The organism is Pectobacterium sp. A5351 (assembly GCF_028335745.1).
GTDB lineage: Bacteria > Pseudomonadota > Gammaproteobacteria > Enterobacterales > Enterobacteriaceae > Pectobacterium.
The window spans coordinates 3,399,429-3,514,771 of the sequence record NZ_CP116477.1 but is presented as its reverse complement, the minus strand read 5'-3'; the positions used below and the strand labels follow the sequence as shown (position 1 = coordinate 3,514,771).

General features: G+C 50.3%; 98 protein-coding genes, 1 other RNA gene, 7 pseudogenes and 1 riboswitch (1 of these 107 only partly in view). Of the genes and pseudogenes, 47 read left to right on the top strand and 59 right to left on the bottom strand.

What is annotated here, in order from left to right:
- On the bottom strand, positions 1 to 151 hold the 5' end (the start) of the coding sequence (locus tag O1Q74_RS16240; RefSeq protein ID WP_271874638.1) for a LysR substrate-binding domain-containing protein. Its footprint begins 782 nt before the window's first position; only the first 151 of its 933 coding nucleotides appear in the window; the start codon lies at positions 149 to 151; its stop codon lies beyond the left edge, outside the window.
- 105 nt (positions 152 to 256) lie between these two features.
- Here O1Q74_RS16240 and O1Q74_RS16235 point away from each other — a divergent pair, with 105 nt between their 5' ends.
- Positions 257 to 739, top strand: a complete 483-nt coding sequence (locus O1Q74_RS16235; RefSeq protein WP_271874637.1) for a GNAT family N-acetyltransferase — start codon at positions 257 to 259, stop codon at positions 737 to 739.
- Positions 740 to 782: 43 nt separating this feature from the next.
- On the opposite strand, the gene O1Q74_RS16230 is transcribed toward O1Q74_RS16235, so the two are convergent.
- From O1Q74_RS16230 to O1Q74_RS16215, 4 genes and pseudogenes are all read right to left on the bottom strand, one after another.
- A complete protein-coding gene (locus O1Q74_RS16230) occupies positions 783 to 1,409 on the bottom strand; it encodes a LysE family translocator (RefSeq protein WP_012773404.1) in 627 nt (208 codons plus the stop codon).
- 251 nt (positions 1,410 to 1,660) lie between these two features.
- The gene (locus tag O1Q74_RS16225) at positions 1,661 to 2,443 is read right to left on the bottom strand and encodes a transporter substrate-binding domain-containing protein (RefSeq protein ID WP_271874636.1); all 783 of its coding nucleotides are present in this window, start codon (positions 2,441 to 2,443) and stop codon (positions 1,661 to 1,663) included.
- Between the two features lie 702 nt (positions 2,444 to 3,145).
- On the bottom strand, positions 3,146 to 4,252 hold the full coding sequence (locus O1Q74_RS16220) for an NADH:flavin oxidoreductase (protein ID WP_271874635.1): 1,107 nt from the start codon (positions 4,250 to 4,252) through the stop codon (positions 3,146 to 3,148).
- Positions 4,253 to 4,314: 62 nt separating this feature from the next.
- A pseudogene (locus tag O1Q74_RS16215) lies at positions 4,315 to 4,410 on the bottom strand (SDR family NAD(P)-dependent oxidoreductase); the annotation flags it as partial.
- 114 nt (positions 4,411 to 4,524) lie between these two features.
- On the opposite strand from O1Q74_RS16215, the pseudogene O1Q74_RS20395 reads away from it, so the two are divergent.
- Both O1Q74_RS20395 and O1Q74_RS16210 read left to right on the top strand, forming a co-directional pair.
- A pseudogene (locus O1Q74_RS20395) lies at positions 4,525 to 4,722 on the top strand (aldo/keto reductase); the annotation flags it as partial.
- A 187-nt stretch (positions 4,723 to 4,909) separates the two neighbouring features.
- Positions 4,910 to 5,482, top strand: coding sequence for a TetR/AcrR family transcriptional regulator (locus O1Q74_RS16210; RefSeq protein ID WP_271874634.1), 573 nt, complete (start codon positions 4,910 to 4,912; stop codon positions 5,480 to 5,482).
- Positions 5,483 to 5,557: 75 nt separating this feature from the next.
- Here O1Q74_RS16210 and O1Q74_RS16205 read toward each other — a convergent pair whose 3' ends face one another.
- From O1Q74_RS16205 to O1Q74_RS16195, 4 genes and pseudogenes are all read right to left on the bottom strand, one after another.
- Positions 5,558 to 5,758 (bottom strand): hypothetical protein, encoded by a 201-nt coding sequence (locus O1Q74_RS16205; RefSeq protein ID WP_271874633.1) that lies wholly within the window; start codon positions 5,756 to 5,758, stop codon positions 5,558 to 5,560.
- Positions 5,748 to 5,999 (bottom strand): annotated as a pseudogene (locus tag O1Q74_RS20310) (prevent-host-death protein). The gene O1Q74_RS16205 and the pseudogene O1Q74_RS20310 overlap by 11 nt, the downstream one beginning before the upstream one ends.
- A 466-nt stretch (positions 6,000 to 6,465) precedes the next feature.
- Positions 6,466 to 6,690: pseudogene (locus O1Q74_RS16200) on the bottom strand (transposase); the annotation flags it as partial.
- A gap of 400 nt (positions 6,691 to 7,090) precedes the next feature.
- Positions 7,091 to 7,267, bottom strand: a complete 177-nt coding sequence (locus O1Q74_RS16195; protein ID WP_271874632.1) for a hypothetical protein — start codon at positions 7,265 to 7,267, stop codon at positions 7,091 to 7,093.
- 298 nt (positions 7,268 to 7,565) lie between these two features.
- Here O1Q74_RS16195 and O1Q74_RS16190 point away from each other — a divergent pair, with 298 nt between their 5' ends.
- The 3 genes from O1Q74_RS16190 to O1Q74_RS16180 all read left to right on the top strand — a co-directional run bounded on the left by O1Q74_RS16190 (position 7,566) and on the right by O1Q74_RS16180 (position 9,804).
- Positions 7,566 to 7,838, top strand: coding sequence for a type II toxin-antitoxin system TacA family antitoxin (locus tag O1Q74_RS16190; RefSeq protein WP_039481848.1), 273 nt, complete (start codon positions 7,566 to 7,568; stop codon positions 7,836 to 7,838).
- Entirely contained in the window at positions 7,829 to 8,308 is a 480-nt protein-coding gene (locus O1Q74_RS16185; protein WP_271874631.1) for a GNAT family N-acetyltransferase, read from the top strand. The genes O1Q74_RS16190 and O1Q74_RS16185 overlap by 10 nt, the downstream gene beginning before the upstream one ends.
- 321 nt (positions 8,309 to 8,629) lie before the next feature.
- A protein-coding gene (locus tag O1Q74_RS16180) for an IS3 family transposase (protein WP_442953095.1) occupies positions 8,630 to 9,804 on the top strand; the annotation gives its coding sequence in 2 pieces (ribosomal slippage) (positions 8,630 to 8,888 and positions 8,888 to 9,804; 1,176 coding nt in all).
- A gap of 9 nt (positions 9,805 to 9,813) precedes the next feature.
- On the opposite strand, the pseudogene O1Q74_RS16175 reads toward O1Q74_RS16180, so the two are convergent.
- The 3 genes and pseudogenes from O1Q74_RS16175 to smpB all read right to left on the bottom strand — a co-directional run.
- A pseudogene (locus O1Q74_RS16175) lies at positions 9,814 to 10,679 on the bottom strand (helix-turn-helix domain-containing protein); the annotation flags it as partial.
- A gap of 112 nt (positions 10,680 to 10,791) precedes the next feature.
- Positions 10,792 to 11,154: a transfer-messenger RNA gene (gene ssrA / locus O1Q74_RS16170) on the bottom strand.
- A gap of 50 nt (positions 11,155 to 11,204) precedes the next feature.
- Positions 11,205 to 11,687 carry an SsrA-binding protein SmpB gene (smpB, locus tag O1Q74_RS16165; RefSeq protein WP_012773422.1) on the bottom strand — a complete coding sequence of 161 codons (483 nt, stop codon included), beginning with the start codon at positions 11,685 to 11,687 and terminating at the stop codon, positions 11,205 to 11,207.
- A gap of 155 nt (positions 11,688 to 11,842) precedes the next feature.
- On the opposite strand from smpB, the gene O1Q74_RS16160 reads away from it, so the two are divergent.
- Complete coding sequence (locus O1Q74_RS16160; RefSeq protein WP_271874630.1) at positions 11,843 to 12,289, top strand: type II toxin-antitoxin system RatA family toxin; 447 nt, start codon at positions 11,843 to 11,845, stop codon at positions 12,287 to 12,289.
- Positions 12,279 to 12,557, top strand: a complete 279-nt coding sequence (locus tag O1Q74_RS16155) for an RnfH family protein (RefSeq protein WP_442953146.1) — start codon at positions 12,279 to 12,281, stop codon at positions 12,555 to 12,557. Before O1Q74_RS16160 ends, O1Q74_RS16155 begins: the two co-directional genes overlap by 11 nt.
- Positions 12,558 to 12,663: 106 nt before the next feature.
- On the opposite strand, the gene O1Q74_RS16150 is transcribed toward O1Q74_RS16155, so the two are convergent.
- The 5 genes from O1Q74_RS16150 to nadK form a co-directional block, all read right to left on the bottom strand.
- The gene (locus O1Q74_RS16150) at positions 12,664 to 15,126 is read right to left on the bottom strand and encodes a hypothetical protein (RefSeq protein WP_271874628.1); all 2,463 of its coding nucleotides are present in this window, start codon (positions 15,124 to 15,126) and stop codon (positions 12,664 to 12,666) included.
- A 9-nt stretch (positions 15,127 to 15,135) separates the two neighbouring features.
- Complete coding sequence (locus O1Q74_RS16145) at positions 15,136 to 17,796, bottom strand: hypothetical protein (RefSeq protein ID WP_271874627.1); 2,661 nt, start codon at positions 17,794 to 17,796, stop codon at positions 15,136 to 15,138.
- A gap of 216 nt (positions 17,797 to 18,012) precedes the next feature.
- A complete protein-coding gene (gene bamE, locus O1Q74_RS16140) occupies positions 18,013 to 18,348 on the bottom strand; it encodes an outer membrane protein assembly factor BamE (protein ID WP_010282437.1) in 336 nt (111 codons plus the stop codon).
- Between the two features lie 153 nt (positions 18,349 to 18,501).
- Positions 18,502 to 20,163 carry a DNA repair protein RecN gene (recN, locus tag O1Q74_RS16135; protein WP_271874626.1) on the bottom strand — a complete coding sequence of 554 codons (1,662 nt, stop codon included), beginning with the start codon at positions 20,161 to 20,163 and terminating at the stop codon, positions 18,502 to 18,504.
- 81 nt (positions 20,164 to 20,244) lie between these two features.
- Positions 20,245 to 21,123, bottom strand: a complete 879-nt coding sequence (gene nadK, locus O1Q74_RS16130) for an NAD(+) kinase (RefSeq protein WP_180743481.1) — start codon at positions 21,121 to 21,123, stop codon at positions 20,245 to 20,247.
- Between the two features lie 148 nt (positions 21,124 to 21,271).
- Between nadK and grpE the strand changes: the two genes are divergently transcribed.
- Together grpE and O1Q74_RS16120 are read left to right on the top strand one after the other, a co-directional pair.
- Positions 21,272 to 21,859 carry a nucleotide exchange factor GrpE gene (grpE, locus tag O1Q74_RS16125; RefSeq protein ID WP_225087004.1) on the top strand — a complete coding sequence of 196 codons (588 nt, stop codon included), beginning with the start codon at positions 21,272 to 21,274 and terminating at the stop codon, positions 21,857 to 21,859.
- A gap of 384 nt (positions 21,860 to 22,243) precedes the next feature.
- Complete coding sequence (locus O1Q74_RS16120; protein ID WP_271874625.1) at positions 22,244 to 23,482, top strand: Nramp family divalent metal transporter; 1,239 nt, start codon at positions 22,244 to 22,246, stop codon at positions 23,480 to 23,482.
- Positions 23,483 to 23,567: 85 nt separating this feature from the next.
- Here O1Q74_RS16120 and O1Q74_RS16115 read toward each other — a convergent pair whose 3' ends face one another.
- Positions 23,568 to 23,771 carry a 4-oxalocrotonate tautomerase family protein gene (locus tag O1Q74_RS16115; RefSeq protein WP_271874624.1) on the bottom strand — a complete coding sequence of 68 codons (204 nt, stop codon included), beginning with the start codon at positions 23,769 to 23,771 and terminating at the stop codon, positions 23,568 to 23,570.
- Between the two features lie 249 nt (positions 23,772 to 24,020).
- Between O1Q74_RS16115 and nudK the strand changes: the two genes are divergently transcribed.
- The 6 genes from nudK (at position 24,021) to O1Q74_RS16085 (ending at position 30,858) form a co-directional block, all read left to right on the top strand.
- Positions 24,021 to 24,602, top strand: coding sequence for a GDP-mannose pyrophosphatase NudK (gene nudK, locus O1Q74_RS16110; protein WP_271874623.1), 582 nt, complete (start codon positions 24,021 to 24,023; stop codon positions 24,600 to 24,602).
- 382 nt (positions 24,603 to 24,984) lie between these two features.
- Positions 24,985 to 26,250 carry an ABC transporter substrate-binding protein gene (locus tag O1Q74_RS16105; protein ID WP_271874622.1) on the top strand — a complete coding sequence of 422 codons (1,266 nt, stop codon included), beginning with the start codon at positions 24,985 to 24,987 and terminating at the stop codon, positions 26,248 to 26,250.
- Between the two features lie 63 nt (positions 26,251 to 26,313).
- Complete coding sequence (locus O1Q74_RS16100) at positions 26,314 to 27,195, top strand: carbohydrate ABC transporter permease (RefSeq protein WP_012773434.1); 882 nt, start codon at positions 26,314 to 26,316, stop codon at positions 27,193 to 27,195.
- Between the two features lies 1 nt (position 27,196).
- Positions 27,197 to 28,009, top strand: a complete 813-nt coding sequence (locus tag O1Q74_RS16095; protein WP_225087021.1) for a carbohydrate ABC transporter permease — start codon at positions 27,197 to 27,199, stop codon at positions 28,007 to 28,009.
- A 36-nt stretch (positions 28,010 to 28,045) separates the two neighbouring features.
- Complete coding sequence (locus O1Q74_RS16090; RefSeq protein WP_271874621.1) at positions 28,046 to 29,131, top strand: ABC transporter ATP-binding protein; 1,086 nt, start codon at positions 28,046 to 28,048, stop codon at positions 29,129 to 29,131.
- A 203-nt stretch (positions 29,132 to 29,334) separates the two neighbouring features.
- Positions 29,335 to 30,858, top strand: coding sequence for a glycosyl hydrolase 53 family protein (locus O1Q74_RS16085; protein ID WP_271874620.1), 1,524 nt, complete (start codon positions 29,335 to 29,337; stop codon positions 30,856 to 30,858).
- A gap of 78 nt (positions 30,859 to 30,936) precedes the next feature.
- Here O1Q74_RS16085 and O1Q74_RS16080 read toward each other — a convergent pair whose 3' ends face one another.
- The 11 genes from O1Q74_RS16080 to pdxA form a co-directional block, all read right to left on the bottom strand.
- Positions 30,937 to 31,968, bottom strand: coding sequence for a LacI family DNA-binding transcriptional regulator (locus tag O1Q74_RS16080; protein WP_271874619.1), 1,032 nt, complete (start codon positions 31,966 to 31,968; stop codon positions 30,937 to 30,939).
- A gap of 277 nt (positions 31,969 to 32,245) precedes the next feature.
- Positions 32,246 to 33,115 carry a BglG family transcription antiterminator LicT gene (licT, locus tag O1Q74_RS16075; protein WP_271878966.1) on the bottom strand — a complete coding sequence of 290 codons (870 nt, stop codon included), beginning with the start codon at positions 33,113 to 33,115 and terminating at the stop codon, positions 32,246 to 32,248.
- Between the two features lie 148 nt (positions 33,116 to 33,263).
- Positions 33,264 to 34,691, bottom strand: a complete 1,428-nt coding sequence (locus O1Q74_RS16070) for a glycoside hydrolase family 1 protein (RefSeq protein ID WP_271874618.1) — start codon at positions 34,689 to 34,691, stop codon at positions 33,264 to 33,266.
- 64 nt (positions 34,692 to 34,755) lie between these two features.
- Positions 34,756 to 36,657 carry a beta-glucoside-specific PTS transporter subunit IIABC gene (locus O1Q74_RS16065; protein ID WP_271878964.1) on the bottom strand — a complete coding sequence of 634 codons (1,902 nt, stop codon included), beginning with the start codon at positions 36,655 to 36,657 and terminating at the stop codon, positions 34,756 to 34,758.
- A 306-nt stretch (positions 36,658 to 36,963) separates the two neighbouring features.
- Positions 36,964 to 38,958: a transketolase gene (tkt, locus tag O1Q74_RS16060; RefSeq protein WP_271874617.1), complete on the bottom strand. Its 1,995-nt coding sequence runs from the start codon at positions 38,956 to 38,958 to the stop codon at positions 36,964 to 36,966.
- Positions 38,959 to 38,973: 15 nt separating this feature from the next.
- Complete coding sequence (gene tal, locus O1Q74_RS16055) at positions 38,974 to 39,924, bottom strand: transaldolase (RefSeq protein WP_271874616.1); 951 nt, start codon at positions 39,922 to 39,924, stop codon at positions 38,974 to 38,976.
- 180 nt (positions 39,925 to 40,104) lie between these two features.
- Positions 40,105 to 40,563: an RpiB/LacA/LacB family sugar-phosphate isomerase gene (locus tag O1Q74_RS16050; RefSeq protein WP_271874615.1), complete on the bottom strand. Its 459-nt coding sequence runs from the start codon at positions 40,561 to 40,563 to the stop codon at positions 40,105 to 40,107.
- A gap of 86 nt (positions 40,564 to 40,649) precedes the next feature.
- Positions 40,650 to 41,018, bottom strand: coding sequence for a PTS glucitol/sorbitol transporter subunit IIA (locus O1Q74_RS16045; RefSeq protein ID WP_271874614.1), 369 nt, complete (start codon positions 41,016 to 41,018; stop codon positions 40,650 to 40,652).
- 11 nt (positions 41,019 to 41,029) lie between these two features.
- Positions 41,030 to 42,055 (bottom strand): 2-keto-3-deoxygluconate permease, encoded by a 1,026-nt coding sequence (locus tag O1Q74_RS16040; RefSeq protein WP_271874613.1) that lies wholly within the window; start codon positions 42,053 to 42,055, stop codon positions 41,030 to 41,032.
- A 115-nt stretch (positions 42,056 to 42,170) separates the two neighbouring features.
- Positions 42,171 to 43,889 carry a four-carbon acid sugar kinase family protein gene (locus O1Q74_RS16035; RefSeq protein ID WP_271874612.1) on the bottom strand — a complete coding sequence of 573 codons (1,719 nt, stop codon included), beginning with the start codon at positions 43,887 to 43,889 and terminating at the stop codon, positions 42,171 to 42,173.
- Between the two features lie 33 nt (positions 43,890 to 43,922).
- The gene (gene pdxA, locus O1Q74_RS16030) at positions 43,923 to 44,927 is read right to left on the bottom strand and encodes a 4-hydroxythreonine-4-phosphate dehydrogenase PdxA (RefSeq protein WP_271874611.1); all 1,005 of its coding nucleotides are present in this window, start codon (positions 44,925 to 44,927) and stop codon (positions 43,923 to 43,925) included.
- A gap of 244 nt (positions 44,928 to 45,171) precedes the next feature.
- On the opposite strand from pdxA, the gene O1Q74_RS16025 reads away from it, so the two are divergent.
- From O1Q74_RS16025 to maeB, 3 genes are all read left to right on the top strand, one after another.
- Positions 45,172 to 45,966, top strand: a complete 795-nt coding sequence (locus O1Q74_RS16025; RefSeq protein WP_271874610.1) for a triose-phosphate isomerase — start codon at positions 45,172 to 45,174, stop codon at positions 45,964 to 45,966.
- 33 nt (positions 45,967 to 45,999) lie between these two features.
- Positions 46,000 to 46,965, top strand: a complete 966-nt coding sequence (locus O1Q74_RS16020) for a sugar-binding transcriptional regulator (protein WP_039548418.1) — start codon at positions 46,000 to 46,002, stop codon at positions 46,963 to 46,965.
- 375 nt (positions 46,966 to 47,340) lie between these two features.
- Entirely contained in the window at positions 47,341 to 49,620 is a 2,280-nt protein-coding gene (gene maeB / locus O1Q74_RS16015; protein ID WP_271874609.1) for an NADP-dependent oxaloacetate-decarboxylating malate dehydrogenase, read from the top strand.
- A gap of 65 nt (positions 49,621 to 49,685) precedes the next feature.
- Here the strand turns inward: maeB and O1Q74_RS16010 are convergent, their stop codons facing one another.
- Positions 49,686 to 50,711 (bottom strand): methyltransferase, encoded by a 1,026-nt coding sequence (locus O1Q74_RS16010; protein ID WP_271874608.1) that lies wholly within the window; start codon positions 50,709 to 50,711, stop codon positions 49,686 to 49,688.
- A gap of 599 nt (positions 50,712 to 51,310) precedes the next feature.
- Between O1Q74_RS16010 and mtr the strand changes: the two genes are divergently transcribed.
- A complete protein-coding gene (gene mtr / locus O1Q74_RS16005) occupies positions 51,311 to 52,585 on the top strand; it encodes a tryptophan permease (RefSeq protein ID WP_271874607.1) in 1,275 nt (424 codons plus the stop codon).
- A 66-nt stretch (positions 52,586 to 52,651) separates the two neighbouring features.
- Here mtr and O1Q74_RS16000 read toward each other — a convergent pair whose 3' ends face one another.
- Both O1Q74_RS16000 and hemF read right to left on the bottom strand, forming a co-directional pair.
- Entirely contained in the window at positions 52,652 to 53,104 is a 453-nt protein-coding gene (locus tag O1Q74_RS16000; RefSeq protein ID WP_263058819.1) for a YaiI/YqxD family protein, read from the bottom strand.
- A gap of 3 nt (positions 53,105 to 53,107) precedes the next feature.
- Positions 53,108 to 54,040 carry an oxygen-dependent coproporphyrinogen oxidase gene (gene hemF / locus O1Q74_RS15995; protein ID WP_271878962.1) on the bottom strand — a complete coding sequence of 311 codons (933 nt, stop codon included), beginning with the start codon at positions 54,038 to 54,040 and terminating at the stop codon, positions 53,108 to 53,110.
- 181 nt (positions 54,041 to 54,221) lie between these two features.
- Between hemF and O1Q74_RS15990 the strand changes: the two genes are divergently transcribed.
- From O1Q74_RS15990 to cysM, 15 genes are all read left to right on the top strand, one after another.
- A complete protein-coding gene (locus tag O1Q74_RS15990; RefSeq protein WP_180743370.1) occupies positions 54,222 to 54,647 on the top strand; it encodes a GNAT family acetyltransferase in 426 nt (141 codons plus the stop codon).
- A gap of 413 nt (positions 54,648 to 55,060) precedes the next feature.
- A complete protein-coding gene (locus O1Q74_RS15985) occupies positions 55,061 to 55,207 on the top strand; it encodes a hypothetical protein (RefSeq protein ID WP_271874606.1) in 147 nt (48 codons plus the stop codon).
- Positions 55,208 to 55,232: 25 nt separating this feature from the next.
- On the top strand, positions 55,233 to 56,069 hold the full coding sequence (locus tag O1Q74_RS15980; protein WP_271874605.1) for a pesticin C-terminus-like muramidase: 837 nt from the start codon (positions 55,233 to 55,235) through the stop codon (positions 56,067 to 56,069).
- A gap of 43 nt (positions 56,070 to 56,112) precedes the next feature.
- Positions 56,113 to 57,287 (top strand): IS3 family transposase gene (locus tag O1Q74_RS15975; RefSeq protein ID WP_442953095.1). Its coding sequence is split into 2 segments (ribosomal slippage): positions 56,113 to 56,371 and positions 56,371 to 57,287, totalling 1,176 coding nucleotides; the frame shifts between segments, so codons are not numbered across the junction.
- Positions 57,288 to 57,809: 522 nt separating this feature from the next.
- Positions 57,810 to 58,331: a sigma-70 family RNA polymerase sigma factor gene (locus tag O1Q74_RS15970; RefSeq protein ID WP_039485027.1), complete on the top strand. Its 522-nt coding sequence runs from the start codon at positions 57,810 to 57,812 to the stop codon at positions 58,329 to 58,331.
- Positions 58,318 to 59,268: a FecR family protein gene (locus tag O1Q74_RS15965; RefSeq protein ID WP_271874604.1), complete on the top strand. Its 951-nt coding sequence runs from the start codon at positions 58,318 to 58,320 to the stop codon at positions 59,266 to 59,268. The genes O1Q74_RS15970 and O1Q74_RS15965 overlap by 14 nt, the downstream gene beginning before the upstream one ends.
- Positions 59,269 to 59,387: 119 nt before the next feature.
- Positions 59,388 to 62,201 (top strand): TonB-dependent receptor, encoded by a 2,814-nt coding sequence (locus O1Q74_RS15960; protein WP_271874603.1) that lies wholly within the window; start codon positions 59,388 to 59,390, stop codon positions 62,199 to 62,201.
- 25 nt (positions 62,202 to 62,226) lie between these two features.
- Entirely contained in the window at positions 62,227 to 64,998 is a 2,772-nt protein-coding gene (locus O1Q74_RS15955; protein ID WP_271874602.1) for a M16 family metallopeptidase, read from the top strand.
- A complete protein-coding gene (locus tag O1Q74_RS15950) occupies positions 64,995 to 66,668 on the top strand; it encodes an ABC transporter ATP-binding protein/permease (protein WP_271874601.1) in 1,674 nt (557 codons plus the stop codon). The genes O1Q74_RS15955 and O1Q74_RS15950 overlap by 4 nt, the downstream gene beginning before the upstream one ends.
- A gap of 421 nt (positions 66,669 to 67,089) precedes the next feature.
- The gene (locus O1Q74_RS15945; RefSeq protein WP_271874600.1) at positions 67,090 to 67,689 is read left to right on the top strand and encodes an RpoE-regulated lipoprotein; all 600 of its coding nucleotides are present in this window, start codon (positions 67,090 to 67,092) and stop codon (positions 67,687 to 67,689) included.
- 159 nt (positions 67,690 to 67,848) lie between these two features.
- On the top strand, positions 67,849 to 68,748 hold the full coding sequence (locus O1Q74_RS15940) for a Dyp-type peroxidase (protein ID WP_271874599.1): 900 nt from the start codon (positions 67,849 to 67,851) through the stop codon (positions 68,746 to 68,748).
- Positions 68,749 to 69,035: 287 nt separating this feature from the next.
- Positions 69,036 to 70,064 (top strand): sulfate ABC transporter substrate-binding protein, encoded by a 1,029-nt coding sequence (locus O1Q74_RS15935; RefSeq protein ID WP_271874598.1) that lies wholly within the window; start codon positions 69,036 to 69,038, stop codon positions 70,062 to 70,064.
- Positions 70,064 to 70,918 (top strand): sulfate/thiosulfate ABC transporter permease CysT, encoded by an 855-nt coding sequence (cysT, locus tag O1Q74_RS15930; protein WP_271874597.1) that lies wholly within the window; start codon positions 70,064 to 70,066, stop codon positions 70,916 to 70,918. Before O1Q74_RS15935 ends, cysT begins: the two co-directional genes overlap by 1 nt.
- Positions 70,918 to 71,811 carry a sulfate/thiosulfate ABC transporter permease CysW gene (gene cysW / locus O1Q74_RS15925; RefSeq protein ID WP_271874596.1) on the top strand — a complete coding sequence of 298 codons (894 nt, stop codon included), beginning with the start codon at positions 70,918 to 70,920 and terminating at the stop codon, positions 71,809 to 71,811. The genes cysT and cysW overlap by 1 nt, the downstream gene beginning before the upstream one ends.
- A 163-nt stretch (positions 71,812 to 71,974) precedes the next feature.
- On the top strand, positions 71,975 to 72,856 hold the full coding sequence (gene cysM / locus O1Q74_RS15920; protein WP_271874595.1) for a cysteine synthase CysM: 882 nt from the start codon (positions 71,975 to 71,977) through the stop codon (positions 72,854 to 72,856).
- A gap of 350 nt (positions 72,857 to 73,206) precedes the next feature.
- Here the strand turns inward: cysM and O1Q74_RS15915 are convergent, their stop codons facing one another.
- Both O1Q74_RS15915 and O1Q74_RS15910 read right to left on the bottom strand, forming a co-directional pair.
- Positions 73,207 to 75,159, bottom strand: a complete 1,953-nt coding sequence (locus O1Q74_RS15915; protein ID WP_271874594.1) for a MacB family efflux pump subunit — start codon at positions 75,157 to 75,159, stop codon at positions 73,207 to 73,209.
- A gap of 3 nt (positions 75,160 to 75,162) precedes the next feature.
- A complete protein-coding gene (locus O1Q74_RS15910; RefSeq protein WP_271874593.1) occupies positions 75,163 to 76,362 on the bottom strand; it encodes an efflux RND transporter periplasmic adaptor subunit in 1,200 nt (399 codons plus the stop codon).
- A 251-nt stretch (positions 76,363 to 76,613) separates the two neighbouring features.
- Here O1Q74_RS15910 and O1Q74_RS15905 point away from each other — a divergent pair, with 251 nt between their 5' ends.
- Positions 76,614 to 77,294 carry a response regulator transcription factor gene (locus O1Q74_RS15905; protein ID WP_271874592.1) on the top strand — a complete coding sequence of 227 codons (681 nt, stop codon included), beginning with the start codon at positions 76,614 to 76,616 and terminating at the stop codon, positions 77,292 to 77,294.
- Complete coding sequence (locus O1Q74_RS15900) at positions 77,294 to 78,649, top strand: ATP-binding protein (protein ID WP_271874591.1); 1,356 nt, start codon at positions 77,294 to 77,296, stop codon at positions 78,647 to 78,649. The genes O1Q74_RS15905 and O1Q74_RS15900 overlap by 1 nt, the downstream gene beginning before the upstream one ends.
- 66 nt (positions 78,650 to 78,715) lie before the next feature.
- On the opposite strand, the gene crr is transcribed toward O1Q74_RS15900, so the two are convergent.
- The 5 genes from crr to cysZ form a co-directional block, all read right to left on the bottom strand.
- The gene (crr, locus tag O1Q74_RS15895; protein ID WP_010284368.1) at positions 78,716 to 79,225 is read right to left on the bottom strand and encodes a PTS glucose transporter subunit IIA; all 510 of its coding nucleotides are present in this window, start codon (positions 79,223 to 79,225) and stop codon (positions 78,716 to 78,718) included.
- Positions 79,226 to 79,375: 150 nt separating this feature from the next.
- On the bottom strand, positions 79,376 to 81,103 hold the full coding sequence (gene ptsI, locus O1Q74_RS15890) for a phosphoenolpyruvate-protein phosphotransferase PtsI (protein WP_271874590.1): 1,728 nt from the start codon (positions 81,101 to 81,103) through the stop codon (positions 79,376 to 79,378).
- 46 nt (positions 81,104 to 81,149) lie between these two features.
- Positions 81,150 to 81,407, bottom strand: coding sequence for a phosphocarrier protein Hpr (gene ptsH, locus O1Q74_RS15885; protein WP_005971891.1), 258 nt, complete (start codon positions 81,405 to 81,407; stop codon positions 81,150 to 81,152).
- Positions 81,408 to 81,865: 458 nt separating this feature from the next.
- Entirely contained in the window at positions 81,866 to 82,834 is a 969-nt protein-coding gene (gene cysK, locus O1Q74_RS15880) for a cysteine synthase A (RefSeq protein WP_039348726.1), read from the bottom strand.
- 162 nt (positions 82,835 to 82,996) lie between these two features.
- Complete coding sequence (gene cysZ / locus O1Q74_RS15875) at positions 82,997 to 83,788, bottom strand: sulfate transporter CysZ (RefSeq protein WP_271874589.1); 792 nt, start codon at positions 83,786 to 83,788, stop codon at positions 82,997 to 82,999.
- 224 nt (positions 83,789 to 84,012) lie between these two features.
- Between cysZ and zipA the strand changes: the two genes are divergently transcribed.
- Together zipA and yjeH are read left to right on the top strand one after the other, a co-directional pair.
- Positions 84,013 to 85,047: a cell division protein ZipA gene (zipA, locus tag O1Q74_RS15870; protein WP_271874588.1), complete on the top strand. Its 1,035-nt coding sequence runs from the start codon at positions 84,013 to 84,015 to the stop codon at positions 85,045 to 85,047.
- 147 nt (positions 85,048 to 85,194) lie between these two features.
- Positions 85,195 to 86,448, top strand: coding sequence for an L-methionine/branched-chain amino acid transporter (yjeH, locus tag O1Q74_RS15865; RefSeq protein WP_271874587.1), 1,254 nt, complete (start codon positions 85,195 to 85,197; stop codon positions 86,446 to 86,448).
- 135 nt (positions 86,449 to 86,583) lie between these two features.
- On the opposite strand, the gene ubiK is transcribed toward yjeH, so the two are convergent.
- Entirely contained in the window at positions 86,584 to 86,865 is a 282-nt protein-coding gene (ubiK, locus tag O1Q74_RS15860) for a ubiquinone biosynthesis accessory factor UbiK (protein WP_271874586.1), read from the bottom strand.
- Between the two features lie 193 nt (positions 86,866 to 87,058).
- Positions 87,059 to 87,248: riboswitch (FMN riboswitch) on the top strand.
- A 127-nt stretch (positions 87,249 to 87,375) separates the two neighbouring features.
- Here ubiK and ribB point away from each other — a divergent pair.
- Positions 87,376 to 88,029 carry a 3,4-dihydroxy-2-butanone-4-phosphate synthase gene (gene ribB, locus O1Q74_RS15855; protein WP_271874585.1) on the top strand — a complete coding sequence of 218 codons (654 nt, stop codon included), beginning with the start codon at positions 87,376 to 87,378 and terminating at the stop codon, positions 88,027 to 88,029.
- A 124-nt stretch (positions 88,030 to 88,153) separates the two neighbouring features.
- Here the strand turns inward: ribB and tehB are convergent, their stop codons facing one another.
- Entirely contained in the window at positions 88,154 to 89,014 is an 861-nt protein-coding gene (tehB, locus tag O1Q74_RS15850) for an SAM-dependent methyltransferase TehB (protein WP_271874584.1), read from the bottom strand.
- Positions 89,015 to 89,116: 102 nt separating this feature from the next.
- Positions 89,117 to 89,548: an FAD-dependent oxidoreductase gene (locus O1Q74_RS15845; protein ID WP_442953145.1), complete on the bottom strand. Its 432-nt coding sequence runs from the start codon at positions 89,546 to 89,548 to the stop codon at positions 89,117 to 89,119.
- Here O1Q74_RS15845 and O1Q74_RS15840 point away from each other — a divergent pair.
- Positions 89,546 to 90,265, top strand: a pseudogene (locus tag O1Q74_RS15840) (sigma 54-interacting transcriptional regulator); the annotation flags it as partial. The gene O1Q74_RS15845 and the pseudogene O1Q74_RS15840 sit on opposite strands and share 3 nt — an antisense overlap.
- Before the next feature lie 48 nt (positions 90,266 to 90,313).
- On the opposite strand, the gene O1Q74_RS15835 reads toward O1Q74_RS15840, so the two are convergent.
- From O1Q74_RS15835 to O1Q74_RS15820, 4 genes are all read right to left on the bottom strand, one after another.
- Positions 90,314 to 91,677 (bottom strand): IS3 family transposase gene (locus tag O1Q74_RS15835; protein WP_271873361.1). Its coding sequence is split into 2 segments (ribosomal slippage): positions 90,314 to 91,200 and positions 91,200 to 91,677, totalling 1,365 coding nucleotides; the frame shifts between segments, so codons are not numbered across the junction.
- A gap of 249 nt (positions 91,678 to 91,926) precedes the next feature.
- Positions 91,927 to 93,570, bottom strand: coding sequence for a class I fumarate hydratase FumA (gene fumA, locus O1Q74_RS15830; RefSeq protein ID WP_271874583.1), 1,644 nt, complete (start codon positions 93,568 to 93,570; stop codon positions 91,927 to 91,929).
- A gap of 445 nt (positions 93,571 to 94,015) precedes the next feature.
- Complete coding sequence (locus tag O1Q74_RS15825) at positions 94,016 to 94,252, bottom strand: helix-hairpin-helix domain-containing protein (protein ID WP_271874582.1); 237 nt, start codon at positions 94,250 to 94,252, stop codon at positions 94,016 to 94,018.
- Positions 94,253 to 94,270: 18 nt separating this feature from the next.
- Positions 94,271 to 95,164, bottom strand: coding sequence for a LysR family transcriptional regulator (locus O1Q74_RS15820; protein WP_271874581.1), 894 nt, complete (start codon positions 95,162 to 95,164; stop codon positions 94,271 to 94,273).
- Between the two features lie 140 nt (positions 95,165 to 95,304).
- Between O1Q74_RS15820 and O1Q74_RS15815 the strand changes: the two genes are divergently transcribed.
- Positions 95,305 to 95,775: a multidrug/biocide efflux PACE transporter gene (locus tag O1Q74_RS15815; RefSeq protein WP_271874580.1), complete on the top strand. Its 471-nt coding sequence runs from the start codon at positions 95,305 to 95,307 to the stop codon at positions 95,773 to 95,775.
- Positions 95,776 to 95,798: 23 nt separating this feature from the next.
- Here O1Q74_RS15815 and O1Q74_RS15810 read toward each other — a convergent pair whose 3' ends face one another.
- Positions 95,799 to 96,461 carry a DNA-3-methyladenine glycosylase family protein gene (locus O1Q74_RS15810; protein ID WP_271874579.1) on the bottom strand — a complete coding sequence of 221 codons (663 nt, stop codon included), beginning with the start codon at positions 96,459 to 96,461 and terminating at the stop codon, positions 95,799 to 95,801.
- A 211-nt stretch (positions 96,462 to 96,672) separates the two neighbouring features.
- Here O1Q74_RS15810 and ada point away from each other — a divergent pair, with 211 nt between their 5' ends.
- Both ada and alkB read left to right on the top strand, forming a co-directional pair.
- Positions 96,673 to 97,812 (top strand): bifunctional DNA-binding transcriptional regulator/O6-methylguanine-DNA methyltransferase Ada, encoded by a 1,140-nt coding sequence (ada, locus tag O1Q74_RS15805; RefSeq protein WP_271878960.1) that lies wholly within the window; start codon positions 96,673 to 96,675, stop codon positions 97,810 to 97,812.
- A gap of 2 nt (positions 97,813 to 97,814) precedes the next feature.
- Positions 97,815 to 98,471 (top strand): DNA oxidative demethylase AlkB, encoded by a 657-nt coding sequence (gene alkB, locus O1Q74_RS15800; RefSeq protein WP_271874578.1) that lies wholly within the window; start codon positions 97,815 to 97,817, stop codon positions 98,469 to 98,471.
- Positions 98,472 to 98,550: 79 nt separating this feature from the next.
- Here alkB and O1Q74_RS15795 read toward each other — a convergent pair whose 3' ends face one another.
- From O1Q74_RS15795 to O1Q74_RS15770, 6 genes are all read right to left on the bottom strand, one after another.
- A complete protein-coding gene (locus O1Q74_RS15795) occupies positions 98,551 to 100,080 on the bottom strand; it encodes an FAD-dependent oxidoreductase (protein ID WP_271874577.1) in 1,530 nt (509 codons plus the stop codon).
- Positions 100,081 to 100,149: 69 nt separating this feature from the next.
- The gene (locus O1Q74_RS15790; RefSeq protein WP_271874576.1) at positions 100,150 to 100,497 is read right to left on the bottom strand and encodes an FMN-binding protein; all 348 of its coding nucleotides are present in this window, start codon (positions 100,495 to 100,497) and stop codon (positions 100,150 to 100,152) included.
- A gap of 65 nt (positions 100,498 to 100,562) precedes the next feature.
- Positions 100,563 to 101,939, bottom strand: a complete 1,377-nt coding sequence (locus tag O1Q74_RS15785; RefSeq protein WP_271874575.1) for an MFS transporter — start codon at positions 101,937 to 101,939, stop codon at positions 100,563 to 100,565.
- The gene (gene nrfD / locus O1Q74_RS15780) at positions 101,940 to 102,902 is read right to left on the bottom strand and encodes a cytochrome c nitrite reductase subunit NrfD (RefSeq protein WP_271874574.1); all 963 of its coding nucleotides are present in this window, start codon (positions 102,900 to 102,902) and stop codon (positions 101,940 to 101,942) included. It lies immediately after the preceding gene.
- Positions 102,895 to 103,593, bottom strand: a complete 699-nt coding sequence (locus tag O1Q74_RS15775) for a 4Fe-4S dicluster domain-containing protein (RefSeq protein WP_271874573.1) — start codon at positions 103,591 to 103,593, stop codon at positions 102,895 to 102,897. Before O1Q74_RS15775 ends, nrfD begins: the two co-directional genes overlap by 8 nt.
- A 520-nt stretch (positions 103,594 to 104,113) precedes the next feature.
- Positions 104,114 to 105,079, bottom strand: coding sequence for an alpha/beta hydrolase (locus O1Q74_RS15770; RefSeq protein ID WP_271874572.1), 966 nt, complete (start codon positions 105,077 to 105,079; stop codon positions 104,114 to 104,116).
- A gap of 278 nt (positions 105,080 to 105,357) precedes the next feature.
- On the opposite strand from O1Q74_RS15770, the gene O1Q74_RS15765 reads away from it, so the two are divergent.
- Positions 105,358 to 106,257: a LysR family transcriptional regulator gene (locus tag O1Q74_RS15765; RefSeq protein ID WP_271874571.1), complete on the top strand. Its 900-nt coding sequence runs from the start codon at positions 105,358 to 105,360 to the stop codon at positions 106,255 to 106,257.
- A gap of 354 nt (positions 106,258 to 106,611) precedes the next feature.
- A pseudogene (locus O1Q74_RS15760) lies at positions 106,612 to 107,116 on the top strand (GntR family transcriptional regulator).
- A 63-nt stretch (positions 107,117 to 107,179) separates the two neighbouring features.
- Here O1Q74_RS15760 and O1Q74_RS15755 read toward each other — a convergent pair.
- The gene (locus O1Q74_RS15755) at positions 107,180 to 108,541 is read right to left on the bottom strand and encodes an esterase-like activity of phytase family protein (RefSeq protein ID WP_271874570.1); all 1,362 of its coding nucleotides are present in this window, start codon (positions 108,539 to 108,541) and stop codon (positions 107,180 to 107,182) included.
- Positions 108,542 to 108,685: 144 nt separating this feature from the next.
- Positions 108,686 to 109,879: a multidrug efflux MFS transporter gene (locus O1Q74_RS15750; protein WP_271874569.1), complete on the bottom strand. Its 1,194-nt coding sequence runs from the start codon at positions 109,877 to 109,879 to the stop codon at positions 108,686 to 108,688.
- Between the two features lie 411 nt (positions 109,880 to 110,290).
- Between O1Q74_RS15750 and azuC the strand changes: the two genes are divergently transcribed.
- Positions 110,291 to 110,347 (top strand): stress response protein AzuC, encoded by a 57-nt coding sequence (gene azuC, locus O1Q74_RS20390; protein WP_125176151.1) that lies wholly within the window; start codon positions 110,291 to 110,293, stop codon positions 110,345 to 110,347.
- Between the two features lie 112 nt (positions 110,348 to 110,459).
- Here azuC and O1Q74_RS15745 read toward each other — a convergent pair whose 3' ends face one another.
- From O1Q74_RS15745 to O1Q74_RS15730, 4 genes are all read right to left on the bottom strand, one after another.
- A complete protein-coding gene (locus O1Q74_RS15745) occupies positions 110,460 to 112,328 on the bottom strand; it encodes an Svx/AvrXca family virulence/avirulence protein (protein ID WP_271874568.1) in 1,869 nt (622 codons plus the stop codon).
- 182 nt (positions 112,329 to 112,510) lie between these two features.
- Positions 112,511 to 113,827 carry a purine-cytosine permease family protein gene (locus O1Q74_RS15740; protein WP_271874567.1) on the bottom strand — a complete coding sequence of 439 codons (1,317 nt, stop codon included), beginning with the start codon at positions 113,825 to 113,827 and terminating at the stop codon, positions 112,511 to 112,513.
- 14 nt (positions 113,828 to 113,841) lie between these two features.
- A complete protein-coding gene (locus O1Q74_RS15735) occupies positions 113,842 to 114,531 on the bottom strand; it encodes a helix-turn-helix transcriptional regulator (protein WP_271874566.1) in 690 nt (229 codons plus the stop codon).
- 29 nt (positions 114,532 to 114,560) lie between these two features.
- Positions 114,561 to 114,974, bottom strand: a complete 414-nt coding sequence (locus tag O1Q74_RS15730; RefSeq protein WP_271874565.1) for a GNAT family N-acetyltransferase — start codon at positions 114,972 to 114,974, stop codon at positions 114,561 to 114,563.
- Positions 114,975 to 115,343: the final 369 nt, after the last annotated feature.

Below are 115,343 nucleotides of genomic sequence, written 5' to 3'. Positions count from 1 at the left end.
TGCGCAGCCGCGCGAGCGCATGGCTGACTGCCGATGCGCTCATCGCCAGATCTTTTGCCGCTGTGGCGACGGATCGATGCTGGTACACGCTGTTAAATACCACCAGCAAATTTAAATCGATACGCCGTAAATCCAGATGCATGATGTTCATCAGTCGCTGTAGAAAATGCAGTTCATACAGTATTTTTAATCCGGTAGCATGGCAAGCCTCGATTATTGTTGGTACTGGAAAGTCGTTCCGGAGAAAAGAAGCTTTATGAATATTGTCATCCGTCCTGCACAGAAATCTGACGCGAATGTGATTTTGGATTTAATTATTGAGCTTGCCGTGTACGAGAAAGCGCGCCACGAAGTATTGGCCTCGCTTGAGGATATTGAGCGCTCACTATTTGGTGAAGAGGCGACGGCGGAAACGCTGATTTGCGAGATTGACGGTAAGCCTGTCGGCTATGCGATTTTCTTCATGAGCTATTCAACCTGGCTGGGGAAATACGGCATTTATCTGGAAGATCTCTACATCGCGCAGGCATATCGTAATGCGGGAGCGGGCAAGGCTCTGCTGAAACAGGTGGCTTGTCTGGCGCAGGAAAGGCAGTGCGGGCGGCTAGAATGGAGCGTGCTGGACTGGAACCAACCCGCGATCGATTTCTATAAAAGCATTGGCGCGAAGCCGCAGGATGAATGGGTTCGCTATCGGATGGACGAGAAGGGCATTGCTGATTTTGTCACGGCATCGTAACGGTGTAGCTCCTGCCAGCCTGAAAGCAGCAGGAGCCCGTCAATTAACGTGTTGACGCCGCCAGCGTGGTGCCTGCCAGAATAAAGATCCCGCCCGTCGAGCGGTTAAACAGCTTAATACGGCGTGGGTTGGAGAAAAGACCCGATAAACGGCGGCCGGTGCAGGCATAGATAAACATGATGCTGAAATCGAAGACCGCCCAGGTTACCGCCAGAATGATGAGCTGCAAGGCATGCGGGGCGTTGGTATCGATAAAATTGGGGAAGAGCGCAGCGAAAAACAGTAGATCTTTCGGATTACTGATCCCAACCAGAAAGCCTTTGCGGAATAACGGAAACCAGCCTGGAGCCGAGGCTTCCTGCACGTCCTGTTCTGCGGTACTCATATCCTTGGAACGCCATGATGCGATGCCCAGCCAGATGAGATAAACCGCACCAATAATTTTTAATACCATGAAGGCAGTGGTTGACGCCGCGAGGATGGCTCCTAGCCCCAATGCTGAACAGGACATCAAAATCATTGCCGCGCTGACGCCGCCGAGCACGGTCGCTGTTGCGCGTGAAGCGCCGTAGCGTAAACCGTGCGACATGCTGATTAAGGCGGATGGGCCCGGAATGGCAATCAGGGCGATGATGATGCCTGTATAAGCCAGCCAGAGGTGAAGGCTCATGATTTCTCCTGCGTGTAGTTCACTGTGAAAGCGGTGATGTTAAGCAGAATATATTCACATATATATCGCTAGTTTTCCAACGCGCGATGGTAACAGAAACAGGGCCGATGCTTTATCAACATTCTGTTGCTGACGCGGTTGAAGGACATGGAGCATGGCGGAGTGCGGCCTGCCTCGGCGAAATATCCCGGTCTTGTTGTTGACCGGGAGAGAGGCTGAGCATGAAAAGAATGAGTGAATTGAAGCTGATATTATTCCTTCACACTTAAATCGATATCACCAAAATAGCGTTTCTTTATTTTTGCATACAGGCCTTTTTGGACGATATCTTTCAGTCCTTGATTAATGAGTTGCTTTGTTTTCGTATCGTCTTTGCGTATACCGTATGCGGAACCGAGACTAAATAAATCCGCATCAGTGACCTCTGGGCCTTTTAACTCAAAATCTTTGCCCTGTGGCGTTTGTAAAAATCCAAACTCTATGGCAACCGAGGGGGACAACGCACCTTCAACTTTGCCTGAATGTAAACTCTCATAAATAGCTTCCTGATCACGATAGCTTTTAACCATCACTCCGGCGGGAAGCCAATATTTATTGGCATAGGCTTCCTGAATGGTGCCTTTCTGTACTGCGATCTTTTTCCCACGTAGCAGATCCACATTGGGAAGAAGGTTTGACTCTTTCCTTGCGACAAGTTTAGTGGGGACGTGAAAGACGTAGTTACTGAAATCTATCGATTCCCTTCTCGTACGCGTGACTCCAAGTGGAGCGATCACATCTATTTTTTTCGCAAGAAGGGCGGAAATCTGAGAATCGAACGTATTGACGATATAATCGCATTTTGCGTTGATTGATTTGCAGATGGCATCAGTGATTTCTATGTCAAAGCCCGATGGATTACCGTTTTTATCCATACTCTGAAAGGGGGAAAACGTCAAATCGACACCAATACGCAGTATGTCCGATTTGGCAAATGCAAAGGGAGAAATAGCAAAAATGACAACGAACTTTAGGATAGATAATTTTCTGAACATAGCAGTCACACCTCTTTTTAGTTGTATAAAATAAATCTCAACATTCCGGTATTCATGTCATCGCTAGTGATAGAACGTGAGCGGGTACTGCGTTATCTTCAGCCCCCTATTTGAAAATCGACATTAATTTACACTTGAAATTATAACAATATGTTATTATGTGCTTTCGGGATGTAAAATTGCGCTATCGGTGATGTCCAGGCGTGTAAATAGGAAATACATTCCAATCAGTCATTTCATTTTGGGCAGGATGCTTGTGTACTGCATACCGGAAACGGATCTGAGCCCATTTCCGGTATTTTAATTTATTCGCCTGGCTGAACGGGTCAGCAACGCTGTGGAATTATCATGGCTGTGGTTTCGTTGGTGATATCTGGTTCGGCGGTGGCTGATTGGAAACCCCATAAAACTATAACAATACCCTCTCTCGCGGAAGTGTTTACAACTGGTGGCATCGGGTTTCTATCGCTTTCATATTGATCCGGTGTCTGTCGGTTCGTTATAACCATGTGATATTCGATAGTCCTTCAGGCCATGGTGAATACCAGTGAACAGTAGTTTTGGTGAAGAAAAATAACCCATGGTCTTACGCTAAGTCCGGCTTTATACCCGAGATTTTTCGACTGCGAGTTTTCCTCCGCAGCGGTGGGTTCCAGGCCAAAGCCGGCATGTCTTAATGATGCAGTCTGCGACTGTAGTCGCTTACTTCAGTGCCGCTAGATCTTCTGCCCGAAAACCGTGCAGCTCGTCTGTACGGCCTGAGCGAACTTTCTGCACCCACTGTGGGTCGGAGAGCAGCACGCGACCGATCGCTATCAGGTCAAACTCCCCACGCTCCATTCGTACGTGCAGGTTATCCAGCTCGGCCGTTTCGGATCCCTGGCCGCCAAAGGCACCGAAGAAATCACCGGACAATCCTACCGACCCCACACTGATAGTCGCCGCGCCCGTGAGTTTTTTTGCCCAGCCGGCAAAGTTAAGTCCTTCACTGCCATCAATGTCTGGGAACTCCGGCTCCCAGAACCGGCGCTGTGAGCAGTGCAGAATGTCCACGCCTGCCTCAACCAGCGGTGCAAGCCACTCCGTCATCTCCTGCGGAGTTTCTGCCAGACGCGCCGCGTAGTCTTGCTGCTTCCACTGGCTGACGCGCAGAATAAGCGGGAAGTCTGGTCCCACCGATGTGCGTACCGCGCGCACGATCTCAGCCGCAAAGCGGGAGCGTTCGGCGATGGTTTTTCCGCCCCAGGCGTCAGTACGCTGGTTGGTTCCCTGCCAAAAGAATTGGTCAATGAGATAACCGTGCGCGCCGTGCAGTTCAACGACATCAAAACCCAGGTGTTTTGCATCCGCGGCAGCGCGGCCAAAGGCGGCGACCGTATCGGCAATATCTTCTTCTGTCATAGCCACGCCGCGCACATCACCCGGACCGACAAGGCCTGAAGGGCTTTCAACCGGTGCATCTGGTTCCCATTCCCCGCTGCGCGTTGAACCGGTGTGCCAGATTTGCGGGCCAATACGCCCGCCAGCCGCGTGCACGGCTTCTGCCACCTGTTTCCAGCCCGCGAGCGCTTGCTCACCATGGAAGAAGGGAATGCCCGGCATATTGCGTGATGCAGGGCGGTTGATCACGGTTCCTTCGGTCAGAATAAGACCTGCTTCACCTTCCGCGCGGCGGCGGTAATAATCGGCGTTAGGCTGACCCGGAATACCTTCCGGTGCCATACCTCGGGTCATGGGAGCCATCACGATACGGTTCGGCAGCGTCAGACTCTTCAGGGTGAAGGGAGAAAACAATACGTTATCGGACATCGTTGCATTCCTTTTCAAATAGTTCGGGAGAAAGATGTGGCTGCAGAGACGCGCGCCAGTGTCAGCACCAGATTGTGTCCTCTGCGGGCAACGCGGTCTGCGTAGACTGCTTTGCTCGTTGATGCCCCGGTTATCAGTACCGACGTGTTCTCAGCCATCTCGTTTTTCCTCAGTTGCAGAATGGAATTTACATCCTGAGTCATTTTTAAATGATGGTCGACATGTATAATAAATGTCAATGATAATTTAATCGAGTAGGGTGGGGATGAGCCATGTGTTATACCACTCTTGTCCGAAACACCGGCTTCGCGCCTCAGAACTGGCAATGGGTACAGGTAACTTTGGTGCCGGCCGGGGCTATGAGGGGAGAAAAAACGGAGGCACGAGCGGTATTCTGCGTCTACGTTAATGCGGGCGGCAACTTTATTGATACGGCAGATACCTACCTTGGGGGACAGTCTGAAGAACTACAGGTTTGAGAATGTCAGCACTATTGATTACGGTACACCACACCACCAGATCGCGGGAACCCTTCCCAGAGCGCAGGGAACTGGCGCAAAATATATCAGTACCCTGCCACTGCGGGCGTGAGAATAAGTAAATGGGTATTCACGGGTACTGAGGTGCCCGGATTGTTTCATTCAGAATGGGGGATCAATGGGGCGGGTATCTAAAGAGCAGATGGAACGCAATCGTGACAGCATTATTAAAACTTCGGCGGAGCTGTTCCGGGAGCGTGGGTTGGACGGTGTTAGTGTCAATGACATCATGGCGGCTGTTGGCCTCACGCACGGCGGATTTTACGGCCATTTCAACTCCAAAGATGAGCTTGAGGCCCTGGCCTGCCAGAGGGCGTTTGATGATGCTAGTGCTTCGTTCTCAGCAAGCGGCATCGCGACGTTTCATGAACTCGTGGATTACTACCTGTCATCCAGCCATAGGGACAGTGCGGGCAATGGATGTGCGGTCACCGCCCTGGCGTCAGATGTGCTGCGTAAGCCACCGGAAAAGCCGGTACGCGAAACTTACAAAATGGGCGTCAAAAAGATGGCGTCACGACTTGCCGCCATTCAGAGGGCTGAACTTGGTGATGCGCCTTCAGACCAACAGTTGGCACAGTTGGCTATGCTGACCGGTGCACTGATACTGGCCCGGGCAACTGAAGGTGATGAACTCTCTGAACGGTTCCTCAGCGCGGCAAAACGCTATCTGCACGAAACGGCACTGTAATCTGAAAGGCGTGCGTGATGACAGTAACGTCATTCATTCATCGCTCCGCGGATCACGGCGGCTGTTGTAAATACCCTACTGCTGAATTTGATGAGCAGCTAAGGCCGTCGCCATCATAAAGAGCGTAGTTCGCTGCCTTTGGATGGATTCAATTTCCTTAACGGAAAATAGTAGGGTAGTTGCGAATTGATGTTGTTCTTCAATCTCCAGCTTAAGCAACATTGCCTCTTCGTTTTTTGGCGAACGCTTTTCTTCACGCTTTAATTTATAACTCATCCAGATCGACCCTAACGTGCTTCCCTCCATCCGGGAACGGGCGATTTTGGCAAGTTCGATATCTTCCTGATAGTCGGCCAGCGCCTCCTATGTTTCCAGGGAAACATAATAGCCAGAAATACGGCCACTGGTTAGCACAGCTACAGGTTCTCCGTTAGCTTCTTTAAGCGCGGCATTGAGCGATTTTTCTAAAGTCGCTGATACTCACAGTTGAATTTGCAAGGATAGGTTGTACGGACATAATCAGCCCCTTTTAAGTATGATATTTGATACTGGATTTAGCACTTAACCAAAAAGGCAGCAACATCACGGTATAAACGTGATGCCACAATAAAAAGATTTTGCACAAAACAGTTCACCCTCTTCACCACGGTTTTTTATTTTTATTAATCAATAAATTAATGGGCGATGAGTAATTCGGAGGGGGATTTGAACTTTAATCATAAGTGTTTGTTTTAATTTATTTTAATCTTTTTTTTGTCAATATAACTAAACGTATAACTAAAACGAAAAGTCATCCTGAAAAATAGTCTGCGCATGACAGTAGGGCTTCGTTTTATACGCTGATTTTTAGCGCTGGCTGTGCTGTAAATTTAATTTAGCTTTACGACGCTCCAACACCATCATTTTCTTAGTGTGTTGCCATAGAATCCCATCTAGCAACATAAACTCGCGCCACTCGGCTGTACCCAAAGAAAGAGATCTGTGCGTTTGAGGCGGGCAATCTCTGCTGCCTGTGCACTCTCTCGCTCAGAGGACGTTGTCTGGCTCTGCTGCTTACTACGCCAGTTATAAAGCTGGGATTCGTACAGACTAAGTTCACGAGCAGCGGCAGCAACACCGATGCGTTCTGCAAGCTTCAGGGCTTCGTTGCGGAATTCAGGCGTATGTTGCTTACGTGGTTTTTTACTGGTTGATACGGGTTTCGTCATGAGTCACCTCTGGTAGAGAGTTTACTCACTTAGTCGCGTGTCCACTATTGGCGGATAGGATCAGTATTCCTTCTCGGCAGGTTTGGCAGCTTTAATCTCGGTATTGCTCAGTGGGGTAGTTATACGAGCCATCGTAGTTATACGCTTTTGTAGTTATATGGGACGGTATAACTAAGCGTATAACTAAAATTTCCGGCTGTAAACGGGGTATCCCGATAGATAACAGGCAATAAAAAACCCGCAAACTCAGTGAGAATGCGGGTTTTCATGGGCTGGGGGAAGTTGAATGTATATCGTAATGTTATGATTTTTATGTTTTAAGTGTGAATTCAGACTTTATTCATAGGCCTAAACGTGAGCCTACGAAAAATGACGATGAGTATGTGAGATAAAAACAAGATCAATTTTCACTCAATTCTTTACGCCTTTTAATCGCAGAGAGCAATGCTGGTGAAATTGGTGCTTCGGATAGTAGGGTAGTTGCGAATTGATGCTGTCCTTCAATCTCCAGCTTAAGCAACATCGCCTTTTCGTTCTTTGGCGAACGTTTTTCTTCACGCTTTAATTTATAACTCATCCAGATCGACCCTAACGCGTTTCCCCTTCATCCGTGATACGGAATTTAACGATTAACCCAAAAAGCAGCAATAGGGCGATATCAACAAGACGCCAAAATAAAAAGATTTTGCACAAAACTGTTCACCCTCTTCACCATAGATTTTTATTTTTACTAATCAATAAATTAATGGGTGATGAGTCGGTGAACAGGTGATGAGTAACTCGTCACCCTATAGTGATATTTAATCTTCGTGTAGCTATTTGCTACACAATTGATTATGATTTCTGTATAACGATTAGCTATACAGGAGGCCTTTATGAGAACAGAGGCAAAAGAGGCACCGATCAACATTCGGGCGAAATCATCACAACGGGAACTGATAGACGTTGCCGCGAAACTGCTTTCAAAGTCACGTACTGATTTTATCCTTGAGGCTGCATGTCGTGAGGCGGAAGAGGTGCTATTGGATCAACGCCTGTTTCTGGTTGATGAATCACAATTTGATGCCTTTATTACCGCGTTAGAAAAACCTGTCGCCACCAATGAGCGGTTACAGGCGTTATTAGACAGGAAATCACCGTGGGAATAACGGCACCTGAATTATTATTACCTCAGCATGCCGTGGTTGATTTCCGAAGTTCAGAACCGTCGCTGGATGACTGGCTGAAGCGTAAGGCTCTCAAGAATCAAACCATTGGCGCATCACGCACTTTTATCGTGTGTGAATCGGGTGCCAATCAGGTTATTGGCTTTTACGCGCTGGCAACCGGCAGCGTACAGCGTCAATCCGTATCGGGCGCGTTACGGCGTAATATGCCTGATCCGCTGCCCGTATTAGTCTTGGGTCGTCTGGCGGTAGATGAACGTTACCAGCGCCGTGGAATTGGCGCGGGACTATTAAAAGATGCGATCTTGCGTTCCCGGCAGGTTGCTGAACAGGTGGGGACGAAAGCGTTATTAGTTCATGCGCTGTCTGAGGAAGCAAAAGATTTCTATCTGCATTGGGGCTTTACGCCCTCGGAAATCCAGCCTAGCACATTGCTTCTACCGCTCTGGTAAATCTATGTTTGCATAGTGAAAAACTTGATGGAGCCTGTTCTGCTGCTGTTGGGGGTTAGCTCGCTATCTCTATCCATACTATTTATTGATGAATATAGGGAATATCACTTTTGGTTGTGTATACGTGTCATTAACGGCTGATTTTTATTCAAGTATACGTGAATGACATAATTATGTGGCTTTCATGTGGACTTATGATGGATAGGATCACTGCTATCGAGCGTTTAAATATATTAGATAAGCAAGGGTGTAGTGGCACACTGAATTTGGCCACCTGAATAGAGGTGATATCATCACCTCACAGTCAAAACAGGTGACATTATGACCGGACGTAACAGACGTAATTTTAGCCCCGAGTTTCGCCTCGAAGCTGCCCAGCTTGTACTCGATCAGCACTACACCGTTGCCGCCGCTGCAACGGCAATGAATGTCGGCAAATCCACGATGGACAAATGGGTTCGACAACTGAAAGAAGAGCGAGCGGGAAAATCACCCACTGCTTCACCCATGACACCTGAGCAGATTGAAATACGTGAGCTAAAGAAAAGACTTCAACGCGTTGAAATGGAAAGGGATATATTAAAAAAGGCTACCGCGCTCTTGATGTCAGACTCCCTGAACAATTCTCATTAGTTGAGAAACTCAGGGCGCGGTTTCCTGTTGCCGTTGTGTGCAACGTGTTTGGGGTTCATCGCAGCAGTTATAAATACTGGCGGCAGCCCAGGAAGCCTGACGCCACGAGAGTGGCATTACTGAGCCTTGTGCGTGAAGTTTATCGCGAAAGTAACGGCTCAGCAGGAGCGCGAAGCATTGCCGCGATGGTCACCACCAAAGGTATAAAACTGAGCCGCTGGCGGGCAACAAAGCTGATGAAAGCGCTCAATATTATCAGTTGTCAGCAACCTGGCCATCGTTATAAGAAGGCGTCTAAGGAACACATTGAGATCCCTAATTATCTGGCTCGCCAGTTTGCTGTTACCGAGCCTAATCAGGCCTGGTGCGGTGATGTGACTTATATCTGGACGGGAAAACGCTGGGCTTATCTGGCTGTAGTACTCGATTTGTTTTCCCGTAAACCGGTTGGCTGGGCGATGTCATTTTTCCCTGATTCAGCACTGACAGGTAAAGCCCTGTCGATGGCCTGGGAAGCACGGGGAAAACCGGCTAATTTACTGTATCACTCGGATCAAGGCAGTCACTATACCAGCAGGAATTTCAGGCAGTTACTGTGGAGATATCAGATAAAGCAAAGTCTGAGTCGCCGGGGAAATTGCTGGGATAACAGCCCAATGGAACGGTTCTTCAGAAGCCTGAAAACAGAGTGGGTACCGGATAATGGCTACACGAATTTTAGCCAAGCCAGCACGGCAATAACGAATTACATCACAGGATATTACAGCCAGCTCAGACCCCATCAATATAATGGTGGTTTGACGCCGAATGAATCAGAAAGATTGTTCTGGAAAAACTCTAAAGCCGTGGCCAGTTTTTGTTGACCACTACAACGCCCAGAAGTTTCTCTTAAGGATGTTAGGTGCTGCTTTACCTGTTTCTCCCTTCCACGAGTGATATTTCTTCACCCTACTAACAGAGCGGAGTGACAGTTCCGCCATCAGGCGTTGTACTGTCTTGTGATTCACTGCTATTCCCTCTTTTCTCAGAGAGAGTGTGATTCGGCGATAGCCGTAACGTCCTTTGTGATGGCGGTATATGTCACTGATTCTGGCCTTGAGTCCGGCGTGTTTATCCGTTCGCTTCATCGCTCTGATGTTGTGATACCACGTGCTCCGGGACATGCCTGCGGCACGCAGGAGGTCATTAAGGGCATGCTCTTGCCTTAGTTCGCTGATGATTTGGGCTTTTTGCCGTTTTTTTCGCTTTGAACCAAGGCTTTCAGCTTTTTTAAATAAGCATTCTCCGCCCGCAGATAGCGAAGCTCAGCCTGGAGTTCTTCAGAAGACAGCTGTTCCATATCGGTATCAGTAGAAAGAGGGGTGGTTTTCCTGGTCATTTCCCGAGGCCTGCCGCGTTTCATATTCCGGAGTGCTTCCGGTCCGGCATCGTTGTACACGGAGACCCTGCGACGAACAACCGTTTCATTGGAAATATTAAAGCGGGCTGCAGCTTCACGCATTGAAAGCGCGTCGTTGAGCACAGCATGGACAACCACCAGTCTGAACTCTGCAGAGTGGATATCGTTTTTCCAGGTAATGCCATCAATACCGTGAAGCTGGAAGGCTCTGACCCAGCGTCGAACTGAGGTTCTTTCGACGGCAAAAATTTCGGCAGTGCGATGGGTTCCGTCGCTGCCCGAGAGAAAGTGGTTTACGACTGCGAGTCTGAGTTCGAGGGAATACTTAGGTTTTGCCATAAAAAACTGCACCTTACTCTGTTGGGTATCCAACATTTGGGGTGCAGTTCACCTTATGGCGCGGGCTTTTCGTACTTCATCGGACTTATCTGGTAATACCCGATGTCTAAATTGGTGGAGCTGGGGGGATTTGAACCCCCGTCCGGAACCACTCTACCGTCGGTACTACATGCTTAGTCTATCTTTACATTCGCTTGCCAGCTGCGAATAGACACGCCACTAACAAACTAGCCTGATTAGATTTAGTGCTTCAACCCCAGGCAAGGCATCCACACGATCTCTTTTGGGTTTGACCTCTCTTGATCCCCGTCCTAAGAGCGGAGGCTAGGGAGAGAGGGCTCAGAGCAGGTTATTAAGCTGCTAAAGCGTAGTTTTCGTCGTTTGCGACTATTTTTTTGCGGTTTTTTACGAGGCCAACCGCCCCTCGGCATGCACCTTGGGCTTTGCAAATCCCGTCGAATCCAGAATCAGCCCCCAAGAAACTGTCGCCAGTATATCAGAACTTACCGTTGTTAAGCCAGTGGCTTAGCGATTAGCGTTCTTCATGATACGGGCTTTGTCTAACTTCCATTCACGTTCTTTGATGTCATCACGCTTGTCGTGATCTTTTTTGCCTTTTGCTACGCCAATTTTGACTTTGCTCCAGGCATTTTTCCAATACATGGACAGCGCGACGACCGTGTAACCTTCACGACTGACGCGGCCAAACAGCGACTCCAGCTCACGTTTGTTGAGCAGGAGTTTGCGCGTGCGTATGGGATCGCACACGACGTGAGATGAAGCCACATTTAGCGGCGTGATAGTGGCGCCAAACAGGTAAGCCTCACCGTTCATGAAGGTGACATAGCTGTCACTGAGGTTTGCTTTGCCTGCGCGCAGTGATTTGACTTCCCATCCTTGCAGCGCAAGGCCAGCCTCAAATTCTTCCTCAATGAAGTATTCGTGGCGGGCGCGCTTGTTTTGCGCAATGGTGGCGGAACCGGGTTTGTATGCTTTTTTCTTTGTCATAGTGCCGTCATTATACTGGATGTCATTGGGAATGAAATCCCCGCCGTGCGTCCGTGTCGTGGTTAATGATATCGTGCGATAAGCTTCGCAGAATTTTTGCCTGTCGGGCTATCAGTGCTATTATTTTGCGCGTTTTATGAATCACGGAAAATAGTATGCCAAAGATAAGTCGTTCAGCACTGGTGCCGTTCAGTGCTGAACAGATGTACAAGCTGGTGAATGATGTTGCTTCCTACCCCGCGTTTTTACCGGGCTGTACGGGGAGCCGCGTGCTCTCCTCCTCTGAAGGGGAGATGATCGCCGCAGTGGACGTTTCTAAAGCCGGTATCAGCAAGACATTTACCACACGTAATACGCTGACACACAACCAGAATATCAATATGCAACTGGTCGATGGCCCCTTCCGTCAGTTGGGTGGCGACTGGCATTTTACGCCGCTGAGCGCCGATGCCTGTAAAGTCGAACTGCATCTGGAATTTGAATTCACCAATGCCTTGATTGAACTCGCTTTTGGCAAAGTATTCAAGGAGCTGGCGGGAAATATGGTGCAGGCTTTCACGCAGCGAGCAAAAGAGGTCTACAGTGTCCGCAATGCAGGTTGATGTGGTCTATGCGTTGCCGGAACGCCAGTATCTACGCACGGTGAGGCTGGAAGAGGGCAGCACGGTTGAGCAGGCGATTGTGGCATCGGGCCTGCTGGAGCTGCGACATGACATCGATTTACAGGTGAATAAAGTCGGTATCTACAGCCGTGCGGCGAAGCTGGCCGATGTGGTACAGGAGGGTGACCGCGTGGAAATTTATCGTCCGCTGATTGCCGATCCTAAAGAGCTGCGTCGCCAGCGTGCAGAGCGTTCTAAGAGTAAGTGATGTACGGTATCGGCAAAGCGGTTAAAGACGCTATCGTCGGCTATTTATTATGAGACGATAGCGTGAGATACGCTGACACAGAGGGGAATTAAGTGATTCATCGCCTCTATTGTAGATAATCAAATCTATAGATACGGCCATTTTCATTGATGGTCGCTACATATGCTAATGCATCTTTATGACTGTAGTGATAATGATTCACTAGTGCCCAAAAAAGATGGTAAAACTCGTTTTTCATATCCGTCACAAAAATGCCTTGATCGTCTGAGCCTAATGCAATCTGCATTACGCTATCCCCTTCTATTTTACGTTCAGGAATTTGCATCCAACGGAAAACATGATGTTCATGTACTGACTCATAATGACTGATTCTGACATTACTGGTAGGTAATGTCTCTATCACGATGTGTTTTTCTTTCACCAAGCTTTGTACATATTGTTGAGCGTGTAATATCAGTGATTCAGGAGTAAAATGAGTATTACACTCCTGAAGTTGCTCATAACGTGAAATAACATTTTGATCAAACCATCGCATGGTTAATAATCGTAGCGCGTCATCACCTGTACGCTGACTAAATTGGCGAACCTCATTAAACTCTTCACCAATCCAGCCTATCTGTTGGTCTGATTTATCTTGCAAATAATCTCGAACTTGCTCAGGAGATAACCCGCGACCATCAAAAAACTGTTGCAATATAGTTAAAGGAATATGCTGATTGAAAATCTTGTAAGCCTGTGTTGTGATAGCATCTTCCAATATTGGAATAGAAAATTTTGCGTCACCGCCTTCAATTAATACCTTTCTGATAAAAAGTAAATTCTCTAACCATTCCCCACGACGAAGATAGATTTTATCAGGCATTTTCTCTATCCAAAGTGAAGGGAGAATGCCAATTGCGGTAGCATGACCTATTCGGTCACCATTGCAAAGATCAAGGAATGTTATTGCTTCATAGACATTCCTAATTCCGCTAATAAGGTGTTCAAAATCCTCCCCAGCATGATAAGTAAAGTTCTTTATGCCTTTACGTCTGGCCTTACGATAAAGTACAGAGAAAACTTCTGGTGGGCTTTCCAGCTCATTTGCTGCGGCATCGAATGCGGTCAGAATAGAGAGTAAGGCGGGATTATTATCGAAAAGAGCAAAAAGGATATCTGCTCGCTGCATAATATCTTCTCGTAAAACACTGAAATGTGTTTCTCCAGAATTATGATTCCAGGGTTTTTTAATAAAATGTGTCACAAGTCGTAATGTAGGGCGAGAAAATTTCAGACACTCTTGTGCGAGTTGATTGATATCTGTTGGCATAGCCAAGATACCATTTTTCTTCCCTCGTTGTTGGTAGTGCCAAAAACCGGATAGAATTTTTGTGAGCAAATTTACATTTTTAGCTTCCGTATCTTTCGGTGCAAAACGACCTTCAAAGGTCGTTAATATAGAGTTTTGTGTAGGTTTTTTTCCATGTAATTGATAAAAACGTGATTCATATTCTTTTTCAATAGGTTCGCGTGGCCCAAGTTCTGTGAATTTTTGAAATTGATCAAAACCATATTGATCGGTTCGCTGTACCAATAATTGTTGAAATAAATTCATACTGAGCAGGTAAAGCAAATAGCAGGCATCTTCCAACGCTGAGATTGAGGCATTAGCTTTTAATTTATTCAATACGCGGATATGAAAATGCAATTCACAAATGCCATGTTCATATTGTTTGACAGAGAATTGCTCCTGTTCATAGGGAAAATAAGTGCTATCAATATCTTCGATATCTTGGGTGCGAAGTATGTTAGCAAAGTCTAGCCTCGTGAAGCCGTTGTGTTGTGCATCAGATGGACGCTTATCAACCCACTGTAATAGCCATTCTCGGCAGTATCTGGCGATATATAGCATTCGTTTGACTTTTATCGCTGAATCTAATCTTGTGCTCACAGCATAAAAACGGCGAATGCGAGTTGAATCTTTTTTCCGGCTCTCCTCCATTTCATCAAGCAATGCACTGGGGCTTAACAGGCTGTGATGCCACATCAGCTCGAAAAATGTGGTGCCATTGAGGTGCATATGTGCTTCATGTAATCCTTCTTTTTCTATGTAGTCTTCAACTAATGGGTGCCATGGCGAAATAATTGGCCGATGGCCTAATGTTTGTTCAAGAGTATCAAATAGGTCGAAATTTGAAGGGCATTCGTTACGGCAGAGCATCTGCTCAGCCTGATAGGCAATGACGGGAAAGCCTGACTGATTAGAAATCCAGTTTTGCCACTCCATAAAGCGTTGGGGTTGCACTGTTAAACGCCTTAAATCGGGATCCAAGTGATGCCTCGCCACTTGGCCGAGCAACGCTCGGCTCCAGCTTTTTGCCTCATGCTGTCGTTCGATTAAATGACGCCAGTGGCGATCAAACATCGGATCGGTGTGCTGAAAATTTCGCTGGTGCCAACTGTTGTACGTGGCAGCTTCTATTGCTTCTTCATCCAGATGTTGACGTTCACCAGAAAGCAGTTGGGGAAGTTGTGCAAGCAACAGTTCATAGAGGCGAGGTTCTGACAACAGATATTGGTTGATAAACATACGTTCCCCTTACTCGCTTTTTCTGAAGCAGCCAGAAATAATAAGTTTTGATATGAATAGATAGTCTTTTTTTTCTTTAATCGAGGAGCTAATCAATTTAACTCTTCCATTTTCTTCATCACTTAATTCATCTTTATTATCATTACAAGATAATTGTTTAGATAGATTTTTTATTTTTTCTTTCTCAGAGTCGCTTTTTTCACTAAAAAATATAGGAATGATAAATGGGAGAAGTAATGGACAACCTAAAAATGCATGACTAATAGGTAATATTGATGAGAGTTTAATTTCTTTGTTGCTTTCTATAAAATTCCCTACTTTAATTAGGTTTGCAACAAGTTCATCATAAGTCGTTGAGACGTTTTTGGCGGAAATAAAAGTGTCAACGATGTCTTGGGGAACATTTTTGCTGTATCTTACTTCTTCGATAAGAATCGCATTAATTACTCCCCAAACAAAACGAGAGAATGCGGTTTCGAGTAGTATATCCCCCTTTTTACTTCCGTAATTTACGTTCTCTGTGGATTTTTCTGATATGGATATCAGGGAATATTGTATTCTTTCCCATATTTTACCTATCAGTAAAGGAGAGCAAGAGGTTGATTTTTCATTTGTATCCTTTATCCATTCATTTATCTCTTTGTTAAGTGTTTTTGCATTTTCGTTTTCTGTGCTTAAGTATTCATTTGTTTCATCTGATTCATTATTATACAGGCTTTCGTCATCATTTATAGACTTTTTTAAAAAATTCGGCGAACTATAGGTGTTTAGTGGGATGAATCGTCGAATATCAATATCGCCATTATATTCTAATAATTGAGCGATGACTGAGAGAAGGGAGATGATTGAGATGTAATCTCTTTTTTCAGCGCCGGCCTGAATGCTGTGGGATGATATTAATATGGTTGTTGCAGCAACGTAATCAATATATTTATATTCATAGCTTCCATCTTTTTTATTGTTCATTTTTCTTGAAAGTTGTTCTAATGATCCAATTACGTCATCACTAACCCAGTTGGTTATTTGTGTAAAGCTATCCTCATTAAAGGCTGTTTTTCTCCTGTTTATCCTTATAATGCCGCAGTGTATTTTTTTATTTCCTTTGTTCTCATTGAAAATGACTGAGTTAAGATGTGCGGCTATAGTGATGATGTTCTCATTTCTTGTTATTCCAATATAATTTTTATATTTTTCACTAAAGTTATCTTTATCACTCTCGTTGCTATTTTCCACGTAATGAATATAGGTGTTGGCACTGGCCGCACAGGAAATCATGAACTTTAATGCATTTGACAAAGTGTTTTTTTCAATTTTCTTGCTGAGAATAGCTGCCATATAGAATTTTGCAGCATTGTAAGCATCATCGCTATTGTCTGGCCGTAAATAAAACCCAGTTTCTAGTTCTCCATGCCGATGGCATAAGTCAAATACTGTACTGGCTATTTGGTTAATTTCAGGGTCATTGGTTTCTAGCAATGTATTGTCTATGTTTTGATAGATTAATTCATTTATGAAGATATACTTTAATGCTGAAATAAGATGTTCGGGTAGATAATTAATTTCATCATTTTGTTTGTCATCAGTGATTTGTTTTAGTAATTGAACAATGCTTCTTATCGGCTGGGAAAGTAAGAAGTTAATGTTTGTGTTGATATTCTGAGACTTTAGGTTTAATGTTTTTGTTAATATCAATTCAAGTAAAACTGTGATTTCTTTTCTTTCTTCTTTGCTGCTTTCTATGCTTACTCCTATTTCATTATTGATTTTTTTTATATTTTTTAACTCTATTCGTTGATAGGTTGGGAATATTTTAGTTAAATATTGTTGAGTTAAGTGGCCGACTAGTCTTTCTGTTTCGGTGTCTTTTTCTTTGCTTTTGTAAACGTTAGTTAACTCAATGATTTTTCTGTTTTTTATTATGTAATTATATAACGTTACATCACCAGAAATAATGACAACGATTCTTGGATGGGATAAGTATCTGCGAATATTTTCCAATATCTCATAAGCTTTTTCGGTATTAGTGTCAACATCATCAATAGCAATAATAAACAATTTTTTGTTTAATGTTGTCGCTATTTTATCAATAAATTGATGAAGCCGTTCTTCAAGGCATTGCCCGCTTTTTGAGTTTTTTAATGCTTGGCTAAGAAACCATGCGTCATCATGCTTGCTGTGATTGTTTTTTTGTTCGCCGAGTAATCGCAAACCTTCAGCCATCTTTTCAAGATATTTGTTGAGTTCATGGTATTGCTCCTGATCTGAACAATATTTTAATGATTCATCATAGAGTTGCTTAAATTTCACGACTATATCAACAATGATATTTTGATGCGTTTCAATTAATGTCGGGTCAATAAAGGCTAATGGACATATGCCATTTTCATTTCTTGAATAAAAATCTAACACAGCGTTGAGGAATGTCGTTTTACCCGTGCCGCGTTGGCCATTTACAAATATAGTGTTGTTATGACGTTGTAATTTATTGATCTGATTGTTTATTTCTTTACAACAGTTTTTCATTCCACTTGCTGTGTTTTTTTCTACATTTTTAATGAAATCGTTCAGCAAGGTATCTAACTTTTTCTTGGCCGTCTGTTGTAACATGGTGCTTTCTGAATATTCATTGATATCATTAATGTTATCTAGGTTAATAATTATTTCGCTCATAATCTTCCTTTGTAGCTATTAATGGATGGCTAAAATGATGGTAAGTAGCATCGATAGACTGAATATACGATAAGAGGGTGACTTATTTTGAATAATATACTAGAGAAGAAGCAATGGAGGGGAAAGGAGAATACAGATTTATTTCATAAGAGAAACAGGAGTACAGAAAATAATTTCCTATACTCCTGTGCAGGCAACCTGAAAAGTTAGTGGATATTAATCCAGCGCAGGTTTGTTGTTGATGTTGGTTAACACGCCACTGCCGCTGAAGGTCAGCGTCAGCGTCTGCTGTTTTACCGATTCATGACCAGGCTGCTGGCGGAAGATATAAAACCAGGTATCGCTGCCAAACGGATCCTGCATCATAGGAGTACCCAGCGTATAAGCGACCTGTTGTTTGGTCATGCCAGTGTGAATTTTTGCAACGTCAGCCGGTGCCAGATAGTTTCCCTGATTGATGTCCGGCCGATAGACCACCTTTTCCAGTGTGGAACAACCGGCAGTCAGCATAACAACCACCGCGGCGACGACAGTCAGCGTTTTACAGCGCATAGTGATTACATTCCTTAAGGGCATAGGTTGCCGATGATAATAGACCTTGCAGGACTTGGAAACCTGCAAGGCGATTGTATGACCTCAGGAAGGTAAAAAAGTTGAGCTTTTTTACCGGTGATGCACCTTTCTCGCCTTTGTCGGCAGTGGATTTTAGGCCGCCAACAGTTCTTTGGCATTTGCCAGCGTGTTTTTGGTCACGGCGCTGCCGCCCAGAAGACGTGCCAATTCTTGTAGCCGAGCGCGTTTATCTAGCGGTTGCATCAGGGTTTCCGTTTCTGCGCCGTCCGTTTGTTTACTCACGAAGAAGTGCTGATGACCGCAGCCTGCGACCTGCGGCAGGTGCGTCACGCACATCACCTGCGTGGATTCACCGAGCTGGCGCAGCATTCTGCCGACAATTGCGGCGGTTGGCCCGCTAATACCGACATCGACTTCATCGAAGATCATCGCCGGAGTGTCCATCTTCTGCGCGGTGATCACTTGAATAATCAGTGCGATACGCGACAGTTCGCCGCCCGATGCCACTTTCGCCAACGTCTGGTGTGGCTGGCCGGGGTTGGTGGTCACGCGGAATTCGATACTGTCGGCACCGGTGGCCGTCAGGCTGTCCGGCGTAAACTTCACATCAATGGTGAAGTGGCCGTGTGGCATCGCCAGTTCACGCATATTGGTCGTGATGAGCTGTGCCAGTTCGCTGGCGTGGTGCTGACGGCGCACGTGCAGCTGTTCTGCAAGGTGCAACGCCTGCTGATGATATTCGCCGACGGAGGCGTTGAGCGCGTCGTGGTCACTTTCCTGCTGTTCCAGCTGTTGCTGTTCTTCCAGTAGCTGCTGATGGAACGCAGGCAGCGCCTCTGGCGCAACATGGTGTTTACGTGCCAGCGCGAGCTGACGTGACAGACGCTGTTCCAGTTCATACAGGCGAATTGGGTCGAGATCCATCTGTTCGCTGTAGTGGCGCAGTTCATCGCTGGCTTCGCTGAGCTGAATGCCCGCTTCTTCGAGCATGGAAAGCACGCCAGACAGCTTGTCATCCATGCTGATGAGTTCGCCAAGCTGGTGTTTTACGCTGTGCAGCATGCTGATGATGTTCTGCTCTTCGTCTTCGCTCAGCAACTGCATGGCCTGTTGGCTCATCGTCAGTAGCTGGCCGCTATTTGCCAGACGCTTGTATTCAACGTCAATCTGTTCGTATTCACCGGGCTGTGGCGCGAACTCATTCAGCTCTTTTAATTGGTATTGCAGCAGTTCCCGGCGAGCCTCGCGCTCAATCGTCGCCTGTTGCAACTGCGCCAGCGCACGGCAGCTTTGGTGCCACTGATGCCAAACCTGCTGCATAGCCACCAATAGCTTCGGTTCATCGGCATACGCATCCAGCAGGTGTTTTTGGTGGTCGGGGCGCAGCAGTAGCTGATGGGCATGCTGGCCGTGTACCTGAATCAGATGCTGGCCGAGTTCACGCAGTTGAGACAGCGGCACGGCGGTGCCGTTAATAAAGCCACGCGAGCGACCATCGGCGCTAATGACGCGACGTAGCAGGCACTCGTTGCTGTCATCCAACTGGTTTTCTTCCAGCCATTGGCGTGCCGTTGGGGTATCCGCCAGCGCAAAGCGGGCGCAAATGTCGGCGCGGGCTGCGCCCGGCCTGACCATGCTGGCGTCAGAACGATTTCCCAGACATAAACCGAGGGCATCGATTGCAATAGATTTCCCCGCACCGGTTTCCCCGGTGATAACGCTCATTCCTGACTGAAAATCAATTTCTAATTCGCGCACGATGGCGAAGTGACTGATAGTGAGTTGCGCCAGCATGATAATCCCCTGTATGTAATCACATGTGATTACATACAGTATAAACTGGTTTTATATACAGTAAAGTAGCTGGGTAGAATTTTAGAATAATTTTTTTGACCAGCCGAGCTTTGAACTTAGTGTATTGAAATAGCTGTAATTTTTTGGATGAATCAGATTTAGGTGGTGCTCGCTGCGGCGAATCAGCACTTCTTCACCTTCCTGTACCGGCAGTGCAATCTGGCTGTCGCAACTGATTTCCAGGTCATTGGTAATGCAGGAAAATTTGAGCCGAATCGTACTGCTGCTGTTGATGACCAGCGGGCGTGCAGACAGCGTATGCGGGAACATGGGGACCAGCGCAATCGCATCCAACGACGGCGTCAGAATCGGGCCGCCAGCGGAAAGGGAATAGGCGGTTGAGCCTGTAGGCGTGGCGATAATCAGGCCGTCTGAACGTTGGGAGAAGGCGAATTTGTCGTCAATATAGACTTCAAATTCAATCATATGTGCGACTTTTCCCGGGTGAAGCACCACTTCGTTAATGGCGGTACTGATGCTGTCGGGCTGGTTTGCGCGGCAAACATGCGCTTCCAGCATGAAGCGTTGTTCGCTCAGATAGTGGCCGTCGAGAACGTCAGAAAGCTGTTGCTGCGCATGGTCAGGATCGAGATCGGTCAGAAATCCGAGGTTACCCCGGTTCACACCGATCACCTTGATGTCATAGCGCGACAGCACGCGCGCCGCGCCGAGCATATTGCCGTCACCGCCGACGACAACCGCCAGATCCGCTTGCTGACCGATGTCGGCAAGGCTACCCGTCGGCACGTCTTTCAGGTTCAGTTCACGGGCGATCTGCTGCTCGATCAGAACCGAGTAACCTTTTTCGGTGAGCCAGTGGTAAAGCATCTCATGCGTTGCCAACGCCGTTGGATGGCGTGGATGGCCGACAATGCCAATACAATTAAACGGCCTGTTCATTGTAAGCGGTGTGTTCATTGCTGTTTTGTCCTCAGCGTGGTGTATCGGCAGCGGCGGGAACCAATATATGACGGGTTCCCTTGAATCCCCGATTTTGATCCCCATAATAAGCAACTAGCGAGATTAATGCTAAACCGCGGAGAATTTCATGAGTAGTAAAGAACAGAAAACGCCTGACGAGCAAGTGCTGGATCAAAAGGAAGCAGCAAAAGGGCAGCAAGCGGATGCCGCGCCAGAGACGGCAGACGTAGCTGACCCGCGTGATGCGCGCATCGCCGAACTGGAAGCTCAGTTGAGCGAACTGCAACAGCGTGAACGTGACAATATGCTTCGCGTCCGTGCTGAAGCCGATAACGTTCGCCGCCGTGCGGAAATGGATGTTGAGAAAGCGCATAAATTTGCGGTAGAAAAATTTGCCAGCGAAATGCTGCCGGTTATCGATAACCTGGAACGCGCGCTGGATACGGCGGACAAAGCCAATGAATCACTGGCTGCGATGATTGAAGGGGTTGAACTGACGCTGAAATCATTGCTGGATGCCGTCCGCAAATTTGGTATTGAGGTTGTCGGTGAGGTAAACGTACCGTTTAATCCAGAAGTGCATCAGGCAATGACGATGCTACCTTCGGCCGATCATCAGCCAAACCATGTCATGATGGTCATGCAAAAAGGCTATACGCTGAACGGCCGTTTGCTGCGTCCGGCGATGGTTGCGGTATCAAAAGCACAAGACTGATACTCTGATTTTATGCGCTACAGTTACAATACGCGCATGGCTAAAACGTATCTTCCTTCCAAACCCTATGCCCACCGCATTAATGCTGTTCACTTAAGCGTGGATTTAGGGGGAAACACGGTGATGAGGTTCCCGTAGGGATACCTCGCACCGTGGTAGCCCCCGATATCTCGATTCTTAAACGATCGGCATTAATGCCCACCGTATGGGGTTTTTTGTTTATATTTTGTTAAGATTTGTTTGATAAAAAAGATGTTTTTTAGGTTTTGAATGACTCATCATCTTTAACTATCAAAAGAATTGGTATCACCTCTCTAAATGCACTTGATAATCATTATCGTTTCTGTGAGAGTAGTAAAACACCAGTGTTAGAAGGGTCATACTATGCCGGGTAGCCGTGTTATTGAGTCAACAAGCCGTACATCAAGGAAGATAAAACTCTCTTTGATGGGCCCGGCGTTTATCGCGGCGATTGGTTATATCGATCCGGGTAACTTCGCCACGAACATCCAGTCTGGCGCAGCCTATGGCTATACGTTGCTGTGGGTGGTGGTGTGGGCGAACCTGATGGCGATGCTGATCCAACTGCTGTCCGCCAAATTGGGGATCGCAACGGGTAAGAATCTGGCGGAACATATCCGCGATCGTTTTCCGCGCCCGGCCGTGTGGGCGTATTGGGTACAGGCCGAAATTATTGCAATGGCGACCGATCTGGCCGAATTTATCGGTGCGGCGATTGGTTTCAAACTGCTCCTGGGCGTGTCGTTGCTGGAAGGCGCGATTCTCACCGCTATTGCAACTTTCCTGATTTTAATGCTGCAACAGCGCGGTCAGAAGCCGCTGGAGATGGTCATCGGTGGCCTGCTGCTGTTTGTTGCAGCGGCGTATATTGTCGAACTGGTCTTCTCTCAGCCGGAGTTGTCCGCATTAGCCAAAGGCATGGCGATCCCTAGTCTGCCGACCTCTGATGCCGTGCTGCTGGCGGCGGGCGTTCTGGGGGCGACCATTATGCCGCATGTGATTTATCTTCACTCTTCCTTGACGCAGCACGAAGGCAGCCATACTCGTGCCGAGCGCTATTCTGCCACGAAAGTCGATGTCGCGATTGCGATGACCATCGCCGGGTTCGTCAATCTGGCGATGATGGCGACGGCAGCGGCGGCGTTCCATTTCAGCGGCAATCAGGATATTGCCGATTTGGATAAAGCCTACCTCACGCTGGAGCCACTGCTGGGTAAAGCCGCCGCGATAATTTTTGGTCTGAGTCTGGTGGCTGCTGGCCTGTCCTCTACGGTTGTCGGTACGTTGGCGGGGCAGGTGGTGATGCAGGGATTTGTGCGTTTCCACATTCCGCTTTGGGTACGCCGCACCGTAACGATGCTGCCGTCGTTTATCGTGATCCTGTCCGGTATGGATCCGACGCGCGTGCTGGTGTTGAGTCAGGTGGTGCTGAGTTTCGGGATTGCGCTGGCGCTGGTTCCGCTGCTGTCCTTCACCGGCAACCGCGAGCTTATGGGGGCGATGGTCAACGGCAAATGGGTACAGCGCATCGGGCAACTCATTGTCGTGCTCGTGGTTTCTCTGAATATGTATCTGCTCATTGATACGATGCTGGGGATATAGATCGGATGCCACCACTTATTAGGCCAGACGCGGGTGGTGGCACCGCTCAACGCACTATGACTAAACTATTATCACACTTGCCTTCTTACTGACTGGTTTTCCTCAGCTCCGTCACCGGCACGCCGCCGATTCCCCAGTTGTCCGTATCGACTTCATCAATCACGACGACGGTGGTTTTTGGATTCTTGTTTAGCACATCGACCAGCAGTTGGGTTACACCCTCAATCAATTGGCGTTTTTGCTCAGCGGTGGCGCCTTCATTGGTGATTTTGATGTTGACGTATGGCATGGATTCTCCTGAATTGTGATAGTGGTCGACGGTAGGCGAATATGTCGTTATTCTGCTCGTTTTCTCATCAAATGAAAGTGAATAGTAATGAGCAAGTTGCTGACTCAGATAGAATAGATTTTAGTAGGAAACTGGCACTCATAAAGATGCGCTGGCAGCACGTTTATGCCGGGGCGGAAAGGGGATATGATAATCCGGTTGTTATAAATGAAATGAGCCCCTTCCATCATCGATCGTCCAGGTGTTTGCATGTCATCTCCCATTGATATCGTCGAAAAGAAGCTGCTGTCCGACCACTGGTTTATCCTTCATAAATATGTTTTTGATTTAAAAAGAAAGAATGGCGGCGTAGTACGCCAGATTCGTGAGGTTTACGACCGTGGTGATGGTGCGACGATTCTGTTGTACAACCGGGCGAAAGGCACGGTGATCCTGACGCGGCAGTTCCGTATTCCTACCTACGTCAACGGTAACGAAAGCGGCATGCTGCTGGAAGCGTGCGCGGGGTTACTGGACGATCATTCGCCCGAAGAGTGCATCCGCAACGAGGCGATAGAAGAAACCGGTTATGCGGTCGGCAATGTTGAGAAGCTGTTCGATGCCTATATGTCACCCGGCGGTGTCACAGAAAGGCTGCACTTCTTTGCGGCCGAGTACGATGAATCGCTACGGGATAACTCGGGCGGCGGTGTAGAAGATGAAGATATTGAAGTGCTGGAATTGCCGTTCAGCGAAGCCGTCGCGATGATGAACGATGGTCGGATTAAAGACGGCAAAACCATCATGCTGCTACAGCACGCGATCATCCGCGACTGGTTTGTCAGAACGTAGAGAGGTTTTGCGGCACACGGGTATCCCCATGTGCCGCTTGATGTTGTGTGGTAACGCTTTCATTTTTGCGTAATTCGATGGTGACGGTGTGATTGTGGTTAATATTAGCTGAGTAGCCTTTTTATACTTTTATTTTTTGTTTTATTTTCAATGATGTGTTGTGGTTTTTGTTTTTATTTTAATCGATTTTATCGGCTGTTATGCGCGTTATGGAGGGAAAATTTTCCTAAAATTTTTGTATTTAGATCGAATATTTAGTCATTTTTCTCCCTGTTGTGTGACCCGTATCACCGGATGAAAGAATGTAAGCGGTGTAACTCGTTGCTTCATTATGCAGTAACTCATATTCTCTCTTTACAAAAAGTAAAGAAGGACTGCTCTGATGAAGATCAATAACAAAGTATCTACCCTATTTGCAGTTTCATTCCTCACACTGGGTTTATCGAGTCATAGCCTGGCTGCTGAAGTCACCGTGTGGGCCTGGGATCCTAACTTCAATGTCGCGGCAATGCATGAGGCATCGTCGATATATAAAAAAGCCGATCCCAGTTTTAGTCTGAAAGTGATCGACTCAGGTAAAGAAGATATTGAGCAGAAATTAAATACCATGTTGGCTTCAGGGGTTAAAAACTCGCTTCCCGATATTGTGCTTATTGAAGATTATAATGCTCAGAAATACCTTCAGGCTTATCCTGATTCGTTTATCCCATTGCAGGACGCTATCGATTATAGCCAGTTTGCACCGTATAAAACGAAAGTGATGACGGTAGGGAATAAGGTATACGGTGTTCCTTTTGATTCCGGCGTAGCGGGAATGTTCTATCGACTCGATTATCTGGAAGCTGCCGGATATAAAGAGAGCGATATGGTGAATATTACTTGGGATAAATATATTGAGATCGGTAAACAGGTAAAAGCAAAAACCGGCGTTGATATGCTGACCTACGATATGAACGATGTGGTTCTTCCTCATATCATGATGCAGTCTGGTGGAGAATGGTTCTTTGATAATCAAGGGCAACTCAATCTCACCAAAAATAATGCACTGAAAGAAACATTAAAAACCATTAAAGCGATTAATGACGCAAAAATTGCACGTCCTATTTCGGGCTGGTCGAGTTTCGTGGGGAGTTTTAATGCCGGAAAATCGGCGAGTGTGGTTTCGGGTGTATGGGTGATTGGTTCAATTAAAAGCGCCGCAGATCAAAAAGGAAAATGGCGTGTCGCGCCGATCCCACGGTTGAACCTCGACAACGCGGTCCATGCCTCCAATCAGGGGGGATCGAGCTGGTATGTCTTAAAAGGTGGCAAAAACACAAAACAGGCGATTGAATTTTTGCAGAAAACCTTCGCGGCGGATAGCAATATGTATCAAACCCTTTTGGTCGATCGTGGGGCGCTCGCCACCTTCCTGCCAGCCACTTCCGGCCCTGCTTACGCGGTACAGGATCCGTTCTTTGGCGGGCAACCCGTGTTCGCTGATTTTTCTAAATGGGTGACGGAAATCCCACAGGTTTCCTACGGTATGTATACTCAGGAAGTTGATAACGCCATTGCTGCTGAAATACCTGCATTACTGAAAGGCGATGCTGTCGATGACGTGTTAAAACGCGCCGAAAGGACATTAAAAAATCAGATTATGCAGTAGCGAGTGTGAGCTTGAGGGCGGGAAGCCCTCAAGCGTTTCTCTCCGGAAATCGATGGTGTGATAATGATGTATAAACCTAAAATGAATAGGCTTTATAACATCAACGGCTGGGCTTTTGTCGCCACCGCTGTTGGGTTAATTGCCTTAATGACGATATACCCTATTTTCAAATCACTTTGGCTCTCTTTTCAGTCTGGCCGTGGTGTGGTGACTCAATTTGTTGGCCTGGGAAATATCATTCGTTTATTCAATGATCCTATGTTCAAAACGGCGCTTTGGAATACGCTGACCTTTCTGGTAATCCAGGTGCCGATTATGATTTTATTATCATTGGCGATTTCTTCTTGTTTGAACTCTTCTCAGCTTAAATATCGCCAGTGGTTTAGGATAGCGATCTTTTTGCCCTGTGTGACCTCACTGGTGGCCTACTCAATTCTTTTCAAGAGTATGTTCGAACTGGATGGCGTGATTAATTCATTCTTACTGTTTATTCATGTTATTGACGATCCGATTCCGTGGCTATCCGATCCTTTCTGGGCGAAGGTGACCATCATTATTGCCATTACATGGCGTTGGACGGGATATAACATGATATTCTATCTTTCCGCGATGCAGAATATTGATAAGTCGATTTATGAGGCCGCCCGGGTTGATGGCGTCAGCCCAATTAAGCAATTTTTCTTCATTACGATCCCCTTACTGAAACCAGTTATTCTTTTTACCAGCGTGACATCAACCATTGGTACATTACAGTTGTTTGATGAAGCGATGAATATTACGAATGGCGGCCCGGCAAATGCGACGCTGACGTTATCGCTTTATATTTATAACCTGTCATTCAAGTTTGTGCCTAATTTTGGCTATGCGGCAACGGTTTCCTACGTCATTGTTGTTTTTTCAGCAATATTGGCACTGATTCAGTTTAAAGCAGCACGGAAGGGATGAGATGAGAAAAAGTAAAGTTAACAGCCTACTCATGCATATTTTTCTCGTGTTGATGAGCATTTTTTCGCTTTTTCCTTTCTATTGGATGGTGGTATCGAGCACGAATAGCACCAGCCAAATCAACATGGGGAAATTCACGTTTGGCGATCAATTACTGGTCAATTTTACCAACCTGACGAGTCAGGTGGATCTGGCGCTGGTATTCTGGAACACGTCAAAAATTGCGTTGATCAGTACGGTGTCAACGCTTGTCGTGTGCTCTATCGCAGGCTATGCGTTTGAAATTTATGCCAGCAAGAATCGTGAACGTGTCTATGTGGCGCTATTAACGACGATGATGATCCCGTTCGCGGCGTTAATGATCCCGCTCTTCACCATGTTTGGTAAGGCGGGGTTACTGGATACGCATTTTGCTGTGATCATGCCGACCGTTGCCGGGGCATTTATTATTTTCTACTTTAGGCAGTGTACTAAAACGTTTCCGAGAGAGTTGATCGATGCTGCGCGGGTGGAAAGCGTCGCTGAGTGGAAAATTTTCCTGTACGTCTACGTGCCGATTATGCGTGCCAGTTATTCCGCTGCTTTTATTATTGTTTTCATGACGTCATGGAATGCCTTTCTCTGGCCGCTTATTGTCCTTCAATCTAATGAATTAAAAACGATTAATCTGGTGCTATCGAGTTTTGCTTCTGCTTATTCTCCAGACTTCGGATTGATTATGGTTGGAACGGTTATTTCTACACTTCCCAGTTTACTTATCTTCTTTGCCATGCAGAAGCAATTTATCGCCAGCATGACGGGAGCGGTAAAGTAATACGCTCTCAATGGAAAATTAACGTTTGAGGTTCACATGGCTGATATTTTACTAAAAAATATAGTGAAACGTTACGATAAGACGGAGACGATCCATCGTATCAATCTTGAAATTAATTCTGGCGAGTTTGTGGTATTCGTTGGCCCATCGGGATGCGGTAAATCGACGTTGCTGAGAATGATCGCTGGGCTGGAAGAGATCACGGATGGCGAAATTCATATTGATAACCGTTTAGTTAACCATTTTGATCCCGCAGAGCGAGGGATTGCGATGGTTTTTCAATCCTATGCGCTGTACCCGCATATGACCGTGGCTGAAAACATGGGATTTGGGTTAAGAATGAATGGACACCCCAAAGCCGAAGTCGAAAAAATGGTGCGAAAGGCGGCGATGACGCTTCAGCTAGAAGGATTATTGGATCGTACACCGAAACAACTGTCTGGTGGCCAACGCCAGCGCGTTGCGATTGGACGGGCCATTGTACGCGACCCTAAAGTGTTCTTATTCGATGAGCCTCTATCGAACCTCGACGCCGAATTACGTGTGGAAATGCGTTTGCAGATTGCCCGGTTGCACCAGGAAATGCGTAATACCATGATATATGTGACGCACGATCAGGTGGAAGCAATGACGCTGGCGGATAAAATCGTGGTGTTAAACAAAGGATATATTGAGCAGGTTGGCACACCGATGGAACTATACCATAAGCCGGAGAATCTTTTTGTTGCCGGTTTTATCGGTTCGCCGAATATGAATTTTCTACCCGGTGAAGTGCTACAAGTTGAAGGGAATAACGTGAGTATCTTGATTAATCAGCTCAATACACTTTCCGTTAATCTCGCTAACCACGGATTGCACACCGACCAGAAAATTACCGTGGGCATTCGCCCTGAACACCTGAGCATTGACCCGAATGGCGGGGATGTCAGCTTGTCGATCAATAGTGAGGTTACTGAAAGGCTGGGTAATGCGACGTATATTTTTGGTGCTTACTCTGGTGTGAGTCATTTCAAGGTGCATTTGTCGGGGGATAACAGTATTGCGCCTTACTCAACGATTCCGCTGACATGTCGTAGTGAAAATCTGCATTTTTTTGATGAAAACGGAAAACGAATTAATTAAAAAATAAATGTCTATCATGGTGAGAATAACGCCATGCAGAATAAGTGAAAAACTCAGGAAATTAGCTAGGCAGCCATTAATATTGGCTGCTTGGCCTCTTATGTGAGATTTATTTCTATAAATCTCGCACGCTATTCTTGAATCTGTACCTGGGTATTTATGTCATAAATACCATTTAAGCGTGTTACCTCAAGGAGAAATGAATGAAAAAGAATAATTATTCAGGAATGATCTCTGTACTGTTAATGCTGTTTATCGGGTTTATGGCGACCAGTCTGGCTAAGGCGGCGCAGCCGTTTGCTTATGGCGCAGATATTGGCTGGGTAAAACAATTGGAAGATCGGGGAGTCACCTGGCGTGACGATACCGGAACGCAGCGTGATGTATTACAGATCTTGCGCGATCACGGCATAAACGCTGTGCGGTTGCGTATTTTTGTTAACCCCGATCCCAGTGCGCTATGGCATAAAGATAATACGACCTGGACGCTGCTCGGCTATACGGATAAAACCCGCGTGGTGAATGCCGCACAGCGTGCCAAAGCGATGGGCATGCGCGTCATGGTGGATTTTCACTACAGCGATGTTTTCGCGGATCCTGGTCATCAAATCAAGCCGGCAGCGTGGGTGAACTACAATCTTAGCCAGTTAACGACAGCCGTTTATAACCACACGCATGAGGTGATGAGTGCGTTGATATCCGCAGGCGTGACGCCTGAATGGGTGCAGGTCGGCAACGAAATGAACCCGGGAATTTTACTACCGGAAGGCAGTACCAGTCGGTTTGCCAACTTAACGCAGCTACTGAATGCGGGCTATGATGCGGTGAAAGCGGTCAGCCCTTCCTCTAAGGTGATCAGCCACTTGGCGCATGGAGATAATAATTCAAACGCTCGCTGGTTTTTTGACAATTTCCTCACCACGCACGGTGGGAAAACCGATGTGATTGGCTTTTCATTCTACCCCTATTGGGAGGGGAAAAATTATTGGGAGCTCACTGGTGCACTGGCTAGCAACCTCAACGATATGGCGAGCCGGTATGGTAAGGAAGTCATGGTCGTTGAAGTCGGCGGTTTGGAAACTAACCCGACAGACAGCTACTGGACGATTAGGGATACCATTAACCTTGTTAAAGCGGTGCCGGGAAATAAAGGCATTGGGGTTTTTTATTGGGAACCTGCGGGTAATGCCAGTGTGTTGCCGGATGGCTATGCATTAGGTGCGACGACGCGCGTTTCAAACAATGTATTGCAATTTACCCGGGCACTGGACGCATTTGCCGAATCGCAAATCAATTTTATCAGCGGAACACGTTATAAGATCGCTAATCGGCATAGTGGTAAATCGCTCAATGTCGTGGGCGGTTCGCATGAAGATAGCGCATTGCTTGAGCAATACAGCGATGGTAACTGGGACAGCCAGCGCTTTTATTTTAACGCGGTGGGTAATGGTTATTTTAATCTGGTGAACGTTAATAGTGGAAAATACATAGATATTGCCGCCAGTGCCAATGACGACGGGGCGAAAATTATCCAAATGTATAACACTGGCCATTTTAGCCAGCAATGGCTGATTTTAGATGCGGGTGATGGCTATTATAAAATCCTGAATAGAAATAGCGGAAAGCTTTTGGATATCAGTAGTCGCTCGACAGAGAATGGGGCATCCGGCATTCAATGGAATGATAACGGCGGATGGAATCAGCTGTGGAAAATAACCGCTAATTGATGCTGTCTGGCCGCGTAGTGCTATTACGTGGCCACCTTATCAGTAACGGCAGAAGGGGCATATGATAAAAGGACAACGTTACGTCGTGCCGAGTGTGAAGCTTTCGCGCCAGACCATCTCATAACCAACCTGTACGTGTTTTTTATAATAGCGTCCCGCTACCAGCTCTAAAAACAGATCGACGGCGGCTTCGCCCATTTCAGTCGGGTAAAGCCGCATGGTGGTCAGACTGGGATTCAGATGCTGTGCCGTGGGGATATCATTCATCCCGATCACTTTTATTTGCTTAGGGATGGCAATGCCTTTCTCTTGAATCGCACGGTACACGCCGATAGCGATAATGTCTGTTGCGGCGAACACGACATCCGGCCACGCTTTTTGTTGCAGCAACTCATTCATCGCCTGATAGCCGGACTCAATACAGAATAGCTGGCTGACCTTGCATCGCGATTCGTGGTAGATGCCGTATTTTTGGGTTATCTCTTGGAATACATGCAGCCGGCTTTCATTATTCCCGATAAATGCGGGACGCTGAGCGCCGCTCTTAACAATGTAATGTAATACTTCGCGTGCTGCTGCTTCCCGATCAAAGAGCACGGCGTCACATTTTTTATCGAGGGGGGCGGAGTCGATGAAAATCAGGTTTTTATTTAATGAATAGATTAAGGCGATATCGCTTTCGCTAAAGTGACCTACGCAAATAATCGCCTGCGCCTGGGCTAAAGTATGGCTGTTGGAAGATAAATTTGTGGTGAATAGATTGCGTAACGAAATATTAAAATGGTGGCAGCGGTTTTCAATGCCAATGCGCATTGCGGTGAAATAAGGGTCGTTGAGTTCTTCTGAGGGCGTAAGAAAATGGACGACAGCGAGATTTAATACATTGTCGTTATCCCTTTTGAAATGAGAACGTACAACCAGCGAATTCTCTAACCGTTTTTTCTGCTGCTTACGTTGTGTCGGTGATAAATAGGCCAACTCATGAGCAATGTTCTTAATGAGTTGGCGCTTTTCTTTGGTTATGGACAGGCTGGGATCGTTATTAAGTACGCGAGAAACCGTTGAGGCGGCCACTCCGGCTTTTCGAGCAATGTCTGTAATCGTTGCCACAAAAAATTTTCCATCATTTGCCTATGGGCTGATAGTAGCCAATGCCTTATTGATTGAACATGCCCGGTAACCAAAAATGCGATGAAACCTTCAGTAATCGCCGTGTCACCCGCATCATGCCACTCGTTTAAGCATCAAGAGACACGGGGCGACCACTGGGGCATTCTGTCCGGATGGGCTATCAGGGATGGGTTCTGGTGCGTGGGGTCTTGCGCGTATTGTACTTGTGAGGTCATCAGAACGAGGAACAGTAGCGGCATGAAAGCCGCTTCTCAATCTATCGCTTGTTGGGAGCGCTTTCCTGTTCCGGGGTGATGCGGACGATATGAATAATCAGGTACAACATTTCATCGTTAGAGATGTCGATGTTGAGCAAGTTGTGAATATAGTCTTTGATCAGTCGGCTACATTTGTACGCATCAGGATACTCTTTGGTGACCTGTTCAAAAATAAAGTCATCATTGGAATGAATCAGGCTATTTTCTAACAGACGCTGAATGAAGAATTGCATATGCGTCAGGAAGCGAGAGTAGTTAATGGACTCTTTATCAATCACGATATGGAAGTTGTACTGAATGATATTAAAGATATCTTTCAGCATTTTGACCGACTGGAGCGTGTTCTCCATATTCTGGACGTCAGTTTGGGCGTTGACCAAATGGAAGGCGATATTGCCTGCTTCTTCTTCGGGTAATTCCAGATTCAGTTGTCGGTTAATGTCGCTGAGCGCCCGTGAGGCAATCGCAAACTCCTGCGGATAAAACCGTTTTACTTCATAAAGCAGACGATTTTGTATGCTGATGCCTTTGCGATAACGCTCAATGGCAAAACTGATATGATCAATCAGCGTAAAAAAGACCTGTTCACTCAGGCGTCCCTGAAGTTGTCGATTCGCATCGTCAATAATCTTATTCACGATGTGAACATATTCTTCCCCGACGTGTTCAATCAAACGGGCAAATTCGCGAGGCGATGTGCCATCCTTGAGAATAAAGGTCTTCTCAATTTTGGTCGGATCGAGAATATCTCCGGTTTTGCTGTTAAAACCGATCCCTTTCCCCATGACAATGATTTCGTTGTTATCTGCATCAGAAGATAACACCAGGCTATTGTTCAGTATTTTTATTGCTTTTATCGGTTCAGCCATCATGCGTTTCTTGAGTGATATCAGTGGGAGCGTCAGTAAAATAATAACCCATTTCTTCTCTTTCATGTTGCGGGGGCGTTTTCCCGCAACATGAGTGATTCAGAGTGAGCTTATCCCTGTTTTAACAGAGTGTACTGGGGCGTCAGTATTAGGACGCTCCAGGAAATAGCCGTGCGCCATTTGATGCTATGACGCTCTGATACCAGTAAAAACTTTTCTTTTTGATACGGCGTAGATCTTTCAGATCGAACTCGTCGCGGTTCACATAAATAAATCCGTAGCGTTTACCGTAGCCCTGATGCGTGCTGACCACATCGATCGCCGACCACGGGCAATAGCCAATAAGATCAACGCCATCGCTGATGGCGAGCTGCATCTGTTCAATATGGCGGGCAATAAAATCGATGCGGTATTGATCGTCGATCGTGCCGTCGGCCTCAAGTTTATCTGGCGCACCCATGCCATTCTCCGTAATCAGGATCGGCAGATGATAGCGTTCGTAGGTTTTCCGCAGCGTTAAGCGCAAGCCAACGGGGTCGATCACCCAGCCGTAAGGCGTTTTATCCACGTGCGGATTGTCTGCTGCGCGGTAAACGCCGGGTTCGCCCAGCATGATTTGCTGATCGCCCGCACGGGCGCTGATATCCGATGCATCGCCTTTGCTGGCGGCAATGGTGGCGGTGGAGTAGTAGTTAATCGCCACGTAGTCGGGTTTTCCCGATTGCAGGATGTCGTCATCGCCGGGCAATGTTTCCGGTGCCAGACCACGATCTTCCAGATAGCGCCAGGCCAGCGCGTTGTAGCGACCGTGCACTGCAACATCCAGAAAGCTCCAGCAGCGCAGCGTTTCCCAGTTGTGCGCGGCGATGGCATCTTCCGGCTTGCTGGTGGCCTGATACATTGAGGTGGTATTGATTGCCGGACCAATCAGGCCATTGGGCGCGAGTTCGTGGCACAGCGCCATCACCTGCGCCTGCGCCAGCATCATGTGGTGATTCTGCTGATACAGCGCCTTTTTAGACGGTAAAACACCGCCTTCCGGCAGGCCAATCGCACCGGGGTGCAGAATCATGGTGTTCTGCTCGTTAATCGTCAGCCAGTATTTCACCTTGTCGCCGAAATGGGTAAACAGCGTGCGGGCGTAGTGAACAAAAGCGTCAATCGTGGCGCGATTCTGCCAGCCGCCCTGGGCTTCCAGGCAATAAGGCAAATCAAAATGGTAGAGCGTGACGACCGGTTCGATACCGTGCGCATTCAGCTCATCAATCAGGCTGTTGTAAAACGTGATGCCCAGCGGATTGATGGCGCCCGTGCCGTCGGGAAGAATACGCGTCCAGGCGATAGAGAAGCGATAAGCCTTTAATCCCAGTTCCGCAAACAGCTGCACGTCTTCTTTAAAGCGATGATAGTGATCGCTGGCCACGGTGAAGTCGGCGGTATGCTCAGGGTGCTGGCATTTATCAATGATCGACGGGCTTTTTCCCTCGGCTTGCCACCCCCCTTCAACCTGATAAGCCGACGTTGAGGCTCCCCACAGAAAACCCGCCGGGAAGTGTTTTTGCTGTTGATAGTGCATATTTTTCTCACATACAGGAAAACTGAAAAGCATTGGGCAGGGCACCCAATGCTTTTAGGGAACGTTAGACCTTCACGTTAATGATGGTGTCCATCGGGGCGATCGGCTGTGGTGCGGTACAGACGACGCTGGCGTAGTCATCGCTGTTGATGATCACGACGGGCGTAATTGGGTCATAGCCCAACCGCGTGATTTCATTGAGATCGAAGCTGATCAACCTGTCTCCCGCGCTAACTCTGTCACCCGGTTGCACATAGCCGGTAAAGTGTTTGCCGTTGAGATTCACCGTATCGAGGCCGACATGAATCAGTAATTCCAGACCACTGTCAGCGCGGATGCCGACGGCGTGTTTAGATTCAAGGAACGTGATGATTTCGCCACTGACGGGCGCGACCACTTCACCGTTGTCAGGAATAATCGCCACACCTTGTCCCAGTAATCCCTGTGAGAATACGTCATCGTTGATGTCATTCAGCGCGACCAGCTTGCCGGACAGCGGGCTGAGGATAGTTTGTGGTTCTGCGTGTTTTTCTGCGGTATCGACTGCTGGTGCTGTGTGGCGTTGGTCTGCCTGAGCCGAGTCGGTTTGAACAGCGTCAGTTTCATCCACCGGATCGTCGAATCCCATGATCCAGGTGAGAGCAAACGTGACGACAATCGCGATGGCGCAGGTGATCAAGGCATGGACGATGTTCATCGGGTTTTCACCAATGAAGGCAGGCAGAGCAGCCAGCCCTGGAGAGACGAAGGCATAGCGAACCAGCCCGGACAGCCCGGCATAGATCCCTGCACAGCCCCCGCCGATCATGGCGGCAATCAGCGGTTTCTTCAGTTTCAGCGTCACCCCGTACAGGGAAGGCTCGGTGATACCCAGCAGCGCGGTGAAGCCTGCCGAAGAAGCCAACTGTTTCAGATTCTTGTTCTTGGTTTTAAACGCGACACACAGTGTGGCGGCACCCTGAGCAATGTTGGAGGCCAGCATGCCGGGCCCGTTGATCATCTCGAAGCCGTTACGGGTAAGCTGCGAGGTGGCAATCGGCGTCATCGCCCAGGCCGTACCGGTGATCACCAGGAACGGTTGCAGGCCACCCATCAGCATCGGGATTAACCAGCTTGCCTTGCCGTCAATGATGGCAGCGCCGCTGGCGACCAGATCGTTGAGGAAAATACCGAAAGGCCCAATCACCACTAGCGCCAGCGGTGCGGTAAACAGCAGCACGATCATCGGCTTGGTGAAAAACTTGATCATCGATGGCGAGATCTTTTCGGCGAATTGCTCAATGTAAGACATGATCCATACGGTAAGAATGATCGGTAACACCGAGCCGGCATAGTCCGCCAGCCGTACCGGAATGCCGATAAAGCTGATCGGGCCACCTGAGGCCAGTAGCTGAGCCAGATTGGGGTGCAGCAATGCGCCAGCAATCGTCATCGCCAGAATGGGGTTACAGGCGAACTTGATGGAGGCTCCGTAGGCCAGCAGCACAGGCAGGAAGAAGAAGGCCGCATCGGAGATGGTGTCCAGCAGGCGATAAGTCGTGCTGTCAGCGGAAATTAACCCTGCCAGCTTGAGGATCGCCAACAGCGCTTTAATCATCCCTGCGCCAGTAATCGCCGGGATAACGGGAGTAAAGGTGGTGGAGATCACGCTGATGATTTGCGTAAAAATGCCCCCTTTTTTCTCCTGCTGCTTGTTGTCGGCATTGCGCTGGCTGTTCATTTCGCCAATTTCATTCAAAATCGCCCGATAGGTGATTTGAACGTCGTTGCCGATCACCACCTGAAACTGGCCGCCGCGATCGACCACGCTAATAACGCCGGGAAGTTTAGCAATTGCTTCTGCCTGTACGGCATGGTTGTCGTTGAACTCAAAACGCAAACGGGTGGCGCAGTGGGTCAGCTTGCTGACGTTCTGCTTACCACCGCTCAACGCGAGTATGTCGACTCCAAGTTTTTGATAATTCATTTTTTGATGATCCATAGTTTTACCCTGTGTTGACGCCAATTAGGCCAAAAAAAAAAGACCAAAATAAAAATGCGCCTCTTAAAAAGAGGAAATGCATTTTTACTTTGGTCTTGCCTGCCGTAGCAGTAGCACGCCGCGATAAAAATAGGCTGGTGCAACGTGTGGTGTTGCACCGTAATATCAGCATGCCGCGCTGGCGCTATGCAATGTACTCAGGTGAATTAATTGATCTGGATCACAAACAATGTTGCCTTTTGCGATCCTTTTGTGTACGACATCGCAGTCTTATTGCGTTGCCACAGAGCGTTACTTCAGCAGCGCCTGCGCTTTTTCCACCACGTTGTCCACGGTGAAGCCGAAGGTTTCAAACAGTTGCTCAGCCGGAGCCGATTCGCCGAAGCTTGTCATCCCCACAATCGCGCCGTTCAGGCCCACGTACTTGAACCAGTAGTCTGCGATACCCGCTTCAATCGCCACACGCGCCGATACTGCTTTCGGCAGCACCGCTTCACGGTAGGCTGCATCCTGCTTGTCAAACGCATCCGTTGACGGCATCGACACCACGCGCACCTTGCGGCCTGCGGCAGTCAGCTTGTCATACGCACCGACAGCCAGCTCGACTTCAGAGCCGGTCGCAATCAGGATCAGCTCCGGCTGGCCGTCGCTGTCTTTCAGCACGTAACCGCCTTTCGCCACGTTCGCCAGTTGCTCCGCGGTACGGGGCTGCTGCGCCAGATTTTGACGGGACAGGATGAGCGATGTCGGACCGTCCTGACGCTCAATGGCGTATTTCCACGCCACTGCGGTTTCCACCTGATCCGCCGGACGCCAGTTGCTCATGTTCGGCGTCACGCGCAGGCTCGCCAGCTGTTCAACCGGCTGGTGCGTCGGGCCGTCTTCACCCAGACCGATGGAGTCGTGGGTGTAAACGTAGATGCTGCGGATTTTCATCAGCGCGGCCATGCGCACGGCGTTACGGGCATATTCCACAAACATCAGGAAGGTCGCGGTGTACGGCACAAAGCCGCCGTGCAGTGCAATCCCGTTGGCAATCGCCGTCATGCCGAATTCGCGCACGCCGTAATGGATGTAGTTACCCGCGTGGTCTTTATCCAGCGAGACCGAGCCGGACCAGATGGTCAGGTTGCTCGGTGCCAGGTCGGCAGAGCCGCCCAGGAATTCCGGCAGCAGTTTGCCGTAGGCTTCCAGCGCGTTCTGTGAGGCTTTGCGGCTGGCGATTTTCGCCGGATTGGCCTGCAAGTCGTCGATAAACTTCTGGGCGTCCGCCTGCCAGTTGGCCGGCAACTCACCGCCGGTGCGGCGTTTGAACTCGGCAGCCAGTTCCGGGTAGGCGCTGGCGTAGGCGGCAAACGCCTCATCCCAGGCCGCTTCCTTACGCTGACCGGCCGGTTTGGCGTCCCAGACTGCATAGATATCAGCAGGGATCTCAAACGGTGCATATGCCCAGCCCAGCTGTTCGCGGGAGGCGGCGACTTCGGCATCACCCAGCGGGGCGCCGTGGGAATCGTGCGTACCGGCCTTGTTCGGTGAACCGAAGCCAATCACGGTTTTGCACATCAGCAGCGACGGCTTGTCAGTGACAAGCTGGGCTTCGCCGATGGCACGCTTGATGGCGTCCGCATCGTGACCGTCCACGCCACGTACTACGTGCCAGCCGTAGGCTTCAAAACGGGCAGCGGTATCGTCGGTAAACCAGCCTTCAACGTGGCCGTCGATGGAGATGCCGTTGTCATCATAAAACGCGGTCAGCTTGCCGAGCTTCATGGTGCCGGCCAGCGAGCAGACTTCGTGGGAAATCCCTTCCATCATGCAGCCGTCACCCAGGAAGGCGTAGGTGTGATGGTCGACAATCTCGTGGCCCGGACGGTTGAACTGCGCCGCCAGCGTGCGCTCGGCAATCGCCATACCCACCGCGTTGGCAATCCCCTGACCCAGCGGGCCGGTGGTGGTTTCGACGCCGGCGGTGTAGCCGTATTCAGGGTGACCCGGCGTTTTGGAATGCAGCTGGCGGAAGTTTTTCAGTTCTTCAATCGGCAGGTCGTAGCCGGAGAGATGCAGCAGGCTGTAAATCAGCATGGACGCGTGGCCGTTGGACAGCACGAAGCGGTCGCGGTTTGCCCAGTTGGGGTTGGCCGGATTATGGTTGAGGTAATCGCGCCACAGCACTTCGGCGATATCGGCCATGCCCATCGGTGCGCCCGGGTGACCGGATTTGGCTTTCTGCACCCCATCCATGCTCAGCGCGCGGATAGCATTGGCAAGTTCTTTACGAGAGGACATGCTTGACTCCAGAAATTACAGTTTGGCTGCCAGCAGCGTTTCCAGCTTTTGTTGATCGGCAGCGAACAGACGAATGCCTTCCGCCAGTTTATCGACGGCCATGGGATCCTGATGGTGCTCCCAGCGGAACTCAGCTTCAGACAGCGGCGAAGGATGATGGAACGCTTCAGTTGATGGTGTCAGCTGGCGTTCAACGGGTGCATCGCTGTTTTTCAGCTGATCCAACAGCGCAGGAGAGATCGTCAGGCGATCGCATCCCGCCAGCGCCAAAATCTGCTCCACTTTGCGGAAGCTGGCACCCATGATCACGGTTTGGTAGCGGTGGCGTTTGTAATAGTCATAGATATTACGCACGGAGATCACGCCGGGATCGTTCTCGGCCTGATAGTCGTTGGTGGGTTGTCTTTCCTGATACCAGTCATAAATTCGGCCTACAAACGGGGAGATCAGAAAGACACCCGCTTCGGCACAGGCGCGTGCCTGCGCAAACGAGAACAACAGCGTCAGGTTGCAGTTGATCCCCTCTTTTTCCAGTTCCTCGGCGGCGCGAATGCCTTCCCAGGTGGCGGCGAGTTTAATCAGAATGCGGGAACGTGGAATGTCTTTTTCCTGATACATTCCGATCAATTTGCGCGCTTTGGCCACGCACATACCGCGATCGAATGAGAGGCGGGCATCCACTTCGGTGGAGATACGCCCTGGAATGCTTTTCAGCACTTCCGCTCCAATGTTTACTGCCAGTCGGTCGCTGGCGTTGATGAGCCGCGTTTCCGAGCTACCGCCTTGCTGATTCGCATAGGCAATCGCGTCATCAAACAGCGGCTGATACTGCGGCAGAGTAGCGGCTTTCAGAATTAGGGAAGGGTTTGTGGTGGCATCTTGCGGTGAAAATTGACGAATGGAGTCGATATCGCCGCTATCGGCGACCACCACGGTAAATTGTTTAAGGGCGTCGAGTTGGTTCATAAGTGAGCTCCTTGGTATAGCAAAAAAGACAATGAGCGGAATCGTGTCCGTCGCGCTATGCCACACTGCACGATGGGTGGGCAGAATGACATGCGCTTTTTCTGATTACTGTCATTGGAAAAGACGTTGCGAAGAGGGACATACGCGGCGTGGTTGTACGAACGCCGCCGCCAGCGCTGCTTAACGGGCGCTTTCCTGATGCTCGTAATAGCCGATTTTTTCAACCTTCGATGCAGAGCCGCCGCCTTCAAATTCGGCATCCAGCCAGGCACCGACAATCTCTTTTGCCAGCTCGGGGCCAATGACTCGCGCGCCAAGCGCGATAATCTGCGCGTTGTTGCTTTTTCTGGCCCGCTGAGCGGAATAGGTGTCATGGCACTGTGCTGCACGTACGCCAGTGACCTTATTTGCCACAATGCTCATACCGATGCCGGTGCCGCACAGCAGGATCCCACGTTCGTGTGTTCCCGCTTTAATCGACACCGCGACCGCATGTGCGACGTCGGGGTAGATGGTGTTGTCCTGATTTTTGTCGCTGCTAAAGTCGACCCAGGGAATAGAGAGCGAATCCAGATAACGGGTGAGAATATCGCGTAAACTCCAGGCGGCATCATCGGCGCCAATAGCGATTGGTTTCATGGTGATTGTCCTTACGTTTTATTAAAACAGTGATATTTAAAAGTTTGTTATTAAAAAGCGTGTGATATTAATAACCGAATTATTTATTACTCTTCGAAGAACGTAATCTTTCCTTGCGCTGATAGGGCCTTGGGTATCTGCCCTGTCAGATGAAGGGTGCCGGGGAGTTCTGCCTTTTCTGCTCCATCAAATAACAGCGTAATGTGTCCCAGTTCTTTCAGGTTTTTGTTTGCAACATCACCAATTGCGCTAATCGAATACGTGATGCCAAATAATTCCATTTTATGATGAACAGAAAGCGGTTTAATTAACTCGCCATCATGGTGGGTAATGCAATATTCCCTGATGTCTTTAGGCGCATTGTCGCTGAAAAGAATGAGGCGTTGCTCAGCCAGAAATAATGCGGCACTTTCTCCCACCGAGCTTATTGCCGCCTGCCAGATAATTCGCCTCATTTTTCTTTCCCTTATTTTTGCTTATCGGCTTGTGTATGGAGTGCATGGGATGGTTCAGCCTGTCGCGCATTATTTTCTTCGTCCGATGGAATAATGCCTTTTTTCTTCAGCCGATTATCAAACCAGGCGACGAGCACGGGCGCGGTGAGCATGGTAATAATGCTGGCTGTTGCCAACTGCGCCGTGGCGGAGTCAACAAAGACCTGAAGGCTGGGATCCGCCTGTGCCACCATGGCTGGGGTGAGAGCCGAGCTGGCTGCGGTGGTACCCAGCGCGGCACCCAGCGCCGTTTTTCGTTTCAGAAAGAGGTTGTACAGGAAGTAGAAAACCAGTCCGGTTATGGCGGAAATGATGCCCAGAACAATGCCGGATAAACCCGCAGTAAAGACGGTGTGCATACTGGAATTCGCGCCGATAGCGAAGGACATGATAATAATGACCAGCGGCTGTGACGCGGCACAAAGCTGTTTGAATTTCTCGTCAAGGTTGCCCCACAGCATGCCGATGAGTAGCGGGATAAGCATGGAGAGCAGGGCAGCAAACGGTATATTGGCTAAACCGCTTACGCCAAGCACCACCATCGTGACGAAGGGGCCGTCTTTAATACAGAAAACGGAGATAGCGCCCGCATCGCTGGCATCACCGTAGTTGCTACATAACGCAATATACAGCGAGCTGTTTGAGCTGGTGATACAGGCAATAAACGCCAGCGTTGAAATCCCGAAGAAACCGGCAGGCCCAAAAAAAGTGCCCATCAACCATACCGCCAGCGCACCTGCACTGAATTTCAGCATCAGGAGAATCGTGCCTTTATAGAGCGGGAGACCCGCCTGACGAATATTAATGGAAGAGCCGCAGATGAGAAGGAATATTCCCATCATGGCGCTAGAGCCTGCTTTAAATAATGCCGTTGTGGGGCCGCCTATTTGCAAGAGCGACGGCGTAAAGGTATTCATCAGTATCGCCGCCAGCAGGGGGATAATGATCAGTCCGCCTGGGACTTTATTCATTTTTTCCAGAATATTTATATTTTTCATGGTGTTTCTCTCTTGTAGGGTAGAGCAACATCCAGGCCTGTTCATCAGACCTATGCAATACGTCGGATTGGTTTTTTATATCGACTTTCTTTTTTTTGCTTTTACTGCTGTTTATTTATTGCAGCGTTTCCCGGTGAATATGATGAATAATGGTGTGGATAATATCCTCTGGTCCGGTCAGGCCGCCTTTCCCGACACAAATTAGCCCTTCATACTCACCGCCAATAATTTTGACCAGATCGGTTTGAGGAATAACGTAATCCACCATTTCAATACCGTTAGCGCCGAGCTGTTTGAGCACGTTGACCATGGTGTCTCCACCCGTCATGTACAGCCCTTTAATCTCTGAGGCTGCGGCATCAAGTACCGTTTTGACGATATTTCCCAAACCCTGATTGATATTTTCCGCCGCCTGACCGTGCGCTAGTCCAAAGCGCTGTTCTTCCACGGTGAGATCGAGCAGGCGACCCGTTAATGCGGATTCAAAAACGAAGATGGCATTGGCGTGGGTTTTCACGCACTCCAGCGCCTGCCTGACCACTCTTGCTACTTCTATATCCGCCGAGTGCTCTTTATCAATCAGTAACTCGGCATCAATGGGAATGTGGCAAACGCGCGGGTCGGTTTCAATGAGTGCGGTAAGCTGCTTTTTGGTGACCGGCGTGGCGCTGCCTGCGACGACGATGATAGAACCCTGCTGTTGCTCCTGCGGGATGAGCGCTTTCTCTTTACGTTCCTCATCGCGGATCATTTCACGGGTAAAGGCCAAACGCTCGGTGAAAGGACCGGGATCAACGGCCAGCACATTCCAGTTCAGCTTGGTGACCGCGCGAGCAATATTTTCCACATCGGCCAGTGAAATGGCATCCACGACTATGACGCGCGCGCCTTCCCGCTGCTGCTGAACCAGCGCATCGCTGATGGCGTGATAGCCTTTTAACACGCAAGACAGGGGAATATGTTTCACCTGATGATGCGTTTGCTCACTAAGCAACCCAGGCACAAAGGTTTCCGTTACTGGCGTACGAACGTCTTTCGCGACATCGGTGCAGGAGAGGGCGACGGAGTCAATCACCGAGTAGCCGCCGACCACAATACGGCGCGACTGTGGCATAGCAGGCACCACCACCGCGACGGTTTCCTGCGGCAGCACTTCCAGCATGGCATCAATTTCGTAGCCAATACCGCCGCGCAGTGTGGTATCAACCCGCTTAGTGAAATACACCGCGCCGCGTTCCAGTAGGGCCTGGGTCGCATTCCTTACCCGATTTTTCGCTTCGGCTTTAGGCAGGGGACGGCTATCGCTGCTGATCACCATGGCCTGCCAGTCTGACTCACAGTCGCTGAACGAGGCGGTGTTAAAAAAAGCGGCGGTTTTCATACCGCTGCGCGCCAGCAGGACGCCAATCGTCGTCGCGCCCGTGAGGTCGTCAGCCACAATGCCGAGTTTATCTCCTTGTTTCCCCTCTGCCCGTAACCGAATTCCGGCTGGCGTGACATCGGAAACATAAATCTCTTCCCGAATGTATTCCGCCAGCGGGCCGGTTTTTGCGGTCGGGTGAAGGTTGATCGTCGGGATCCCCCGTTTGGGATACAGGCCGCAGCGCAGCGTGCCGCCGCAGTCGATGACCACTAAACCGATCTCCTGTTCATCGGGTTCGCCGTGTTTGAAAACATCCACGGCTTCCCAGCCGGTGAGTTCCATCAACCGATCGACTACGGTGGGGCGAATCCCCCCGGTGATGTAGGCAATCTTTTTCCCTGGTGCGACATTAACGAGCAGCGGCCCGCCCCAGCCTTTGCCGCCCCTGATTATTTCCAAATAGCGCGTCATGATGTGTTCTCCCCCGGTGGTCTGAAATCGGCATTAGTGCTTCATCTTCCAGTAGCGTGCGGCGACCAGCGTTGATTCCAGCATACTGACCGTGCCTGCTTTGCCCGTTCCCGCAATATCGAAAGCGGTGCCGTGGTCGACAGAACTACGCATAAATGGCAGACCAAAAGTGATGGTGATGGAGCGCTCGAAGTCGAGCGTTTTGCAAGCGATATGCCCCTGATCGTGATAGAGCGACAAAATGGCGTCGTAATGCCCTTGTTTTCCAAGGTGGAAAACAGAATCGGCAGGAATCGGGCCTATCGCGTTGATGCCCATTTCCTGAGCGGCTTTGACGGCAGGAATCAGGTTGTCTTTCTCTTCATGACCAAACAGGCCGTTATCCGAGGCGTGCGGGTTGAGCGCGGCGACGGCGATACGTGGATTGTTAATATTCAGCGCGGTGAATTCATGGTGGATTTGCTGTACACAGGCGAGAACACGTTCTTTATTCGCATAGTCGCAGGCTTCTTTCAGTGCGATATGGCGGCTGACGAAAAATACCCGCAGTTTTTGCACATGGAACATCGTCAGGCCGTAATCCGAACCGGTTTCAACCTGATAAATTTCGGTATGCCCCGGTAGTTTACAGCCTGCGAGTTTGATCGCTTCTTTGTGGATCGGCGCAGTGGAAACCACATCAATGTCGCCAGCCATGCCCAACTCAATGGATTTCATGACGTAATCAAGGGACATCTTTCCGGCCAGCGGTTGGACCTTGCCCCATTCGATGCTATCGCAATCGTAGTTGCCGGTTTCCAGAATATCTAACGTACCCCAGGTGAATTTGGCTTCGGCGGGAGAGGTAATGACGTTGATCGAAAAATCACAGTTTTTGATGGCCATCGCGCGACGGACGATCGGTACTGAACCAATCAGGAAAGGACGACACTCTTCATACACCTCTTTATCCATCATGGTGGCAATGGAAATCTCAGGGCCAATCCCTGCTGGATCGCCGATGGTCAGAGCAACAACAGGTTTTTTTGCGGTCGACATAATTTCCCCTTTTTTATCGTAAACCGAAGTGGTTTTGTTCATATGTTCATGTATTGAACTTTTGTTTTATGGGATTTTACGGTTTAATTGAGAAATAGCTTTGAATTCGATCACATTAACCACAATTGATTTCTTTTTTATCCGTTTTAGTGATCGAACATTTGTTTGTAGAGTGAATATAAGTTTGTTAGATGCGCTTTTGTTACGATAGAACGAAAGCCCCTGTGTAAGCGATGGAGATGACATGAAAAAGGTGATGATAGGGACGAGCTGGAAAATGAATAAGACCCGGCAGGACGCGGTGGATTACTGCACGGTGTTATCCAGACAGCTTAACGATGCGGCTGGCGCAGGTATTCAGCCTTTTGTCATCCCCGCTTTTACGTTGATAAGGGAGGTGACCGACTACCTGTCTGCGCACAAGGTGAATTGCCTGACAGGGGCGCAGAACATGCACTATGCTGACAACGGCGCGTGGACGGGAGAGGTTTCTCCGTTGATGGTCAGTGATTGCGGCGCATCGCTGGTCGAGCTGGGGCATTCCGAGCGGCGGCAGCACTTTGCGGAAAACGATGCGGATATTCAGAAAAAAGTGCAGGCCGCGCTGCGTTATCAACTGCGTCCGCTGGTTTGTGTGGGCGACAGTGCGCAAGAGAAAGCGTGGGGTGTATCCAAAGAAACCGTCATTCGACAAATGAAAATTGCGCTTGCGGGGTTACACGCGCAGCAGGCGGAACAGGTCATCATTGCGTATGAACCTGTCTGGGCCATCGGCGAAGGGGGAACGCCAGCCTCCGCACAGGAAGCGCAAGCGATTCACGCTGCTTTGCGTCAGGCGCTGGTTGTCCTTTATGGCGAAGACACTGCCTCTCGTATGACGCTTCTGTACGGCGGCAGCGTGAATCCGCATAATACGGTCGAACTTATTCAATGCGCCGATATTGACGGGTTATTTATTGGCAGGTCTGCATGGGATGCGGAGAATTTCTGCCAACTGGTGCGCCGTGTTTCAGCATTGTTGAATGAACAGGGTGAGTGATTGACCCTAAGCGAAACCAAAATGGGTTAAGCCATGAGTGAATTTGATTCAGACAGTGAATTACTAACGGAAATAGCCGTCGCGTATTATGAAAATCAACAAACGCAGGAAGAGATTGCCAGCCGCTTTGGTATCTCGCGTATCAAGGTTGGACGTTTGTTAAAGCGGGCGCGGGCGGAAGGGATTGTTGAAATTAATGTCCGCTATCATCCGGTATTTAGCTCTCAGCTTGAACAACAGTTTATTAAGAGCTTTGGCATCAAGCGTGCGCTGATTGCGATCGATCACCATGATGAGGATGAACAGCGCCAGCAGGTGGCATCGCTGGTGTCCACTTACTTGTCCAGTATTTTGAAAAACGGCATGTCTGTGGCGGTCGGGCAGGGGCGCAACGTGGCGGCTGTCGCCAGTCACGTGGGCGTATTTCCAGAACGACACTGCAAGTTTATCTGTGGCATCGGCGGCACGCAGCGCGACGGGGAACTGATTGATGCTGACCATATCAGCCGTCATCTGGCGCGGAAATTTAATGCCACGAGCGAAACGCTGTACGCGCCCGCCTATGTTGAAAATTCGGCACTAAAATCTTCCTTCATGCAAAACCGTTTGATCAATGAAACACTTGAACGTGCAAGCAAGGCGGATATTGCGCTGGTGGGATTGGGTGACATGAACGAAAACAGTTTCATGGTTCAACTCGGCTGGTTTACCTCACAGGAGATCATCACGGCGCGTCAGGATGAGGGCGTGGTCGGAGATATCGCCGGCTATGCTTTTTTAGATATTCAGGGGCGACCAGTGGATACGGTGATGAACGATAGGGTTATCGGGCTGAGTCTCGATCAGTTACGCAAAATCCCTTATGTGATCGCGATCGCCTCGGAAAACACCAAAGCAACGGCGATTCTGGCTGCGCTGCGCTCTGGCATTGTGGATGTGATCGCCACCAGCGCCAGCAATGCCCGCACGGTGTTGAGTTTGATCTCCGCCAAACACTAGTTTCGCCTTACCGTCTCTCATCGCCCATCTGCTTTATCGTTCATCCTCGGTTATCGCGTAGTGCGCCTGCACCGCGCGATTTCTTCCTGTCGCGTATCCGGCTGCTGAACGAAAAACCGTCAAATAAAATAACTATATTAACCAGCATTCCCCCGCAGTTTTTGCCATTCTCGGTAGTTTAGCCATTGGTAAACACTATACCCTAGATAATTCGAGTTGCAGGAAGGCGGCAACTGCGCGAATCCTCAGGAGCTTACACAGGTAAGTGACTGAGGTGAGTAAGGGAAGCCAACGCACATGCAGCTTGAAGTATGACGGGTATATACTGGGTACTCTCGACCCTACAGACACAACAAAACCGAAAAGGTACATAAAATGGATGAACAGCTAAAGCAAAGCGCCCTTGATTTCCACCAGTATCCGATCCCCGGAAAAATTCAGGTTTCCCCGACGAAACCGCTGGCGACGCAGCGCGATCTGGCGTTGGCGTATTCTCCTGGTGTTGCGGCACCCTGTCTGGAAATTGCAGCAGATCCGCTGGCAGCCTACAAATACACCGCGCGCGGCAATCTGGTCGCCGTGATCTCTAACGGAACGGCTGTTCTTGGCCTCGGCAATATCGGCGCACTGGCTGGTAAACCGGTGATGGAAGGTAAAGGCGTTCTGTTCAAAAAATTCTCCGGCATTGATGTTTTCGATATCGAAGTCGACGAGCAGGATCCAGACAAGCTGATCGACGTGATCGCCGCGCTGGAGCCGACGTTCGGCGGTATCAATCTGGAAGACATCAAGGCACCGGAGTGCTTTTATATCGAGAAGAAGCTGCGTGAGCGCATGAAGATTCCCGTCTTCCACGACGATCAGCACGGCACGGCGATCATCTGTACCGCCGCCGTTTTGAACGGCCTGCGCGTAGTCGAAAAAAATATTTCTGATGTGCGTCTGGTGGTGTCCGGTGCAGGCGCGGCGTCTATCGCCTGTCTGAATCTGCTGGTGGCGCTGGGTCTCCAGAAGCACAACATTGTCGTATGTGATTCGCGCGGCGTGATTTATCACGGTCGTGATGAAAACATGGAAGAAACCAAAGCGGCGTATGCGGTGGAAGATAACGGCGCGCGCAAACTGGCCGATGTTATCCCTGATGCGGATATCTTCCTTGGTTGCTCCGGCCCTGGCGTACTGACGCAGGATATGGTGAAAACCATGGCACCGCGTCCGCTGATCATGGCATTGGCAAACCCTGAACCGGAAATTCTGCCGCCGCTGGCGAAAGAAGTGCGCCCGGATGCGATTATCTGTACCGGTCGTTCGGACTATCCGAATCAGGTGAATAACGTACTGTGCTTCCCGTTCATCTTCCGCGGCGCGCTGGACGTGGGCGCGACCACGATCAACGAAGAGATGAAACTGGCCTGCGTGCACGCGATTGCCGATCTGGCGCTGGCGGAGCAGAGCGAAGTGGTGGCCTCTGCTTACGGCGATCAGGAGCTGTCATTCGGGCCGGATTATCTGATTCCGAAACCGTTCGATCCGCGTTTGATTATCAAGATCGCCCCCGCGGTAGCGAAGGCGGCGATGGATTCCGGCGTGGCGACGCGTCCGATCGAAGATTTCGATGTGTATATCGAAAAACTGACCCAGTTCGTCTACAAAACCAACCTGTTCATGAAACCGATCTTCGCACAGGCGCGTCAGCAGCCGAAGCGTGTGGTATTCGCGGAAGGTGAAGATGCGCGTGTGCTGCACGCTACGCAGGAGCTGGTGACGCTGGGTCTGGCGTTCCCGATTCTGATCGGCCGCCCGAGCGTCATTGAGATGCGCCTGCAAAAACTGGGGCTGCAACTGACCATCGGTAAAGATTTCGAAGTGGTCAACAACGAATCGGATCCGCGCTTTAAAGCATACTGGAGCGAGTATTTCGAACTGATGAAGCGTCGTGGTGTGTCGCAGGAAAAAGCACAACGCGCGGTGATCGGCAACCCAACGCTGATCGGAGCCATCATGGTTCACCGTGGCGAAGCGGATGCGCTGATTTGCGGCACGATTGGCACCTATGAAGAGCATTTCGACGTGGTTGAAAAAGTGTTCGGCTACCGTGAAGGCGTGCAGGCGGCGGGCGCGATGAACGCGCTGATGCTGCCGAGCGGCAATACCTTCATTGCCGACACCTACGTCAATGCCGATCCGACGCCGGAACAACTGGCGGAAATCACCCTGATGGCGGCAGAAAGCGTACGTCGTTTTGGTATCGAGCCGAAAGTCGCGCTGCTGTCGCACTCCAGCTTCGGCACCTCCGATTCGCCGACGGCGCAGAAGATGCGTGCCACGCTGGCGCTGGTCAACAAGCTGGCACCGGAACTGGAGATTGACGGCGAAATGCACGGCGATGCCGCGCTGGTGGAAGCGATCCGCCGCGAGCAAATGCCGGACAGCCCACTGAAAGGATCGGCTAACATCCTGATCATGCCGAATATGGAGTCTGCACGTATCAGCTATAACCTGCTGCGCGTGTCTTCTTCAGAAGGCGTGACCGTTGGGCCGGTACTGATGGGTATCTCAAAACCCGTACACATCCTGACGCCGATTGCCTCCGTACGCCGGATCGTGAACATGGTCGCACTGGCGGTGGTAGAAGCACAAACTCAGCCGCTGTAAACGGCCTTACTTGACTAAATCTAAACATCCCGGCTGATTCTGAGCCGGGGTTTTTATGAATGTGGTTATGCTCTTGCCCGCGTCAGCGAATAGCCACTGTAAATGGGTTGAGTGTGCGGTTCTGAAAATCCAGCTTCTTTTAGCAGCGTTTCCAGTTCTGAAGCGCGGAACTGTTTGCCTTTGGTTATATGCAGCATAGTGATGGAGAACATGCCTGCGATGAGAGGACCAGCCTGATCTTCGTCGATTAACATTTCGTAAATCAGAATTTCCCCACCTTTCTTAAGTGACTGTCGGGCATTCTGAAGTAAAAACTGGCACTGTTCTTTATCCCAGTCATGAAGAACATTAGCGGCAAAGATTACGTCATATCCGACAGGCCACTGCTGGTTAAACATATCCAGCGCATGTGTTCCAATGCGTTCCTGCATATTGAACTGGCTAATGTAGTCCTGCGCGACTTCACATACAGTGGGAAGATCCGCAACGGTAAAGGTGGCGGATTTATTTTTTGTCGCCAATGCAATAGATAAACAAGCAGATCCTCCGCCTAAATCCAACACGTGGCAGTTTTCCGGCAGTGTGAGCTGTTGTGCTAAACCAAGCGCGATGGGAAATGAGTGACTGTGCATTGCGGAAGTAATGGTTCGGGCTCGTTCGTTGCTCATTGAGTTTTCCTCCCAGCCGGTGGTCAACAGAATGCCATCACCCATTGCTGTCGGTTTACGCTGCCTGAGTATTTCCATCAGGCTATCATGACTGAGTTGAGCCTCTTTAAACCAGTTGATCATGTGTCCCCAATAAAATGGGCTATCACGTAATAGATAACTATTGCTGACAGGCGTCAGAGAAAAACCACTATTGTTGCTTTGTATCAGGCCAGCTCCGCCAAGTGTGGCGGTAAGGGCTTCAGCGGAGTCACTACTGAGGCCTAATTGTGTGGATAGCTCGTCTAAAGATAATGGTTTTAGCGCCAGTAATTCAAACAGGTTCAGTTCAAGGGAAACGGATAATACGGGAGTCAGTACGTTGGAAAGCCAGATATGCCGAATTAAACTATCCTCATGCTGAGGAAAATCTATATTCTTCATTGTTAACGCCTTTTGTTTTATGTGAATAAATGATATGCAATGTATGTTTTATTAATTCAGCCATGAAAGGTGACTTCCCTTTATTCTTATATAGCATAAGATGTAGGTTACTGTGAAATTACAAAGAGAATGTTGTAAGTGATCGTTATTGGCGTCTTTGTAAGAATTTAGTTAAAATTTTTCAGGAAGTGTATATGATGAATGGTTGTTGTGATTAAGCTAATTATTTCCATTGGAAGTAATTTCTGTAGATTATAAATTTATTTTATCCATTTTGATAAGTAGTTTGAAAGTGATGTAATATTTTATATTAAATAAAGTTTTCCGTCTTTGACATGATGTCATCTAATTACCTTGATTTATCCGCTAAATAATATCAAATCAAAATGAGAAAAATACGCCGAAACCAACGAAAGGCAGCATAAGCGCATCGATATAGATTAGCTCCTATACAAATGAAGATAATTAAGCCTTTTTTATACCGTTAGAGGTTGCGATAAAAATATGTTAGTGATCATTATTGATGGCAGAGATAATATAGAATAAAGGCGTGTTTTTCATGTCTATTTTAACAAAAATCCAACGAGCGACTATCGGTTATGGCTACACGTGCAGTGAACGAAAATACAGTAGCAAAAAGCGGTACAGAAAAGCGTCTCCCTTCGCTGCTTGGTGGGGCGATGATTATTGCAGGAACGATTATCGGCGCCGGGATGTTTTCCCTGCCGGTGGTGATGTCGGGGGCCTGGTTTTTCTGGTCATTTGCCGTGTTGGTGTTTACCTGGTTTTGCATGTACCACTCGGGGTTGATGATACTGGAAGCCAACCTTAATTACCCGGTTGGCTCCAGCTTCGATACGCTGACTAAAGATCTGCTGGGCAAGCGTTGGAATATTGTTAATGGCATATCGATTGCCTTCGTCCTCTATATCCTGACTTATGCCTACATTTCAGCGAGTGGTTCAATCATCCATCACTCGCTTGCTGAGATGTCGATCGACTTCTCCGCACGAACCGGCGGCTTCCTGTTTGCGTTGTTTGTTGCGTTGACCGTGTGGTGGAGTACGGCAGCAGTAAGCCGCATGACCGCATTTTTTCTGGCCGCCAAAGTCCTGACTTTTTTCATGACGTTCGGCAGTCTGCTGTGGAACGTTAAGCCCGTTGTTTTATTCAATGTGGCGGAAGCGTCACCCAGCTATCTGCCATATGTGTTGATGACGCTGCCATTTTGTCTCGCGTCTTTCGGCTTTCATGGCAACGTTCCTAGTTTGGTGAAGCACTACGGTCGTGAACCGCAGATTATCAAGCGCTGTTTGTTTATTGGCAGCGTGCTGGCGTTGGTGATGTATGCCATCTGGCTGATTGGCACGATGGGCAATATCGCTCGCCCTGACTTTATCGGGATTGCCGAGCGGGGCGGTAATATTGATGTTCTGGTGCAGGCGTTGGGTGGGGTGCTGAACAGCCCTTATCTGGACGTGCTGCTCACCGTCTTTTCCAACTTTGCTGTTGCCTGTTCGTTTCTCGGGGTGACGCTGGGACTGTTCGATTATCTGGCGGATTTGCTGAAGTTTGACGATAGCCGAATGGGAAGAGCGAAAACGGCACTGGTGACGTTTCTTCCACCCGTTATCGGTGGGCTGCTGTATCCGAATGGCTTTATTTATGCGATTGGTTTTGCCGGGCTGGCGGCTACGGTGTGGGCGGTGATTACGCCAGCACTGTTGGCTCGCGCGTCGCGCGTCCGCTTCGGTAGCCCGCTGTTCCGCGTGCGAGGTGGCAATGCGATGGTTGCACTGGTGCTGCTATTTGGCATTGGCACCGCGCTGATACACATTCTTTCCAGTCTCGATTTACTGCCAGTTTATCGCTAAGTATGCATCGCCATTCTGCCTTGTCTGCTAAAGCAGAAGCGGCGGGATGGCGAGTGCTTCAGACCGTTACGGTTTTTTCGCCTGCTGTAACCACTTATCCAGTTCATTAGCGAACTGCTGACGATCCCGCTGGCTTAATGCGCTGGGGCCACCGGTTTGTATTCCGCTGGCGCGCATGGTGTCCATAAAGTCCCGCATGTTCAGCCGTTCCCGAATGGTATCCGGCGTATAGCGTTCGCCGCGCGGGTTCAACGCGGCGCCGCCTTTTTCTATCACTTCTGCTGCCAGCGGAATATCGGCGGTGATCACCAAATCGCCCGCTTCAGTGCGGCGTACAATTTCATTATCGGCGACATCAAAACCCGATGAGACGCGCAGCGTGCGGATAAAACGCGACGGCGGCACCTTGATAGTCTGGTTGGCAACCAGCGTGACCTGTGTTTGCGTGCGATCTGCCGCGCGAAATAGCACGTCTTTGATGACGTTAGGACAAGCGTCGGCATCGACCCAAATCTGCATGACTTATGCTTCCTTGTTTTGCGTGTTACTTTCTGCCAGCCAGTCTCTGGCCGGTAAAAAATCTTGATACAGTAGGGCTTCCGGGCTACCCGGTTCTGGCTGGTGCTGATATTCCCAGCGTACCAGCGGCGGCATGGACATCAAGATTGACTCGGTGCGTCCGCCGCTTTGCAGGCCAAACAGCGTACCGCGATCCCAAATCAGGTTGAATTCCACATAGCGGCCGCGGCGATAGAGCTGGAACTCGCGCTCGCGTTCTCCCCACGGCAAATCTTGACGCCGTTCAACAATAGGCAGATAGCCGTCGAGGAAGCCGTTACCGACAGCGCGGATGAAGGCAAAGCTGGTAGCGAAATCTGGCTCGTTGAGATCGTCGAAAAAGAGCCCGCCGATACCGCGTGCTTCGTTACGGTGCTTCAGGAAGAAGTAATCGTCGCACCACTTTTTATAGCGCGGGTATACCTCGTCACCGAACGGCTGGCACAGGTCGTGAGCGGTCTGGTGCCAGTGCACCGCGTCTTCTTTGAAACCATAATAGGGCGTGAGATCGAACCCACCGCCAAACCACCACACCGGTTCTTCTCCCGGTTTCTCTGCGATGAACAGGCGCACATTGGCATGGCTGGTGGGGATGTAAGGACTTAGCGGATGAATCACCAGCGACACGCCCATTGCCTGAAAACTGCGGCCAGCCAGATCGGGACGATGAGTGCTGGCTGAAGGCGGCAACGATTTACCGGTGATATGGGAAAAATTTACGCCAGCGCGTTCAAAGACGCGCCCGCCGGACAGCACGCGACTGCACCCGCCGCCGCCTTCGGCACGTTGCCATTCATCCTTGGCGAAATCAGCTTCGCCATCGATCGCTGCAAGCTGCTGACAGATATCTTTCTGTAAACTAAGCAAAAAATGTTTTACCGTATTGACGTCAGACAGAGTAGGCATCTCGTTTCCCTCGCGATGGTGACACAGTAGTAAGGCAAGCAGTATACCATCAATAAAATTGATCTCCGGTCACTCGTTGTGTGATTCCCGATGGCGGTGCGCAATTTAGGATTGCGTCTGATAAAAATCACGCGATAATCACGATTTACCTTATTACAAAATGGCGACTGTGATGGAAATCCGCATATTCAGGCAGGATGACTTTGAAGCCGTGATCACCCTTTGGGAACGCTGCGACTTGCTGCGCCCGTGGAACGATCCTGAAATGGACATCGAACGTAAGCTCAATCACGACCCCGATCTGTTTCTGGTCGCAGAGGTGAACGGCGAAATCGTGGGGTCGGTGATGGGCGGTTACGACGGCCACCGTGGTTCGGCATACTACCTTGGCGTGCACCCTGATTTTCGTGGCCGCGGCATTGCGAATGCGTTGATTAGCCGACTGGAGAAAAAACTCATTGCCCGCGGCTGTCCGAAGATCCACCTGATGGTGCGTGAGGACAACGATGCTGTCATCGGCATGTATGAAAAACTCGACTACGAGATGGTTGATAGCGTCACGCTGGGAAAACGCCTGATTGAAGATCGGGAATATTGATTTATTCCGATCTTCAAGCGATATCCGTTAATATTTTTTCTTCTCTAGAATATTCCCAATGCTGAGAAAAGGGGCGCCGTTAATGGTGCACCTTTTCTTATTTATTTGCTAACCCATTGTTATAAATGTGTTTATCAGTGTATTGGCCGTTTAATGTCTTGTTTATTCTGATTAACTTTCTTAATTCACCATTTAGTGAGGAATTTACGAACCCTATCGCAATGGTAGAGTTACTGATCGTAATTATTTCAATGGTTCTATTTATTCCACAGGACAATTCTGGTTATTAAAATTCTTTAAAATAAAAAATGATTAGGATCTTGCATTATACCCTCTAATTTACGGTGTGAATCGTGAATTGATATAGCCATGATGGCAGGTGAAGCTATTTATTTTATAAATGAGGCCAATGAATGAAAAAAGATGAGGGTTTTCAAAGTGAAAATAAATTGGAAGTTAATTTTCATGGAGTAAACGAAACAGAAGGAAAAGTAAAATATGAAGAGATAAAAAAACGGCGACCTGGATGTAAGCGGGAAAAGTGTTTTTGCGCACGATAGTCCTTTTTGTAAAAAGGAAATGAAAATGGCAACGTATATAGTAAGAGATCTTGATACTAACATAGAGATTGAATGCCCTGATGATGTGTATATATTAGATGCCTTCGAAGAAGCTGGGGAGAGTTTGCCATATTCATGTCGTGCCGGTTCATGCTCGACTTGTGTAGCATTATTAATTCATGGCGATGTTGATCAGAGTGATGGAAATTTCTTAGAAGCAGAAGATAAGGATATGTTTTTATTAACTTGCTCAGCTTATCCTATTTCTAATTGTGTTATTAGAACCGGTGCTGAAGAGCTACTTTATGAACGAGTTAAATTACGTCGACAGATGCTTTCAGACAAGCTGAGAATTAATATAAATTTTTTATTAGAGTCTGAAGGGTTTAAAGAAAACGGGTATGTTCCTAAAAATAAAGAGGGGAAATCAGATGAAAACTCAGGTGTTACTATCGGTGGAGGTGTGGATTTAGGACAACGAGATAAAAATGAATTGCTACGTGATGGCGTACCGCAAGATCTTGTGGATATATTGTCACCTTATACCAAAATTAAAGGGAGTGTTGCTGCTGAAAAATTAAGAAACTCACCATTAACTTTGAGTGAAAATGACGCTGACTTCTTAACTTCTATTTACACACAAAAAGCACTAAGAGAGGTAGGAAATGCTTTTGATGCCGAATCAGTTGGTTTGAAGTTTAATGAGTTACCGACAAACACACGGACGGCGATAGCAGATTTGGCATTTCAATATGGTAATCTAAAAATAAAAACGCCAAAGTCCTGGGGGTATATTACTCGTAATGAGTGGGATTTGTTTTTGAATGAACTTTGTAGTGGCACACTGAATTTGGCCACCTGAATAGAGGTGATATCATCACCTCACAGTCAAAACAGGTGACATTATGACCGGACGTAACAGACGTAATTTTAGCCCCGAGTTTCGCCTCGAAGCTGCCCAGCTTGTACTCGATCAGCACTACACCGTTGCCGCCGCTGCAACGGCAATGAATGTCGGCAAATCCACGATGGACAAATGGGTTCGACAACTGAAAGAAGAGCGAGCGGGAAAATCACCCACTGCTTCACCCATGACACCTGAGCAGATTGAAATACGTGAGCTAAAGAAAAGACTTCAACGCGTTGAAATGGAAAGGGATATATTAAAAAAGGCTACCGCGCTCTTGATGTCAGACTCCCTGAACAATTCTCATTAGTTGAGAAACTCAGGGCGCGGTTTCCTGTTGCCGTTGTGTGCAACGTGTTTGGGGTTCATCGCAGCAGTTATAAATACTGGCGGCAGCCCAGGAAGCCTGACGCCACGAGAGTGGCATTACTGAGCCTTGTGCGTGAAGTTTATCGCGAAAGTAACGGCTCAGCAGGAGCGCGAAGCATTGCCGCGATGGTCACCACCAAAGGTATAAAACTGAGCCGCTGGCGGGCAACAAAGCTGATGAAAGCGCTCAATATTATCAGTTGTCAGCAACCTGGCCATCGTTATAAGAAGGCGTCTAAGGAACACATTGAGATCCCTAATTATCTGGCTCGCCAGTTTGCTGTTACCGAGCCTAATCAGGCCTGGTGCGGTGATGTGACTTATATCTGGACGGGAAAACGCTGGGCTTATCTGGCTGTAGTACTCGATTTGTTTTCCCGTAAACCGGTTGGCTGGGCGATGTCATTTTTCCCTGATTCAGCACTGACAGGTAAAGCCCTGTCGATGGCCTGGGAAGCACGGGGAAAACCGGCTAATTTACTGTATCACTCGGATCAAGGCAGTCACTATACCAGCAGGAATTTCAGGCAGTTACTGTGGAGATATCAGATAAAGCAAAGTCTGAGTCGCCGGGGAAATTGCTGGGATAACAGCCCAATGGAACGGTTCTTCAGAAGCCTGAAAACAGAGTGGGTACCGGATAATGGCTACACGAATTTTAGCCAAGCCAGCACGGCAATAACGAATTACATCACAGGATATTACAGCCAGCTCAGACCCCATCAATATAATGGTGGTTTGACGCCGAATGAATCAGAAAGATTGTTCTGGAAAAACTCTAAAGCCGTGGCCAGTTTTTGTTGACCACTACACTTAATGATTTTGGTGATGATTATAAAACAAGAAGAAAGAGGGAGGCTGCATTGATTCAGCGTGATATCGCTATGCAGGCTTATTTATACGAAGAACATATGCGAGAGGTGATGAGTTTCTTTGATAATGATTTTTGGTTATGGCGGTAATGGAATTTTTTTTGAATAACGAACAGTATAACTGAGCGTGCCGATAGGACAGGATCGATGCATTAACATCGGTATGAAACTGGAACTGGTTAGATAAACAGTTCCAGTTTTTTATTAGAGAGTTGATATTTATTGAATCAATCGAATGTTTAGAGACCGTAATTTAAATTGTACATTGGCTGACTTTGGGTAGTTCACCATCAGCGATGGAAACTGGCTGGCGATGGTCGTAAGGATACAATAAAGTCCTTAATTGCGTGACAGCCTCATACCGCTTAAAAAGTGTTGCATCGTGCTACTGGATTAGATGATAATGAGTATCAATTAAACTAATGTCATCTGCTTTTTGCCTGTTGAAACCATTATGACGCAGCTAACTTCTTTCTGGAGTGATTTTTACCAGACCCACCAAGGATGGCTGCGGGGATGGCTTTGTAAAAAAATGGGCTGCATTCATCAGGCAGATGATCTTACCCATGACACCTTCCTAAAACTCCTGACGCTTGCTGACCCTACCGCTATCCGACAGCCTAAGGCTTATCTGATGGTGACGGCGAATCACGTCATGATAGATCAGTTCCGTAAGCGTAAACTGGAACAAGATGCGTTATCTGCATTAGCGGTATTAGTTGATGGGGAAGAAGAGCATTCTGCGGAATATCGTGTTGCGATAAGTCAGCTTGTGGCGACGGCGCTGCATATTTTGACCCATGAGTTAGATGAAAAGGTACAACGTGCATTTATTATGGCGCGCGTGGAAGGGCACGATTATCGGACGATTGCTGAGGCGCTGCACGTGAGTGAAAGTAGCGTAAAGCAATATCTGGCGAAAGCGATGGTGCATTTCCATAGTCGGATCTTCTTCCAGGAACATGATGAAGCGTAACGCTGACTTTGAGCAGATCCAGCAGCAAGCCGCTGAATGGGTACTACGCTTCTCAGAGGTCGAACAGGATAGCGACGACGCGATATTACTGCACAAAGAGTGGCAGCAGTGGTGCCTGAGCGACGTCCGCCATTCTGTGGTTTATCATCAGATGCAGCAATTATGGGCAAGTGCTGCCATCACGCCAGCGGCGACATCCCGCAAATCGCGCTCATCCCGTTATGTTGCTCTGGCGATTTTCATCGCAGGTGGTTGGTTACTAAGCCAACTGCCTTATTCTTATTGGTTGGCCGATCAGCGTACTGTTGCTGGTGAAGTCCGGCGCATTGTGCTGGATGACGGTAGCGAATTGATGCTGAACAGCAATTCAGCTGTGAATATTTCCTTTACACCACAAAAACGAACGATCACGTTGCTACGTGGTGAAGTTTACGCGCATGTTGCTAAAGATCCGCGTAGCAGACCGTTTGTGATTGACAGTGCACAGGCAACGGCTCAGGCACTGGGTACTCGCTATAGCGTACGTGATACAGGAGAAGATACGCTGGTGAGCGTTGACGAATCTCGTGTACGTGTGACCGCACATGGGAACTCGGATATCCGCCTTGATCTTGGTGCTGGTCAGCAGGTTGGGCTTGATCGGCTCCATATTACCCGGCCAGTGGGGGCATCAACGGAAGCGGGTTGGATTCACAACCAATTGATTTTTGAAAATGCCCCGTTCATTCAGGTTGTTGATGAACTTTCCCGTCATTACCCAGGGCTAATTTATCTGGATCCGCGTCAGCGTCAGGAACTCGACAGTCTGCACTTTACCGGCGTTCTGCCATTGAATGACAGTCAGCAAGCGCTCGAACTACTGAAACATTCCCTTCCCATCTCCGTCCGGCAGTCTCTCGGCTACCTTGTCTGGATTAGTGAAAATAAAAACCGTTAATAATCAATAGTAAACAGTTAATTTAAATATAAATGATAATTATTTTTATTTTCTTCTGCCCGATTTTTGCTGAACAACGTCTTCTCTCCTGAAAACATAAAATAATTCAGGGTAAATTCATGCGTAATTTTTTGGGGATGCGTAACACAATTTGGCCGACTGCGATGCTAACGCTGGCGTTAAGCGGAGGCAGCTCGGCGTTTGGCGCAACGGCACTAGCGCAATCAATACACCTTCCTGCACAGTCATTGGAAAAATCATTAACACAGTTGGCACGGCAGACGGGGGTCAATTTTGGTGTTGATAGCCAACTGGTTGCAGGGAAACAAGCTCCTGCGTTGGAAGGAAACTACACGGTGGAACAGGCTTTGGACAGGTTATTGAACAGTAATAACCTTTATGCCGAGCCTACAGGAACCGGTAACGCTTTTATCATTCGCCCAATGGCTAGCGTGCCTGCGGCGGATGATGTACAGAGCATACCTACGGGTGCAGAGAATAGCCGAACAGGAAATGAAGGGCGTGGCGATGTAATCATGGTAAAAGCGCAGATTACGCCGGGGCCGATGGAGATCGGTAGCCAACAATTGGTGGCTGAGGAAATCGCAAAAAAGCCGACGAGTAATGGAAATATCACTGAATTGCTGCGCACTAATCCAAATGTGCAATTTTCTGAAACGTCACGCAACAGTGAGACACCGGGGGAACTGGCCCCAGATGTTGTCTCGTTCCACGGTGAGAAGTTCTATAACAACAACTTCATGATCGACGGGATGTCGAATAACGATCGCCTGAACCCTGGTGTGAATGTCGGTGAGGTGGGGTCTACTGCCAATGGGAATGCCGCTGATGATTTCCCATCTGGTCATCCTGAATCCTTCTGGATTGACAGCAGTCTGATTGACAGTTTGTCGGTTTACGACAGTAATGTGTCGGCTAAGTATGGTCAATTCACTGGCGGTGTAATTGATGCAAAACTTAAGAAACCTTCGTTTACCGAGCCGTCTGGTTCTGTCTCTTACCGTACGACGCGTTCGTCATGGACGAAATATCATCTGGAGAAAAAAGATGAAGCCTCGTTTAGTGCCGCAACTACGCTTAAGAGGCAGCCTAAATTCACCAAAAATTTTTATAACCTGAACGTTAGCCAGCCCTTGAATGATAATGCGGCGCTGATGTTTGTGTATAGCCGTAAGGAATCTGATATCCCATTCTGGCATACGATTTTTCAAAAATGGGAAGATCAATCGCGCGAATCCGAAACCTATATGTTACGTGGCGCGTGGGATGCTAATGAACGAAACCAATTTAGCTTATCACTCATGCATTCACCCCATAGTGCAAGCTATGTGCGTTCCAATATTAAGGGTGCTGGTTTTACTGCTGAAGGTGGTGGATATAACGCCAACCTGAAGTGGGATAATCAGAATAAATGGGGAAAAGTTGCCACACAGTTAATATGGAAGCAGAACGAGAACACCATCAAGAACGAAGGTGATAACTTTTATGCCTGGGCTAAAACAGACAGTATTGACTGGGTATCGAGCTTTTCTGGAACTGCTGCTCAGCAGGGGGGATATGGCACGGTAAGAACTGAGCAATCGGGCATTAACTTCAAACAAGATTGGCAGCTAAATCCTTTTTCTGCATGGGGAGTACAACACCAGTTTGATTTTGGTTTTGATACCGATTTTTCCAAAGCTCGCTACCAACGTAGAGACACCTCTTACAGCTATACAGTAGCAGTCAAAAGCGCTGCGATAGTATGTGAAAGCGGTGACTCAGCTTGTATCAACGGTGAACAGTACCTCAGCCAAAGAGCGGTTTATGAAGCGTCTGATGTGAGCGTAGCCGCCAGTACTTACTCGGTTTATTTACAGGATACGCTGACGGCTTCCCGTTTAACAATGGTACCCGGCGTTCGCGTTGATTATGACGACTACATGAAAAACATGAACGTCTCACCACGCTTCAGTACCAGTTATGACGTTTGGGGCGATCGTTCCACCGAGGTTTTCGGTGGGGTGAATCGTTACTATGCTGGCAATGTGTTGGCCTATAAGCTGCGTGAAGCACGCAAGCAACCGTATACCGAATGTCGAGCTAATACGCTGACTAATGTCGGTGGATGTACCCAAAAATCAACGAATGTAACGCCCGATGAATGGGTCTTTGGTAGGAAGCTTAACCAAGCTAATTACCGATACACGTCATTAAATACTCCTTACAGTGATGAACTCAATCTCGGTGCGCAGCAGCGAATTTATGACACCGTTTGGACTTTGAAATGGGTTCATCGTGAAGCAAAAGACCAATTTGCTGCTGAGAGAGATACAGCGACAAAAACCTATGAGTTAACCAATAACGGTAAATCCGAATCAGACACATTTAGTTTGATGGTCAAGCCTGTTTCCCCCATTGAATGGAACTCTACGGTATTCAGTTGGTCGGCGGGAGCGAATATTCATAAAAGTACCTCCTCAAATAAGGACTATGACACTGAGGCAGATCTCGATCGCCAGATTATCTATAACGGAAAAATGATCAGAGCGATTGATAAACCCGCCGATAATTACAACCGCCCTTGGACGGCGTTTCTTGAGCTGAATACTGAAATACCCAACTGGCGTTTAGATTGGACACAGCGTTTAAGTTATGTCGGTGGCTATAAAGCCATTAAACGTACTGAAACCATTAACTGCCCAGATGACGACCGCTGTTCCGGGTATGTCGGTTCTACTGATGTTTATGAAGAAGAACAGTATGGCAACAATATGTTGTTGGACTGGCGTATCGCCTACACCCAGCCATTAGGTAAGCAGAATCTAAAAGTGGGCGTAGATGTACTCAATGTCCTAAATAAAGCCAACAAGAATGAATCTAATTATGGATTAGGTCGTCAGTTCTGGCTGGATGTGACGTATTCATGGTAAGTGATAAAAATAATAAAGGTCAGTGATGAAAAGTAAAATCATGTATTGGCTGGCGGGCGTTATTTGCCTGTTAGCGGGAAGCGTGGTGAGCCAGGCCGAAGAAGTGAAAAGTCCGTTGCCGGTTTTTAAAGAAGGAACGCTGGCGAATGGATTGCGTTATACCCTCGTGCCGCTGGAAGGGCAGAAAGCGCGGGTAGATGTTCGCCTGATTGTGGATGTCGGTTCGATTGATGAGAAGGACAACGAGTCCGGCGTCGCGCATATGGTGGAGCACATGGTGTTCCGCGCCAGCGAGGCGTTTCCTCAAGGTGTGAGTACAGAACTGCACAAACAGGGATGGGGACGCGGACAGAGCTATAACGCGGTGACCAACTACGAACGCACCATGTACATGATGAGCCCGCCGAAAGGGAATCGCGATCTGGGGACGACCTTGCAGGCGCTGAGCCAGATGACCGGTCATGCCAAGCTGCTGCAAAGCGATCTCGATGATGAGCGCAAAATTATCCTGGAAGAGTGGCGCGGCAAGCTGGGCGTAGCGGAACGCATGAACCAGCAGCGCGTACAGGCGATTCGCCATGATTCTCGCTATCCTTCCCGCCCGACGATTGGCACCGAACAGTCGATTAACGACACGCCGGCTAGCGTACTACAGGATTTCTATCAGCGCTGGTATCACCCGTCGAATATGCGGTTGATGATTATCGGTGATATCACGCCTGCGGAGGCGGAGCGCGATATTCAACGCTATTTTGCACCGTTGCCGAATGTTGCTGTGCCAGCCCGTGATTACTATGAGCCGTTACTGAAACCGCAGCTCAACGTGGCGCGTTTGCAGGATAGCCAAAGTGGTAGCAGTCAGGTGTCGTTTGTCTACCGTTTCAATGATAAAGACACCTTCGGCCAATCCGATTTTCGTCATCGTTTGCTCACCCAAATCACGATGTCTGCGGTTACGCGTCAGGTTCGTCGCCAGCAGGCGGAGTTGCCACAAGATGCCAGTAGTTTGGTGATACGTAAATCGGATATCGGTAAAACGACGGCCGCGCTGGGCTTTTTCGCCAATGTGATGCCGGGTGGTCATGACGCCGCGATTTCTGCCGTACTGAAAGAAATTGAACGATTCAAACGCTATCCGTTAAACGAACAGGACATCGCGGAGATCACCTCCGATATTCGTGAAGTCGCACAGCGTATGAGCGATACCCCTGAGTCGCGTGAATTTGCAGACTGGGTTCAGCAGTTGACCATCGTCTGGCAGCAGGATCGCCCGTATGTCGGCAGCCAGCAGCGCGGTACAGATGCACTGGACGCGCTGGACACCATCACCGCGGAAGAGGTGAACCGCCATTGGCAACGTTGGTTAGCTTCTCCAGATACGCTGGTACAATTTAGTGTGCCGGGTGCGACACCTTTCACGCTGCCGAAGCCGGAGGCGATGCGTAAGTTACAGGCGCAGTGGGCGGCAGCGACGCTGGCACCGTTACAGGTGGAAAAAGAAAAAGTCATCCCTGAGCTTCCTGCCGTGACGCAAAGCGGAAAGCGTACGGCGGTGAAAGCCTTTGCGGCGCAGAAGGTCGAGCAGTGGCAGTTGAGTAATGGCGATCGCGTCGTGTGGCTGCGCGCGCCGGAAGCGGGCAAGAAAGTGTATCTCACCGCGACGAGTCAGGCTGGATTCATGGCGACGTCGCTGAATCCGTGGCAGGCACAGTTGGCGAGTCAACTGGTCAATCAGAGCGGCCCTGCGACATGGAGTGGTGAAGCGCTAACGAACTGGAAAAAAGATAAATCCCTGTCGTTGAGCATCGATCAGGAAGCGGATCAACTGACGGTAAACGGGAGCGCCCCCACTGAGCAACTAGCCAGTCTGCTGGGGTTATACCGCGAGCTGAATGTGGCACCGGGTATCGATCCTGAGGTGATGAAAGAGAGCATGATGAGTCTGGCGCGTCAGAAGGCCAATGACGATCAGTCTGTTTCAGGAAAACGTGCCAGCGAAATCACTACGCTGCGTTTTGGTGGGCCAAGCTGGCAGCAGCCTGAAATTGCCGAGCTGAAGCAAATTACGGCACCGGCGTTACTGTCACAGTGGCATAAAGCCGCTTTTGCGCCAGTCACCTACTATCTGATCGCCGATATGCCTGCTGCACAGATTTTGCCGCAGGTTGAACGCTATCTCGCGACGATCCCACGTCAGCCAGCCAGTGACGTGAAATCACATCTGGCGCTGCCGGGTAAACGTGAAGCGACATCGGCTATCAATATCGAGCCGCGTGCCGATATCCTGACCTGGAGCTTCACACCATATACGTGGACGCCACAAGCCGCCGTGCAGGTGAGTATTGCTCGTAATATTGCGAATAAATACCTCAAGACGAGCCTGCGTGATGACGCACTGGGTATTTACCGCATGCGTGTCGATAGCGAGCTGGAAGATAAGAAACAGCGTATTGAGACGGAAGTGAGTTTCAGCAGCGCGCCAGAACGTGCGCAGGAGCTGTGGAAACTGGCCGAGCACGTCTTTGCTGAACTGCCGACGAAGATTACTCAGGAAGATGTGGACGATCAAAAAGCACAGTTTATCCGTGCAGAAAAAGGGCGTCAGAGCGATCTCATGACAATACAGCGCCGCCTGCTTCTGAGCTACCGTCACTATGACGATCCGCGCTATCTGAGCAGTGTATCCAAACTGGCTGACAGCATCACGCTGGAAGGCGTGCGGGCGATGTCGGCGAAGCTATACAACCCGGATAACCGCGTGCTTTACATCACCTTGCCGCAAGAGGTGAAAGAGTGAAAAAGATTGCGGCACAGTTTGCCGATCTCTGCCGTCCCTTCTGGGGCGGCAAACGCAGCTGGCAGGCATGGCTCCTACTGCTCGTAACCATTTCGATGGGTGGGATGATCGTCTATCTCAATGTGTTGTTAAACGAGTGGAGTAAGACGTTTTATGATGCGTTAGGCGCATTCGACAGCAATTTGCTTCTGTCTCTGATGAAAGAATACGGCGTTTACATCCTGCTCTATATCGGGTCGATCGTGTATCAGGAGTGGTTTACCAAACTGCTGATTATCCGTTGGCGTACCGCGTTAACCGCCGAGCTGGTAGATAGCTGGCTGGCGAAGCGGGCATTTTATCGGATGTCAGTTGCGGGCAAGATTGATAACCCAGACCAGCGTATTGCCGAAGATATCAACCTGTTTGTCGACAAAGCCGTTAGTCTGGTCATCGAATTTTTGATCGTGACCGCTCGTTTGTTCTCTTTCGTCGTCATTCTGTGGGGATTATCGGGCGTTCAGCGCTTTACCCTGTTTGGCAAAGAGTGGGTAATCGAAGGTTATCTGGTCTGGATCGCTATTCTGTATACGCTGCTCGGCAGCCTGATTACGCATGTGGTCGGGAAACGTCTGCATAATATTAATTATGAGAAGCAAAAGGCAGAGGCCGATTTCCGTGCGGCGCTGCTGCGTAAGCATGATAACGCCGAGCAAATCGCGCTGTACGGCGGCGAAGCGCAAGAGAAAAGCCATCTTCAGCGGCATTTCTCTGCCATCGTGTCGAACTGGGGGCGTTTTATGAATGCCGAGCGTAATCTGGGCTTCTTCACCACAGGCTATATGCGTGTAAGCCAGATTGTGCCGATCTTTGCCGCTCTGCCTGCTTTCCTGAGTAAAACAGTAACGCTGGGCGGGTTGATGCAGATCCGCGGGGCGTTTGCGCAAGTGCACGGTGCGTTGAGCTGGTTTATCCATAAGTACAAAGAGTTCGTGATTCTTTCTGCCAGTATGGCGCGTCTCAGCCAGTTCAAGGAAGAAATCAAACGTCACCAGTCTGAACAGGTCGATGCGCCGGTAGGACAGGATTTACGTATTGATCAGCTTTCTTTCACCACGCCGCAGGGTTCTCCGCTGTTGCAACATGTGGATCTGAGTTGCGAAGCGGGGAGCTGGAGTAAATTTGCTGGCCGCAGCGGGCTAGGGAAGTCAACGCTGCTGCGTACGTTAAACGGTCTGTGGCCCTATTACGATGGTCGCTGGCAGGCACCGGAAGGGCGTAGTTTGCTGTTACCGCAGCAAAGCTATCTGGGGCAGGGGACGCTGGCGGAGATTCTCTGCTATCCGCACCCGCCGCTGGCTGACAGCGAGATGCTGCGTCAGACGCTGGACAGCGTCGGGCTGGGCGCGTGGCGCGATCGTCTGGATGAGCAACTGAACTGGGATCGGGTGTTCTCCGGCGGTGAGCGGCAGCGTGTTGCCTTTGCCCGTGCGTTGATCGCCAAACCCGATACGCTCTATCTGGATGAAGCGACCAGCAATCTGGATCATGACGCTGCCAGACAGCTTCTTGCCTTGGTCAAGATGGCGTTGCCTGCGTGTACCGTGGTGGCGATTACGCACCAGACGGAGCTGGACGATCTGTTCCCGCACCGTTATGACTTAACCGATTTTTCCTCACAGCGCAGTTGATGTTGTTCGCAGGCCTTCCGACGTTCGGGAGGTCTCAAACTGTTGATAAATCTATTCGACGAATGAAAACGGGAGTAACGGAATAGAAGAGTAAAGCGTTTGCGCCATGGACAAAAGCGTCAGGAACGCTTTTGAACGTCGCTTGCGACGGCCCTGCAAGGGTGAATCTCAGGGATGAGATTCATATCTGCGCAAGCCGAGCGCACATGGACGTGTTTACAGCGACTTTACGATCTATCCGTTACCCCCGCACTCTGCGGCCTTTGTCTGTCGTTCTGGTAGGTTTCTTTTCTCATGCCCTCTATAATCTTCCGCAGGATTATCCCGTCTTTACGGCACTTTTCGTCGCTTGCAGACTCCAATTCCCATCTTGCCAGGGTGGCTGACGCCGGAAGCCGTTCAATTTTGAGGAGTACATACCATGAATTTTCGCCCGCTGGGTTTATCGCTGGTGCTGGGGTTACCGCTGTTTCTGAGCGGATGCAGCACGCTTTCCCATTTCTCCTGGTCCAGCCTGTCGCCGTTTAACTGGTTTGGCAGTTCGCTGGAGGTGACTGATGCGGGTGTTGGTGGCATCAATGCTGGTACGCCACTGTCCGAAGGGGCGCTACAGAGCGCGCTGGATGGCGACTATCAACTGCGTAGTGGAATGGGTACCTCCAACGGTCAACTGGTCGCGTTTTATCAAGCGCTGGATGGGAAAGACGTGAAGATGATCGTCAGCGGTCAGCCGAAGGGCAGCGTACGCAAAGTTGAGGTCATGGATCCGGCGGTAGGCAGCGCAGGCGGTGTGAAAATCGGTGACGCCTTTAGCAATACCTACAGCAAAGCATTTGAATCCTGCCAGTTAGGGCAAGGTGATGATGCGCAGAGTGTGGAATGTGCCGCGCCGCAGAGTACGCATATCAGCTACCTCTATTCCGGCGAATGGAGCGGCCCGGAAGGCTTGATGCCGCCTGACGATATCCTGAAAAACTGGAAAGTGAGTAAGATTGTGTGGCACGCGCAGGCGCGAAACTAACTTGCGTTGACGCAAGGTAAACGTCAGGCGGCTTCCGGTATGATAGCGGCGCCGCCTGATAGTTTTTCGGTGGTCGCACGCGCCATCGCTATAGTCGTAAGCCATAATCGTAGTAAACCATAACAACAAAAGAGAAAACTGACGCTTGAGGAAGCAGAAATGACACCAATTCAAAGCGGTATTTTGTTGGAACACCGCCGTTTTGCCATCTTTATGGAAGCGATGATTCAGGGAGAGTTTGATGTTATCCGGCAGGGATGCAAAAAATTCTGTCAGACGTTACAAGAGCTACAGCAGCAGTATCCCGATGCGGGATTAGGCGCGGTGCTGGCATTTGGCAACGATGTCTGGCGCGATCTGGACTGCACTCGCGGCGCGGCGGAACTGAAACCCTTTACGCCGCTGGGTAACGGGCTTGCACCTGCTACGCAGCGCGATTTGTTGATCCACATTCAATCGCTGCGCCATGATGTGAATTTCACGCTGGCACAGGCGGCGCTGGCCGCGTTTGGTGGCGCAATTCGTATCGAAGAAGAGACGCACGGTTTCCGCTGGGTGGAAGATCGCGATCTCAGTGGTTTCGTTGACGGCACGGAAAACCCGCAGGGCGATGCCCGCCATGCCGTGGCGATTATCCCAGAAGGCCAACCGGATGCGGGCGGCAGCTACGTCTTTACCCAACGTTGGGAACACAATCTGAAGCAGCTACAGCGGTTTAGCGTAGAGCAGCAAGAACAGATGATCGGGCGCACCAAGCGGGACAACGAAGAGCTGTCTTCTGATGAACGCCCTGTGACATCACATCTCAGCCGTGTGGATTTAAAGGAAGACGGCAAAGGGCTGAAAATCCTGCGTCAGAGCCTGCCTTACGGCACCGCGAGTGGGAAGAACGGGCTTTACTTTGTCGCCTACTGCGCACGTCTGCATAACATCGAGCAGCAGTTGCTGAGCATGTTCGGCGATCGTGACGGCAAACGCGATGAGATGCTGCGCTTTACGCGCGCTGTCAGCGGCAGCTACTTCTTCGCGCCGTCTCTGGATCAACTTTTATCGCTATAAGATCCAACGCGTTTTCCTGATGCCTGTATTTGTGCAGGCATCAGGCTATCGGGCCATACCTTCTTTCTCCATTCCGCTTTTTCTTCCTATCTCTTTTGTCTTGGGGTTATGTCCTTTAACGCTTAAAAATCCCGAAATGTTATATATAAAGGTTATATGTTGACCACCACTTCCCCCTACACTGAGTTGCGCTGACAAGTGCATTTTTTTCAAAAAATAGCTATGCAAACGATAGATCCCCCATAACAAGGCCTAGCGAATAGGCGCTAACTCTGGCAGGACATAAAATGAATCACGTACAGGTGAAAGGCTGGCTGGTGAAAGGTTCTCTGGCGCTGTCATTGCTGCTGGGTGGTCAGAGCGCAGTCTCTGCTACCGAGCTGCTGAACAGCTCTTATGATGTGTCGCGTGAGCTATTTGTGGCGCTCAATCCCGGTTTTGAAAAACAGTGGTTTTCGCAGCACCCTAACGATCCGCTGACGATCAAACAATCGCATGCTGGCTCGTCTAAACAGGCGCTGGCTATTTTGCAGGGCCTAAAGGCCGATGTCGTGACCTATAACCAGGTGACGGACGTCCAGATCCTGCACGATCGCGGGCAGTTGATTCCCGCCGACTGGCAGGCGCGTTTACCGAATAACAGTTCTCCGTTCTACTCGACCATGGCGTTTCTGGTTCGCAAAGGCAATCCTAAAGGGATTCACGACTGGAACGATCTGGTGCGTGATGATGTGAAGCTGATTTTTCCGAATCCGAAAACCTCCGGCAATGCCCGTTACACCTACCTTGCAGCCTGGGGCGCGACCAGTAAAGCCAACGGTGGCGACGAGGCCAAAACCCGCGCGTGGATCACGCGTTTTCTGGCAAACGTTGCAGTATTTGATACTGGCGGCCGTGGTGCAACCACCACGTTTGTGGAGCGCCAGTTAGGTGATGTGCTGATCAGCTTTGAATCCGAGGTGAATAACATCCGTAATCAGTACAGTGCCGAGAACTACGAGGTGATCGTCCCGAAGGTCAACGTGCTGGCGGAGTTCCCCGTGGCGTGGATCGATAAGAATGTCGAAAAGAATGGCACCGAGCAGGCGGCCAAAGCCTATCTGAATTATCTGTATAGCCCGGAAGCGCAGAAAATTATCACGGATTTTTACTATCGCGTGAATAACCCTGAACTGACGCAAACGCTGAAGTCCCGCTTCCCAGAAACCACCTTATTCCGGGTGGAAGACCAGTTTGGCACGTGGCCGCAGGTGATGAAAACCCACTTCGACACCGGTGGTGAGCTGGATAAATTGCTGGCGGCTGGTCGTCAGTAATGGCTTTGGGGTCGGGTAACCTCTTTTCTGGTTCAGGTAAACGGGTGCTGCCGGGATTCGCATTGAGTCTGGGCAGCAGCCTGCTGTTCGTCTGTCTGATTCTGTTACTGCCCTTAAGTGCGCTGGTCATGCAGCTTTCGGAAATGAGTCTGACGCAATACTGGGCGGTGATTTCCAATCCGCAGGTGGTGGCTGCTTACAAGGTGACGCTTCTGGCCGCGGGATTGGCGACAGTATTCAATGCGGGATTCGGCCTATTGATGGCGTGGATTCTGACGCGCTATCGCTTTCCCGGCCGTGCTTTACTGGATGGACTGATGGATTTGCCCTTTGCGCTCCCCACCGCCGTCGCGGGGCTGACGCTGGCCGCGCTGTTTTCAACCACCGGCTGGTATGGCGCATGGCTGGCTGAATTCGGCATCAAGGTCTCGTACACCTGGCTAGGGATTACGGTGGCGATGGCGTTCACCAGTATTCCCTTTGTGGTGCGTACCGTTCAACCGGTACTGGAAGAGCTGGGGCCGGAATATGAAGAGGCGGCGCAGACGCTGGGGGCGAATCGCTGGCAGTGTTTTCGCTATGTCATTTTACCGGAATTGACCCCGGCGCTCTTAACGGGCACCGCGATGTCGTTTGCCCGCAGTCTGGGCGAATTTGGCGCGGTCATCTTTATTGCAGGGAATATCGCCTGGCAGACGGAAGTCGTTTCGCTGATGATTTTTATCCGCTTGCAGGAGTTTGATTTCCCTGCCGCGAGCGCGATTGCTTCTGTTGTGTTAGCGGCATCTTTATTGATCCTGTTTGCCGTCAACGTGCTGCAAAGTCGTTTTGGTCAACGAACCCGGAGCGTGTAATGGCTGAGATTCCTGGCGTGACGGCTCGGCGTCACGCTCGTCCTGTTCGGCAGGAACGCAACCGGGGGAGGGCAGCGCTGATTGCGCTGGGCGTGATATTATCGCTCATCATGCTGGTCATCCCTTTGGTGTCAATTTTTGCCGCGGCGCTGGCGCACGGGCTAGGGGGCGTCTGGCGTAACCTGAGCGATCCTGACATGCTGCATGCGATTGGTCTCACGCTGCTGGTGGTTGCGATTGTCGTACCGGTAAATCTGGTTTTTGGCACGCTGCTGGCGTGGCTGGTCACGCGCTTTCAGTTTCCGGGGCGGCAATTGCTGCTCACGCTGATCGACATTCCTTTTGCCGTCTCGCCGGTGGTAGCGGGTTTGCTGTATCTGCTTTTTTACAGCACCAACGGGCCAGTTGGCGGCTGGCTGGATGAACAGGGGCTACAGCTGATGTTCGCCTGGCCGGGCATTGCTCTGGTGACCATATTCGTGACCTGCCCGTTTATGGTCAGGGAGCTGGTTCCGGTGATGATGAGTCAGGGCAGTCAGGAAGAAGAGGCGGCTGTGCTGCTTGGTGCCTCGGGCTGGCAGGTGTTCTATCGGGTGACGCTACCGAATATTCGCTGGGCGTTGCTGTACGGCGTGGTACTGACGAATGCCCGTGCGATTGGCGAGTTTGGTGCGGTATCCGTGGTGTCGGGGGCGATTCGTGGTGAAACCTATACGCTGCCGCTACAGGTCGAATTACTGCATCAGGACTATAACAGCGTGGGCGCGTTTACCGCTGCGGCGCTGTTAACCGTGATGGCGATATTGACGCTGTTCATCAAAAGCGCTTTGCAGTGGCGGGTAAAACGGCAAATGGCGCAAGGGCGGGAACAGAATCCGCCTGAAAAGCAGTAAATTGAGATTGCTGGCAAAGTCAGATTTTAGGGGAAACACAGAGATGAGGTTCCCGTAGGGATACCTCGCCCTGTGTATCTCGAATTAACCATCATGGGTTTGTCAGCAACGTTAATTTTATCGTTCACTCCGTAAGTGGGTGGGACTTTTTAGGACTCAACTTGTGACAACGCTTGAGCAGTGTATTGGCAATACCCCGCTGGTGAAATTGCAGCGCCTGACGCAGGGGCTGAACAGTGAAATTTGGCTGAAGCTGGAAGGGAATAACCCCGCCGGATCGGTAAAAGATCGGGCGGCACTCTCTATGATCCAACAGGCAGAGAATCGCGGGGACATTACTCCCGGCGATCGGCTGATCGAGGCGACCAGCGGGAATACCGGCATTGCGCTGGCGATGATTGCGGCGGTAAAGGGCTATCGGTTACGTCTGCTGATGCCGGACAACATGAGCTATGAACGTCAGACTGCGATGCGCGCGTATGGCGCAGAACTGGTTCTGGTTAATCGCAAGTTAGGGATGGAAGGGGCGCGGGATCGGGCAAAACAGATGGTGCAGGCTGGGGAGGGGAAAACGCTGGATCAGTTCAATAACCCGGACAATTCGCTGGCGCATTTTCTCACGACTGGCCCGGAGATCTGGCAGCAAACGGCGGGTAAGCTGACCCACTTTATCTCCAGCATGGGAACGACCGGCACGATATCCGGCGTCAGCCGCTATCTGAAGCAGCAGAACCCAGTAATCTGTACGGTCGGGCTACAGCCTGCGGAAGGCAGCCATATTCCCGGTATTCGCCGTTGGTCACTGGACTATATGCCGGGCATTTTCCGCGCCGATTTGGTCGATCGTATTTTGGATATGACACAGGTCGATGCCGAGAATACGCTGCGGCAACTGGCGCGTCAGGAAGGGATCTTCTGCGGCGTCAGTACCGGCGGCGCGGTTGCTGGCGCACTGCGGATGGCTGCGGAAAACCCCGGCAGCGTGATTGTGGCAATCGCCTGCGATCGCGGCGATCGGTATCTGTCCACCGGGGTATTTGACTAACGTTACTCGTCATACTTCGAGTTGCATGTGCGTTGGCTGCGTTCAAATACTCGGCCCGTCGTGGGCCTCGCCCTGAAGGGCCGCTGCAAGCAGCGTTCAAATCTGCTCCCGGCAGATTTGTCACCCGAATCACTTACTTGAGTAAGCTCATCGGGATGAAATGAGAGACATCCTGTCTCTCACCGGAGGCCAGCCGTTGGCTGGTCAAATTCGTTCCCGACGAATTTGTCCCTCTCTTGCCGCGTTATTCGGCCTTACGGCCTCCCCCTCCGGGGTCAGCGCAAGCGCTGTTCAAAAACGCCTTGCCGTTTTTGTCCTGAAACTCGAATTATTTAGAGTAACGGAGCTGGCTATTCTCGCTCCAGTGCGTGGATCGGTTCCATCCGCGCCGCACGGCGGGCGGGGAAGAAGCCGAAGATAATGCCGATCAGGCTGGAGCACAGGAATGCAGCAATAATCGATGAACTGGAATAGCTCATCGCGAAATTGCTGCTGAACTGTGCAAACAGCACGCCGATAGCCAGCGACAGCGCCACACCGATTATGCCGCCGAACAGGCAGACCAGCACCGCTTCGATCAGAAACTGCTGCATGATGTCGCTGGTGCGTGCGCCGACCGCCATACGAACGCCGATCTCTCGGGTTCGCTCCGTGACGGAGACCAGCATGATGTTCATGACACCGATACCGCCGACCAGCAGCGAAATCAGCGCAATCATCGACACCAGCAGCGTGAGCGTGGTGGTGGTTTTCTCGATCATCTGACGGATGCTGTCCGTGTTCATGACAAAAAAATCTTTCGTACCGTGCCGTTGCGTGAGCAGGGCGGTGATGCTTTTCTCGGCGACATTCATATCAATATTGTCTTTCACCCGCACCGTGATGCTTTTCAGGTAGGACTGCCCGACCATGCGCTTCATCACGGTGGTGTACGGCACCCAGACATTCAGGTTTTCGTCGCTGCCGAAGCCGCCCTGATTCTTACTGACGACGCCGATAATCCGAACGGGCAGTGAGCCTAGCAGAATCACTTGTCCAATGGGATCTTCGCCGTGGGGAAAGAGCTTGTTAAGCGTGTTTTTGTCAATCACCGCGTCCTGCGCCAGTTCATCGACGCTGCTGCGAGGGAAAAGCACACCGCGTTGCAGCGTGTAACCACGCACGGTGAAGAACTGTTCACCCACCCCAGAAACGCTGGCAGACACGGCAATGTTGCTATAGCGCATCGTGACGCTGGTGGAGATAGACGGGGTGACGCTATGCACGTAGGGTTGCTGTGTCAGGGGTTGAATATCGCTGGCCCGCAGCGTTTGGATCGCGCTGGCATCCATGTCGCCGAAGTCTTTGCCAGGGAAAATGTCCAACGTGCTGGTGCCCATCGAGTTGATGTCGGCCAGCACTTGCTCCTGCGAGCCTTTTCCCAGTGCGACCACCGAAACAACCGACGCGATGCCGATAATGATGCCGAGCATGGTCAGAAAAGTGCGCATCCGCTGGGCGTTCATCGCCAGCAGTGCCATTTTGAATGCGTCAATAAAGCGGTCTTTGAACTGGTTCAGAGCCGAGGCCGTCGGAGAACTAGCGGCCTCGGGCGACGGCGCGGTGGCCTCTTCGGGACGCGTTTGTCGGTCGGCAATCACTTCGCCATCGCGCAGTTCGATGATGCGCTGCGCGTGCTCGGCAATCGTCATATCGTGGGTGACGATCACGACGGTATTGCCCTGTCTGTGCAGATCGCGAAGTATGCTCAGCACCTCGTTGCCGCTGTGGGTGTCCAGCGCACCGGTGGGTTCATCCGCCAGAATAATACCTCCGCCGTTCATCAGCGCACGGGCGATACTGACGCGCTGCTGTTGGCCGCCGGAAAGCTGGCTGGGCCGATAGTGGAGGCGATTTTCCAGTCCTAGCCTGCTTAACAGCTCCGATGCCCGTTGACGGCGAGCCTGTCGGCTTTTACCGGCATAAATGGCCGGCACTTCGACATTTCCCAGCGCGCTGAGGTCGCCCAGCAGGTGATAGCGCTGGAAAATAAAGCCAAAATGCTCGCGGCGCAGTTCCGCCAACTGGTCGTTGTCCAGTTCGCCCACGGCGCGCCCTGCCACCTGATAATCCCCGGAGGACGGTTTATCCAGACAGCCGAGAATATTCATCAGCGTGGATTTTCCCGAACCGGATGCGCCAACAATGGCCACCATTTCTCCCTGATTAATCGTCAGGTTGATGTCCTTGAGGACGGTGACGTCCTGTTCGCCGTTGGAAAAGCGTCGGGTAATGCCAGTTAGCTTAAGTAAGGATGTGGACATGCGTTACATCCCCATCGGCGGGCCGGGATGCGTGGACGCGACATCACCGGATGACGGGCTGACAACCACCTGTTCCCCAACGCTGAGCCCCGAACGGATCTGGGTACGCACGTTATCATTGAGGCCGATCGTGACCAGACGCGATTCGATCTTCTTGTTCGCATTCATCACCTGCACGTACCACATGCCATTGCGTGAGGTTAATGCCGTCGCTGGGACGACAATGGCATTTTTCACTGAAGACAGCAGAATATACACCTGTGCTGTCATGGAGATACGTAATACGCCGTCAGGGTTTTTCACATCAAACAGGCCGTTGTAATAAATAGCGGTGCTGGATGAAGAGCTGGTGGTGGTGCTCGAACTGGATGATGTCGTGGTTGAGTCCGTGTTGATGGAGTCTGGCGCGGGTTCAATCGAACTTAGCGTGGCTTCGTAACGTTTATTGGGTTCGCCCAAAATACTGAACCACACGGGCATGCCGGTTTTCACCTTGACGACGTCGGCTTCTGAAATCTTCACCTTGATGGTCATGGTGTCCAGATTGGCGACTTTGGCAATGGTTGGCGTAGTCTGGATAGCGTTGACCGTTTGGCCTGCTTCAACAGGAATTGCCACCACGGTGCCATCCATTGGTGAACGAATTTGGGTATACCCTAGGTTAACCTTGGCAGTGTTGACGGTAATTTGTGCCTGAACAATCTGAGCGTCCAGTGCATCGATATTGGCTTTGGTGGCATCCAGCGTGGCTTTCGCGCTATCGTAGTCGGCCTGTACGCCCACGCCGCGTTTCATCAACATTTGCTGACGCTGCCAGCTTAATTCATTGTTACGTAATTCCGCCAGTTTAGCGGCCCGCTGAGCCTGAACGTTTTTGAGCGCAGCTTCACTGTTTCTTAACGTATCCTGCTGGGTGAGGTCATCAATTTCAGCGATCAATTGCCCTTTTTTCACCTTATCGCCGAGTTTGACATGCAGCGATTTGATTTGTCCCGAGGCTTGTGCACCAACGCTGACCTGTTTCTGCGCCTCAATTTTTCCGTCAGCGAGAACCGTCTGTTCAAGATCTGCTATCTCTGCGGCGGCGGTGATAGCGTTTGGCGCGGGCGATGGCTTGTTGAAAAATAGATGAATAAGCACGGCAGTAACGATAAGACCAAGCGCGATCGTCATACGGCGTCGTGTAAAAAATCGTGATTGCATCAGGGAAAGTCGTCCTTAATGAATGCATCTTAACGGGAGTAAATAACGCAGGTGAGTAATTTACCCCGAGTCAGTAAAGGTAGCGGTAATCTTTGCTGCAAGAAATGGTAAGGATTAAGTAAATATGGCTGCGAATATTAACGCTAGGCCTGAGAATACATTATCTATACCCATCATTCTTTAAACAATATGTGGATTTTTTCTCCGCGGCGGTCATTGTCTTGGGTATACCTGATTAATGAGGACAGGATATGAATATTTTACTGGTCGATGACGACGTAGAGCTGGGCGATATGCTCTGTGAGTATCTCAATGCTGAAGGGTTTTCGACCTCCCGGGTGCTGACGGGCAAAGAAGGTGTCGAGGGAGCGATGTCAGGAGGTTACACCGCGATGATTCTGGATGTTATGCTGCCAGATATGAGCGGAATTGACGTATTGCGCGAGATCAGAAAAACCCAACAGATACCCGTTATTATGCTGACGGCGCGCGGTGATAACATCGATAGAGTTATCGGTCTGGAAATGGGCGCGGATGACTATATGCCTAAACCCTGTTATCCGCGTGAACTGGTGGCAAGGTTGCGGGCGGTACTACGTCGCTATGATGACCCGCCGAGTGCAAAGCGTGACGAGAGCCTGGCGGCCAGTGGCGATCTGGTGTTAAACCCTGCGACGCGCATCAGCGAATGGCGTGGAAAGCCGTTTGATCTGACGGCGTCTGAATTTAATTTGCTGGAATTGCTGTTACGTTCCTCCGAACGTGTGGTGTCAAAAGATGAACTGTCCGAAAAATGCCTAGGGCGTCGTCGCGAAGCCTATGACCGCAGCGTGGACGTGCACATCAGCAATATTCGTCAGAAGCTCGGTGCATTGCCGGGCAGCACCATGACGATTGAAACCGTGCGCAGCGTGGGATACCGGATTCGCTGATGATGATTCGTGGAAGGCTTTTCTGGAAGATACTGCTCGGTTTCTGGCTGACGTTCCTCGTCATGTCTCAGTTGCTGTGGCTGGCTTTTTCTTTTTATGGCGAGCGCCATAAGCCGCTGGAAGAGATCGTGGTTTCGCGCATCGCAACGATGCAAACGGAAATGGTGGCGGCGGCGCTGCAACATGGCGGCCTGAGTGAGCTGAACGATGTGATGTCGCTGCTGCCGCAGCAAGAACAACAATATATTTCCGTCACGGAGTCGCCACTGCCGCTGGCGGGACAGGAATTGAACTCCGTCCAGCAGAATGTGATGCCTGTCGATGATTTTGCGTTGGATAAACGTAACGCGTACATTATCAAGCAGGTCAGTGGGCCTGCCGGAAAGTGGTATCAGATACGTTATGACGCCGAACTGCTGCGCAGCGAATTCCGTCCTCCTCGTCCAGTCGAGTTTCTTAACGTACCCGTGCCGTTTGTCATCATCGCGGGGTTTGGTGGGCTGCTGTTTAGTTCGGTGCTGGCATGGAGTCTGGCACGCCCTCTGAGCCAGATTCGTGCAGGGTTTGATCAGGTTGCGCAGGGCGATCTGAATGTACGTCTGCTGCCGATGATGCATAAGCGGCACGATGAAATCAGCGATGTGGCACGTGATTTCGATTCCATGGTCGAACGGTTGGACAGCCTGGCGAGTGCACGTGAACAACTGCTTCATGATGTCTCACACGAGCTGCGCTCCCCGCTGGCGCGTTTGCAGCTTGCTATCGGATTGATAAGACAAAACCCGGACAATATAGAGAATTCCTTACAACGCATTGAGCGCGAAGCGCTGCTGATGGATAAGATGATTGGCGAATTGCTGACGCTGTCGCGCACGGAGCATTCTGGTATTGAGGAAGCTTATTTCGATTTATTGGGGCTGGTGACGGCCGTGGTCAACGATGCGCGCTATGAAGCGCAGGTCACTGGCGTCGAAATCCTGCTGGCGGCGGATGAAGACGAAGACTACACGATTAAAGGTAACGCGGAGCTGATGCGCAGGGCGGTCGATAATGTGATGCGCAACGCGCTACGTTTTTCAGCGCCTGAACAGCAGGTCTCGGTGTCACTTATTGGCAATGAGCATGAGTGGACGATTCAGGTCGCCGATCAGGGGCCCGGCGTGGAGAAAAGTAAGCTCTCCAGCATCTTCGATCCTTTTATCCGTGTGGATTCGCCGCTGTCTGGCAAAGGCTATGGGCTGGGGCTGGCCATTACTCGCAAAGTGGTGCTGGCGCACGGTGGGCATATTGAAGCGGAAAACGGCGAACAGCGTGGATTAGTGATTCGCCTGTGCGTACCGCGCTGGAAAGCCTGAAACGAAAACGGCACCATCCTGGTGCCGTTTCGTGCAAACGTAGTAGACCATCCGTAGAAGGGCGGTTTACTTTTTGATACGGATAACCGGCGTTTCGCCGACAACGACCGTACCACTCAGTTTGGTCAATTCCTTGATTTCGTCCATGTTGGAAATAACCACTGGGGTCAGAGTAGACTTCGCTTTTTCTTCCAGCAGCGCCAGGTCAAACTCGATTACGAGATCGCCTTTCTTCACGCGCTGACCTTCTTCGGCGATGCGCTTGAAGCCTTCGCCTTTCAATTCAACGGTATCAATACCAAAGTGCACAAACAGCTCAATGCCGCTGTCAGACTCGATGGAAAACGCATGGTTGGTTTCAAAAATCTTACCGATGGTGCCGTCTACCGGTGCGACAATCTTGTTGCCAGTTGGCTTGATGGCAATACCGTCACCGACGATTTTCTCTGCGAATACGACATCAGGAACATCTTCAATATTGACGATTTCACCGGACAGCGGGGCAATGATTTCGATGCTGCCAGTGTCTTTTTTGTCGTCAGAAACCAGAGATTTCAATTTATCGAACAAACCCATGATTCTCTCCTAAGCATTAATATTGGGCCAGCGTATACCCTAATCTTTCAAGTCGTTGTGGCATTGGCTTTCTTCGCTACCCCGACCGCGACGATATCGCCTGTCGGGGGATGCTGATCGCCACCTTGAAACCTATTAGGTAAAGCAGAATCAGCAGAGCGTTTTTTCTTTAATGAAGCGGCTCACCAGATTGCTTAACTCTTGTGCTGTCGGTTGTGCTAATGCCTGCTCCGCCAGCGCCTTCGCATCTTCGTAATTCGCATTACGGATGATTTTCTTGATGCTCGGGATAGAGATCGCACTCATGCTGAATTCGTCCAGACCCATTCCCAATAACAGTAGTGTAGCACGTTCGTCACCGGCGAGCTCACCACACATCCCTGTCCACTTGCCTTCGGCATGAGACGCATCGATAACCTGCTTGATCAGGGTAAGGACGGCGGGGGACATCGGGTTATAGAGATGAGAAATCAGCTCATTACCGCGATCAACAGCCAGAGTATACTGGGTTAAGTCATTTGTCCCAATACTAAAGAAGTCGACTTCTTTGGCTAAATGTGGCGCGATTGCAGCAGCAGCAGGGGTTTCCACCATCACGCCGACTTCAATGCTTTCGTCTAAGGCCTTACCTTCTTCTCTCAACTGCGCTTTCAGCATCTCCAGTTCGGCCTTCAGCTCACGTACCTCTTCCACGGAGATGATCATCGGGAACATGATACGCAGCTTGCCAAAGCTGGACGCGCGCAGAATGGCACGTAACTGGGCGTGCAGGATTTCTTTACGATCCAGACAGATACGGATAGCACGCCAGCCAAGGAACGGGTTCTCTTCCTTCGGCAGGTTCATGTAAGGCAGGTCTTTGTCGCCGCCGATATCCATGGTCCGGACGATAACAGCCTGTGCCCCCACGGCTTCGGCAACGGCTTTATATGCCTGGAATTGTTCTTCTTCGGTCGGCAGTGAATCGCGATCCATGAACAGGAATTCGGTACGATACAGGCCGACACCTTCCGCGCCGTTACGCTCAGCACCCGCGACATCACGCACAGTGCCGATGTTGGCACAGACTTCAACCTGATGACCGTCCAGCGTGATGGCTGGCAAATCTTTCAGCTTGGCCAGCTCATACTTTTCAGCGTGGTACTGCTGTTGAACCGCTTTTAATTCTTCAATTTTTTCCGTGGTCGGATTCTGATAGATCTGGTTGTTTACGGCATCCAGAATCAGATAGTCGCCGTTTTTGACCTGACTGGTGACATCGGTCGTGCCGACGATCGCAGGCAGTTCCAGCGAACGGGCCATAATGGAGGTGTGGGACGTGCGGCCACCAAGATCGGTAATGAAGCCAAGCACTTTGTCCAGATTCAACTGCGCAGTTTCTGACGGCGTCAGATCCGTTGCAACCAGAATGACTTCATCCTGAATATCGCCCAGATCGACGATGGTCATATTGAGAATGTTGCGTAGCAAACGTTTCCCGATATCACGCATGTCTGCGGCGCGTTCTTTCAGATATTCATCATCAAGCTCTTCCAGTGCTTTGGCCTGGTTTTCGATAACGGAAAACGCAGCGGCGTCGGCGGAAGCATGTTCATCTTTAATCAGGGCTACGATTTCCTGCTCGAACTCTTCATCTTCCAGCAACATGATGTGGCCTTCGAAGATGGCTTCTTTCTCTGCGCCCAGCGTCTCGCCCGCTTTCTTCTTGATAGCTTCCAACTGTGCGGATGCTTTGGAACGGCCAGTCAGAAAACGTTCAATTTCCTGCTCCACCTGGTCCGCAGAGATTTTTTTCCGGTTGATGAGAATTTCATCTTCTTTCAGTAACAGTGCCTTACCAAAAGCAATCCCCGGTGATACTAATATGCCTGAAATCATAACCCTACCTTACTCGATTCTGATGTTCACTAAAAAGACCCGTCGCTTACTCGAGCTCGGCCATCAGCTTAACCAGATGTTCAACTGCTTTTTGTTCGTCTTCGCCTTCCGCTGCGATGGTCACCACTGTTCCCTGGGTTAAACCGAGTGTTTGTAATTTGAACAGGCTCTTGGCGCTCGCGCTCTTGCCGTTGGATGTCACGGTGATTTCAGAAGTGAAGCCTTTGGCTTCTTTAACGAACTGAGCAGCGGGACGAGTGTGCAGGCCATTCGGTGCGGTGATAGTCACTTCTTGCTGGAACATGCTTTTTTCCCCAACTTATGGATTAGATTAATGTTGTGGAACTAAAGTTTAGCTGATTCACTGAACTTTAGCCTGTTTGGTTCGCGCCTGGTTTATGTTATAGGGGCGAACCACGATGCGACAAGAAAACCGTCAAACGTATTTCCTGGATAAAATACCATCAAATACCACAGCCTCCGGTACCCATTATCTTAACCTCGGTCGCAAAACGGCGATGTGGCTATCGTGCGCAGAGAAAAAACCATTTTGCTCCGCGTAAGACAAAAAACAATGTGATGGGGCGTGATATTTGTCGACATTAATTTCACGCATCAAAATAATTGTTCGGTTAAATACTAAACCTGATGTAGAAAAGCAATCTGTATGTAGTGGAAAGTTTGAAGTGCGCCACAAAAAAGCACCTAAATAGGTGCTTTTTTAACACATTGGTCACTTGTTGGTCGAGTGTGACCGGAGGATTATTGTTGCAGTTCCTGCTCGGTGAACAGGTCGGCAAAGAGTGCCGTGCTGAGATAACGTTCGCCGGAAGAAGGCAGAATGACAACGATAGTTTTGCCTTCAAACTCTTTCTCTTTGAGCAAATTCAGCGCAGCGGCAACGGCGGCACCGGAAGAAATCCCGGCGAGAATACCTTCTTCTTCCATCAAACGACGTGCGGTGCTGATCGCTTCTTCGTTTGTCACTTTCTCTACGCGGTCAATCAGTTTCAGATCCAGATTACCCGGAATGAAGCCCGCGCCGATGCCCTGAATTTTGTGTGGTCCTGGTTTCAGCTCTTCGCCTGCCAGCGCCTGAGTGATCACCGGTGAATCGGTTGGTTCAACCGCCACGCTGATGATAGCCTTGCCTTTGGTGTTCTTGATGTAACGGCTAACACCGGTCAGCGTACCGCCGGTACCGACGCCGGAGATAAAGACATCAACCTGACCGTCCGTGTCTTCCCAGATTTCAGGGCCGGTGGTCTTTTCGTGAATCTCCGGGTTCGCTGGGTTGCTGAACTGCTGCAACAGCAGATAACGGCTCGGATCGCTGGCGACAATTTCTTCTGCTTTGGCAATAGCGCCTTTCATACCTTTCGCGCCTTCGGTCAGCACCAGGTTGGCACCCAGTGCTTTTAGCAGCTTACGGCGCTCAATGCTCATGGTTTCCGGCATGGTGAGCGTGAGTTTGTAACCGCGAGCCGCTGCGACGTAGGCCAAAGCAATCCCTGTGTTTCCGCTGGTTGGTTCAACCAGTTCAATGCCTGGTTTTAGAACACCGCGTTTTTCAGCATCCCAAATCAGGTTGGAGCCGATACGGCATTTTACGCTGAAGCTGGGGTTGCGGGATTCCACTTTAGCCAGAATGCGTCCGTTGCCGATACGGTTCAGGCGAACCAGCGGCGTATGGCCGATTGTGAAAGAATTGTCTTCGTAGATCTTGCTCATAGCCTGTCCTTATAACTGTATGAAATTTTTGCGAACGTAGAGAGAATACTCGTTCACACCTTTCAGTGAAGTAAAGAATTGCTATATCGTTATGTTCTTAAGAAATATCTTTTCATTACAATAGAAAGCACTGGTCATAATAAGCCAGTGCGTACGCGTTTTTTATGGCGATTTTTTCGGTAGCGTCGCAGACAGATCCCGATAGCGATCCACCCATAGCTGCGTTGCGCCACATACCGCGACGGGCATGATGACCAGATTCAAAAAAGGCACCAGCGTAAACAGGCTGACCAGGGCGCCGAACTGCATATTGGCGACCTTGTGGCGGCGTAATGCCTGCCGCATGGTGGAAAAGCCCACTTTGTGGTTATCAAAGGGATAATCGCAGTACTGAATCGCCAGCATCCACGCGCTGAACAGGAACCACAGCACCGGTGCGAGAGTTTGCCCGATGCCGGGGATGAAATAGAGAAGCAATAGCACAATCGCGCGTGGCAGGTAATACGCCAGCTTTTGGACCTCACGCTTCATAATCCGGGGAACATCTTTGGCGATGCCGAGTATGCCGCTGTCAGGCAGCGTCTGGCCGGTTAATTTTGCCTCCAACTGCTCCGCCAACAAGCCGTTAAACGGTGCGGCGATAAAATTGGCGATCGTACTGAATAGGTAGCTGAATACCAGCAGGATGGAGAGGACGGCGAGTGGCCAAATGAGGTAGCTGAGCCATTGCAGCCAGTTAGGAATGTGGCTCATGAACTGGGGAATCCAATCATTCAACTGGGTGAAAAGCCACCAGAATGCGCCGCCCATCAGCACGATATTCATGAGTAGGGGAAGAATGACAAAACGTCGGATGCCTGGCAGTGAGATAAGGCGCCATCCGGCAAGAAAATAGTGTATGCCGCTGCGAACCTGGCCTGCGGTGTTGCCGTAAGACGGTTTTTCGAAAGACATAGTGACAATATACTCAGTCATTTGTTTGTTGAGGCATCATATCGGGATGATCTTATGCTGACTAGCCCGTATTTGGATGAAAAAACAGCAAAAAAGTGCGTTGTATCTATCTTTATTGTCATAAAGTACCGTGCAGGCTTGCACTTGTGTACTCAGGCAAATAGAGTTAGTAGTATAAGTATTTGCCGTGGTGGCAATGTATTGTTAGAACAATTGGGATAGCAATGATGCAGGACTTGCGTCTGATATTAATCGTTGTTGGCGCGATCGCTATAATAGCGCTGTTACTGCACGGCTTGTGGACTAGCCGTAAAGAGCGCTCGTCCCTTTTTCGTGACCGCCCGGTTAAACGCGCAAAGAAAGCGCGTGATGAAATGCCGCTTGACGAGCTGGATGAAGGCGTTGGCGAAGTTCGCGTGAAGGGTGCGCGTCCGCAGCAGAGTGAACCCTCATTTGGTAGCGCGTCATTTGACAACTCGTCATTTGATAACCGGCCATTTGATAATCAATCATTTGATAACAACAGTGCACGTGAAGAGACTCGTCTTGAGGCGAAATCGCCGTTCGAGCACCTGTCTCCCGTCTCTTCTTACGATCCTTTACTGGATGAAGCCACTCCGGTGGATTCTCCGCGTTCGCAGGTGCGTGGCGATAGCAACCCGCAGGTTGTCAATCCCAGAGAAACGCCTACCCAGCCGAACATTGACACACAGCGTGAATCATTGGCGTACGATGCGCCGCCATCTGCCCCGCAGCAGCCTGCTGCGCATTCGCTGCATGAGAAGGTTCAGCCTGCGCAGCCTCAGCAACCCGTTGAACCTGTCGAACCCGCTGCGGCAAAAGAAGCGGTTCTGGTGCTGCACGTCGTGGCGCATCAGGGCGGTGTTATTGGTGGCGAACTGCTGTTGCAAAGCCTGCTTCAGGCCGGTTTCCAGTTTGGTGAAATGAACATTTTCCACCGTCATGTAAACCCAGCGGGTGCCGGTCCGGTGTTGTTCAGTCTGGCGAATATGGTTAAACCCGGTTCGTTTAATGTGGACGCGATGTCCGAATTCTCGACGCCCGGCGTGTCCATTTTCATGATGGTGCCGTCTTACGGTGACGCCAGCCAAAACTTTAAACTGATGTTACAGTCTGCCCAGCGTATTGCCGACGATGTTGGCGGCGTGGTGCAGGATGATGAGCGTCGAATGATGACGCCGCAGAAGGTTGAAGCCTACAAAGCCCGTATTCGCGATGTGCTGAAAGCCAACGCCTGATAGTACACTTGTGTGAGCATATAAAAAGTATGTGAAAGCATAAAGGTTGTGAATTCAGTGGGTGAGAGAAGCCTCCGTTAAGGGAGGCTTTTTTTATTCTTCGACCCGGCCGTGGTGTGGTGTAAAAGCAAGAAAAGGTGAAATGTTGTGAGTGAAGCAAAAGGATTAAAACAAGAGCTTGGTCTGATCCAGGGCGTGGGGCTGCTTTCTACTTCTCTGCTGGGGACTGGCGTGTTTGCGGTTCCTGCACTGGTCGCACAGCTGGCGCAGCAGGATAGTCTGTGGGCATGGCCGATCCTGATCCTGCTTGTTTTTCCTATCGCCATCGGTTTTGCCGCACTGGGGCAACATTTTCCTAATGCGGGTGGAGCCGCGCATTTTGTGAATCTGGCTTTTGGTCCACGCATGGCGCGTGTGACTGGCTGGCTATTCCTCTCTGTTATTCCGCTAGGGCTACCTGCTGCTTTGCAGATTGCCGCCGGGTTCTGGCAGGCAGCATTTGGCTGGAGCGATCTGGGGCTGCTCTGCGTACAACTGTTGACGCTGGGAGGGATCTGGCTGCTTGGCCTGCGCAGCGCGGGATCCAGCGCCAACATTCAGATCATTATCGCGATGTTAGTGGTGGGGTTGGTTGTGGCGATCTGGTGGCAGGGCGATATTACGCCCGCCCATATCCCCTGGCCATCAGTGCAGGCGCTGTCATGGTCCAACACCTTTGGTGCGTTGGCCGTGATGTTCTGGTGCTTTGTGGGCCTTGAAGCTTTTGCCCATATGGCGACGGAGTTTCGGGTGCCGGAGCGGGATTTCCCGCGGGCTTTACTCATCGGCATGCTGCTCGCAGGTGCGGTTTACTGGGGATGCACAGTGGCGGTATTGCATTTTAAGGCTTACGGTGAGGGGATGGCCGCCACGGCGTCACTGCCGGGTATCGTTGTGCAATTGTTTGGTCAGCACGCGCTGTGGATCGCCTGCTTTGTCGGTTATCTGGCCTGCTTTGCCAGCGTGAATATTTACACGCAGGGCTTCGCCCGCCTCGTCTGGTCGCAGGCATCGAGAGGAAGTGCATTGGCAAAGCTGTCTGTGGGGCAGGCACCGGTAAATGCACTGTCGCTTGTGGTGATCTGCTGTCTGGTGTGCTGCCTGTTGATTTACTGGCTCAGGCTGCCGCTGGATATGCTGATTGTCTACGCGAACGGTATCTTTGTGCTGATCTATCTGCTGTGTATGCTGGCTGGGTGGCGTTTGCTGAAAGGGCGCGCCAGAGTGATGGCGGGAATCGGCGGCCTGCTTTGCTGTGCGCTGTTGCTGATGATCGGCTGGAAATCGCTGTATGCGTTAATCATGCTGGCCGTACTATGGCTGTTCCTGCCGCGTAAGCAGGTTGAACGGGTTTCTCACTGAGTCATTTTATGCTGAATTCTGTGGCGTGAAACCTGCGCGTCGGAGACGGCCGCGGTTGCAGCACCGGGAATCGAGCAACGCCCTGATTAGGGCGCTGCATCGCGATGATAACGAGCGGTTGTGATGAGGCGAATATTAGTCGTTTTCCGGCGCTGCGGCGGGTTTTTCTTCCGCAGACCGTTTCGCTTCCAGCTCCGTCAGGCGCTGTTCCAGACGGGCAATCTTCTCGCGCGTGCGGAGCAGTACCTGTGTCTGAATATCGAACTCTTCACGGTTCACCAAATCCAATCGGGTCAGTTGTGCTTGCAAGACCTGACGAATCTTTTTCTCCACATCATCACCCAATTCCCGGATACCTTTTGGCATAGATTCATGCACTTGACGGGCGATTTGCTCAATCTTCTTTGGGTCAATCATGTCGCTTTCCTGATTAGGTTATATAAGGTCACTACTATAGCAAGTGTAATGCGAGTTGTGGGATGGATAAACCAAATCCTCGCCCTGTTTTGCGCATATTCAGCATAATTTTACTGTAATCCGGCATACGTTGTGCCCTATTTCCTGCAGTGGATCAATTGCCCTGTCGAGGTATTAGCGTTATAGTAAATGCGCTTATTCTCAGGGCGGGGTGTAATTCCCCACCGGCGGTAAACCAGTATTTATACTGGAAGCCCGCGAGCGCTCACGCTGTATTTTCCGACATGATTTTTTGGTAATGATTGTCGATTCGCAATGTGGGGTCAGCAGATCCGGTGTAATTCCGGGGCCGACGGTTATAGTCCGGATGGGAGAGAGTAACGGTATCTGTCGGGCTACATGTCCGCTCGCGTTATTTTTGTTAGCCATTGCTATGCAACCAGTCGTAGTGGTTACTCCTCAAGCTCGCCCTGATTCTGGTAATTCATAATAACATTGAGGTTTTTTACCATGAATCAGACATTACTTTCTGAATTTGGCAATCCTACGGAACGCGTAGAACGCGCACTTGATGCATTGCGTCATGGCCGCGGCGTGCTGGTGTTGGATGATGAAGATCGTGAAAACGAAGGTGACATGATCTTCTCCGCTGAAAACATGACTGTTGAACAGATGGCGCTGACGATTCGTCACGGTAGCGGTATTGTGTGCCTGTGCCTGACGGAAGAGCGTCGCCAGCAGTTGGAATTGCCGATGATGGTGGAGAAAAACTCCAGCCATTACCAAACGGCATTCACGGTGACGATCGAAGCCGCCGAAGGTGTGACGACGGGGGTTTCCGCTACCGACCGCCTGACCACTATTCGTGCCGCGATAGCGGATAACGCCAAGCCGAGCGATCTGAATCGCCCTGGTCACGTATTCCCGCTCCGCGCCCAGCCGGGTGGCGTATTAACGCGCGGTGGTCACACTGAAGCAACGGTAGATCTGATGACGCTGGCGGGCCTGAAACCGTCTGGCGTTCTGTGTGAACTGACGAACGATGATGGCTCAATGGCGCATGCGCCGGAAGTGATCGCGTTTGCCAGGCAGCACAACATGCCGGTGCTGACGATTGAAGACCTGGTGGCTTACCGCATTGCGGCAGAGCGCAAAGCTAGCTGATTCACGCGGGTACCATGTAGACAAAAGGGCCGATTCATCGGCCCTTTTCTATTTTACGGCGTAGGTTTTGAACAATACGTTTTTTGAACAATACGTTTTTTGCACAACCTAGCGCTCTAATGACTTAGGGCTTTTTTGCCAGCAGCGTGGCAAAGCGCAGTTTGATGCGGTTGCCATGTGCATCCGTTTTGTGCAGCTCACCCATATCCTCGTTGTATTTGAGAATCTCCCAGTCGGCGTAATAGTTCTTCAGCTCCCCTTCTTTAAACGTAAACGCGAAGGGCATCGGGCACGGGCAATCTTCCGTCGACATCGCGGCGATAATCAGGTTATAGCCACCGTTAACGGTGTTGTTCTGCATATTGCTGATGATGTGTGGAATACGGTCACGTTCCAGAAACATCAGCACGACGGTCGACAGGATAAAGTCGTACTGCTCTTTGATTTCCGCCAGATTGATGTTGTAAACGCCCGCCCGGATGTGTTCCAGCGCTTCGCTCTTGATGATGTTATTCAGCGAATCAATGCTCTGCTCGTGCTTGTCACAGGCCGTTACGTCAAACCCACGCAGGTTCAGATACAGCGCATTACGCCCGCCGCCGCAGCCTAAATCCAGCGTTTTGCCCGGTTTGATGTGCTGCACTGCGTTGATCACTTCGGAATGGGTGCGCGTCAGACCGTATTTTTTATGATAGAAATCTTCCGCTGAGCAGAAAAAGCTGAGCTGACATTCCAGATCGTCAGAGAAGGAAACGATGCGGTGCCACGCCTGTGGCGCGACAAACGGCGGCTGGTTCTGCTCGGAGAACTGGAACGTCTCCAGTGTTTCGCCGTCTTCGGTCAGCATGGAAAAGGTCATTTCCCCTTTCAACACGGTCAGTTTTGCCCAGGTACTTTCCTGCGTATTGTGCTTTTCCTGAAACGCAGCAGGCAGCGTCTGGCTGTTCCACTGCGGCATCTTCTTATAACAAATGAGATCTTGCATCTTTACCTCTGTAAATTCCGAAAGCGATGGCTTTATTCTATTAATCCGCACGCAGGCTGACCAGAAATATGTATTTTAAATGCATTATTTATTTTTGCTGCGTCAGGCCGTGGTTGCACTCACCGTGGAAAGCTGTCGCAGCAGCGTAAATGCTTCTTTCATCCGTTCACCGCCTACCACAAAGGCGCGCAGCACCTGCTGACTATCCAGCGCTTTCGCTACCATCCCCTGATCGTTCCATTCCTGCTGACTATTGAGCGTCAGCATATGTTCATGCCCAGGAATGGGCGGCACGATGGCGCTGGCTCCCGTTGCGAACACCAGCTTGTGGTAATCGTAACGCTCCGTGTCACAGACGACCTGTTGCGTATGGCGGTCAATGGCGGTGGCACGGGTATTGGCCAGCAGCGTAATGCGGTTTTCTTCGGCAAACGCGGTGGCCTGCATATTGGTCAGATCGTCGGTGTGCTGTTGCAGGCTCATCACATGGCTTAAATCCGGCTTGTTGTACTTATCACCGCTGTCGGCGGTGATCAGGCGGATAACGGCACGCTGTTTCTGGATGAAATTGGCGAATTGTCGCTGACGCTACAGGCGAAGCTGCTGCGCATATTGCAATATGGCGATCTCCAGCGCGTGGGCGATGACAATAGCCTGAAAGTGAACGTGTGCGTGCTGGCAGCGACTAACCGTGACTTGCGGCAGGCGGTGCTGGATGGCGCTTTTCGTGCTGATTTGTTCCACCGTTTGAGCGTGTTCCCGCTATCCGTACCGCCGCTGCGCGAGCGTCGTCAGGATGTGGCGCTGTTAGCGGGATTCTTCTGTGAGCGCAGCCGCGTGCAGTTGGGGCTGGCGCGTCTGGCGTTGACGGCCGACGCGGGTGCGGGCGCGCTGTTGGAACAGTACGACTGGCCGGGGAATGTGCGCGAGCTGGAACACGCCATTTACCGTGCTACCGTGCTGGCGAGGGCAGGTCAGGAATCAGGCGAGGTGCTGTTAGGCCCTGAACACTTCAATCTCGAACTTCCCTCCCAGCCTGTTTATGCGACCTCCGGTTCATCGAGCGCTATCGACACCGCGCCGGCGTATTTCATCAGCGGCGGCCTGCGGGAGGCAACGGACGACTATCAGCGTCGGGTCATCCAACAAACGCTGGTGCGCCATGAGGGCAACTGGTCATCCTGCGCAAGGGAACTGGAAATAGACAGCGGCAACCTGCATCGGCTGGCAAAGCGATTGGGCATCAAATAAACAAACGCCCCGAAAATGGACTGACCCCATAAAGTTGGACAGTTCATGTTAAGCGGCTATCAGGGCCCGGGTTCGGTATTCTACCGGACTCAGGCCTTTTAATTTCAGGCTGATCCGCTCGTTGTTATAGTAATGGATATAGTCCTCTATCGCCTTCCTCAGTTCATTCAGATCGCTGAACCTGTTCAGGTAAAAACACTCCGATTTCAGTGTGCCGAAGAAGTTCTCCATCACCGCGTTATCCAGGCAGTTTCCCTTGCGTGACATGCTTTGCGTCATACCCTGTGCCTTTAACTTTGCCTGATAGCCTGCCATTCGGTATTGCCAGCCCTGATCCGTGTGCAGCAGCGGTGTATCCTCCGGTCCGAGCGCTGAGAACGCATCGTGCAGCATCGTATTAACCATCTCCATCACCGGCCTTTCCGACAGGCTGTAGGAGATAATCTCCCGGTTAAACAGATCGAGAACCGGCGACAGGTACAGCTTTTTACCCTGCACCGAGAACTCTGTAACATCCGTGACCCATTTTTCGTTGGCTTTCGATGCACTGAAGTTCCGGCTCAGGATATTGGGCGCAGCCTTGCCCATTTCCCCTTTCCAGGCACGATATTTCTTCACCCTTATCAGAGAGCGGAGTGACAGCTCCGCCATCAGTCTCTGCACAGTTTTATGGTTTACCAACAACCCCTGTTTTCTCAGTGAGAGTGTGATCCTGCGGTAGCCATAACGCCCTTTGTGATAGTGGTAAATCTCTCTGATTTTATCTTTCAGCCCGGCATGCCTGTCCACTCGCTTCAGCGCATTCATATTGTGATACCACGTACTACGGGACATACCCGCTGCACGCAGAAGATCACCGAGCGCATACTCCAGCCTTAGCTCACTGATTATTCCGGCTTTCTGCCGCTTTTCTCGCTTTGAACTAAGGCCTTCAGCTTTTTTAGATAGGCATTCTCTGCGCGCAGGTAACGAAGTTCAGCCCGCAGTTCTTCGGGAGATAACTTTTCCAGTGCAGCATCGGTAAGTGGAGGTGTTTTTTTGGGTTTTGTCATGTCCTTGCTCCGGCCTGGTTTTATGCTCAGAAGTCCTTTCTCACCTGCGTCTTTGTATACATTCACCCAGTGCCGGACAACGGTTTCAGTTGAGATATTAAACCGTGCGGCAGCTTCACGCATCGAAAGTTCTTCATTGAGAACAGTCTGGACAACAGTCATCCGGAACGCCGGAGAATGGCGGTCATTTTTCCAGGTAATGCCATCAATACCATGGAGTTGCCAGGCTCTTACCCAGCGTCGCACTGATGTTCTCTCAACACCAAAGCGTTCAGCTGTACGATGTGTTCCATCTTTTCCGGCGAGGTAGTGATTAACTACAGCTAATCTGGTTTCGAGGGAATATTTTGGCTTTGCCATAAAAAACTGCACCTTACTCAGTTGGGTGTCCAACTTTTGGGGTGCAGTCCAAAATTGGGGCGCTGTAGACCGTAGACAAACCTATTTACCGAACGAAAACGGGAGTAACGGAATAGAAGAGTAAAGCGTTTGCGCCATGGATGGCGCAAGCCGAGCGCACATGGACGTGTTTACAGCGACTTTACGATCTATCCGTTACTCCCGCTCGGCTGGCGTTAGCTACTAACCTCTAATGACTACAGGACGTAGTTAACCGCATTTCACGCACTTGGCGCTCTGAATCACCTGGAAGAAATCGTTGCCTTTATCATCGACCAGAATAAAGGCGGGGAAATCTTCGACTTCGATTTTCCAGATCGCTTCCATTCCCAGTTCCGGGTATTCCACACAGGTCAGGCTCTTGATGCTGTTCTGCGCCAGAATTGCTGCCGGGCCGCCGATGCTGCCGAGGTAGAAACCGCCGTGTTTATGGCATGCGTCGGTCACCTGCTGGCTGCGGTTGCCTTTTGCCAGCATGATCATGCTGCCGCCGTTGGCTTGCAGTAAATCGACGTAGGAATCCATGCGGCCAGCGGTGGTGGGGCCTAACGAGCCGGACGGGTAACCTTCTGGCGTTTTCGCCGGGCCCGCGTAGTAAATCGGGTGATCTTTGATGTACTGCGGCAGGCCTTCGCCGTTATCCAGACGTTCTTTCAGCTTGGCGTGAGCAATGTCACGACCGACGATGATGGTGCCGGTCAGGGAAAGACGGGTGGATACGGGGTACTGCGACAGCGTTTTCAGGATCTCGGCCATCGGGCGGTTCAGATCGATTTTAACCGCATCGCCTTCGCCTATTTCACGCAGGTGCTCAGGGATATATTTACCTGGATTCTGCTCTAACTGCTCCAGCCAGACGCCCTTGCGGTTGATCTTGCCTTTGATGTTACGGTCAGCCGAGCAGGACACGCCCATGCCGACGGGGCAAGAGGCACCGTGGCGTGGCAGGCGGATAATCCGCACGTCGTGCGCAAAATATTTACCGCCGAACTGCGCGCCCAGACCCAGATCGCGCGCGGCTTCCAGAATTTCCTGCTCCAGCGCGACATCACGAAACGCCTGGCCGTGTTCATTGCCTTCGGTCGGCAGTTCGTCGTAGTACTTGGTTGACGCCAGCTTAACGGTTTTCAGCGTGGTTTCTGCCGAGGTGCCACCAATGACAAACGCGATGTGGTACGGCGGGCAGGCCGCAGTGCCCAGCGAACGCATTTTCTCGATCAGGAAACTTTTCAGTTTACCCGGCGTCAGCAGCGCTTTGGTTTCCTGATACAGGTAGGTTTTGTTGGCGGAACCGCCGCCTTTGGTGACGAATAGGAATTTATAGTCTTCGCCCTCGGTGCTGTAGAGGTCAATCTGCGCAGGCAGGTTGGTGCCGGTGTTGACCTCTTTGTACATGTCCAGCGCGGCGTTCTGCGAGTAACGCAGGTTGTCTTCAATGAACGTGTTATACACGCCCTTGGACAGCGCTTCGGCGTCGTTACCGCCGGTCCAGACGTTCTGGCCTTTTTTACCGACGATGATCGCTGTACCGGTATCCTGACAGGTCGGCAGGATGCCCTTGGCGGAAATTTCTGAGTTGCGCAGGAACTGCAGGGCAACGTATTTATCGTTTTCGCTGGCTTCCGGATCGCTAAGAATATCGGCAACTTGCTGCTGGTGAGCGGGGCGGAGCATGAAAGAGGCATCGTGAAAGGCTTGCTGAGCCAGAAGGGTCAACGCTGCTGGCTCGATCTTCAGGATGTCCTGACCTTCAAACTGGGCGACAGAGACAAAATCGCTGCTCAGCAGGCGATATTCGGTGTCATCTTTACTGAGTGGAAAAGGATCTTGGTAATAGAAGGGTTTATTCGACATTTTTTTCTCACTTGCAATTGCATTAATTAGTAAATTTTTCACCTTATAGGATTCAGCATCTTATTATTAAGGCGTATTACCGCAGCACTACAGGGATGCCTCGAATACAAAAGTAGTAATCGCTATAATAGTATGGTTTTTTGTCGGGAAGTACCACTTTGGTACATCACAATAATAGTGATGCGCGAGTTATTTTTCCCAGTCACAGACGCGTGGAACGGCGGTATGGCATAGGTTTCCTGTGCGCGGACGCGCTGCGAAATGGCACGCAGTTTAACGTGAAGATATTTGGCTTAATTAAGTAAAGTAAATGGTGAAATTAAAAACAATAACCATTTATTTTTTAATGTTATTCGATGACGATATAAAGAAATCGTTATTGGCTTTTTATCGCTTTACGAAAAATGAGAGTACCAAAAAAGCCACAATGCTGTGGCCGGAGGGATTACTGATGTGATTTTGCCAGCGTAATGGCGGCAGTGATGGCAGCGCGCGCCTGCGGGCTATTTTTCCAGCAGGTTGAGCCCGTCAGCGCGGCGGCGTTCGCTACAATATCGCTAACGTCGGCCTCACTCAACTGTGCCAGCGTGGTGAAGCCCATTTGCTCCAGACGGGCGACCACCGCAGGGCCAACGCCTTTTACGGCCAGTAGCACCTCACGCTCCTGTGGGGAAAACGTCATGATTGCTCCGTAGATAAATCAGTCAGTGTCTCCATAGTGTAGCGTACTCTCTTGTTGGGCAAGGAGATTGTCGATCATCCACAGCCCTGCCGGACCGGGTGGATGCGGTTTGGACCAGACAACGTCCACGTCAATCCACTGCGGCCAGCCCGCGACAGGCAGTTCCACCAGTTTCCTCTGGTCGTATTGCGCCACCAGCCAGCGTGGCAGGATGCTCCAGCCGTGCCCCTGCTGCGCCATTTCCAGCAGCATAAGGTAGGACGGCGCAGACCAGACGATCCCTTCCGGTTGCAGCCGATCGCTGCGTTTATAGGTATTGAGATAGAGCTGGCGGATGGTCGCCAACTGGCTGCGTGTTACGCTTTTTTCCGTTGCTAGCGGGTGGGCTGCCGACACAAAAATGGCCATTTCGGTCTTTATCTGTAAACGCGCGGCCGCCACATCGGGCGGGTAGTCCGTTTGTGCGCGCAATACGCCGACATGCGCCCGATTCATTTGCAGCAGATCGATAACATCGTCACCTTCCGCAATCAGGCATTCAAATTCAATATCGGGAAAATGATGGGCGAAACACTGGAGAACAGGCTCGTAGTGGGTCGCTTGCCAAATGTCGGACAACACAAATGTCAGACGAGGTTCGATATGATCGGCCAAACGGATCGCCAGTTCATCCAGTTCCTCACTGGCGGATAAGATTGCCTGTACGTGAGAAAGAACTTTTCTGCCTGCCAGCGTGAGCACTGGCTGGTGGCCGGATCGATCAAACAGCGTCAGACCCAGATCGGCTTCCAGATTGGCGATGGCCGCGCTGACAGTGGACTGGCTTTTATGCAATCGTCGGGCGGCGGCGGAAAACGAACCCGCATCAACGGTGGTGACAAAAGCCAGCAGGGATTCCGGTGAATATCGCATCGTACCTCTATCGTTTTTACCGATGGAATCTAACTGTACTCTACCATCTTATACGATGAAAATAAGACCGTAATACGATGCCATCCATGGTCATGGCGGAAATTGACCAGTCACTCACAATAAATAAAAGTGAATGTGCTATGCAGAACAAAACCAGTAAAACCTTACGTGAGCGTGTGTACCATGCCGTGGGCTTTGAGCTGATCGCGTTGACGATCTGTGCGCCAGCGGGTGCCTGGCTGCTGAATAAGCCGCTCTTCGATATGGGCGCGCTGGCCATCATGCTGTCCAGCGTCGCGATGATCTGGAATATGATCTACAACACGATATTCGATCGCCTATGGCCAGCGGATCGCGTTAAGCGTCGGCTGCCGATCCGTATTGCTCACGCGCTGGGGTTTGAAGGCGGTTTTATCCTGATTGGTCTGCCGCTGGCAGCGTGGATGCTGAACGTCACGCTATGGCAGGCGCTGATGGTCGAGATTGGCTTCTTCCTGTTCTTCCTGCCGTATACCGTGGTGTATAACTGGGTCTACGATACGTTGCGGGAGCGTATTATGAATCGCCGTCGCCATGTTCGTCGGGTGTCGGCCAACTCCCGTCTGCGCTAATTCATTTGCGTTAATTCCGTGCGTTACCGGTGTGTCAGTTTAAAGCGTTGATACGCCGGTAGCTCAAGCGAGCGCCATAAATACCATGACGCCACTGTGCGATAAGGCTGACATGGCAGGCTGAGTGCCTGCAACTCGCGCGGTTTTGGCATGTCCGGCAAATCGTAAACGTAGCGTAACCCTTGACGGATACCGAGATCGTCGAGCGGCATGATGTCGGTGCGTTCAAGCGAATAAATCAAAAACATTTCTACCGTCCAGCGCCCGATGCCCTTGAGCGACGTCAACTGCTGAATGAGCGTGTCATCATCCATTTCTGCGGCCTGTTCGAGGCTGGGCACCAGACCGCTTAGCGCACCTTGGGCAATGCCATGCAGTGTATCTGCTTTGCGGGCGGAAAAGCCGCATTGCCGCAGTGTGTCGGTGGAGCAGGTCAGCATCTGTTCCGGGCTGGGGAAGACATCACCATGTACCCGCAGGAGCTTCGCGACCATCGCGTCTCCGGCACGCGTCGTCAACTGCTGGTAGGCAACGGCACGCATCAGCGCCTCATAAGGTTCCCGGTGTGGCGCGGTCTGATGGCGACAATCGCCAACCTGTTCGATCAGGCTGGCCCAGCGTGTATTGATGGCGCTGAGATGGGTTTTGGCCTGCTGCGTGAAATCCGATGGCGGATGAGATGGCATAAACGGTTTCCATGATGAGCATGCAAAGGGCAGAAAACGAGCATAGGAGATTGCCGCATGGCGCGCCATGTGAGAAGGGCTATTTGTATGAAAAAGCAATAATTGAACGTGCGCGTAAGGTGGTACCGGTTTAGCGTTAGCGCATGAGATGCCTTTCAGTAATAGTAAGAGGGGTGGGCGCACTACGAGTGGGTGGAATGAGGGGCATATGATGCAGAACGATACGATGCTTAACGATACACCGTTTCAGGATTCTGACTCGCGCTGGCAGGCGGTGGTGACGCGCAATCATGCGGCTGACGGCTGCTTTATCTATGCGGTGAAGACGACGGGGATTTACTGTGCGCCCTCCTGTGCGTCACGCCAGCCCCGGCGTGAAAATGTAGTGTTTTTCGCGACGGCCGATGAGGCGCAGGCGGCGGGGTTTCGCCCGTGTAAACGGTGCCGTCAGGGAACGCTTTCGCGGCAGGAACAGCAGGCGCAGCAGATTGCCCACGCGTGCCGGATGATTGAGCAGTCAGCGCATCAGCCGACGCTGGCGGTGCTGGCTCAAGCCGTGGGGATCAGCACGTTCCATTTTCATCGCGTGTTCAAAACCATCACCGGCCTGACGCCAAAACAGTATGCCAGCGCCCATCGTCATCGGCAGCTACGTGAACAACTGGCAGAAAAGGGGCCGGTCACCGCAGCGATTACCGCGGCGGGCTATGACGCCAGCGGGCGATTTTATGCCGCAGCAGGCACGCATTTAGGGATGACGCCGACGGCGTTTCAGAACAAAGGAAAAGGGGTGACGATCCACTTTGCCGTTGGTCACTGCTCACTCGGCGAGGTGCTGGTGGCGGAAAGCGAGAAAGGGATCTGCGCGATCCTGCTGGGTGACGATCCTGAGCATCTGCTTAAGGATCTTCAGGAGAGATTTGCCAGCGCGGAGCTGGTCGGTGCTGATGCGGCGTTTGAGCAACGGATGGCGCAGGTTGTTGGATTTGTCGACGATCCGGCTATCGGGCTGACGCTGCCGCTGGATATTCGCGGTACGGCATTCCAACAGCGTGTCTGGCAGGCGCTGCGGGCGATCCCCGCAGGAGAAACGCTGAGCTATCGTGAGGTCGCTGAACGTATTGGCGCACCCGCCGCCGTGCGTGCGGTCGCGGGCGCTTGTGCGGCAAATCGGCTGGCGGTTGCCATTCCCTGCCATCGCGTGGTCCGACATGACGGTGCGCTGTCAGGCTATCGCTGGGGCGTTATGCGTAAACGCGCGCTGTTGGAGAAAGAGCAGTTGGACAAAGAGCGGTTGGACAAAAAACCACAGGAGAAAGAACAGGGTACGCATCCGCGAGAGGAGTCGTGATCGTGAATTTTGATTTATTTGCCGATGAAGCGCCGCGTCGCTGGACGGAAACGCTGGCTTCGGGGGCGTTTATCCTGCGTGGACGCGCCTATGATGACGCCCCGGTGCTGCTTGCGGCGCTGAAAGCCGTCACCGCGCGTGCGCCGCTGCGGAATATGGTGACGCCGGGCGGTTTTGTGATGTCGGTGGCGATGAGCAACTGCGGGCCGCTCGGCTGGGTGACGGATGAACGCGGCTATCGCTATACCTCACACGATCCGCTGAGCGGAGAGGCGTGGCCCGCGATGCCGGAAGCCTTTTCCCGACTGGCGCAGCAGGCCGCGAGTGAAGCGGGTTTTGCTGATTTTGAACCGGATGCCTGCCTCATCAACCGCTATGACGTCGGCACGCGCATGTCTCTGCATCAGGATAAAAACGAACGGGATTTTCTCCAGCCTATCGTGTCTGTCTCGCTGGGGCTCAGCGCGACGTTTCTGTTTGGCGGCAGGGCGCGCAGTGATAAAGCGCAGCGTGTGGCGCTGACGCATGGCGATGTGGTGGTCTGGGGCAGTGAATCGCGGCTCTATTTCCACGGCATTCTGCCGTTGAAAAGTGGTAACGTGCCGGAAGGGATGTCCGACGAATGCCGTTTTAACCTGACATTTCGCAAAGCCGGATAGGGGAACCACAGGGATGCTTCCCCTGTGGTCGCCCCGTGTATCTCGATATTCAAACGATCTCAGGCTTAAGCGCTGGCGCTTATTTCTTGCTGAACTTCATATAATCAAGGGCGCTTTCTGCCGCGATACGCCCGGAGTTGAGCGCAAAGCCAAACGTACCGCCGCCTAACAGCAGGTCATAAGTGTCGCCATACATACCGGCAGCATCGTTACCTGTGACGTACAGGCCCGGAATGACCTCGCCGGATTTATCGATTGCCTGCATTTTTTCGTCAATCTTCACGCCGCCGAGTGTGCCCAGCGCGGCAGGCTGCATTCTCACCGCATAGAATGGGCCGGTTTTTACCGGACGCAGGTAATCCATGTTTTTGTTAAATACGTCATCCCGCTTCTGTGTCGCAAACTTGTTGTTTTCCTCCAACGTGTTCTTCAGTACGCCCGCATCAACGCCCATCTCTTTCGCTAATCCGTCAACGGTGGCGGATTTGAAGACGAAGCCGCGATTTTTCTGACTTTCCTTGCTAAATTCGCTATCAAATTTCGTCAGCTTGGTATTGGCGATCACCCATTCGCCAATCGGCACATCAATGCCGTCTTCGACATAATGCTTGCGGGAGGCTTCGTCGAAAATGGAGTACATAATGCCGCCCGCTTTGGACAGTGCGTTGCCGGAGTGCGGCCAGATGATGACGTTGGATTCATCGGTAAAGCGGCGACCGTGTTGATCAACCCACAGGTAGGGCTGACGTGCGGCGGCCAGCAGGTGAGAATTCGGCGCGTAGTCGGGCAGGCCGGGGCGATAGGCTTGCAGCAGTCCCAGACCGTCCGGTTTAGCGCCAGCTTTCCAGGCCATATTGATTCCGTCGCCGTCTTTGCCGACGTTGCCGACCATAATGGTGTCGGGGAAGGCGGCGTATTTTTGCAGCATCTCTTTATTGTTGGCGTAACCGCCGGTCGCGATGATGACGGCCTTCGCGTCTATCTGGACGGTGTTGCCGTCGTTATCTTGCGCGATAACGCCCGTCACCTTGCCATCTTTCACGACCAGATCTTTGCCCGCTGTTTTCACCAGCGTGGTGACATCCATGTTTTTAAACTGCTCGTGGAATGTCTTGATCAGATGGCGGCCGTGGCCGGGGCCGTCGATCACGTGCCAGGTCAGCATGCCGCCAGGGCCGCCGGGGCCGATGTATTCAAACTTGATGCCTTTCGATTTCACCCATTCAATCGTGTCCGCTGAGCGGTTTACGAAGGCGCGTACCACGAAGGGGTTTGCCATCCAGTGGCTGTAATCCATGATGGTCTTAAAGGCCATATCCGGTGTGACGATAATCCCCTGACGTTTCTGCATGCTGCTGTTGGCGGCGAAGATGCCTTCGGCAAAGTTACCGGTGCCGCCGACAATCGGCTGTTTTTCCAGTAAGACGATTTTCGCCCCTTTTTCGGCGGCGGCCATCGTGGCTGACGTGCCTGCCGCACCCGCGCCGATAATAACGATATCGGCGCTTTTCGGGATTTCCGATTTTGCCGCGTCAGCCGCTTGGGCGGAAGACCAACCGATCATCGAGAGGCACAACGTCGCGAGTACACTTTTTCTGAAGCGTTTCATGATGTTTTCCTTAATGTTATGAATATTCTTACAACGCAGCCGTACTTTGCGTGTGGAGAACCAACGGTATTAATTCGCCTTAGCCTGTGAGTACGCGTCTTCCGCGGCTTCTTTCACCGCACCGCTGGTCATCGTGGCACCGGATACCCCATCAACCTCAATGCTGTGTTTTTCGGTCATGGTTTTGGCGAGTTCGATGGCCGCTTCCCCGCCAACTTCCGGCGTTTCTTCCGGGGCATCAATCGTCGATTTAAGGATTTTCCCCTGCGCATCGATATCAAGCGTGACGGTGACATCCCCGCCGATCCCTTGTCTGGCGGCGGAATAGGTGCCGGCTTTAAAACTTCCGTCTTGCGCGGCCGCGGTTCCCACTGCGAATAGCAGACAGAGTGGAAGGATTCCTGAGCAGATTTTCATATCAATATTTCCCGTCGTTTTTGAATAAATACGGTGAATAGCCACGTTATTTCCCATAAATGAAGCTATTTCCCATGAATAAAGTGATAGCCGTCGTCATTATTGAGAGGCCTGAATATCAGGCAGCACATCGGTAAACCAATGCCGAGTAATAAGAACAGCAGGCTGAAAGGGTTAAGGTTGAAAAGGTGTTCAAACTGAGAAAGAAAACGTAATAGCGGAAATGTCAGCGTCATACTGAGCATGACGGAAAGTAACTGGCTAATGGTCAGCAGATTATTGCCGCTGTGATACGTGCTGTTATTCAGATTACTGAAAGCCAGCGTACTTTCTGCTGAATATAAGAGTGAAATGAGTACGCCGACTATCATGGCGATAACGCCGATGAGGTGCATCGACTTCTCTTGTACTGCGGCACTCAAGGCAAGGATACAGAGTGATGTGACGCCGGTTGCCAGCATTAACAGCCGCCGATAGCCAATACGTTTGACCAGCGGCTCGAACAGCAATTTTGACAGCAGCGCACCGCTGGAAAAGAGCAGCAAAATCAGACTGGTTTCTGCGGGAGTACAGGTTTGCGTCGTTTGTAGCATGAGAGAGAGCACGACGGGCGTTGATGCCAGTAGCGTTCGCGTAGCGATGCCTCCCATCATGCCGACAGAAAAGGTTCTGATGCCAAACAACGCGCGGGGGAATAAGGTCGTTTCAGCGATGAGATGTTGTCGGTAATAAAGGAAAATCAAACCCAGCGTGCTGCAAGACAGGAACAGGATGACGAACGTGGGAACGATATTTTTCGTGGCGGTGGTTAACAGGAACGCCATGAGAAATAACATCAAAACGGGAAAGGCTAATTCATAGGCGCCGGTGCGAGATGTCTCTTTTAGCGGCGCAGCAGGAATCGTGTGGCTTGCCAGAAAAAAGCAGACTACAGCCAGCGGAATATTCACGAGGAATATCGCCTGCCACGAGAGCAAGCTAACCAGAATATTACCGACAACGGGGCCGATCAGCGTGCCGAATAATCCCAGTAAGGTTACCCGATTCAGGAAGCGCAATTTCAGACACTGTGGCGTGGTGCGTAATAGTACGGTTCTGATGATGGGCAGCATGAGTGCACCGCCAATGCCCTGAATAAAGCGGAACGCGCTTAAACTGCCGAGCGTGGTTGCGGTCATGCACAGCAGTGAACCAAGCGTGAAAATAGCGACCGCGATCTGGTAGGTTCTTCTTTCCCCTAATCGTTCCGCCAACCAGCTATTGGCTGGCGTAAACGCGACGACCGTGACAATGTAGGAGACAACGATCGTCTCCATATGTAATGTCGGCTGCTGTAGCGATTGCGCGATAGCAGGGATGGCGACATACACCATGGTGGTATCCAGGGATTGCATGAAGAAAGTGACAGAAGCAATCCAGAACAAGACCCATGATGTATTCATTTAGGCCACCGTCATTTGTCCGGCATAAAGCACGAACAGTCGTAGCAGAAACACGCCGAACAGGCTCATGACAGCTAACGTAATGAGTTGCCCTTTGCCGGAGTGGGCAGAGGGCTTACGTACCCCGTTGGCAATGGCGGGAATCACAATGCCGATGCCGATAATGCCGATCCAGAATACGCCGCCCCAGAAACCCGACAGTGCGGTCTGTGCGGCGACCACTTTTTGCCCGCCGCCAAGTAGCAGCCCGATAAAAAACGCGAACAGCAGGAACAGTTCGGCGTACACCACCGGTGTTTCCACGCGGTGGATGAAATGCAAAGAGCGTGAATGCCCCGAGGTATTGCGTCCCCACGCGCTGGCCAGCAGCATGACAGCAATGCCGGAGGTGGTGCCGGATACCAGGAACAGGACGGGCAGAACGGGGTTATTCAACAGCGGGAACGATTTCAACGCAGACAGCAGGAAGCCGGTATAGCAGCCGAGCAGGATTGCCAGCACCAGCAGCAGGTTTTCAATCAATGTGGCCTTGTTGACGATCATCGCTGCCAGCTTACGCGCTTGCGCAGTCAGCGCAGGCCGGTACCAGATGGCCTCAAGCTGTGTCAGCCATCTGTCATGATAAAGCGTGATGAGCCATAACAGCATCACGATGAAGTACACCTGAAAGAGCATTACGCCCAGCGACATGATGGACGTCGGGTTGTAAAAGACCATCAAATACCAGAAGGTAAAGGGCTTGGTCAGGTGGAAAATCAGAATCATCAGCCCGAGAATGACGGCGAGCGGTGCCACGATGGCTGTGGCTTTGATGACGCGATTACTGCCGTGATATTCGCTGGGAACGTAGCGCCTGAGGAGCATCGAGAGCGTGACCATTCCTGCTGAAATACCGACCAGAAGAAGATAAACGGCGATGGGCCAGTCCCATACCAGCGTGTCGAACGTGAAAGCGTTATGCATTGTCGATGACTCCTCGTTTCCCCGGAATACGATAGAGCTGGGGGTCGGTGCCCAGATAAACCTTGGAACGGTAGGTCGCGTTGCTGGCGATCATCTTGGCAATGTTGCTTTCAGGATCGTTGAGATCGCCAAATACCAAGGCTTTGGTGGGGCAGATTTCGATGCAGGCGGGCTGCTTTCCGGCGGCCAGATTGGTTTGCCGACAAAAGTTACATTTGTCCGCCGTCTTCGTGACCGGATTGATGAAACGCACATGGTAAGGACAGGCGGCAATGCAGTAGCGGCAGCCCACGCAGCGTTTATCGTTGACATCAACGATCCCGGTGAGCGCGTCTTTGAAGGAGGCTCCCGTTGGGCAGACGGCAACGCAGGGCGGGTTCTCACAGTGCTGACAGGATTTGCGGAAAAATTGCTTAATCGCGCGCGTTTTTTCAACAGCGGGAATATCGACGGTTTGCAATATATCCAGCCGAGTTACACCATCGGGCACGTTATTGGTCGCTTTACAGGCCTTGATACAGGCTTTGCAGCCGATACAGCGCATTTCGTTATGCAATAAGCCATATTTAACGGCTACTTTACCCTGCGCTTTTTCGGGTTCATTCTGTGCGCGTGCGATACCGATATTTCCACTAACGGCAATCGCGCTTCCCATATAGGCAATAAAACGACGGCGAGATAATTCTTCCATATTATAAATCTTCACATTGAGGTGATAGCCGTGCGAACGCTATATCTTTCATAGACAGTATTAATCCAGTACCAACATTAATATTTCGCAGTTTGAGGCTAATGGAAAACAGCGGTTCATCATTACGATGAAAATAGTAAATAAGCCACGTTGCTATTATGGTTTTATTGGAGCATGAGAATAAAGATCTAAGTGTGCGCTTGGTCACGTTTATTTTTTTGTATAACCGTATATAACAAATATCGATTTGTTATAAATACAATGTTATTTCTTTATTCTTTTTGTATTTTTAAGAAATAGCGTTTCCGCTATAGATGTGTGCGTTGTTATTTTTTCATTATGTGATAGGCGTGAATAATTGATGTGCGTCATATCGCACGTTTTTTTATGCGGTGGTAGAGAAGGGTATAAACGGCTAGAGCGATTTCTCGCAACAAATAAAAACGTTAGTGCTTATTTCACACTAACGTTTATGCAACATAAATAATAAGAAATCTATTCTATAGATTTTAAACCGGCATCAGGGTTTTAGGTGTTTATCAAGAAAGCGTACGGTAATTTGCATGATGTCCGGTTGCAGCCAATGCGGCCCGCCGTGCTCGGCGCCTTTGACGCTGTAGTAGGTCGAGTCGATATTTTTCTCTGTCAGCGCCTGATGCAGTCTCTCGGTCTGGCGTGGTGAAACCAGAGTATCGTTGGTACCGTGCATAATCAGGAACGGCGGTGTCGCGCTGTTGATAAAGTTAATCGGGTTGGCGGTGGCCGCTTTATCGGGATAGCGGGTAATGGCGCCGCCTTCATTAAATACCGATGTGCCGTTGACCCAGATAGCTTCCGTAGCGGACGCTGAAGCGTGTTTCTGGACAACATCATCAGGAAAACCTTCACCCACCAGCGTGAGGTCGGATAACCCATAAAAGTCGATCACCGCTTGAACATCGCTGCTTTGATTGAGATGTTCGCCTTTATCGTAGACTTTTGAACCATTTGTCGCGCCGGCAAATGCTGCCAGATAGCCGCCCGCAGAGGTACCGAACACAGCGGCTTGCTGGCTATCAATACCGAATTTTTTCGCATTAGCGCGCAGATAGCGGATGGCGGATTTCACATCTTCCAGCGGCGCGGGGAAAAGAACGGTAGGTGCCACACGATATTCCATACTGGCAACCACATAACCGGCTTCAGCAATGTTTAGACGCTGTTGCAGGTAATTATCTTTATTGGCGTTAATGAACCCGCCGCCGGTAATAAATAATACCACAGGAAGCGCGTTTTTCGCTTCAGGTTGAAGAATATCCATTTTTAATGCGACGTTAGGGTAACCACGCATGGAGACCTGAGAATAAACCACGTCCGAAATTAATTTTACCGACGTGGTTTCCTGTTTTACGGTGATCTCATGCTGATTCTGTGCCGCATTGATTGCCGTCGCGCTCATCATTGCCAAGGTCGCTAACCCTATCTTTGTTGTTTTAAAATAATCCATATCTTAAGTCCTTTTGTTAGGGAGATGTAAACTTTTTTGGTTTGTGAGTGATGATGTCATATTTGTAAAGAGAATACTAAAAAATATTTAACAATATTGACTGTGTCGTATTAATCTACTCAATTATTTCCTCGTTTATAATAAGTTGACTATATCTACTATTAACGTTATTTCTCATTAATTAAATGTGCATCTAATCACAATTGATTATTTACAAATCCCTATAATTGTTATCATGGCAGGATATAGACGGTACCGTTAATGCGTAATATAAAACAATGCTCAGTATAAAACGTGTGATTTATTATCAGGAACTCATCCGGGTCGGGAGTTTCACGAAAGCAGCGAAAGCGCTGAATATCTCTCAGGCGTTTTTGTCCCAAGAGATCGCGCGGCTGGAGCTTGAAACGGAAAGGAAGCTGATTAACCGAACCACGCGACAGTTTTCTCTGACGCCATTCGGGAAGGTCTTTGCTGATAAAATTCAGGGCATGATTAAGGAATATTATGAGCTGGAGCAGTTCGTCAGCAGCTATGAGGAAAGCACGGATGGCGCGCTACTGGTTGGCGTGATCCCGATTTTCAATCGTCTGGCCCACTACAATATGTTTAACCTGTTTCAGAAAGCCTACCCCAATATCGATATTTCCTTCATTGATGGCGTGAGCATCGATTTACTGGAGAGGGTACGTAATAGCGGGATCCACCTGTCTTTCTCAACGCCTTTTGATGAATACCTGAACGATCCTTTGTTTCATCACACCATTTGCCAGGTTGATGACATTGCGGCGGTGATGTCGACGTCGCATCCGCTTGCGGGCAATACGACGCTAAGCTTGCCGCAACTGGTAAAAGAAAAGCTGATCGTGCCGCAAAAAGGGACGGGGGAGCATGCCGCCGTTTCCGAATCCTTCACCCGACAGGGCATTAACCCCAGTTACTTTCGCGAATGCAGCAATATGGACATCATTATGGATCTGGTGGTCAATCTGTCTGGTGTGGTCTTCCTCTGTTCATCTGTCGCGAAAAGCCTGACCGCTTATGATGTCGCGGTGATTCCGCTGGAGGAGCAACTGAAGAGAACATTCGCGATTAGCTATCTGAAGCGCAGCACGAACATCCCTATGGTGCGCCTGTTTCTGGATTTCTTGCAAGACTACAGCGAGTCCGTTCGGTAGGGCGCTTTCTCTGTTAATTAAAAAGACAGGGTTCAAAAGACGCCGATATCCAAGACATGTACCGTAAGGAACGCAGGTTCCGCGTTCATTCCCCCCAATGTACTGCCTGTTAGACAGACGTATCATATTATTTTTTCTACATCTTCTATCCCTTCATTGCATTCAGTTTCACTTCCCGCTGTTCATCGGTTTTAGATAGATATTACAGATGTGAATCAATGTGAGGCGATTCAAACTATCATTATTAGGTACTTGTATGGTAGTTGGCGTAAACGAATGGCTACATGCATAGAAGGATAAGTAACGTGAAGATTGTCAGCGCTGAAGTATTTGTCACCTGCCAAACGTAGCGTCATGGGCACCTCTTTTCAGAGCAACAACAATGAACCAGTCAACCAGCAAATTTATCGCGTACTGCGTAAAGACATCGTGGAATGCAATATTCCCCCAGTAAGCTGCTGTCTGAAAAAGAAATTTCTGTGCGTTTTGATGTGTCCCGCCAGCCAGTCCGAGAGGCTTTTATCAAGCTGGCAGAGGCTGGATTGGTGCAGATCCTGCCGCAGCGCGCGATGGTACGTCGGGCGGCAGAAAGGGTGACAGATGAACACCTGCTGACGCTGGAGCACAATGTGCGTCGGCAGGAATTGGCTGTGCAGAATGAGCAGATGCACGAGTTTCTCAGCCTGAGTCAGGTTTCTCCTCCGCCAAGCCTGATCCAACAACACGACCTGATTTTTAACGCCCTGAAAGCGCGCGACCCTGATGCGCGGAAAAAACGATTCGTGAGCACTTGCAGGAAATGAGCTATTCGATCACGCCGATTGCGCAACAGAATAGCGACTGGTTCGAGCATGCCTGAGCATGCTGAATTGCTGCTTCCACTTTTGGGGCCATCCTCTGGTGGAAGCCATTTCACAGAAGGTTACTTCAGCGGTTGTTCCAGATGAATCACCCACAGTTCGTTGTCGGCCTCTGGCTTCTGCAACGGTTTGATGGCTAAGGTTGTCTCTACCGCCTTGCCATCTCGCGTCAGTTTTCCATCGGTAGTAACCTGATAGTCATCCGCCTTATCTTTTGCTTTCACGGGGGATTGCAGCACGGATTGCAGACCAAAGTCGTTGTCGTTAATGACGGCCAGCGTTTGCTTATCGACCAGGGCCAGACCTTCCACTTTCTCCTGCTGCCAGCCAAGTTTACGCAGATCCACCAGCTCCTGCTTGTGCGCCAGGGTAATGCCGCGTTTTTCCAACTGGGCGAGATCGTCAAATTCCGGCGATTTGCCGTTGGCATCGAACGGCGTCAGGTCGCTCGCTTTGCTGAGATCGACCAGATAGATGCGGTTCTGCATCTGTTTATCTTTATCTGTGCCCTGTTCGACCAACAGAATGCGTTGATTATCCAGTGCCACGATATCGCCGATTTTGGCATCCTTCGCTTTCTTGTAGCTGTCGATATTGATGGGGTAGCCCAGCATGCGACTGGTTTTGGTTTCCGGGTTAAACATCACCAGGCGCGTAAATTGCGCTTTGTTTTTGGTTTTGCCGTCGATATCCAGCGTGCTTTGCACGGCCATGACGATCGTGCTGTCCGGCAAGCGGGTCAACCCTTCAAAACCCCGATTCGGCTGACGCCATTTGATGATATTTGGTAAACCGCTGGCAACCGAGTGTTCGTTGTCCGCAGGCGTCGGCCCGAATTTTTGCAGGATCTTCCCGCTGGCATCAACGTGGATCAGGAACGGGCCGTATTCGTCACACAGCCAGAAACCACCATTGCCGTCCGGCGTAATCCCTTCGGTGTCCAGCCCGCGCTGGCTGGTGCTGAGCGGTTGTAGGGCGTCATTCAGTGCCACTTCGTTGGTGGTGCCGATAACGTCCGCAGGTAGCGGCAGGCCGGTGATATTGCCCTCGGCATCATGCAGCGGGCGGGCATTGATCGCCTCGGCGGCTTTCGCGCTGACCCGAATATCCATCATCAGCGGCGCGTAGTCGGGGCTGGCAAAGATCTTGGCCTCTTTCTCACCGACCAGCGGCGCATCGGCATTCGGGCCGCGATCGGTGACGGTGGTGAACATCAGGTCATCACCCTGTTTGCCGGTAAAATAGAGACCGGAGCCAATGCCGACAGGTAAACCGTTGGGGAAGTTCTGGGCGAATTTGCCCTGATACGCAACATGATCGCTGGCTGGGAAGGTAACGACATAGCGTGTCACTTTTTCTCCTTCTGCCTGCGCGCTGAACGGCAGAAATCCGGCAACCAGCAGTGCTAACAACGTGTGTTTCATGGCATTCGCTCTTTGATGTGAATCAATTTGATTGAGGTACCGTCGGAGCATAGATAATTGATATGTCAGTTCTGTGACCGCACGCCTGATTTTGAAATGCAGTATGCGGTTTTCATGACATATCGCTGTTTAGAGAGGCTGTTGCTATCCTTTTCCGCGCGGTTTCCTGAAGGTGAAAAAGAGTTGTATCGTATTGCACAACACCAGAAACGCGGTGATGACGAACACCCAGCGGAAGCCCATCAGAGCGGAGACGCCGGAACCCACCAACGGCCCGAGGACGTTGCCCAGATACATGAATGACTGGTTATAGCCGAAGATGCGGCCTGTCACCTGCTGACTACTGTATTTGACCAACAGCGCTTGCACGGTTGGCATCAGCGCACCATCGGCAAAGCCCAGCAGAAAACGCAGTATGCCGAGCTGCGCAGGGCTTTGTACCATCGCCATGACCAGGAACAGCAGCACGCTGATCGCCAGTGCGGTGATTAGTACGCGGTGTGCGCCGATCCGGTCGCCTAAACGCCCAAGGCGCGGTGCGGATAGCAGGGCGGATACGCCGGGAATGGCAGCAATCACGCCGCTGATAAAGGCGATGTTGTCCGTGCCGGGCGTCAGATCGCGGATGAACAGGGTGAGGATGGGGCTAATGGAGCCGTTCGCCATCTGGATCATCATCGTCGTAATGAATAGACAGATAATGAGTGCCGGATACGGCAAAGAAGCAAAGACGGCTTTCCCGCTGAGCCGATTCTCTTTGGTGACCTTAACTATGCTCTCTTTAATCGCGAAAAGCGTAATCAGGAAACTGGTAAACAGCATGCCGCCAGTGATGAAAAAGACGGTGCGTAGCCCGATGTTGTCGGCCATAAAGCCGCCGAATAAGGGGCCGAGAATGACACCGGCGATCTGCCCGGTCGATAGCATACCCAATGCCCAGCCGCTTTTTTCACGCGGAACCTGCGAGGCGATCAGCGCCATCGCATTGGGAATATACCCGGAGGTCAGCCCCATAAGCGTGCGCAGGATGAACAGGTGCCACACGTTGGTCGCCAGTCCTTGTAACGACATCACGATCGCCATGCCAAGTGCAGCGCGTAACAGCATAAGCTTACGACCTTTACGGTCGGCGAGGCTTCCCCACAGTGGAGCTACGGCGGCAGAGACGAGAAAAGACGAACTGAAAATTAAGCCGGACCACAGGCTCAGCGATTCGTGCGAGTGAACGCCAAGCTGCTCAATGTACAGTGGCAGGAAAGGTAATATCTGGCTCATGGCCAGCCCGGTGAAAAAGCATCCCAGCCAGGCAGAGAAGAGGTTAAGTTTCCAGGTTTCCATGGGGGGCGGAATAGGCCTTCATCAGCGAATAACCAATGGCGAAACCGTGGTGACTGCGCGCAAAAAAATTGTGCTAACCGACAGTGAATGGCGCTCAATTAATAACGGACAGTGACTAAAATTTCGTCTTTCATCATGAGCATAGCATAGCCAGCGGCGTAGTGGTCACTGAGGGTAATGATCCGCAACAAAAGAAAATCAGCGTGGGGAGACGGTGGGTAGAGTGAAAGCCTTTGTGAATTTAATTGTGTGATGCATATCACTAAAAATTAGCTTTTGAACAACAGAGGTTGTACAATTCACCACCATAAGGCAGCCCACTGCCACGTAAGGCAAGAGCAACTCCATCGCGTTATTAGAATAATGAGCTAAGCAAAACAAGGTGAAAAAGTGCGTAACTTCTTTAAAAAAATGCTGGCGGCTTACCTGAATACTTATAAAGACGTACCGCCCGGCGCACTGTTCTAAGAATCTGTGCTATGCCTGAAACAGGCCGCCATTATGGCGGCCTGTTTATTTATGGGGATCCGAGAATCCATGTAACGTGGTTCTGAACCGGTTCCCCCTTTTTGTAGTGATATTACTTCGTGCTGTAGACTGGCACGGCCGTCACTTCTGGCACGGCTTCGGTCAGGTAGGCGCCGGCTGCGCTGCTTTTGACTTCATTTTCATCAATAAAGCCATAGAACACACCCTGCGACGCGGAAGCGCCGCGAATTTCCGCATCCCCGCGCATCTGCGCATTGCCTGATAGCACAATGCCGCGTTCAAATGCGCCCGGCCCCATGAAGATCGTATGTAGTCGCGCATTATCGCGTACGACGGTATTGCCTTGCAGCACCGTCAAGCCGCTAACAACAGCACGCCCTTCTACAGTCCCGCTCAAAATTGTTGCACGATCTTCAATTCTGGCGTTATCCCTCACTGTACCGCCGATGACGCGAGCGTAAGGCCCAACGTATGCGGTAGGGGCAACATTTGCTGCGTTGGATACCCAGCCACCGCCGTTTGGATGGCGAGAGCCGTTAGCGGTTGGATTCGGTGCGCCAGGTTGGCTGCCCTCCGGCCAGACGCCGGTGAAATCAGCCATCCAGGGGTAGCGGTAGAGGGAATAGTAAGCCTGATCCCACTTGATCTTCTGCATTTGCGACGGTGTACCCATCACCACCATGTAAATGCCGAGATCGTCCTGACGAATAGTGAAGTTTTTCACTATGGCAGATGCACCGCGCTGTAGTTCACTGTAGCGAGAAACGCCATCCGCGCCGATAGCGACAATCCCCCAGCGCCAGTCGGAGTTAGGCTGGGGCATGGTTGCCGGATCGTTTTTCAGCCCAGGGAAGCGAGTAATGGCAGATTTACTCTGCACCATGCCACGGAATTTGACGGTGATTTGCGTCGCGCCACTTTCTGGGATCAACCGTACGATGTTGTAGCCCAACTGCTGTGGAGCCTGATCGAACGGTACGGAGAAACGGCGAAGGCTGGTGCTAGCGCCGATAACTGGCTCAAGTGGTGTGGTTCTTAGCAGGCGATCAGCGTTATTCTGATTGGGTTGTAGCGCACCATAGCCACCGTAGGTTGTGCGATAAAAACGACCACGGTCAAAACCGTCTGGATCGATGTAATCCCAGTTGACGTTGTGCATCGCCCAGTCGCCGAAGACATCGTTGAATTCAGACTGGCTCCAGCCCATGTTAGTACGCAGAACGGACAGCGGATCGGCGGTAGACTGGCCGCTTTCATCTCCTTTTGGCGCTTTTGACCACATATCGTTGATAGCGCTATAGCCAAAGCGATTCTTCAGGTACTCCATAAACGACCAGTTGCAGTAACGGTTACGCGTTGAACCCAGATAAATATGCGGGTAGTTGACCTGCATTTCCGAACAGTGTGCCGATGTACCGCGGAATTCATCCATCTGGTGCGTCATCCAGTTGGCATGGGATTCCCAAATCCAGCCAACGTAGTCTTCTCCTCCTGCGGTTCGGAAGCTGCCGATTTGCGCTTGTAGTGCATGAGTAAATTCATGCGCCAGCCCCCAATTATCCTTGAGTGACGCTGGACCGATCCATACCCCCATGCTGCCACCGCCTGCAACCCCCCCGCTGAGCCCAAAGGTGGGATCGATGTGAATATTGGCTTTATATTTCACACTCTGCTTGCAATAAGGTTCGGGGAACTGAATTTGTTTAATAAACTTATCCCAAATTTGTTCCAATTTCTGTCCTGCGGCAACGGCATCATTACGGTTTACATCGTTATTATTCCAGCGGAAGGCAAAGTGCTCGGTCTGGTATTTCACAGAGGGCATATCCGTGATGGAATTATTTACCTGCCAGTTACCTGCGACACAAGCCTCAGCAGCGTTTGCCGAATTGACCATTAAAGCACCGCTTAAAACGAGTAGGCAGTTTAACGGCGTGAGAAGTGTTTTTATTTTTGACATAAATCCTTTTCCTAGCATGAATATTGCTAATCAACCTTATTATTTCAAGGAGGAAATTTTCCGTTGATAAATAAGGCCCATCCCAAGGCCATCATGGCCTGTCTTTCTTAAGTAAAAAATATATCGACCTCTGTAGGAAGAGGCCGATTGGATTATAGGTTAATTTTGTCTTGTTACCTATTTCATTTTAAATTTTGGTTATGTCTGAGTTTCCTAAAATACATATGGTTATTGGTGTAATGCTTTATTATCCAATAAAGCAGACTGGCTGCCAGTAACGAATTAAACGCCGGCACGCCCCACTCGAAGGCTAATCCAACAATGGCGCCGATAATGCTGGCAATAATCGCGGGCCAGCCAATCAGTGGTGTTTGTGCGCTATCTGGTAATTGGCCTTCGGCACGGCTGGCATCGAGCAGCGCCCTGTGAGTGCGTAAAATATAATAATCAACCAGCATCACACCGATAATGGGGGGGAATAGCACGCCTAATAGCGTCAGAAAATCAATGAAGCGATCCAGAATACCGGCGACGGAAAGCGCTGTGCCGATGAGACCAATCACCAGGGTGATCGAGACATAGCGTAATTTTCTCCCCGTGACGCCCTCTATGGCATTGGCGATTCCCAAAGAGGAGGAATAAAGGTTGATATCGTTTACTCTCAGTGTCGAAAATATAACGGCAATCAGCCCGATGCCGCCAGCTGCCTGAGACATGATCGTCACAACATCTGCAGTATTGAGCGCGCGGGCAATAATGATGGCGAGGCCATTTACAATAAATTCCCCGACGATAATCGACAACATCGTCATCCAGAAAACATGTTTTCCTGTTTGAGAATAGCGTGTCATGTCTGGGGTAATTAGGCTGGCGACGATGCAACCGCCGACAACCATTGTTGCGCCGGCACTAATAGAAATCGCCGCGCCGTTAGGCGCAGACGCGATCAGTTCGGCAATATTGTGGCCGGAGAGCGTCATGATCGAAATATAGCCGACGACGATGACAAACATTGGTACGGCAATTTTGGCGGTGAAGCGTAATGCTCTAAAACCGAAGGCAACCAGCAGTGTCAGCACAATGCCGGAAAGCGCAGCAGACCAGCCAAAACCGAGCTTGTTCGCCATCGCAAAGTTGAGCGCTTTAGCGAATACGGCATTCTGGACGCCGAACCAGCCGATGAGGCTAATGGCGATGACCAGCCCAATCAGGACGGAACCAATACGGCCAAAGCCGCACCAGCGTGCGAGCAGGCTGCCCGACATCCCTTCTTTCATCCCGGCGTAGCCCAGCCCCACGGTTACTACGCCAAAAATGGCACTGCCGATAAAGATGGCGAGAAATGCCTGACTTAGCGTCATGGAATGGCCGAGCACCGCGCCTAACATAAACTGGTCTAGCGCGGTTAACATGCCGATGTGGACTAATGCCACATTTAAAAAGGGCAGTCGGACACTCAGCGGAACGCGGCTGACGGGGTAATCATCTATTTTTTCCATAGGGATATGTTCTCTTATATAAATTGAATGCCTTTCTCGATGAGAGAGTTAGGAATATAACCATCGATGCCAAGATGGCGACAAAATTCCTCAAATTGAGGTAAAGAATGTGCTTCTGCTTTTTGATACATGTTATATATTCTGTTTTCTATTGTTTTTGGTGATACGTTCATTTTCCTTGCAATTTCTTTATTTGAGAAACGTTGTAATATTAAGAAAATAATGTCCAGTTCTGATTGGGTGAAAATATTGGTCTTCAATTCTGTTTGCAACGTCGTCGGTTTCTTTTGATCTATATATATAAGCGGAGACCGCGTATCCAGAGGTCTGGCATTCCACATCGTACCAATGCAACGCTTATTTTCATCAAAGATGGGGATCTTTTCGCTGACGAAAGGCGTCAGCGTTTTCTTTCCATACCAATAGTGTGTTTCGATGACAGTGACTCTTTGCTCACTATTTTCTGTCAGCCTGTCATGTTCTTTTAAATCATCAGAAAGTTCTGCCCAACTGGCAGGAAATTCATCATCTAGTCGCCCTTCAATATCAAAATGCGTTGGCGTATTGGTATAGAGGTAAGCGGCTTTATTCATGTAAACATGGCGTGATGATAAGTCTTTAATACCCCATGGTTCATTTAAACACTCCATCATAATAATCAGATTTCGAATATAATCAGTCATGTTTTTTTGTGATGATGGCATCCTGCCCTCCTTAATAGGCCAGAATTAATTCAACGGATCAATTTAGCTAAGTAATGTCGAATATGCTTGTGTGCATATCCCGGTAGATTTCCATATTCTTTGTATCCCAATTTTTCGTAGAACCCCTTGGCTTGGAAATCGAATGTATCCACATAAGCAAGATGACAACCACGCTTTAACGCTTCTTTTTCAGCTGACTGCATGAGTTGACGGCCAAGTCCGCTTTTACGATATTTCTCACTTACCCAAAGATATTGAACTTCTAATGCACCCCACCAGGTTCTGGAGATTAACCCGGCGATAATATTATTTTCATCGTCTTTGAAATTTAAAAAGAGAGGGAAAATATCAACAGCATCGTACTGTTCGTTGTGTTTCCAAAGGCTTGCTATTACAAATTCTTCTTCATCTGAATCTGGTGTGTGAGTAATATGTAGATTCATTACAATAAGACCTCATTATTAGCACGCTAAATTATACTTCTAATGTGAACATTTCTTTATCATATCAAAAATATTTATGCAAGAGTGGATTTTCCTCGTTCTTAGGTTTCTGTATCGCTCTATGATAAGAAACATAATCTGCTATTTGTGATTGTATTCAGGTAAAAATCAGAAAGTCAGTACGGATTTGCCTCACCAGGGAAAATATCCGATAATTTATAATGAAAATGTATTTGTTGTCGAAAAATATGTTTTTTATGAGTAGGTTACTTCTCTATTTTTCTCCTTGATTAACTTATCATTCAGCCCGGTTTATGTCAGCGAAATGCATCACGGTTTCGCTGGCGTTCCTCCCCTGCTCATCTCCTC

What these genes read in the sequence shown, in the direction of transcription:
- O1Q74_RS15745 (WP_271874568.1), bottom strand. Translation starts at nt 112,328, where the DNA reads ATGTCAAAAATAAAAACACTTCTCACGCCGTTAAACTGCCTACTCGTT.
- cysK (WP_039348726.1), bottom strand. Translation starts at nt 82,834, where the DNA reads ATGAGCAAGATCTACGAAGACAATTCTTTCACAATCGGCCATACGCCG.
- O1Q74_RS16025 (WP_271874610.1), top strand. Translation starts at nt 45,172, where the DNA reads ATGAAAAAGGTGATGATAGGGACGAGCTGGAAAATGAATAAGACCCGG.
- O1Q74_RS16095 (WP_225087021.1), top strand. Translation starts at nt 27,197, where the DNA reads ATGAGAAAAAGTAAAGTTAACAGCCTACTCATGCATATTTTTCTCGTG.
- O1Q74_RS16090 (WP_271874621.1), top strand. Translation starts at nt 28,046, where the DNA reads ATGGCTGATATTTTACTAAAAAATATAGTGAAACGTTACGATAAGACG.
- O1Q74_RS15795 (WP_271874577.1), bottom strand. Translation starts at nt 100,080, where the DNA reads ATGAAACGCTTCAGAAAAAGTGTACTCGCGACGTTGTGCCTCTCGATG.
- O1Q74_RS15730 (WP_271874565.1), bottom strand. Translation starts at nt 114,974, where the DNA reads ATGAATCTACATATTACTCACACACCAGATTCAGATGAAGAAGAATTT.
- O1Q74_RS16160 (WP_271874630.1), top strand. Translation starts at nt 11,843, where the DNA reads ATGCCAAAGATAAGTCGTTCAGCACTGGTGCCGTTCAGTGCTGAACAG.
- O1Q74_RS15750 (WP_271874569.1), bottom strand. Translation starts at nt 109,879, where the DNA reads ATGGAAACCTGGAAACTTAACCTCTTCTCTGCCTGGCTGGGATGCTTT.
- O1Q74_RS16220 (WP_271874635.1), bottom strand. Translation starts at nt 4,252, where the DNA reads ATGTCCGATAACGTATTGTTTTCTCCCTTCACCCTGAAGAGTCTGACG.
- O1Q74_RS16045 (WP_271874614.1), bottom strand. Translation starts at nt 41,018, where the DNA reads ATGAGGCGAATTATCTGGCAGGCGGCAATAAGCTCGGTGGGAGAAAGT.
- O1Q74_RS15740 (WP_271874567.1), bottom strand. Translation starts at nt 113,827, where the DNA reads ATGGAAAAAATAGATGATTACCCCGTCAGCCGCGTTCCGCTGAGTGTC.
- licT (WP_271878966.1), bottom strand. Translation starts at nt 33,115, where the DNA reads ATGGCTGAACCGATAAAAGCAATAAAAATACTGAACAATAGCCTGGTG.
- O1Q74_RS16205 (WP_271874633.1), bottom strand. Translation starts at nt 5,758, where the DNA reads ATGAGTTATAAATTAAAGCGTGAAGAAAAGCGTTCGCCAAAAAACGAA.
- O1Q74_RS16195 (WP_271874632.1), bottom strand. Translation starts at nt 7,267, where the DNA reads ATGAGTTATAAATTAAAGCGTGAAGAAAAACGTTCGCCAAAGAACGAA.
- O1Q74_RS15755 (WP_271874570.1), bottom strand. Translation starts at nt 108,541, where the DNA reads ATGAAACACACGTTGTTAGCACTGCTGGTTGCCGGATTTCTGCCGTTC.
- O1Q74_RS16120 (WP_271874625.1), top strand. Translation starts at nt 22,244, where the DNA reads ATGCCGGGTAGCCGTGTTATTGAGTCAACAAGCCGTACATCAAGGAAG.
- O1Q74_RS15960 (WP_271874603.1), top strand. Translation starts at nt 59,388, where the DNA reads ATGCGTAATTTTTTGGGGATGCGTAACACAATTTGGCCGACTGCGATG.
- ubiK (WP_271874586.1), bottom strand. Translation starts at nt 86,865, where the DNA reads ATGATTGACCCAAAGAAGATTGAGCAAATCGCCCGTCAAGTGCATGAA.
- O1Q74_RS15820 (WP_271874581.1), bottom strand. Translation starts at nt 95,164, where the DNA reads ATGCGATATTCACCGGAATCCCTGCTGGCTTTTGTCACCACCGTTGAT.
- O1Q74_RS15990 (WP_180743370.1), top strand. Translation starts at nt 54,222, where the DNA reads ATGGAAATCCGCATATTCAGGCAGGATGACTTTGAAGCCGTGATCACC.
- O1Q74_RS15810 (WP_271874579.1), bottom strand. Translation starts at nt 96,461, where the DNA reads ATGCCATCTCATCCGCCATCGGATTTCACGCAGCAGGCCAAAACCCAT.
- O1Q74_RS15915 (WP_271874594.1), bottom strand. Translation starts at nt 75,159, where the DNA reads ATGTCCACATCCTTACTTAAGCTAACTGGCATTACCCGACGCTTTTCC.
- O1Q74_RS15945 (WP_271874600.1), top strand. Translation starts at nt 67,090, where the DNA reads ATGAATTTTCGCCCGCTGGGTTTATCGCTGGTGCTGGGGTTACCGCTG.
- O1Q74_RS15910 (WP_271874593.1), bottom strand. Translation starts at nt 76,362, where the DNA reads ATGCAATCACGATTTTTTACACGACGCCGTATGACGATCGCGCTTGGT.
- O1Q74_RS15965 (WP_271874604.1), top strand. Translation starts at nt 58,318, where the DNA reads ATGATGAAGCGTAACGCTGACTTTGAGCAGATCCAGCAGCAAGCCGCT.
- tal (WP_271874616.1), bottom strand. Translation starts at nt 39,924, where the DNA reads ATGAACCAACTCGACGCCCTTAAACAATTTACCGTGGTGGTCGCCGAT.
- tkt (WP_271874617.1), bottom strand. Translation starts at nt 38,958, where the DNA reads ATGTCCTCTCGTAAAGAACTTGCCAATGCTATCCGCGCGCTGAGCATG.
- O1Q74_RS16225 (WP_271874636.1), bottom strand. Translation starts at nt 2,443, where the DNA reads ATGTTCAGAAAATTATCTATCCTAAAGTTCGTTGTCATTTTTGCTATT.
- O1Q74_RS15900 (WP_271874591.1), top strand. Translation starts at nt 77,294, where the DNA reads ATGATGATTCGTGGAAGGCTTTTCTGGAAGATACTGCTCGGTTTCTGG.
- grpE (WP_225087004.1), top strand. Translation starts at nt 21,272, where the DNA reads ATGAGTAGTAAAGAACAGAAAACGCCTGACGAGCAAGTGCTGGATCAA.
- zipA (WP_271874588.1), top strand. Translation starts at nt 84,013, where the DNA reads ATGATGCAGGACTTGCGTCTGATATTAATCGTTGTTGGCGCGATCGCT.
- O1Q74_RS15735 (WP_271874566.1), bottom strand. Translation starts at nt 114,531, where the DNA reads ATGCCATCATCACAAAAAAACATGACTGATTATATTCGAAATCTGATT.
- fumA (WP_271874583.1), bottom strand. Translation starts at nt 93,570, where the DNA reads ATGTCGAATAAACCCTTCTATTACCAAGATCCTTTTCCACTCAGTAAA.
- O1Q74_RS15980 (WP_271874605.1), top strand. Translation starts at nt 55,233, where the DNA reads ATGGCAACGTATATAGTAAGAGATCTTGATACTAACATAGAGATTGAA.
- O1Q74_RS15815 (WP_271874580.1), top strand. Translation starts at nt 95,305, where the DNA reads ATGCAGAACAAAACCAGTAAAACCTTACGTGAGCGTGTGTACCATGCC.
- cysT (WP_271874597.1), top strand. Translation starts at nt 70,064, where the DNA reads ATGGCTTTGGGGTCGGGTAACCTCTTTTCTGGTTCAGGTAAACGGGTG.
- O1Q74_RS16070 (WP_271874618.1), bottom strand. Translation starts at nt 34,691, where the DNA reads ATGCACTATCAACAGCAAAAACACTTCCCGGCGGGTTTTCTGTGGGGA.
- cysW (WP_271874596.1), top strand. Translation starts at nt 70,918, where the DNA reads ATGGCTGAGATTCCTGGCGTGACGGCTCGGCGTCACGCTCGTCCTGTT.
- nadK (WP_180743481.1), bottom strand. Translation starts at nt 21,123, where the DNA reads ATGAACAGGCCGTTTAATTGTATTGGCATTGTCGGCCATCCACGCCAT.
- O1Q74_RS15970 (WP_039485027.1), top strand. Translation starts at nt 57,810, where the DNA reads ATGACGCAGCTAACTTCTTTCTGGAGTGATTTTTACCAGACCCACCAA.
- O1Q74_RS16000 (WP_263058819.1), bottom strand. Translation starts at nt 53,104, where the DNA reads ATGCAGATTTGGGTCGATGCCGACGCTTGTCCTAACGTCATCAAAGAC.
- mtr (WP_271874607.1), top strand. Translation starts at nt 51,311, where the DNA reads ATGGCTACACGTGCAGTGAACGAAAATACAGTAGCAAAAAGCGGTACA.
- O1Q74_RS16100 (WP_012773434.1), top strand. Translation starts at nt 26,314, where the DNA reads ATGATGTATAAACCTAAAATGAATAGGCTTTATAACATCAACGGCTGG.
- pdxA (WP_271874611.1), bottom strand. Translation starts at nt 44,927, where the DNA reads ATGTCGACCGCAAAAAAACCTGTTGTTGCTCTGACCATCGGCGATCCA.
- O1Q74_RS16010 (WP_271874608.1), bottom strand. Translation starts at nt 50,711, where the DNA reads ATGAAGAATATAGATTTTCCTCAGCATGAGGATAGTTTAATTCGGCAT.
- O1Q74_RS15985 (WP_271874606.1), top strand. Translation starts at nt 55,061, where the DNA reads ATGAAAAAAGATGAGGGTTTTCAAAGTGAAAATAAATTGGAAGTTAAT.
- O1Q74_RS16105 (WP_271874622.1), top strand. Translation starts at nt 24,985, where the DNA reads ATGAAGATCAATAACAAAGTATCTACCCTATTTGCAGTTTCATTCCTC.
- O1Q74_RS15770 (WP_271874572.1), bottom strand. Translation starts at nt 105,079, where the DNA reads ATGGATTATTTTAAAACAACAAAGATAGGGTTAGCGACCTTGGCAATG.
- O1Q74_RS16235 (WP_271874637.1), top strand. Translation starts at nt 257, where the DNA reads ATGAATATTGTCATCCGTCCTGCACAGAAATCTGACGCGAATGTGATT.
- crr (WP_010284368.1), bottom strand. Translation starts at nt 79,225, where the DNA reads ATGGGTTTGTTCGATAAATTGAAATCTCTGGTTTCTGACGACAAAAAA.
- tehB (WP_271874584.1), bottom strand. Translation starts at nt 89,014, where the DNA reads ATGCAAGATCTCATTTGTTATAAGAAGATGCCGCAGTGGAACAGCCAG.
- maeB (WP_271874609.1), top strand. Translation starts at nt 47,341, where the DNA reads ATGGATGAACAGCTAAAGCAAAGCGCCCTTGATTTCCACCAGTATCCG.
- nudK (WP_271874623.1), top strand. Translation starts at nt 24,021, where the DNA reads ATGTCATCTCCCATTGATATCGTCGAAAAGAAGCTGCTGTCCGACCAC.
- O1Q74_RS15905 (WP_271874592.1), top strand. Translation starts at nt 76,614, where the DNA reads ATGAATATTTTACTGGTCGATGACGACGTAGAGCTGGGCGATATGCTC.
- O1Q74_RS15775 (WP_271874573.1), bottom strand. Translation starts at nt 103,593, where the DNA reads ATGGAAGAATTATCTCGCCGTCGTTTTATTGCCTATATGGGAAGCGCG.
- cysZ (WP_271874589.1), bottom strand. Translation starts at nt 83,788, where the DNA reads ATGTCTTTCGAAAAACCGTCTTACGGCAACACCGCAGGCCAGGTTCGC.
- bamE (WP_010282437.1), bottom strand. Translation starts at nt 18,348, where the DNA reads ATGCGCTGTAAAACGCTGACTGTCGTCGCCGCGGTGGTTGTTATGCTG.
- O1Q74_RS16150 (WP_271874628.1), bottom strand. Translation starts at nt 15,126, where the DNA reads ATGTTTATCAACCAATATCTGTTGTCAGAACCTCGCCTCTATGAACTG.
- O1Q74_RS16210 (WP_271874634.1), top strand. Translation starts at nt 4,910, where the DNA reads ATGGGGCGGGTATCTAAAGAGCAGATGGAACGCAATCGTGACAGCATT.
- ptsI (WP_271874590.1), bottom strand. Translation starts at nt 81,103, where the DNA reads ATGATTTCAGGCATATTAGTATCACCGGGGATTGCTTTTGGTAAGGCA.
- recN (WP_271874626.1), bottom strand. Translation starts at nt 20,163, where the DNA reads ATGCTGGCGCAACTCACTATCAGTCACTTCGCCATCGTGCGCGAATTA.
- O1Q74_RS15825 (WP_271874582.1), bottom strand. Translation starts at nt 94,252, where the DNA reads ATGACGTTTTCCCCACAGGAGCGTGAGGTGCTACTGGCCGTAAAAGGC.
- O1Q74_RS16020 (WP_039548418.1), top strand. Translation starts at nt 46,000, where the DNA reads ATGAGTGAATTTGATTCAGACAGTGAATTACTAACGGAAATAGCCGTC.
- O1Q74_RS15940 (WP_271874599.1), top strand. Translation starts at nt 67,849, where the DNA reads ATGACACCAATTCAAAGCGGTATTTTGTTGGAACACCGCCGTTTTGCC.
- O1Q74_RS16035 (WP_271874612.1), bottom strand. Translation starts at nt 43,889, where the DNA reads ATGACGCGCTATTTGGAAATAATCAGGGGCGGCAAAGGCTGGGGCGGG.
- ribB (WP_271874585.1), top strand. Translation starts at nt 87,376, where the DNA reads ATGAATCAGACATTACTTTCTGAATTTGGCAATCCTACGGAACGCGTA.
- ptsH (WP_005971891.1), bottom strand. Translation starts at nt 81,407, where the DNA reads ATGTTCCAGCAAGAAGTGACTATCACCGCACCGAATGGCCTGCACACT.
- nrfD (WP_271874574.1), bottom strand. Translation starts at nt 102,902, where the DNA reads ATGCATAACGCTTTCACGTTCGACACGCTGGTATGGGACTGGCCCATC.
- O1Q74_RS16115 (WP_271874624.1), bottom strand. Translation starts at nt 23,771, where the DNA reads ATGCCATACGTCAACATCAAAATCACCAATGAAGGCGCCACCGCTGAG.
- O1Q74_RS16145 (WP_271874627.1), bottom strand. Translation starts at nt 17,796, where the DNA reads ATGAGCGAAATAATTATTAACCTAGATAACATTAATGATATCAATGAA.
- O1Q74_RS16050 (WP_271874615.1), bottom strand. Translation starts at nt 40,563, where the DNA reads ATGAAACCAATCGCTATTGGCGCCGATGATGCCGCCTGGAGTTTACGC.
- O1Q74_RS16190 (WP_039481848.1), top strand. Translation starts at nt 7,566, where the DNA reads ATGAGAACAGAGGCAAAAGAGGCACCGATCAACATTCGGGCGAAATCA.
- O1Q74_RS15790 (WP_271874576.1), bottom strand. Translation starts at nt 100,497, where the DNA reads ATGAAAATCTGCTCAGGAATCCTTCCACTCTGTCTGCTATTCGCAGTG.
- O1Q74_RS16065 (WP_271878964.1), bottom strand. Translation starts at nt 36,657, where the DNA reads ATGAATTATCAAAAACTTGGAGTCGACATACTCGCGTTGAGCGGTGGT.
- O1Q74_RS15765 (WP_271874571.1), top strand. Translation starts at nt 105,358, where the DNA reads ATGCTCAGTATAAAACGTGTGATTTATTATCAGGAACTCATCCGGGTC.
- O1Q74_RS15955 (WP_271874602.1), top strand. Translation starts at nt 62,227, where the DNA reads ATGAAAAGTAAAATCATGTATTGGCTGGCGGGCGTTATTTGCCTGTTA.
- O1Q74_RS15785 (WP_271874575.1), bottom strand. Translation starts at nt 101,939, where the DNA reads ATGAATACATCATGGGTCTTGTTCTGGATTGCTTCTGTCACTTTCTTC.
- O1Q74_RS16085 (WP_271874620.1), top strand. Translation starts at nt 29,335, where the DNA reads ATGAAAAAGAATAATTATTCAGGAATGATCTCTGTACTGTTAATGCTG.
- O1Q74_RS16230 (WP_012773404.1), bottom strand. Translation starts at nt 1,409, where the DNA reads ATGAGCCTTCACCTCTGGCTGGCTTATACAGGCATCATCATCGCCCTG.
- O1Q74_RS16155 (WP_442953146.1), top strand. Translation starts at nt 12,279, where the DNA reads ATGCAGGTTGATGTGGTCTATGCGTTGCCGGAACGCCAGTATCTACGC.
- ada (WP_271878960.1), top strand. Translation starts at nt 96,673, where the DNA reads ATGCAGAACGATACGATGCTTAACGATACACCGTTTCAGGATTCTGAC.
- O1Q74_RS15935 (WP_271874598.1), top strand. Translation starts at nt 69,036, where the DNA reads ATGAATCACGTACAGGTGAAAGGCTGGCTGGTGAAAGGTTCTCTGGCG.
- O1Q74_RS16040 (WP_271874613.1), bottom strand. Translation starts at nt 42,055, where the DNA reads ATGAAAAATATAAATATTCTGGAAAAAATGAATAAAGTCCCAGGCGGA.
- smpB (WP_012773422.1), bottom strand. Translation starts at nt 11,687, where the DNA reads ATGACAAAGAAAAAAGCATACAAACCCGGTTCCGCCACCATTGCGCAA.